Here is a 111,341-nt window from a genome sequence, read left to right on the forward strand (position 1 = left end):
TTCACCAACATCGCCACGCAGTCATCGTTCCTGCTGATCGTGGCAGCCGGCATGACGTTCGTGATCCTCACGGGCGGGATCGACCTCTCCGTCGGCTCCGTCTACGCGCTCGGCGGCATCCTTGCAGCCTATGGATCGACGTGGGGCATCGCTGGCGCACTGCTCCTGCCGCTCCTGGTGTGCGGGGCCGTCGGCGTCCTCCAGGGACTGCTGATCGCCTACGGGGGCATGGCTCCCTTCATCGTCACGCTCGCGGGCCTGCTCGGCATCCGCGGCCTGGTGTTCGCCCTGACTAATGAGGGCGCAAACACTCCGCTGATCAAGGACACTTCGGTCGCGCTGATGGGTCAGGGCAGCGTGCTCGGCCTGCGCTGGCCGGTGGTGATCGCCGTGATCGTGGTGGTCGTTGGCACTGTGCTGCTCGCCCGCGGCAGGGGGCCACAGGCGATCCTCGCCGTCGGAGGATCCGAAAGCGCTGCCATCCTCATGGGCCTGCCCGTGGCCCGCGTGAAGTTCAGCGTCTACGTGGTGAGCGGGCTCTGCGCCGGACTGGCCGGCGCCCTGAACGCCGCCTACTCCTCCTCGGGGGTCCCCACCGTCGGCGTCGGACTGGAACTGAGCGCGATTGCCGCCGTTGTCATCGGCGGAACCCTGCTCACCGGAGGCCGCGGCAACCTCATTGGAACCACGGCCGGTGTTCTCCTGCTGACCGTGATTCAGAACCTGATCAACCAGGTGGGCTCCCTCACCTCGTCGGTCCAGTCGGTGGTCTCCGGGGTCTTCCTGGCCATCGTCGTGATCATCCAGACGGTGCTCTCCCGGACCCAGCGCCTGTAGCTGGGCGATTTCGGGGCGTCCCACCTGCCGGTCAACGCAGGTAGGACGCCCCGTTTGCGTCTACCACCGTTCCGCTGACCCACTCCGGCGCCCCGCCGGCGAGCCACAGCACGACGGCGGCAACCTCCTCAGGCTCGGCGACCCGCCCAAACGGACTCTGGGCCCGGACCGCGTCGCCCTGGGACCCCTGCAGCACCGGCCGGCCCATTTTCGTGTCCACGAAACCGGGGGCGACGGCTGCAGCGAAGATGCCGTGCGGCGCAAGCGCGACCGCAAGGGACTGCGTCATTGCGTGAAGCGCCGCCTTGCTCGCACCGTACGCCGGGGTGGCCGGCTCGCCCCGGTAGGCTCCGCGGGAACCAACGCTGATGATCCGTCCTCCCGCGGGCCCTTCTGAGCGGTGAAGCAGGTGGTCGGCCATAAGCCACGAAAGGTTGGCCGGGCCAAGCAGGTTCACCTCGAGCGTGCGGCGCCACGCCTGCTGCCACTCGGCAAACGACGTGCCGTCGACAGGGTGGGACTGGAAGATCCCGGCGTTGTTGACGAGGACGTCGATGCCGCCAAGTTCCGCAGCCGCCCCGGCGAACACCTGCTCGCACGCCTCCGGCGAGGCAACGTCCCCGACGACGACGGCGTGCCCGTCGCCCGGGAGTCCGGCCTTCACCCGTTCGGCGGCCTCTGCGTCGTGCCCGGCGTGCACGGCCACCCGATGCCCCGCTTCGGCGAGTGCCGCGGCGATCGCCGCCCCGATGCCGCGTCCGGAGCCTGTCACTAGAATCGATTTCGTCATTTCCGCGACGATACCGAACCGGGGCCCGGGTGGCTATCGGGGCTCATCGGAGGTCGCGTCCCGGCCAAGGTTCACGGCGGTGGCGGCCATCTCATCGGAGAGCTTCAGAACGTCCCACACACCGGCAAGGCGGGTGTCCCCGCTGAACGCCGTCACCGTGGTTCCTCCATTGGCGTCCTCGACGAAGAAGTGGACAAAAACGGGATGCTTCAGGTGGCGGGCAGCTTCCCGGTGCCGCAACTCGGTGACATCCCAGTCCTTGCCCAGCTCCACCCAGAGGGAAGCGCCTATCATCCGTGCGCGGGCCCCCGGTGCGGTGAAGACTGTGCGCAGGTTTTGAAGAGTTTCCTGAACTCCCCTGGCTGATACCCAGGTCTCCTCGGCGGAGAAGTGCTTGGCGGCCGTGCGCCGCATGACGTCGACGGGCAGCAGGACGGGCCGGCGCAGGGAACCGCCCTGCGTGAAAAGCACCGCCAGCACAAAGATTGCCGCGTAGAAGTAGAGGTGGGAGAACGCCGTATGGAGGAATGTATCGCCTGAAAGCTCCCCCCAGATACTGACGGCAAACCACCCCACCAGAGCGATCAGGGCAGTCATGATCTTGCGCAGCGGCGTCGTGAAGTAGAGCATCAGCCGCTGCACCCAGCTCAGCTCCTCGTCGGGTGGCCCGCCGGCAGCGCCCCCATTCGGCCGGTCCGAAGTCATGCGCAAGTGTCGCACGCGCCGGGCGCTTTCGGCAGGGGCGAACCTGCCGAACGCCCGGCCCGCGGACTTTTCCCCTAGGAGTGGACCTTGGGCTCCTTGTACTGGTGCGGGAGCTTCATCGATTTCTCGGCGAGGACTTCGCGCAGCCGGTCCGGGTAATCGGTGATGAGGCCGTCGACGCCGAGGTCGACCAGGGAGGACATCGTGGACTTGTCATTGATGGTCCACGGGGTGATCTGCATTCCAGCCGCGTGCGCACGCTGAACCATGTCGGCGGTGACATACGGAACGTAGTTTCCGTCGTCGACCGTTCCGTTCTGGGGTGAGCCGTGGACCGGGGAGACGGCGTCAAAGCCGAAGTGGGTGGCCGCCTCGATGAGGTCGCCGCCGAAGTCGTCGGCGTCGATGCCGCCGAGCCAGGGCGAGGCGCCGGGCTGACCGACCTGCAGGAAGTCCTTGTTGGTCAGCGCCACCGTCCGGATCTGAGGTGCCTGCTCCTGCACGAGGCGCAGCGCTCCCCAGTCAAAGCTCTGGATGGATACCCGGCGGCTCATCCCTGCCTCTTCGATCTCCCGCAGTGCCACCTCAATGAACTGCTCCCGCGGGGCTGTCTGTTCCGGGGCGCCCGCTTCGACCTTCGTTTCGATGTTGAATTCCACCTGGCTCGCCCTGTACTGCTTGGTCAGGTCGAACAGCTCGGCGAGGGTGGGCATCTTCTCGCCCGGTGCGGTGACCTGGCCGGGGAAGGCGGCAAGCGCCCGGGACCCGCAGTCGAGGGTGCGCACCTGGTCGAACGTGAGGTCCTTGACGTACTTGCCGACGTAGGGGAACTTCGGATCGCCGGGGACCAGGGGCCCGGTGTCCGCGCACTTCCTGCCGTCGATCTTCCGGTCATGGGTGATCACTTCCCTGCCGTCCCGGGTGATCTGCAGGTCGAGCTCGAGCGTTGAAACCCCTGTGCGCAACGCGGTAGCGAATGCCGGAAGCGTGCTCTCCACGGTGAGACCGACCCCGCCGCGGTGCGCCTGGACATCGAAGTGCTTAATTCCGCTGGTGTGGGTGGTGTCGCCGACCGGCGTGGTGTCGCTGCCGGTCAGCGGCGCCTCAGTGGGAATGGCGGCGGCGGGGGCGGGGACGCCCAGTGCCATCCCAAGGCAGAGGACGGCAGCAGCGGGGACAAGACGTGGTTTCACGGGGCTCCTCGATCGGTGGGGTTTGCGCTCCCACCGTCGCTGGAGCCCGCGAACGGACCGGAATCAGCAGGTGGATGGGGTGCGGACTCCCCCTGAACATCCGGCTAACCGGCCCCGCCCGCCGGCAGGGAAGCAGTCAGCCGGACGACGCCGTCCGCTCCGTGTCGCGGACCATTGGAGGCGTGAAGCGGACATCGGTGTCGGGGAAGGACGGGACGGAAATCCGGGCGTGGCTGTGGATTTCGGTGACGGCACTGCGGGTGTGCTCGGCGATCCGCTCCAAGGTGGTCACCCACATGCCGTCGAGTGACTTGACCCGCTCGATCAGCTTTTCGAGGGCAACGGCCCGGGAAGGCCGGCCCGAGATGAACGGATGATTCGTCAAAACGAAGCAGCTTCCCGCCGAGTGGTGGGCTTGCGCTTCAAGGGTCCACATTTCGAGGACCTTAGCTGGGCTTTCGATGACGCCGCTTCCGGTGACGCCCGGGTAGAAGGCGTACTGCTCCCAGTCGTCGAGGGCCCAGTCGACGGGGATCTCGACGAGGTCGCGGGAGTCATTCTCGGCCACGCTGAACCGGTAGGGGGCGTCCCCGTCAAGCAGGCTTGAGTCGTAGAGGAATCCGCGGTCGGCGAGCAGCGCGGCGGAGTGCCAGTTGAACTCCCACCAGGGGGCGCGGTAGCCCACCGGCTCAACCCCTGCAGCCTTGGCCAACGCCTCCAGCCCCCTGTCGATGTACCGCGCTTCGGTTGCTGCGTCGATGCCCTGCATCGGCTCGTGCAGGTAGCCGTGATGGGCTACCTCGTGCCCGCCGTCGACAATGCGCTTCACCGTGTCCGGGTAGCATTCCGCGGTGAATCCCGGAACGAAGAATGTTGCCTGAACGTCCTGGCGGTCGAGGATCTGGAGCAGCCGCGGCACGGCAACCTTGGGCCCGTAGGACTGGTGGGTCATCAGGGACATCCGGCGGGTGCTGCCGGGGTCGTGGGCGATCGTGCAGGATTCGGCGTCGACGTCGAAAGTGAAGGCGGCTGCGGCGCGGTGCCCTTCGGGCCAGGCGATGGGATGGGCGGAGTCTGCGAAGGCGGGATTGTTCATTGTCCTGGTGTCCTTGGGGCTGGGGCTGGAGGCTGGAGACTAGAGGCTGGCGGCCGGGAGGGCCGGAGCCGGAACGCTTGCCGGTTCGCGGAGAGCCGGTTCCTGGTTGGGCGCGGCGTCGGGGGCGGAGCCGGACGCCGACAGGTAGCGGCGGTGGACCCGCGAGCCAAGGATCGCGTAGCTGACGGCGCTGGACAGTCCGCCGGCGAGCCAGGACAGGTCCCATCCGCCGAGGGCAACGGCCACGGGGCCCTGCATCGCCGGCACCAGCCCGTACATGAACAGCCAGGTGGCGAAGATGCCGATGAGCAGTGAGAAAACGCCTGCGAAATTTACGACCGGAAGCCGTTTGGTGCCGACGCGGTCGAACAGCCGTGAGGGGTTTCCGGGCCAGCGCTTTTCGATCCAGAAGTAGTGGACCAGCATTACCCCGCCCCAGGCTGCGACCCAGGCGACGAGGCCGATCAGCCAGGCGTCGAGGACCGCCGCGAAGTCCTCCTGGAAGATGAAGTACACCACTGCGGCGAGGGAGAAGACGCCGACGAACAGGTTCAGCTTGCGGCGGCTGATGGTGATATCGAGTGCCTGGATGGCAACGGAGAAGGTGTAGATGTTCAGGATGTTCGTGGCGATGGGGCCGTGCAGCACCATAAGCAGCACGGGCAGGGCGAGGACGCCGAAGTTCTGGACAATCAGCTTCCCGGGGTCGATCTCGCCACTGTTCGTCGCAAGGCTCGCGCCGAGTACGCCGAGCCAGACGACGGGGATGAACTGGCCGAGAACCGATGCCAGGTACACCTTGCGTTTGGGCACCTCGGTGCTGACGAAGCGGGAGTAGTCGGCGGCATAGGTGAACCAGGTGATGCCCCAGCCGATGCCGATGGCGGTCATGACAGCGCTCATTGCGGCTATCCGCTCGGAACCTTCGAGGATGTTCCCTGCCGGGCCGGCGTAGGACCAGTCGATCTTGATGCCGAACCATGCGACGGCGGACATGACGGCGAGGATGATGATTGTGGGAGGCACCGTCCATTTTTCGAAGGCCGCGATGGCCCTGTACCCGAACCAGGCGATGGCGACCTGGGTGGCCATGATGGCCGTGGCGACGCCGATCTTCCACGCGTAGTTGTTGGCGGTCGGATCCACCCATCCAAGGGTGCCGAAGAGGGCCATGACGAGGTCCAGGATGATCCAGGTGTTAACCGCGCACCAGCCGATCACCAGGAGCGCCTGAATGGCGGCCGGCAGGTAGTTTCCGCGCCGGCCGAACGCGGCCCGGGCCAGGACCATGCCCGTGGCGCCGGTCTTCTGGCCAAGGAGGACGAAGCAGCCGAACAGCAGCATCCCGACCAGGTTGCCAAGCACAAGCACGGTGACTGTGTCGGCGAAGCCCAGTCCGAGGTGGATGCCGAGGGCGCCGAGCACCCAGTTGATCGGGGCAAGGTTGGCGCCGGCCCAGATCCAGAACTGGCCTGAAACTTTCCGGGTCCGCTGGGATTCGGGAATGGGTTGGAGCCAGGCTTCGCAGTCTTCAGCGCCGGTGTGGACGACGGGAGGTTGGGGGGATTGCTGGTGCATTGAGGCCTCCAGAGGGGGATGGATTCCTCAAGATTATGTGGCGCGCACCACACCCACCATATACATTGTGTCTACAGAAATCCCATCCGACGCGACGGAGTGTCGATGCCCATACGCCTCGATGATGCGCTGAAGCATCCGAGTTTCATCGTCGCCGACCCGGTGATCCGGGCCGGGGCCGGCGCCGTCCCCACAACTCAGCTCCGGTGGATCCACTCCAGCGAAGTGTTGGATATCGCTCCCCTCCTGGGGGGTGGGGAACTCCTGCTGACCGGCGCCCAGGCGCTCGCCGTGGCATCCGAGTCCCGCAGGGTCAGCTACATTCACGAGTTGGCGGAGCGCGGTGTTGCAGCCCTCGCCATCGAAACCGGCCCGGCCTTTCCTTCGATTCCGGCATCAATGATTTCGGCGGCGGAAGCAGCGGGCTTTCCGTTGATCGAACTGCGCCGGGTGGCGCCCTTCGTCACCGTCATGCAGGCAATCAATTCGATGCTTGTCAGCCAGTCGGTGTCCAATCTGCAGCGGGCCGACGAGGCCAGCCACGCTATGGCTATCGAGCTGGCACACGGCGGCAGCCTCGACCGGATTCTTGCCGTGCTCGCCGGCATCACCGGGGCCACGGTGGCTTTGACCTCCACAACGGGGTCGACGCTTGCCAGCGCTGCCCCTCCTGTGGCCGGGACAGACGTTGCCGACCCGGAGCGGATAGCAGGAGAGGACGCCCGCCCGATCTCCTTCGACGTGCCCGTGCGCGGAATTCCGTCGGCGCGCCTTGATTTGTATCCGCCCCCCGAGGCCGACGCGAACCTGGCGCGCGTGGCCGGGCGCCGGTCAGTGGACATCCTGGCGCTGGCCTTGCTGCAGCGGATGCCCCCGGGACTGAAGGAGGTGTCCGGCGCGGCGCTGCTTCGCGCTGTCGATTCCGGAACGCAGGTGTGGCGGCTTCAGCAGCTCGCTGCCGCAGCAGGCATTCCGGTCGCCGCGCCGGTCGTGGCCGTCGTCATCCGCTCGCCGCAGACGCAACACCTGAGGGGAGCCGTGGAGCATGTGCTGACCCGGCTCGGCCAACAGGGCGCCAGCTATGTGGACAACGACGAACTTCTGGCCCTGGCGGTCCTGCGCGGTGGGAGCCACGTCGCGAGCCGGTCGGCCCTTCTCGCCGGGCTTGAGACGCTTGATGCCCCGGACGGGACGCTTGGCGCTGTTGGACCGTTGGCCACCGGGATTTCCCAGGCCCCGTGGTCCCTGTCGGAGGCACGTCTCAGCCTGGCGCTGGCGGACGACGCCGCGCTGTCGGCGCCCCGGGCCGCGGCGCCGGGCAGCACAGTTGTGGACGCCGAGAGTTTCGCCGTCGAACGCCTCACGGTCCAGTCGGTTGACAGCGGCCGCCGCGGCAGCTTCGTCCGTCAGCAGCTGGGACCGCTCCTGGACCACGATGCCCAGCGCAATTCGCAGCTGCTCCTCACCTTGGCGACCTGGCTCGATTCAGGCTGCAACACAGCCAGGGCCGCCCGACGCCTGCATGTCGAAAGGCAGTCGATGCATCAGCGGCTGCAGAGGATCTTTGAGCTCTGCGGCGGAGACCCGCGGGAAACCGGACGGCTGGCGGCCCTGCACCTTGCCGCCCGAATTGCCGCGCTACGCTGAGGACAACACTTCGGCACCGCGAACCCCCTCTCCGCGCAGGATGTAGTGCAACAGTGTCGGTCTGTGTGCAACCCGCTACCATTTCAAAAGGTGCCGCCTACCGGCCCATTCATTGAGGCAATCTTCCCTGCACTCCCGCATATTGCTGCCCTGCGCCTCTTGACTGTGGCGCACACCACTCCTACGCTGGTGCAACAGCGTTGTTTCAGATGCAACTAGCTAATTGGTGGACACATGAGTTACGAAACCTCCTCGCCGGCTCCAAGCAACCAGCTGACGGCAACCGACAATTCAGGCGTGAGCACGCAGACGCGGCGCAGGGTCATTGCCGCCAGTTTCATCGGCAACTTCGTCGAATGGTTCGACTACGCGGTGTACGGCTACCTGGCCGTAACCATCGCGACCGTCTTTTTCCCCGAGTCCGACCCCCAGACCGGGCTCCTGCTGACCTTCGCCCTTTTCGCCATCTCGTTCCTGGTCCGCCCGCTCGGCGGATTCGTTTGGGGCCACATCGGCGACAGGGTCGGGCGGAGGACAGCCCTCTCCCTTTCAATCCTGATCATGTCCGGAGCAACCTTCTGCATCGCGCTGATTCCGGGCTATGCCACGATCGGCATCTGGGCGCCGATCCTGCTCCTGGTGCTCAGGATTGCGCAGGGCTTCTCCGCCTCCGGCGAGTACGCCGGAGCATCGGCCTTTTTGGTGGAGTACGCCCCGGCGAACAAGCGCGGCCTTTACGCCGCGGTGGTACCCGCCAGCACCGCCGCCGGCCTGCTGTTCGGTTCGCTGATCGCCGGGCTGCTGACCCTGCTGCTCACCTCGGACGCAATGCACAGCTGGGGATGGCGGCTGCCGTTCCTGCTGGCCGCACCGATGGGCCTGATCGGACGCTACATCCGGACCAAGCTCGAGGACACCCCGGTGTTCCGCGAATTTGCCGCCGAAGATGCGGCAATCAAGGCACCGGTCTTCAGCCTGTTCCGCGACCACTGGCGCCTGCTGCTGAGGGCCGTCGGAGCGGTGCTGCTCAACGCCGTCGGCTTCTACGTGATCCTCAGCTACATGCCGACCTACCTCTCCTCTGAACTGGGCCTTGGAGCAACTGAGTCATTCCTCGCGACAACGATCGCGCTTGTCACCTACATCGGCTTCATCTTCCTGACCGGCATGCTCTCCGACCGCTACGGCCGGAAGAAAGTGCTCATTGCGGCTTCACTCAGCTTCATCGTGCTGACCGTGCCGGCCTTCGCCCTGCTGGGTACCGGGAGCTTCCTGATCATCGTCCTCGTGCAGATCCTGCTCGGCGCAATGCTGACCCTCAACGACGGCACACTGCCGAGCTTCCTTGCCGAAATGTTCCCCACCCGCGTCCGCTACAGCGGCTTCGCAGTCAGCTTCAACCTCTCCAACGCGCTCTTCGGCGGCACCGCCCCCTTCATGGCGACACTGCTGATCGCAACCACCGGCAGCGACCTGGCTCCGGCCTGGTACCTTGCCGCAGCCGCCTTCGTCTCCCTGATCGCCGTCGCGCTGTCCCGGGAAACCTGCAAGGAACCACTGCGCCACGAATAGCCCAACCGGCGCTCCACCTGTCCCCCCACCGAACCGCCCCCATCGAAAGGCCCAACTCCAATGACCAGCACCGAAACCGAAGCAGTCAACGACGTCGCCAAACTCGACCGCCTCAAGACCCTTAACAACGGGCAGAAGGTCCGCCTCACGTTCTCCGACACCGAGTTCGAACGGCGCCTGGCCGGGCTGCGCCGCATCATGGCGGAAAAGGACCTCGACGCCGTCGTCCTGACCAGCTACCACTCCATCAAGTACTACTCCGATTTCCTCTTCACCTACTTCGGCCGCTCCTACGGCATGGTGGTGACCAAGGACGACACCGTCACCATCACCGCCAACATCGACGCCGGCATGCCGTGGCGGCGCAGCTTCGGCGACAACCTCGTCTACACGGACTGGCGCCGGGACAACTACATCCATGCCATCCAGGAGACCTTGCGCACCCGGGGCATCAACGTCCGCCGGCTCGGCGTCGAGGATGACTCCCTCCCGCTCGATAACCGCAACAAGATCCAGGCGGCCTTCCCATCGGCCACGCTGGTTGATGTGGCCCAGGCGGCCATGCGCCAGCGCATGATCAAGTCCGCCGAGGAGATCGAGGTCATCAAGCACGGCGCACGGATCGGCGACCTGGGCGGCGAAGCGATCCGCAACGCCATCACCGCCGGAATCACCGAGTATGAGGTGGCGCTGATCGGCACCGAGGCCATGGTGCACGAGATCGCCCGGACGTTCCCGGCCTCCGAGATCCGCGACACCTGGGTGTGGTTCCAGTCGGGCATCAACACCGACGGCGCCCACAACTGGGCAACAACGCGCAGGATCCAGGAGCACGACATCCTTTCCCTTAACTGCTTCCCGATGACGTCCGGCTACTACACGGCTCTCGAGCGGACACTTTTCTACGGCGAACCGGACGCCCGCTCCCTGGAACTGTGGAACATCAACGTTGAGGTCCACCGGCGCGGCCTTGAGCTCATCAAGCCGGGCGCCGTCTGCAAAGACATCGCCGCCGAACTGAACGAGATCTACATCGGCCATGGGCTGCTGGCGAACCGGACCTTCGGCTACGGCCACTCCTTCGGCGTCCTAAGCCACTACTACGGGCGCGAAGCCGGGCTTGAACTGCGCGAGGACATCGACACCGTCCTCGAACCGGGCATGGTCGTCTCAATGGAACCGATGATCACCGTCCTTGACGGCGAGCCCGGCGCCGGCGGTTACCGCGAACACGACATCCTGGTGGTCGGCGAGAACGGAGCGGAGAACATCACGAAGTTCCCCTTCGGCCCGGAGTACAACATCGTGGGCGCCTAGTCCGCCCCAGCACCGGCCTGTCGAGCGGCGCCACGTCACCGTGGCGCCGCTTTTCGGGCAACATACGGAATGATGGTGAAGACCATGACCCTCGAAGACGCTCCCGAAACCAATGGAAACGGCGATACCAAAGGCGCCTCCGTCATCGTCAATGCCATCGCCGTCCTGCGAAGCTTCACCGCGGATGAGCCGCTGCTTGGCGTCACCGAGATCGCGAACCGGGTTGGCCTGCACAAGAGCACCGTTTCCCGCATCCTTGCCACGTTCGAACAGGAACACCTTGTGGAACGGGACCCGGACACCCGCCGGTTCCGCCTTGGCCTCGGCCTGATCGCCGTCGCCGGACCCCTGCTTGCAGAACTCGAGGAACGGCGCGTGGCCTACCCCGTTCTCCGCGAGCTCGCCGAACAGACCGGTGAAACCAGCGCCCTCATGGTGTGGAGCGGCTCGGAATCCATGTGCGTTGAACAGATCCCCAGCCACCAGCAGATCAAACACACAACACCGTTGGGTGCCCGTTACAACGACGCCATGAGTTCCTCGGTGCAGGTCTTCCTCGCCTCGGAACCCGTTGAACGCGTGAAGGCCCTGCTGCGCAGCGGCACAATCGCCTATCCGGGAATCGACGAAAGCAGCATCGAGGCTTACCTGCTCCGGCTCAAGGACGACACCCGGCGCGGCTGGGCCATCAACTACGGTGAATCCTCAATCGACGAAGTCGGCGTAGCGGCGCCCGTCTATGACCACCGCGGCGACGTCGTTGCTGCTGTGCTCATACCCGCACCCCGTTTCCGCGTTTCTACAGATCGGCTGCAAAGCCTTGGAGAATCGTGCGCTGCGGCCGCCCGCAAGGTCACTGCCCGCCTTGGCGGACGTTGCCCTGAATCAGCACCCGAACCTGCACCCGACCGCACGGTGCGGCGTTGACGGAGATGACACCATTCCACTTCGCCCAATGACCCGCCGGCGATCAGAGGCCGCGGTCGCCTACCTTCCGGGGATCCTTGTGATCGCGGCCGCCGTTACCGTTGCCGTGTTTCTGGCAAGCCTGCAGGGCTTCATCGGCGCCCTGGTCATCGCTCTCGCCCTGGGATTGCTTGTCCGAAACACGGGCCTCTTCCACCCCCGGATTCAGCCGGGCATCCGGACCGCCACCAAGCGGTTCCTGCGTCTGGGCGTCGTGATTCTTGGCCTTCAGCTTTCACTGCCCGAAATCCTGCGCCTTGGGCTGCCCGTGCTGGCCCTGATCATCGCGTCCGTGTTCATCAGCTTTTTCCTGACCCGGTACGTCGGCGAGCGCCTCGGCCTCAGCCGGGCCGCCTCCACCCTCATGGCGGCCGGGTTTTCCATCTGCGGCGCATCGGCAATCGCTGGAATGCAAAGCATTGTGAACGCCGACGACGACGAGGTCGCCAGCGCCATCGCCATGGTGACCCTGTACGGATCGGCCGTGATCCTTGGGCTTCCCTTGGTCGGCGGACTCCTGGGCCTGTCTGAGGAAACGTTCGGCATCTGGTCCGGACTCGCCGTCCACGAGGTGGCCCAGGTGGTGGCAACGGCCAGCACGGCCGGCGCTGCCGCCCTGGCCGTGGCCACCGTCGTCAAGCTCGGCAGGGTGGTCCTGCTGGCACCCGTTGCCGCCCTCGTCTCCCTCGGCATCCACCGCTCCAAGGAGTTGCCGAGTGCGGCCCGCGGGGCGGCCGGTCCGGTCGTTCCGCTGTTCGTCGTCGGCTTCCTGGTACTGGTCCTTGTGCGCTCCACGGGTGTTGTCCCGGAGCCCGCCCTGGGGGCCGCGTCGGTCACGGCGACGCTGCTGTTGGCAGCGGCGATGTTCGGCCTTGGCACCGGAATCTATCTCCCGCAGGTGGCCCGCACCGGAGGCCGCAACCTGGCCCTTGGGGGAATCTCGACGGTATTCCTGGGCGGGATCACCCTCGCCGGCGCCATCCTCGTCACCGCTTAGGCCAGCACGAAGGCACCCGCTCCTGCAGGCCCGCGTGACCCGGCGCCGGCCCGGCGGTTTATGCCTCTTTGGGCGGTATTTCCTGAAGGACCCAGCGGTTGCCGTCCGGATCACTGAAGAAGGCGAAGGCAAACCCTCCCATGTCCTGGGCCTCACTGATCGGGGCTCCACGGCGGACCAGTTCGGTCCGTGCCGCTTCCATGTTCGGCACCACGAGCTGGAGCCCTTCAAGGCTGCCGGGAACCATGCCTGTCATGCCGGTTCCGATGACGATCGAGCAGGACGACCCCCGCGGGGTGAGCTGGACGACGCGCATGCCCGGGATGTGTTCGGCGTCGTGGTCGAGAACGAAGCCGAGGGTGTCGGTGTAGAAGGCCTTTGCCCGGTCCACGTCGGAGACGGGCACCTGGACGACCTCGAGGCGGAGTTCCATGTCGGTCACCCTACGCCAAGATGATCCGGCCGTGTTGAGCACTCACTCCCCTGCCGCGGTGAGGCGGACCTGTGCCAGTTCTCGACCCGCGCGCTTCGGGCCCTTGAGTGGTGACCGGGGGCACGACCGCCTCGGCGGAATATTGTTGGCCGCCCGCTGGTTCTAGACCATGAAAGAAAAACGGGGTCGGCAACATATCTCGAATATGGAACTCGTAACGTTCGCTCTGAGCCAGTCAACCGCACCCCGCAAACTCGTACCCTGAACCCACAACTATCAAAGGAACCCCCAATGAAAGCGCATCTTCTGAATAGTTACGGCCCCGACTCCCTCGCCCTCGCCGAGGTTGACGAGCCCTCCGTATCGCCCGGCCAGGTAAAGCTCCGGGTCGAAGCAATTGGTATCAACCCCCTCGATTGGAAGATCAGCAACGGCTACCTTGCCGAGATGATCCCCCTGCCCCTGCCCGCCGTCATTGGCACCGATGTCGCCGGAACCGTCGTCGAACTCGGCGATGGAGTTGATGGCTTCACCGTGGGTGACAGGGTGGTTGGATTCGCCGACAGCGGCGCATACGCTGAGTTCGCCGTCACCGGTGCCGCCCGCCTGGCCCCCATTCCCGACGGTCTGACAGTCGAGCAGGCCGCCACCCTTGCCACATCTGCCGAGACCGCACAGCGCGCGCTGAAGCTCCTCTCCCCCGAAGCCAAGTCGACCGTCGTCGTCAACGGTGCTGCCGGGTCGGTCGGAAGCGCAGCAGTGCAGATCCTCGTTGCCGACGGCCACCGGGTTATCGGCACCGCCAGCCCCACGAACTTCGATTACATCCGCTCGCTGGGCGCCGATCCCGTTTCGTACGGGGACACCATGCTTCAGGACATCCAGGCTGCGGCGCCGGAGGGCGTCAGCGCCGGTTTCGACACGGCCGGCCAGAACTTCATCAGCCGCGTCGACGGGGTCATCCCTGCCAACCGGGTTGTGACAATCGTCGACTTCGCTGCGGGTGCCCAGGGCGCCATCGTTGCCGGCGGTGACCCGACAGCCCTGACGGCCGAAACCATTCCCCCGGTACTCGCTCTCGCTGCCCAGGGCTCATTCCAAACCGAAATCGCAAAGTTGTTCCCGTTCGAAGAGGTACCCGAGGCCCTCGCCCTGAGCCAGTCAGGGCATCTCCGCGGCAAGATCGTTGTCTCCGGCGCGCGGTAGACCGAAGCGAACACCCGTCACACCAGCACGAACCATTCCCCCCGAAGATACCCAGAGAACGGTGAAGACCATGACCACCACCACCCGCCCGCCGTACGATCCGGAGCTGGCCGAGCTGCTCGACGCCAGCCCCCTGCCGTCGACGGTCACCGCCGACATGATCGATTTCCTTCGGGCGAACCCGTTCGGGCCGACCCTCGAAGATCTCGTATCGACCCGTCCCATCACCCATGAAGAACACACCTTTGAGGGTCCGGCCGGCAGCCTCATCGCCTCGGTCTTCACTCCCGCGACGAAGGACGCCGCCGCGCCGGCGATCTACTTCCTGCACGGCGGCGGGATGATCATCGGCAACCGCTTCACCGGCATCGGCCATGTCCTGGACTGGGCCGTCCAGTACGGCGCCGTCGTCGTCTCCCTCGAATACGGGCTGGCGCCGGAGAATCCCGCTCCCGGCCCCGTGGAGGACGCGTATGCAGGGTTGAAGTGGGTGGCGGGTCACGCACCGGAGCTCGGCATCGATCCCGAGCGCATCCTGATCGCCGGAACATCCGCAGGTGCGGGCCTTTCCGCAGGCGTGACGCTGCTCAGCCGTGACCGCGGGGGCCCGTCCCTGATTGCCCAGATGCTGCTCAGCCCCATGATCGACGACCGCGACTCCACCGCCTCCAGCCGCCAGTACACCCAGACCGGGTCCTGGAGCCGGGAGAGCAACCACACAGGCTGGGACGCCCTGCTCGGCGACCGGCGCGGCACCGATGGTGTCGACATCTACACCGCCCCGGCACGGGCGACCGACCTGAGCGGCCTGCCGCCGGCCTTCATCGATGTCGGGTCGGCCGAGGTGTTCCGGGATGAGGACGTCGCATACGCCTCCCGGTTGTGGTCCGACGGCGTCCAGGCGGAGCTGCACGTCTGGGCCGGCGGCTTCCACATCTTCGATGGAGCAGCACCTGAAGCGCTGCTGTCGGTCGCCGCAGTGGCTGCCCGCGATTCGTGGATCGGACGCACCCTCGGCCGCTGAGGGTCTTTGGGTGACTGGCCACCCGGATGCCGCGGCGGTGAATGATGACGGTTGGGCCGGCTCGGTGGCCTGACCGTGCGAGATCCTGCCGATTTTCGAGCGGAGCGCCACCCCTACGGATGCTCCGACGCCCGCCCCCACGAGCGGTTCTTTTCTCATGGTGATGAACTTGCCAACCGCTCGGCTCACAGGACGCAATAAAAGCGCAAGGTCCAATCCGGTCAACAAGAACCACCTGCGCACTGCTCTACTGGGAGGAACCCGGGTGAGAAGCGACCCTTACTGCTGCCCCGGCTTGCCTGCACCTGGACGGTGCGCATCCCGGCCCTGAGCGGAGGCCCAATCAACGGGGTGGTGATAGGAACAGTTGGTCACGGGCCATAACGACGGAGTACGGGAGAGGTGTCATGAGTGAACAACGCAGGCGGGAACTGGGCGAATCGGACGCCCCGGTGGAGGATGAGCTGAAGCAGTCCTTCGACAAAACCATTGGTGAAGGCGCCGAGAGGCTGCACCGAACCATGAGGAACATCCTGGTCACCGGCGTGTTCGGAGGCTTCGAGATCGGGTTGGGGATCATGGCCTACCTGGCCGTGATGCACGAGACGGGCAACCATCTGCTCGCGGGCCTTGCCTTCAGTGTTGGCCTGGTTGCCCTGCTCCTTGCCCACAGCGAGCTCTTCACCGAGAACTTCCTCATGCCGGTGGCCGCCGTCGTGGCGAAGGAGGGAAGCGCCGTCCAGCTTGCGAAGCTTTGGGGCGGCACCCTCGCAGCAAACCTCGTCGGCGGCTGGGTTTTCGTATGGATCGTCATGCAGGCCTTCCCGCAGTGGGCCGGGACGGTGAGCGAGAGTGCCCACCACTTCGTGGATGCCCCCTTCTCGCTCCAGGTGGTTGCACTCGCCGTGCTGGGAGGCAGCACCATCACCCTGATGAGCAGGATGCAGCAAGGCACCGACAACGATGTTGCCCGGGTCGTGGCAACAGTCATCGGCGGATTCCTCCTGGCCGGCCTACAACTGTTCCACTCGATCCTGGACTCCCTGCTGATCTTCGCCGCCATCCACTCCGGTGCCGACATCACCTACGGGCAGTGGCTTGGCTGGTTCGGCTACACACTGCTCTTCAACGTCCTCGGCGGGATCGTCCTCGTGACTCTTCTGCGGCTGGTGCGCACAAAGGAGCTCATCCAAAAACGCCGCGACGAAGCCCCCGCGGACCCGGACGCCGCGCACGGCAGCTGACCGCGCTGCAAGCTGGAAAGTCCCCGGCCCGGCGCAGTTGAAAGTGTCAGACGAGCCTCAGGCAGTCCCTCTGCGTCGGTCCGGCATTATAGAACCGATCTTTTTCCATGGCGGTTTGAATAAATCCTGCTGGCGGTTGACCCTGGTTTTTGCCCGACCTAGCGTCGGGGCAGGAGAAGATCAGACCCGCTCAGAGGAGAACCCTTCATGGATCTCAACGGCACTTCACTTGAAAACGCGGACATTGCGGGAATCCAGGCCGCACTGTTCACAGGCAGGGTCACTGCCCGGCAGCTGGTCGACGCCTACCTCGACCGGATTGAGGCCTTCGACCATGCCGGCCCCGAGCTCAATGCAGTTGTCATGACGAACCAGGCCGCCCGGGAACAAGCTGATGCTTTGGATACCGTCTATCGGGAAACGGGGCAGGCAGTGGGACCCCTGCATGGCATTCCTATGGTCATCAAGGACTGCCTGGAAACGGCGGACATGCCCACCTCATTCGGATCGGAGATCTTCGCTGACTACCGCGCGGATGAAGATGCGACAGTTGTCGCCAAACTGCGTGCTGCGGGGGCCATCATCTTGGCGAAAACGACATTGCCCGACTGGGCCACGTCGTGGTTCAGTTACTCCTCCCATACGGGGGTGACAAAGAATCCCTACGACCTTGACCGTGATCCAGGAGGATCCAGCAGCGGAACCGGCGCCGCCATTGCGGCAGGGTATGCGACAGTGGGGCTCGGCACCGACTGCGGAGGATCAGTGCGGCTGCCCGCGTCGTTCTGCAATCTGGTGGGGGTCCGCTCCACTCCCGGTTTGATCAGTCGAACCGGATGCAACCCGTTGGTCAGCGCCCAGGACACTATCGGGCCGATGGCCAGGTCCGTGGAAGATGCTGCCCGGGTATTTACCGTGATGGCCGGCTTTGATCAGAGCGACCCACTCACATACGCCTACTCCGTCGCCCGCGCCCCCGAGTCTTACGTGGATCTCCTCGTTCCCAACGCGCTGCAGGGTCGCCGTATCGGAGTGCTGCGCAGTGCATTCGGCGCTGATGATGACCCGAACACTGGCCCCGTGAATCAAGTGATGGCCGGCGCCCTGGACGAGTTGAGGGCAGGCGGCGCCACCCTCGTCGATGTCACAATTGATGACCTGTCCGGGTGGATAGGTCGAACGTCGCTTTACACAATCAAGTCCAAGCACGACATCGACTCCTGGCTCGCGTCCAAACCCAAGGCGCCGGCCCACTCCGTCGCCGAGATCATCGACTCAGGCCGGTACCACAGGAAACTCGATCTCCTCGAGGCGCTGGCAGCCGGGCCCGACGACCCGCTGAGCGATGTGGACTACTACACCGCCTACACCGCGCGTGAAGCGTTCATGAAGACGATCGTCAACCTCATGGAGGCCAATAACCTCGATACGTTGGTCTACCCGACCTGTCAGGTCGCCCCGCCCACGCATGAGGACACTGATTCCGGTTTGTGGAACACGCTGAACTTTCCGACGAACACGGTCATCGGCTCACAATCGTGGATGCCTTCCATGACTGTGCCTGCCGGCCTGACCGACTCGGGCCTGCCGGTTGGGATGGAAGTACTGGCACGTCCCTATGATGAGCCAACGATGTTCGCCGTCGGTTACGGCTTCGAACAGGTCATCGGCCACCGGGTTCACCCCGAAAGCACACCGATAAGCTCCTGACCGGGACAAAGCCAACAGAGAGAACAGCGTGAGCCGGTGCGGCTCCAGCCTCCTAGAGAACGTGGGGTGTGGAGTGTATGGGTGAGCCGCTCGATTGGCGGGGTATGAGCGTGGGCATGGATTTGCGGATCTGAGGTTCCCTGCCGGGGTTCACAATAAGGTCGATCGCGTTTCCGGCGATCTGGTCCAGGGGCACCCGCACGGAAGAGAGCGGGGTTGAAAGGCGGGACGAGAGGGGTATGTCGTTGTAGCCGACCAGGGCGAGGTCTTCTCCTACGGCGATGTCGAGGCGGTGGGCGGCCGCGATGATGCCCATGGCCAGGTTGTCGTTGGCGGCGAACATCGCACTGGGACGTTTCCCGGCGCTGCCCTCCAGCAGGGATTCGCCGGCGGAGAACCCGTTTTCAATGCCATAGCCCGCGGCGATGAGCCAGTCTTCCCGGGGCTTGATACCTGCTTGTTCCAAGGCCTTGCGGGCGCCGGCGAGGCGGGCTCTCCCGGAGGAGGTGAATGAAGGTCCGGTCACGACGGCGATGTCATGGTGGCCGAGATCGATAAGGTGCCTGACCGCGAGGTATCCGCCCATCTCATCGTCGCCGAGTGCGGAGGGACTGACCCCGTCGGTACGCAGCACCAGCGCGTGCGCCACCCCCCGCTCGCGCAGGTGCCTTGGCAGTTCGTCGTCAATTCGGGCAGTGGCAAGGATCAGCCCGTCGACATTGCGGTCGAGGAGTGTTTCGGCAGCCCGGCGTTCGTCATCGGGGTCATCACCGCTGGTGGCGACCATGGCGAAGTAGCCGCGGTCCGACGCCGCGCGCTCCAGTTCCTCGAACATGAGGGCCATGACGGTGTCGCTGAGCCGCGGCACGAGCACGCCGAGGGTCCGGGTTTCGCCTCTGCGCAGGTTGGAGGCGAAGGAGTTGCGGCGGTAGCCCATCTCCTCGGCAATCTTCCTGACATGTGCTGCCGCAGCCGACTTCGATGCACCGCCCCGCTCATCCAGGGCTCGGCTCGCCGTGGAGATACTGACGCCACTGGCCGCGGCAACGTCCTTGAGGGTGACGGTTGTCCCTGGGCTGCCGGGTTCCATGTGCGTTCTCCTGTTCATCATGGTCTTGCTAGACACTCTATTTCCCCTTTGCCGAAAACAACCCTTGACAGTGAGCTGGAGCACAACGCACAATGAAAACGTTCCCGCAAACGTTTTCATTATATGCGGAACCTACGACCAGACAAGACAGAGGTAGTGCAATGACCATGGATCTTCGCGGGCTTGTTCCCGCACCTGTAACCCCGTTCAACCGTGACGGCAGCGTCGACGTCGACGCCATCCACCGTCTGGGCGGGTGGCTGGCCAGCGTGGAGGGCGTCAAGGGCCTCGTGGTTCTCGGCCACGCCGGCGAAGGCACCTTCCTGACGCAGGAGGAGCAGGCACTCGTCATTCGAGAGTTCAAGAACGCCGTCAACAGCCGAATCCCGATCATCGCGGGCCTCACCGGCGAAGGGAACACCGTTGCTGCGCTGGAAGCGAAGCGTGCCGTTGAGGCAGGCGCCGAGGCCGGTCTGGTCTACCCGTCCCACGGCTGGCTGCGCTTCGGCTACCAGAAGGGCGCCCCGCAGACCCGTTACAAGGAAATCTACGAAACCTCAGGCCTGCCGCTGATCCTCTTCCAGTACCCGGATGTCACCAAGGCAACCTATGACCTGGAAACCCAGTTGGAGATCGCCGGCATGGAGGGCGTGTTCGCCACCAAGAACGGCGTCCGCAACATGAAGCGCTGGGACACCGAAATCCCGGTGCTGCGTGCGACCTACCCGGACCTGCAGATCCTCACCTGCCATGACGAGTACCTGCTGCACACCATGTTCGATGTCGACGGCGCACTGGTCGGCTACGGCGGGCTCGCCCCCGAGCCGCTGGTGGAACTGATCGCCGCAGGCAAGGCAAAGGACTACGCCGCCGCCCGCGCCATCCACGACCGCCTCCTGCCGGTGACCAGGAACGTCTACCACCGCGGTTCTCACATGGAGGGAACCGTGGCGCTGAAGGAAGGCCTCATCGCCCGCAGCATCCTTGAGCACTCCACCGTCCGGCCGCCGCTGCTTCCCCTGGCCGAGGGGGCGGGCAACGAGATCGCCAAGGCCCTGCAGTCAGCCAACCTGGGCAACGTCACCGTACCTGCGTAGCATCGCAGCTCAGGGGTGGCGGGCCGGCAACGGTCTGCCACCCCTCCCATGAACTTGCACTCCCCCACCGGTCAAAGAGGACCCCAGCGGCAACGCAGCTGGAGAAGGAGGACTCGCCAATGCGCGAGCACAACAAGACCGCCCACGCTGTAAAGGTCCAGCCCGGGCAAAAGGTCAGCAACGAACACGCTTCAGCTGCATCAGGTTCACTGACATCTGATGCTCCGAAGCGCCGGACCTTCCTTGGCTACCTCGCACTCATGGGCCCGGCCTTCGTCGTCGGAGCCTGGCAGTTCGGCCCCGGCAACCTCACCACCGCCGTTCAGGCCGGCAGCCGATTCGACTACAGCCTCGTCTGGGTCATCGCCGTCTCCACCATCCTCATGATCTTCTTCACGGACATGAGCGTCAGGCTCGGCATCGCCACACCCACGTCCCTGATCACTTCCATCAAGGACCACCTCGGCAAATGGGTGGGCGTCCTTGCAGGCGTCGGCGTTTTCGGCATCACGCTGATGTTCTCCGTCGGCAACGCCGTCGGGTCCGGGCTGGGACTCTCCCTGATCTTCGGAGGGTCCCCGGTCCTCTGGACCGTGGTCTGCACCGCCGCCGTCGGCCTCGTCCTGGCTTTCCGCAACGTCTATGGAATCGTCGAGAAAGCCCTCCTGATCATCGTCGTTCTCATGGGCATTGCCTTCATCGCCAGCACCGTTGTCGCCCAACCCGACTGGTACCGGTCCCTGGAGGGCATGGTTCCAAGCCTGCCGCCGGGAAGTGAAATCCTCATCGTGGCCCTTGTTGGCACCAACTTCTCCATCAACGCCGCCTTCTACACCTCCTACGGCATCAAGGAACACCGCCGAACCCGCGCCGACTACCGCGACATCACCCTCGTCGACACCATCCCCGGCATCGTCGCACCCGGCATCATGACCGCCCTCGTCATCATGGTCGCGGCTGCCGTACTCGGCAAAACGGGTGCGGAGGCCGGAACCATCAACGACCTCGCCTCCGTCTTTACGCCCCTGGCAGGCCCCGTCGGCGCGATGGTGTTCGCCCTTGGCCTCTCCGGCGCAGCCTTCTCATCGATGATTGCCAACGCCACCGCCGGCGGCACCATGATCTCCGACGCCCTCGGCCGCGGCGCCAAGGCAGGGTCGCCCACCGCCCGCACTTTCACGGGAGCCATCCTGGCGTTCGGACTGATCATCACCCTCTCGTTCCAGTCCTCACCCGTGGGCCTGATCGTCATCGCCCAATCCCTCACGGTGCTCATCGCCCCGTTGCTCGGCGTGCTGATCGTCATCATGGCCAACAGGTCCTCGATCATGGGCGAGCTCCGCAACAAATGGTGGCAGAACCTCTTCGGCGCCATCGGCCTCATCGCCATCATCGCCTCCTCCATCAGGCTCATCACCATCCTGCTCGCCTGACCAGCGCTGGCACTGCGCCGCAACCTAAAAGGAGCGCCCCAGCACACGCTCGGGGCGCTCCTTCCTGCGGATGTCATATGCGCGCCCGCTCATGAGGCCGGCTACTGGCGTGCTTCCTGATGGCGTGAGGGCAGCGCCATTGACAGCTCGAACCGGTGATGACCGCCAACAACGCTCAGGCAGGCGCGGTTGCTGAGCAGCCCGATGGGGTCCTGGGCCAGAGGGTCCGCCTCCAGCACGGTGAAGTCCGCCAGAGAACCCGGGGCGATGCTGCCTTCCTCGTTTTCCGCCCTGCAGGAATAGGCCGCATCCCGGGTTGCATGATGGAGCGCCGCCTCGAGATCGAGTGCGTACTGAGGAAGGTTCGCCGGCAGGGATTGATCAAGGGCGGACTTACGGGTTGCCGCGATGTACATGTTGGGCAGGGGTTGATAGGGGGCGGTGGGCGCGTCGGTGCTGAGGGCGAGAGTGGCTCCGGCGGCGGTGAACTCTGTCCACGGGTAGGCCCGTTCCGTTCGGTGATCGCCCAGCACTGCGCGCCAGTTGTCCTGGATGGCGGGGTCGGCGTGGACGGGCTGCATGGAGGCGACGACGCCGAGGCGGGCCAGCCTGGCCACGTTCTCGGGCGTCACGGTCTCCAGGTGCTCTATCCGGTGGCGCCGGTCCCGGGGCCCGTTGCGTGTGTAGGCCGCTTCCAGCACATCCAGGGCGATGTCCGAGGCCTCATCGCCGATGGCGTGGATGGCGATCTGCAGTCCGGCCGCATCTGCCGCGGCGACGACGGGAAGAAGCGCCTCACGGTCCCAGATCGGGTCGCTGCTGGTGCCGTCTGTGAAGGGTTCCTTCATGGCTGCGGTGCAGCTGTCGATCACGCCATCGAGCACCAGTTTGATCCCGGTGATTTTCAGCGTCGGTGAATCGACCTGCACTGCCAGCTCCACGGCGTGCTGGACCTGCTGGAGGTTCTCCTCCACGGTGGGGCGGTGATGGATGAACCAGTGCCCCTTAATGCGCAGGGGTAGTTCTCCTCCGTGCCGGGCTTTCGCCCGGAGGAAGGCCTGCAGGTCGTTTTCCTCAACCGCCATGTCGACAGCGCTGGTTACCCCACTGGCAAGGTAGTGGCTGATCGCGCTGTCAATCCAGGTGTCCCGGTCTGCGTCGGTAGCGTGACGGGCCAGCGCAGGCCAGACGATCTGCTGCGCAGCCGTTTCGAGAAGCATGCCGGTCGCTTCCCCTGTGGTTGGGTCCCGCGTGATCGATCCTCCATGAGGATCATCGGTGTCGGTGGTGATACCCAGTTCCGCCAGCGCCGCCGTGTTCACCCAGACCGAGTGCAGATCATTCGCATCCAGGTAGACGGGAATGTCCTCGATTGCCGCATCAAGCATTGCCCGGTGAGGGGCAGCGCCGTTCAGCGCGCTGTAGAGCCAGCCGCTGCCCAAAATCCGGGCGGCGCCGGGGTTCTGCTGCCGCGCATCCTTCAGGGCTTCCTGAATATCACCGAGTGATCGAGCGCCGCGGAGCTGCACTTTCTGGAGTGATTGCCCGAGCATGAGCAGGTGGCTGTGTGCATCGATGAATCCAGGAAGGATGAACCTGCCGCCGAGATCGATCTGATGCATGTCCGCTGCGCCGGAGGGTGCTTCGGGGGTGCCGCTGTGGACAGCTTCGATCCTGCTGCCGTTGATTACGACGGAGCCTTTGATGACTCCTTCGGGGGTGAGGATGGATGCGTTGGTGTAGGCGGTTCGCTGACGTGGCACAGGAGGTCCGTTCGGGTTTAGACGATTGCTGCGTGAGGGAAGTCAGTTTCCGGCGCGGCCCCCGGCAGGAGGCCTTTTTCGGTCCGGAGCGACATGCGGGAGACGATGACCAAGGGAATCAGGACCAGAAGGGTGATGGCGCCGAGAATGATGCCCAACGCCGGGTACCCAAGGGTCGCGGACACCGCGGTTCCGAACAGGGGGGCGAAGGAGGACCCAACCAGGTAAACCCCGAGGATGGGAGCGGACCAGCGGCCGGTTGCGTCCAGTGCGGCGGCAATGGCGATGACGTAGAGGAACGCGATCATGTAGACGGTGTTCCAGATGATGATGACCACCAGGTACAGCTGGGGATCGGTGATGAACCCTGAAGCAATCTTCAGGGAAGCTCCAATAAGGAGGGCTGTAACGAGGGGGACTGTCCGTCCGAGCCGCTTGCCGGCCAGTCCCACCAGGGCTGCGGCAAGGAGCCCGCCCAGTGTTGAAAGGCTGAGGACCAGTCCCATCCCTGTGTCGCTCAGGCCGGCCTGTTCTGCCCCCATGACTGCGGCCACCGCCCACAGTGAGTCCTCCCCTAGAGCCCATACGGCGAAGCAGGCAAGAAGGACGTAACCGGCGATGGTGACGGCGCGGGAGCCCCTGACGGCACCCGTTGCTCGAACGGTGGTGTCAGGAGCTGTTGCGGCAGGGCGATCGGGCAGCCACCCTGTGGTGGCCAGCGCGGCCAGGGCCAGGCAAGCGAGGATGCCGAAGGCGCTCGCCATCCCCAGCCCAACAACGGGGATGACGAACAGCACTACGGCGACGATCGCCCGGTTGGCGAACCCGCTGATACCCGAGGCGCGGTCAGGGTCGCGCAGCGCGGCCAGGGCGGCACCGCCGGCAGCAACCGCTCCTCCGCCGCCGATGCCGCCCACGATGATTCCAACGGCGGCGATCACCGGATCGGCGATAAGGGCGGCCGTGCCGAAACCCAGAGCGGTAAGTGCCAGGCCAGCGCGCGCCACGACGTAGCGTCCGCCACGGGCGGTCCAGCGGGAGGTGGCCAGACAGGCAAGGGCAGAGAGCAGCAGGCAGGCGGTCAAAAGAGTGCCGGCGCCGGTTGGAGTAAAGCCCAGATCAGTCAGCGCAATGATCATGACAGGAACCAGATTGGCGGTCATGAACCCCACGACCGTGATTCCGAAAGTGGAGACAGCCCGGGAGGCAGTCAGGGGAACCCGGACGGTGTCCTCAAGTTGGGTGGGTGTGCTTGCCACGGCGTGCTCCATTCACTGGATGAGTGTGATGACCGTCACTCCAAATGAACGGTGTTCATTTAGTATGGAGACCGCACGGACACTCTGGCAAGGGTTTTTGAAACCCTTTCATTTAACTTTGCGTTTCGCCTCGCTTGCGATGCCTGTAATGAGCGCTTCGAGCCCGAAGTCAAAGGCCCGCTCAATCCTTTCTGATGCGGAGGGGTTCGATGCGACCGCCCTGGTCAGGGCGGGGTACTGATCCGGCGCCGGGGCCCAGACCTCCTCCGGAGCGGTGTAGTCGAGCGCCGCTCCGAGGGCGAAGTAGTCGATGAGGGACAATGCGGGAGCGACGTCGTCGGCATCAAGGCCGGAGCGCTCGAGCGTCTTAGCCAGATCCTCATACAACTTGATGACCTCCGGCGCCCTTACCGTCTGGGTCACCAGGAGGGGTACCAGTTTGGGGTGCGGGGCGAAGCAGTCGCGGTAGCCACGGATGAGGATGCGCAGCGCTTCGTCCCAGGGCGCGTCCGTGATTTCCGGCAGCGGGTTTGAAGCGAAAAGGTGCGCCCGGAGGAGTTCGATGATGTGGTCGCGGCCGGAGATGCGGTTGTAGAGGGAGGACTGGCTCACGCCCAGTTCCCGGGCGATGCGGGGCAAGCTGAAGTCCCCTGTCTGGTCAACAAGCCTGAGCGCCGCCTCGACAATTAGGTCAACGGACAGCAGGGCGGATCGAGGGCGCGGCATGAGTGTCTCCTTATCAGTCCCAAAATAGCAGTCGCGGCGACCGGGAGTCTGGTTGCAGGTGGCTGTCCCTCGAGTTTGGCTGCACAACCAAACGTCCACCGTGAGCGGGCTGCGTTGGCTTGACTGCCCGCCGGCACCCTAGACTCCACCTTGACCGGCACCTGAGCGCCCGCACCCACCAACCCGGCACCGACGCCGAAGAAAAAGACTTTCAGGAGACATCATGCGAGCCACCATCATCCACGGGCCCGGCGACATCCGGGTTGAGGACCGCGACTATCCGAGCATCATCCGGCCGGCCGACGCCGTCGTGAAGGTCACGGCGTCCTGCGTGTGCGGGTCCGATCTGTGGCCCTACCGGGGCGTCCGGCCCACGAAGGAGCCGAAGGCCATCGGGCACGAGTTCGTCGGCGTCGTCGAGTCGGTGGGTGACGAGGTTCGGGACATCGCGGTCGGCGACTTCGTGATCGCACCGTTCGTCGACAGCTGCGGAAAGTGCCCGCAGTGCCTCAACGGTGTGACGGTCGCGTGCGATCACCTGGCGGGCTGGGGCAGCATCGACGAGCACGGCGACTTCGTGCAGGGCGGGCAGGGCGAGGCTGTGCGGGTTCCGCAGGCCGACGGCACGCTGCGCAAGGTCGAAGGTGTCACCGACCCGGACGCCGCCCTCACCGCGAGCCTTCTGACCCTCTCGGATGTCATGTCCACCGGCCATCACGCCGCGGTGTCCGCCAGGGTGGGCCCGGGAAGCACGGTCGTCGTGGTGGGTGACGGCGCCGTGGGGCTCTGCGGCGTCCTCGCCGCGAAGCGCCTGGGTGCGGAGCGCATCATCGCCATGTCGCGGCACGAGGACCGGCAGGCCCTTGCCCGCGAGTTCGGAGCCACGGACGTCGTGGCCGAGCGCGGCGACGAGGGCGTGGTGAAGGTGCGCGAGCTGCTCGGCGGAGTGCTCGCCGATTCCGTTCTCGAGTGCGTGGGGACCAAGGAGTCGATGGACCAGGCGCTGCGGAGCACGCGCCCGGGCGGGCACCTCGGGTTCGTCGGCGTGCCCGCGGGCGGGCCCGAGCTGCCGATCGGTGTGCTGTTCGCGAAGAACATCACGGTCGGCGGCGGCATGGCGCCGGCGCACACCTACATCCCCGAACTGCTGAAGGACGTGCTCGACGGGACGATCAACCCGGGGCGCGTGTTCGACGTAGAGATGCCCCTCGAGGAGGCGGCGGAGGCGTACAAGGCCATGGACGAGCGTCGCGCCATCAAGGTGCTGCTACGGCCCTGAGGATCCCGTCGCACACGACAGGGCCATCGCGGCCGGTGGGCGCTCAGTCATTGAACCGGAGGACACCGGGTGGGGTTCCCGCCGCGCGCGAGTTCTCGACCCCGAAGGCACCGAATGGAGCTTCGGAACCTACGAGCCAGGCCTTGAATAGTAGGCCCGTCGAAATGTCATAAGCGCTGATATCGGTGAAGGCGTCGGCGCAGGCGCTCGACAACGCGGCAATACCACCAGCGGACACTGTGTCACTTCGCCTGATTGCGGATAAGCGCCGGAGGGTACCCTGAGCTAGAACATTGGAGGAACCAGGAGTGGAGGAAGAGAACTTTTCCGCCGAGTCCGCGTCGGGCTACCATGCGGGCAAGCACCTGTACGAGGGGGTTCCCCGCGAAGACGTTCTCGCCCGTATGCGGAAAATCGCCCCCGGGTATCCCATGGAGCGGTACGAGCAGGAACTCGACACCGCCATGGAGTGGGCGGAATCCCACCGGGCCGATGGCCTGCGTCGCAGGCAGGAGCTGATTGCCGCGTGCAAGGCGGAAGATGTTTTGAATGCAGTCTTCGCCTTGGTGTACCGCAACCGCCGGTTCGGCGGGCAGTACGTGAGGGAGGGCTTGGGGCTTATCGATGTCGGGCAGGAGCTTGGGAGCAGTTTCGGGCCGAAAACGATCGAGGACGCCGAAAGGAGATCGACGGCCCTGATCAACCATGGTGAACGACTCGGCTTCGGGCCGTGGAACAACGAAAAGGACATGACCGAACTCCGGAAAGCACACCCCGGATTCAGCGATGAACACCTCGGGGACGCACTGGAATGGGGACACGTGCTGGGCCGGTAGCCCGAGAGAGCGCCTGCTGGAGGATGGGCAATAGGGACACCGTCAGGCACCCGATGCATGCACCCGCCGGTCCCTTCGGAATGGCCGTGTAGGACCGGCAACCATTCTCAAATGGCACGGACGACCCGAAGCGGCTCGACTATTCAGCCGGAGGATCCCCTATGTAGAACCCGACGCACCTCGTCCAGCTGCGCATCGGTGGGCGCTGGTCTGGGATCTTCTACCAACGCGAAGCCGTCCCCCGGGTTCCTTGGGATGAGGTGAACATGGGAATGGAAGACCGACTGATCGGCGGCCGCGCCGTTCGCCATCAGAACGTTCAGTGCCTGATCCGACCCAAAGACGTCCCTGATCCGGCGGCTGATCTCATATACCAAGGCGAAGACTGCGGCCGCGTCGTCCTCGGTCATGCCGAAGACGTCATCCGAATGCCGCTTAGGGATGACGAGCGTGTGACCGGGGTTGGCTGGGTAGCGGTCCAGGAACGCCACTGCCCCGTCGTTTTCCTGCACGAGATGGGCAGGTGCAGTGCCGGCCACGATTTCACAGAACAGACATTGCGACCCCATCCCCTGACCGTATCCCAAAGCCCATTACTGCAAGGGTTTCAGTGCCGCCTCTCTTGTCGCGGTGAGGGATCCTCCGCCATAAGAGTGCGAGAATGACCCGATGCCGCACGAAGGAACCCCAGTGGGAAGAATCCAGGCGTTGTACCGGTATCCGGTGAAATCGACGTCCGGCCAATCCCTGCGCAGCGTTGATGTGACGGAGGAGGGCCTGCGGAATGATCGCCGGTGGGCGGTCTATACCCGCGATGGTGGTATCGCCAGTGGAAAACGGACCCAGCGCTTCCGCCCTGTAGCGGGGCTGATGAACTGGACCTCCACCGCTGAGGATGACAGCGGCATACCGATCCTCCGCAGCCCGGAGGGCGTGCTGTACCGGGCGGACAGCCCCGATGCGTCCAGAGCACTCAGCGAGGCCTTCGGCCAGGAGCTGACATTGCGCCCGGAAAGCACGGTTCAGCACCACGACGAGTCACCGCTTCACGTGCTCACCACGTCCTCTCTCGCGGCCTTGTCCAATCTGGTGGGTGCCAGGATCGACCACCGCCGCTTCCGCGCCAACATCATCGTGGACACCGGTACCGAACCGGAGTTTCTTGAAAGCGGACTGCAGGGCGCGGAACTGAACGTCGGAAGCGAAGTGATCCTCCGCCTCGAGGCCGGCATGCCGCGCTGCACCATGGTTGATCAGGATCAGGCGCTTGTCATTGCTGGCCCGAAAGTTCTCAAGAGCCTTGGCGCCCACCACGAAACGATCTTCGGCCTGCAGGCCCACGCCCGTCGCTTGGGAACGCTTGAGGTAGGGGACTTGGTTACCCTGCGCCGCTCCCCTCATAGCTTGTTGTGAGCATTGAGCCGAGCAGTGCGCCGAATCCTGCTGCGAGAACGTGCCCGTCGGCGAGTGGGATCCACCAGCAGGTCCAGCTGGTGCCCGCTCCGCCATGGGAGGGATCCCACTCCCCCGCTGTCCACTGCTCTGCCACGTCAGCGGCCGTCATCCTCATGTGAAAGTAGTGCCGGACGGCCACCTCGTCCCGGGCCGGCCTGAGGTCATACCGCTGAATGCCGATCCCACGCACCACCTGGCCGTACCGGCCGGTTTCCTCGAAGAGCTCGCGGACCGCCGCGACCTCCGGCGGCTCTCCGGGCTTGATCGATCCGGCCGGGATCTGCACCCCGGTCACTGTCATCGGCACGTCGTCGTGGGTGAACACCAGGAGGTGCCCTTCGTGCACGACGTAGCAGGCGACTTTCGCGATCTCCCGGGGCATCCCCTCACTCTAGGGTCTGGCACCCTGCCTCAAGCCCTTCACACGTCGGTCTCCTGCAGCAACGGCCGGATACGCTCCAGTGATGCGCAGCATCTACATCGTCACCCATCCCGAGGCAACCCACGTCATCGAGAATCTGGTGGGAGGCTGGTACGACTCCTCACTCACCACACGGGGCATGCACGATGTAGAACGAATCGCTCACCATCTTGTGGGGCTGATCCCCGAAGGAGACCCCGTGCACCTGGCGGCGTCGGACCTGCTCCGTGCCCAACAGACTGCGGAGCCGATCGCCCGAGCATTTGGGTCCCCTACCGTCATCGACCCGGACCTGCGGGAGCGCTCCTATGGCGAAGCCGAGGGAAGGACACCCGGGACGACCATGTTCGCCCCGCCGCCTCAAGGCTCAGGCCGGATGGAGCATCACCCCGGTACTCCCGGAACCGAGACCCGCCGCCAGTGGGCCACCCGCGCCTACCGCGCCCTCGACCGGGTACTACAGGCCGACGCCGAACACTCGATCATCGTCACCCACGGCGGCACCTTGACCTACCTCATCAGCGCATGGATCAAACTGCCCCTGGACCATGCCGGCTATGCGAAGTTCCCCGCCACACCGGGCGGCATCACCCAGCTCCGGGAAGACGGCTTCACCCACGACCGCTGCATCGTCCAACTCGACTATTCGGCCCACCTCGACAATGCGTCCGGCTGAGGGATCCGCTTTAGGGCGGGTGAAAACCGTACTAGACGAGTTGGTCAGCCCCGGCAGGTTCAGGCGGATTCACGATGTGGTGAAGGCCGACATTGCCGTTGTGTTTGAATGGCGGGATGGAAAAATGGGGGAACACAAAATCGGCTCCGAAACTTCGCAAGGGTGACCGGGTGGCGGTCCTGTCGCCGTCATTCGCGGCCCCGGGCTTCGCACCCGCGGTACACGAACAGGCCATGACACGGCTGGGGGCCGCGACCGGGCTGGTCCCCGTGGAGTTCCCGACGACCCGGCGGCTGGGCGCATCCGCCGAGGACCGTGCCGCCGATCTCAACGCGGCCTTCGCCGACCCCACCATCCGGGCCATCCTCGCCACCGTCGGCGGTAATGACCAAATCACTGTCATCCCGCACCTGGACGCTGGACTCGCCCGCGCCGACCCCAAGATCTTCCTCGGCTACAGCGACAACACCCACCTGCTGAACTGGCTCTGGTCCCATGGCATCACCGGGTTCTACGGCGGCTCCAGCCAGGTCCACCTCGGTCCGGGTCCGCGCATCGACGAGTTGCACCTCGCCTCTCTGAAAGCCGCCCTGATGACCGGCGGCGAACTGACCGTCAACGATCCCGGTGAATCCGAGGACTTCGGCCGGGACTGGCTCGACCCTCAAGCTCTTGCCGAGTTCGGGGAACGGGAGCCCACCGAGCCATGGAGCTGGGCCGGGCCGGCGCGGACCGTGTCGGGCAGGACCTGGGGCGGGTGCCTTGAGGTCCTTGACGAGCTTGCACTGGCGGACCGGCTGCCGCCGGCCGAGCATCTCCGCGGGTCGATCCTGCTGTTGGAAACCAGCGAGGAGCTCCCTCCGGCCGGCTGGGTCAAGCGCTGGGTGCGCGCACTCGGCGAACGCGGCATCCTCAGCGCGGTCGACGGGGTTCTCGTAGCCCGGCCCCCCACCAGCAGCTTCGAGCACCGGCCCGCCGCCGATGAACGCCGCCGCCTGCGGGACGCCCAGCGCGACGCCGCCATCGAGGTGATTGCGCGGTACAACCCCCGTGCCGTCGTCTGCGTCGGAGTGCCCTTCGGCCATACCCGCCCCCAATGGATCCTGCCCTACGGCGGACACCTCACCATGAACGGATCCGAGCGCACGATCAGCGCGCACTACAACTGACTACCCCTGGTGTGCTTGACCTATCGCTCGCCCAATGTTGGGCGGCCATTGAAGTGCCGATACTCGTGCCATTGCTGCGGTGAGCTCGCCGGCCGCCGGTAATGCGCATTATTCCGCGGCCGGCAGCGTCTCTTAGGTGCAGGCGGATGCCGCTGTCGAGCGGGTGGTTAGGCTGGGTGGATGGCAACAGTTATTCTCGTGCGGCACGGCCGCACCACAGCCAACGCGACCGGACTGCTGGCCGGGCGGGCCGCCGGCGTCGACCTGGACCAGATCGGACGCGACCAGGCGGCCCTGACCGGTGACCGGCTCGCGGCTGTGCCCTTGGTCGGAGTGGTGTCGAGCCCCCTCGAGCGTTGTCAGCAGACCGCCCAGTTCATCCTTGATCGCCAGACCGGCACCCCGCAGGCGCCGGGCGATATCAACCTCGATTCCTGTCTGACTGAATGCGATTACGGCCAGTGGCAGGGCCGTATGCTCACTGATCTCGCGACCGAGGATTTGTGGTCCGTTGTGCAGTCACAACCGTCGGCCGTCATCTTTCCCGGCGGCGAATCCATGGCCGCCATGCAGGCACGGTCGGTGGCAGCGATTCGGCGCCACGATGCAGCTTTTGAAGCCGAGTACGGACCGGGGGCCGTCTGGGTGGCGGTGAGCCACGGTGACGTCATCAAGTCGATCCTCGCGGACGCGCTTGGTATGCACCTCGACCTGTTCCAGCGCATCACCGTGGGCCCCGCCTCGGTATCGATCGTGAGCTACGGTACTCATCGGCCGAGCGTCTACGCGACCAACACCGACGCCGGGGATCTGTCGTGGCTGCCAAACAGCATCCCCGCTGGCGATGCGCCGGTGGGCGGTGGCGCAGGCCACAAGGCACCACGAACCTCGGGAGCCTAAAGTAGTTCTATGCCTACAATCGTTCACGAGTTCGCCTGGCCTGACCGCGTCGTCATCGGCACCATTGGTGTTCCGGGGGAGCGCACGTTCTACCTGCAGGTGCGCACAGGGAAGCAGATCGTGAGTATCGCCCTGGAGAAGCAGCAGTCGGCACAGCTCGCTGAGAAGATCGACGAAATCCTCGATCAGCTCATCACCCTTGACGGCAACCCCTTCAGCGTTCCCACGACTACTCCCATTGAACTTGTCGACAATGACCAGCTCGATGCCGTTGAGGAGCAGTTTCGCACCGGCGCCATGAGCCTCGGGTGGGACCCCACGACGGCGCAGGTCGTCATAGAGGCCTACCCGATCACCGATCTCGATGCTGATGACGACGACGAATCGCTCGATGAGGACGACGCCGGCGCGTCCGAAATGCTGCTGGTGAGAATGCCTGTCGGCACCGCCCGCGCCTTCGCCAAGCGCACCCGTGAGGTGGTGGGCGCCGGGCGTCCGATTTGCCCGCTCTGCGGTTACCCCATCGACGCCGACGGGCATACCTGCACGATTCCCGAGGTCTGATGCCGGCGCCCGACCTGGTGACCGCCGAGCTGACGCTTACCGGCCGCATCACGACGGCGTCGAACGCCACCTTCCTGGGCAGCATTGGCGGCGTGGCGGTGGTCTATAAGCCGATAGCGGGGGAACATCCGCTGTGGGATTTTCCGGACGGCACCCTGGCTCAGCGGGAGGTGGCCGCGTACTTGGTCTCGCAGGTTCTCGGCTGGGACGTCGTGCCACACACCTGGCTGCGCGGTGGTCCGCTGGGTGAAGGAATGGTGCAGCTCTGGCAGGACCAGGACCCCGCCCAGAACGCCGTGGACCTGGTCGCGACTGACGACGTACCCGAGACCGGCTGGAAACACGTTCTCGAAGGCCGCGACGAGAACGGACGCATGGTCACCCTCGTTCACGAAGACTCGCCGGCCCTGAGACGCATGGCCGTGTTCGACGTCGTCGTCAACAACGCCGACCGCAAAGGTGACCACATTCTTGCCATGGGAAACGGACGCCGGCACGGCGTTGACCATGGGCTGACCTTTCACAGTGACCACAAGCTGCGCACGGTGTTGTGGGGGTGGGTGGGAGACCCGCTGACCGCCGAGGAACTCGACGGCATCGATCGTGTCAGCGAAGGACTGCACGCTGAGCTGGGCCGCAACCTGGCGGACTTGCTCAGCGCCGAAGAAATCGGTTCGCTCGCCGCGCGCTGCGCAAGATTGCGCTCGGCAGGGCGGTTTCCACCTCCGAGCGGTGGGAGGCCGGCGGTTCCCTGGCCGCTGTTCTAAGGGAGGTGCGGCTACCGGCAGCTACATGCCAGCGCATTACCGCCTGCGAGCCTGTCGGTTGCAGCGGGTCAAAGTCCTTGTCAGCAACCGGTCTGGGGCATCGCGGCGGGTTCGAGCATCTGCTCCCTTGAGTACTGCAGGGCAACCATCACCACGGCGATTGCGGGTGTGGCAAGAAACGCGCCCACGATGCCGAAGAGCGAGGCGCCGGCCGCCGCTCCGGTGAGGACCACTGCCGGGTGGAGCTTGAGGGATCTCCCGACCAGCAGCGGTTGCAGCACGTTACTTTCGATCTGCTGCACGAGCAGGACGATGCCCAGCACGATCAGGGCGGTGACCCACCCTTCAGACACAAGCGCCACGAGTGTGGCGAGGAGCCCGGTCGCGACGGCGCCGATCACCGGAAGGAATCCGCCGAAGAAGATCAAAACCGCCAACGGTAGAGCGAGCGGAACCCCGAGGGCCCAGAGTCCAACCCCGATGAACACGGCGTCCACGAGCGCTACGGCTGCCTGTGAGGACACGTAGGCGGACAAGGTCTGCCAACTTCTCGATGACACGCCCGCGACATGGACGAACGCCGTGCCTGTAGTCCACCGCAGCAGCCATTCGGAAAATTTGTCTCCGTCCTTAAGGCAGAAAAAGGTCAGAATCAGCGTCAGCAGCACCGTCACCGTGATGGAACCGACCGTCTCGAGACCTGTAAATACCTGCGCCAGGATCTGATCCACGTTCTCCTGCGGCCAGGTGAGCGCCGATTCGAGGAGCCCATTGATGTTTGCCTCCGTGAACGACAACGACGCCGCAAACTCATTCAGACTCCGAACGTTGTCCTTCGTCTGCATTGACAGTTCCCGCACCCCGTTCACTGACCGAGCGGCAGTAGCCCACCCCACCCCGGCCGCAGCACCAACCAGCCCGACGATCGTGATGGCTGCAGCTGCCACCGCGGGCAGGGTTCGGCGCAAAAGCCTTGTGACGGGCCAAAGGACCGAAGTCAGCAGCAGGGCCAGGATCAGCGGGAGAACGATCACCCACACCCTGGAAAGGAGGTAGCACACGCCGATGACCGCGACCGCGATGATCAGAAGCCGTCCGAGGATCGCCGTTGCCGCCGTCAGGGCCGAAAGCAGCGCTCCGCTGCGAATACGCCGGGGAGCCCTCCGCACCTCATCGGGACCTGACCTTTCTCCTCTGGCGCCCTCCATAACCAGGTTTTGCTGCTCGGACATGTCCCTCTTCGATTGGAATGTTGGATGCATCGTGATGGTGTACTTCTGCCCACGTGCAAGTGGTCACGCTTGTCACCGCAGTGACTTTACCGAGATGTTCCAGGCCACGTCGTCCTCCAAATGACGTACATGGCGTAGTCCCTTAGGACTATTTCCATTCCCTGATGCGTTACTTGTTGCCATTCACGAAATAGATCCGCACAACTTTGTGGGTGACCTTGATCGGTCCCGGTTAGCAATCCAATGGCTATGCGATAGCTAAGTGATTTTCGTGTCGGCCAAGGATTTCGTTTCGGCTATGGTGTCGATGATTTTCCCGGGGTTCTGTCCAGAACAACGATTGAAACGTAGGTTCGAGGCAGCGGACCCAACCTTCGACCGTAGGACGATGATCGCGATATGACCAAGCAGGAAGCACTACCCCTCCGTTTTTTCTTGGGAGTCCTTCTGCTCGCCTCCCTGCTGGCTCAACTCGTAGTCATTCCAGGTGCCGGGGCGAGCTACGCCAGTGCATACCCAGAGGTCGCATATCTGGCGCCCCCGTCCGTCGCTGCACTTGTTGTTGCATTCATCGGTTTCGAGATGGCATTGCTGGCAGCCTGGCAATTGATCTTGGCCGCGGTAGCAGGCAGGGCGTTGACCAGCCGTTCAACGCGATTGGCCAACATCATGACAGCTTCTCTCATTCTCGTTGCAGTGATTTTCGCGGGCGTTTGCGTTTACATCGGGTCCGTTGCACGCGTCGGTGGCCCGGCGATGCTATTCGGACTTCTCTTCTCCCTCGCCCTCGTCCCTGCCGTCTTCGCCCTGAGACGCTGGGTAAAGGGCTGGTTTGAGGATCGGCCCCACGGGCAGGCGCACTAGGGTTGCTCCAATAATCGGAACTTGGAATGGGAGGGATTCGGATGGAGAGCGGCTGGTTGGAGGTCCCCCACGCGAGTCTTTACTGGGAAGCCTCGGGTAACCCTTCCGGTGTTCCCGTTGTGTATCTTCACGGAGGGCCGGGAGGATCACTGGGTGCGGGCGGCTACCGCCGGAGGCACGACCCCGAGCGTTTCTGGACGATCGGCCTCGATCAGCGCGGTTGCGGCAAGAGCACTCCCACCGCACAGGACGATCTGAAAAACCTGGCATTCAACAACACCCAGACCCTAATCGACGATCTTGAGGCTCTTCGCCGGCACCTGAAAATACAGAAATGGATTGTCACCGGTGGTTCGTGGGGCAGCACTCTCGCCCTGGCTTATGCCCTGCACTGTCCAGATAGTGTCCTGGGAGTAGCCGTTGTCGCGGTGACCACAACAAGCCGCGAAGAAGTCCAGTGGATAACTGAAGGCGTCGGGATGATCTTCCCGGAAGCGTGGGCGGACTTCAGCAAAGCCGCCGATGCCCGGCCCGGTGAGCGGGTGGTTGAGGCTTTCGCCCGACGACTGGCGGGCCTCGACCGGGAGGACGCCCTGCTCGCGGCTCAGGCATGGGTCAGATGGGAGTCAACCCATGTCTCCTTGGATCCAGCGTGGCGCCCGGGCCCGATGTTCGACGATGAACGGGAGCTGCTGACCTTCGCGCTTCTTGTCACTCACTACTGGTCCAGTGATGGATTCCTGACGGACGGATTGGAAATCATGTCGCGGATCCACGAGCTCGACGGCGTCCCCGGGTACCTCATTCATGGACGCCGCGACATCAGCGGACCAGCGATCACAGCATGGAAACTACACCAGCGCTGGGCCACCAGCCGACTGATAATCCTCGAGAACGAGGGACACGGCGGGCCTGAATCCATGGGAGCCCTCTCCAACGCGGTAGAAGAAATAGCCCGACGGTAGAAGCGCCCAGAATACGAAGAAGCTCGTTTGACTTCACACACCCGCCGACGGATCCCTCATCGGATAACTTCCTTCTTGGAGAGAACTGAGCTGAGGATTTGGATTGCTGGCGGTGGATTGGATGTGGCACTAGCACCACCACTACGCCAGTCTGACGTTTCTGGCCTTCACTGTTGGGGGACTCGTGAAACCGCTCTTGGTTGGTTGCTCGTTCACGGCAATTCTTCTCATTGTTGGCTGCGGAAACGGCCCGCAAGGAAGTGAACCGCCAGGAACGGACGGCGCCGGGGAGGGGCAGGCTTTTTGGCAGGTGGACGTGTCCGGGGTATGGGACGGCGACGTGGAGTCTTGCGTTGCAGATCCCACGGTCGCGGGCAGCTGGCAGTCAGCCGATATGTCGTCCTCGCATTTAGGTCTTGCACTGGTACCTGAAGCCAGCGGAGCGGACGCGAACCGCATCGCGGAGTGCCTGAAAGCGAGGAAATGATGAACACCACTCCCATGCCCATGCCGGTTGTTCCGGGGCCGACAGCTTCGATGAAGAACGCGACGAGCGGAAACCCGGGTGATTCCAACGACGGGACCGCCGGTCGGGCGCAAAGAGCGGAACCAGCACCAATGCCTGGGGAGCGATAGCCGGCATATGGGCTTTTCAATGGATGAATGGATCACAGCCTTTAACGAAGCCTTCGATCGGGTGAGCATCATTCCGCGGGGCGAGTGGCAACTTCGAGACGTGTATGGCCTCAACGACGAGATACTGGCCGTCATCGTTGAGCAAGGTCGCCACCAATTCGGCCGGCGCCTACGGGTGGAGACACTAAATAACGGCTTCGGGTCCGTTAACTCAGTCGAGAATGTGGCGGATCTGCTCGTGATCGGTGAAATCCTTGGGCCGCAGTGGCTGGACAGCCATCCGAGCTCCCTGGCCCTCGAGGCCAGGTACCCGCGGGCTATATGGAGCGGTGAGTACCCAGCGAGCGACGACGGGGGAAATCGATTTGATTCGCAGCTGGGCCGCACTGACGGCGCACAGGCTGAACGCGGAGATTAAATGGAGGAAGGGCCGGGATATTTCCCGGCCCTTCCTCTTCTGCGGCGTACGGCCGCAGCGGTGCCACACTAGGCGGCGGCAGGCTCCTGTGCTGCGCTGGAGAGAGCACTCAGGATCGCCGAGAGCTGCTCGGCGACCTCGGTGTCATCCTTGGGGTGCACCTCGGCGAAACGGGTCATGCTCGTGCCGATTGAGAGCTCGGCATCGTTGAGGACCGTGGCTCCGGCAACACCGAGCGAGCGGCGCGCATCGGAGTGGGCGCGCACGGCGCCATACGGGCTCATTGAGGATCCGATCACGGCGGCAGGCTTGCCTGACAGTGCACTCTGGCCATACGGACGGGAGAGCCAGTCAATAGCGTTCTTCAGCACGGCGGGCATCGTGCCGTTGTATTCGGGGGACACCAGCAGAATTGCATCGGCGTCTTCGGCCGCCGCACGCAGCGCCGCGGCAGCAGCCGGAACGCTGCCGGGCGTGTCGAGGTCCTCGTTGTAGAACGGGATGCCGGTGAGCTCGTCGTAATTCACAAGTTCCACATCGCCGGGGGCGTTCACTGCAGCCGCTTCGGCCAGCTGGCGGTTGTAGGAGGCGCCGCGGAGGCTTCCCACAAGGGTGAGGATGGTCGTAGTCGTCAAGAGTTCTCCTAAGGAAGTACGGCTTCGGGTTCGGTTCCCAGCCGTTCGGAGTGAAGAACCGGCCCGGGGTCCGCTTTATTCCTGCCGTTACCGAAGAACGCCGTGATCTTGCCAATAGACTGCCTGCCCGTTCCCCCGCATCACCTAGGCTTGCTAGAGAGCCAGGACGCGCGCAACACAGAGGAAGATCATGAAAACCGGAGTGAAGCAGTACATTTCAGGCGCAGCCCTCCTGTTGGTGAGCACCCTCTTCGTGCCGCAGGGCGTCTCCGACTTCGCCTCCGCAGCGGCCTCGGGAGAGCAGGCTCCGGCGAGCGCCGGGGTCAACGTCGCGATCGGCATGCTGCTGGTCCTCTCGGCGGCGGCCCTTTTGGCTTGGGGCTACTGGCTCACCCACCGTCACGGCGCCCCGCCGCGGGGACCCGTGGACGAGCCTGACGAGCCGCTTTTCCGCCCGGGTTACGGCCGCCAGCCGGAAACGCCAGACTGGCGGGAACATCCGCTGAAGCCGCGGGACGGCGACAAGTGAGCGTCCCGCCGCTCGCCTTCGAGGCCCGAGGGAACGGGCTTCCAATCCTGGCAATTCACGGGCTGGGCCCGGACCGGGAGTTGATGATCGGCTGCCTTGAAGAGGCGCTGGCCGGCAGATCCGGATACCGCAGGCTGTACCCGGACCTGCCGGGAATGGGCACGTCGGCGCCTGCCGGTGGTCTTGGCGGCTCCGATGAAGTCCTCGAGTCGGTCATTGCATTTGTCGACACCCAGATTGGTGCCGGTCCTTTCCTTCTGGTCGGAGAATCGTACGGGGGATACCTTGCCCGGGGTGTCATCCACCACCGGCGCGCCCAGGTGCTGGGCCTGACCATGATCTGCCCCATCGGCACGGCGGTACGGCGCGAGGAGCGCACGCTGCCGGAACACCGGGTGCTGGTAACCGAGCCGGCGCTGCTCGAGCGGATTGGGGATATAGGCGAATTTGACGACTTTGCCGTGGTTCAGACGCTGGAGACCTGGCAACGGACGCAGGACGAAATAGTTTCAGGCCTGAATCGGGCAGACGAGGCAGCGCTCGACCGGATCAGGGCACGGTACGAACTCACGGATTCCCCGGATAACGGCACCGTCTTTGACAAGCCGAGTCTTGTGCTGGCGGGAAGGCAGGACTCGGTCACCGGGTACGCGGACACCTTTCCGCTGCTTCAGTACCTGCCCCGGGCCAGTTTCGCCGTCCTCGACCGGGCGGGGCACAACCTCCAGATCGAACAGCCGCACCTGTTCCGGTCACTGATCAACGAATGGCTTGACCGGGTCGAGGAACACCGCACAAGCGGCGGATAACGCCGGTGCGCTCAGGCCGGGCGGCCACGCAGCAGCGCCGGCGCCTCGATGGCTGGGCAGGCGTCCATGACGACGTCGAGGCCAGCATCCTTCGCGCGCTGGACGGCCTCCTCATCGATCACCCCAAGCTGCAGCCAGACGGCTTTCGCCCCGACGGCGATCGCCTGGTCAACCACGGCGCCAACCTTTGTTGAGTTCACGAAGCAGTCAACCACGTCGATCGGTCCGGGAATCTCGGCAAGGGTCTTGAAGCCCTGCTGCCCATGCACGTCGTCGCCCTTGAGGCTGACCGGGATAATCTCCTTGCCCAACTGATCCATGAGGAACCGGGAAACCCCGACCGCCGCCCGGCGCGGATTATTGGAGAGTCCGACGACAGCCCACCGGCCGGGGGAAGTCAGGAGTCGGCGGATGACCTCGGGATCGTTCCGGTGCGCCATTACAGTCCTTTCACTGTGATTCTTCAAGCCTATGCCACGGCAAACCGCTCCGGAGGGCCGCTTCGCCCGCCTCCCGGTGTCGCATTGTTACGGATAAGACTTGCCGCATCCGGGGGATGCGCGTTTAGTGGTCTCTGACCATCCCGAGCGGCCGAGAGACCTGGATCGATGACGCCGCAGCAACCCTGGTTGCCCGTATCCCCCTGATATTGGGCAATAACAAGGACCAAGCCACGGGAACCGGCAGCCACAAGCGCCGGTGAAGGCTTGATTCGTAGGGTGCTACTGCCAGGATCGATGGAGTTAATCATGACCGCTCTTTTGGCACAAACATCTACCGCTGAGGCGCGCCGCAAGCAGGCCCTGCCCATCAGCTTTTCCCACCTGGGGCGCAGTTTCGGCGCCCCGGGCCACAAACAGGTTGTTCTGCGCGATGTAAGCATCGATGTCCCTGCCGGTGAAGTGCTCGCCATCCTGGGCACCAGCGGCTGCGGAAAATCCACCCTGCTGCGTGCGGCGGCGGGCCTTGATGCCCCGGACACGGGAAGCGTCGTCATCGGCGACTCGCCGGTCCGCGGAATCGACGAGCGCTGTGCCGTCGCGTTCCAGGAGCCCCGGCTGCTGCCGTGGCACACACTCCAGGCCAATGTGGCGATCGGGCTGCCCAAGTCGTCGAGCGCCAGCGCCGGCAAGGCCAAGGTCGCCGAGCTGCTGAAACTGGTGGGGCTCGACCGTTTCGCCAAGCACCGTCCCCGCGAAGTATCCGGCGGCATGGCACAGCGCACCTCGCTGGCACGTGCGCTTGCCCGCAACCCCGGCGTCCTGCTCCTCGACGAACCCTTCGGCGCGCTCGATGCCCTCACCCGCATCAAGATGCAGGACCTGCTCCTCGAGATCCACGCGGCACAGCCAACCACAGTGCTGCTGGTGACGCACGACGTCGACGAAGCCCTTCAGCTCGCCGACCGCATCCTAGTGCTCGGCACCAACGGTGACGGGCCCGGCTCCACCATCGCCGAGCTGGTGTCGGTGCCCGGAGCCCGGCCCCGGGACCGCAATGCGCCTGCGCTGCGGTCGCTGCGCAGTTCCCTCCTAGGCATGCTGGGCGTTCCCGGGCACTGACCCGCGTCCAGCACGTTCCTGCCGGCTGCTGCCGGTGCCTCCACCCGGCACGCCCGGCCCCGCTGATCCCCTGGATCGCAGCCGTTTCGTGACCACCATCCCTGCGCCGGCCCCAACCGGCCTGCTTTCGGCGCACCCCCTTCCCTCTCCGCGCACACCGCACTCACTCCGCCTCCCCGCATCACCCACCTCCGCGTCACCCCACCAAAGGAAACCCATGACCCGCCGCTCGCTCCTCACCACCGCCGCCGTCACCGCCGCCCTGTCCCTCGGACTCACCGGATGCATTGCCGGGGAGAACGCCACAACGGAGGGCGCCGCTGCCAACGCCGCCACCGAAGGCGGAACCCTCAACATCGACTTCGCCACCTACAACCCCCTGAGCCTCGTCATCAAGGACCAGGGCTGGCTTGAGGAAGAACTCAAGGACCAGGACGTCTCAGTGAACTGGGTGCAGTCGGCGGGATCTAACAAAGCCAACGAGGCCCTGCGCGCGGGCGCCATCGACGTCGGCTCAACAGCGGGATCGGCCGCCCTGCTCGCCCGCTCCAACGGCTCACCGATCAAAACGATCGACATCTACTCGCAGCCGGAGTGGTCGGCCCTCGTCGCCGCACCGGGCTCGGACATCACCGAGGTCGAGGACCTCCGCGGAAAGGCCGTGGCCGCCACGAAGGGCACCGACCCGTACTTCTTCCTCCTCCAGGCGCTCGAGTCGGCCGGCGTCGACCCCTCCGAGGTCACGGTGCAGAACCTCCAGCACGCCGACGGCCGTGCAGCCCTGGCCAGCGGTGCGGTTGACGCGTGGTCCGGACTCGACCCCATCATGGCCGCAGCCGAACAGGACGGCTCCAAGCTGTTCTTCCGCAACATCGACTTCAACACGTACGGGTTCCTCAACGCGAACGAGGAATTCCTCGCGGAAAAGCCCGACGTCGCCCAGACCGTCGTCAACGCCTACGAAAAGGCCCGGGCGTGGGCCAAGGAGAATCCCGAGGAGACAGCCGCAATCCTCGCCGAGGTCGCGGGCATCGACGTTGAACTCGCCAACTCGGTGATCCTTGAGCGCACCAATCTCGACGTTGACCCGGCACCCGGTGAGGCGCAGCGGAACGTCCTTGAGAAGATCGGCCCGGTCTTCGTCGAATCCGGTGACGTCTCAAGCCAGGAACAGGTGGACGAAGCGCTCGATACCCTCTTCGACGATTCCCTCGTCAAGAAGGCCGACCCTGCCGCTGTCGGAGCCTCCTGATGACCGCCCCGGGCAACGAATTACCGCCGGCTGAGCTCCCGGTGCTGCCTGCGGCTCCGGTTCCCGCGACGGCGGGGACGACGCCGGGCGCTCCGACCGGTCCTCGCACGAAGGCTTCCCCCGGGGCCGGGGTGCGGCTGCGCGGGCTCCTGCTCGGGCTGATCGTTCCGGCCCTGCTGCTTGGGGCGTGGCAGCTCAACTCGGTCACCGGTGTTTTCAGTGCCGTACAGCTGCCGCCGCCGGGTGCCGTCGTGCGCGCCGCCGGGGAGCTGCTGGGCCGCGGTGAATTGTCCCTGCACATCGCCATCAGCACCCAGCGCGTGCTGATCGGCTTCGGCCTTGGCGCGGCCCTGGGCCTTCTCGCCGGTGCGGTGCTTGGGCTGTCGCGGTTCGCCGATTCCCTTCTCGGCCCGACGATCGGCGCGCTGCGCGCCGTGCCCTCCTTGGCATGGGTTCCCCTGCTGATCCTGTGGATCGGCATCAACGAGGACTCGAAGGTCACGCTGATCCTGATCGGCGCGTTCTTCCCCGTCTTCACCACCGTCTCGCTGGCCCTGCGCCACGTCGACCGGAACCTCGTCGAGGCAGGGCGCGCGTTCGGGCTCAACGGCATGAAGCTGCTGACAACCGTCCAGCTGCCCGCCATCGTCCCGGCGGTGTTTTCCGGGCTCCGCCTGGCTCTTGCGCAGTCGTGGCTGTTCCTGGTTGCCGCCGAACTCATCGCCGCCTCGATGGGCCTGGGCTGGCTGCTGAGCGATTCCCAGAACAACGGGAGGGTGGACAGGATCTTCCTGGCGATCATCCTGCTCGCCGTCCTCGGCAAGACGACCGACGCCCTCCTCGGCCTCGCCCAGCGCTGGGCGGTGCGGCGGTGGGCCTGAACGCAGCGAAGCCCCATACGGACCCGGGGACGTCGGAGCGCGAGCGCATCCGCTTCTGGGAAGATCAGGCCCGGCGCCTCCACTGGACCGGGGACTGGCACACCGCGCACACCTTCGATCGGGCGCGGCCGGGCCTGGACGGGGAGCTGTCGGTCCCGAGGATCGAATGGTTCGCCGGCGGCCGCCTGAACGTCGCCGCGAACTGCGTTGACCGGCACGTGGCCGCCGGCAACGGTGCGAAAACCGCGCTCCACTTCGAGGGCGAACCCGGTGACCGCCGGAGCGTCTCCTACGCCGAACTGCTCGATGAGGTAAGCCGGGCAGCCAACGCCCTGCTGGCCCTGGGCATCCGCAAGGGCGACCGCGTGGTGATCTACCTTCCCGTGCTCGTCGAGACGGTCGTCGTCACCCTCGCGTGTGCGCGGATCGGCGCCGTCCATTCCCTCGTCTTCGGCGGGTTCTCCGCCGAGGCCCTGAGGTTCCGGGTGCAGGACACCGGGGCGAAACTGCTCGTCACAAGCGACGGGCAGTTCCGCCGCGGAACCGCCGTGCCGGTAAAGGACATCGCCGACGCCGCGGTGGCCGGGGTAACCGACCTCGAGCACGTCCTTGTTGTCCGGCGCACCGGCTCGGACATCGCGTGGACCGAGGGACGCGACGTTGACTGGGCCGACGCCGTCGGGAACGCATCCCCCTTTCACTCCCCCGAGGCATTCGACGCCGAAACGCCGCTGTTCATCATGTACACCTCAGGCACCACGGGGCGTCCCAAGGGGCTCCTCCACACCTCAGGGGGCTACCTCACCCAGGCGTCCTGGAGCTTCGAGCACCTCTTCAGCTCGCCCGACCCCGCGGAGCGGGCCGGCGACGTCCACTGGTGCACCGCGGACCTCGCCTGGGTGACCGCCCACACCTACGAGCTGTACGGGCCGCTGTCCAACGGCGCCACGCAGGTCATCTTCGAAGGAACTCCCGACACCCCGCACCCGGGCCGGCATTTCGAAATCATCGAACGCTACGGGGTCACCAGCTACTACACGGCGCCCACGCTCGTGCGCTCGCTGATGCACTGGTTCCCCGACGGCGTCCCGGACTCCTACGACCTCTCGAGCATCCGCGTCCTCGGGACGGTCGGCGAGGCCGTCAACCCGGCGGCGTGGCGGTGGCTCCGGGACCAGTTCGGCCGCGGCGAGGTTCCCGTCGTCGACACGTGGTGGCAGTCCGAGACCGGCGCCACCGTGCTCTCCCCCAGCCCGGCGGACGCCGACTTCAAGCCCGGGTGCGCCGCCCGGGCCCTGCCCGGAGTGGGCGCCCGCATCGTCGACGACGAGGGAAACACGGTGCCTCCCGGCGTTTCCGGCCTGCTGGTGGTCGACCGCCACGGGCCGGCCATGGCCCGCACCGTCTGGGGGAACCCGCGCCGCTACCTCGACTCCTACTGGCGCAAGTTCGCCCGGCAGGGCTGGTTCCTCGCCGGGGACGGCGCCCGCTACGACGACGACGGCGACATCTGGATCCTGGGGCGGGTTGACGACGTCATCAACGTCTCGGGGCACCGGCTCTCCACGATCGAAATCGAATCGGCCCTGGTCGCGCACCCGCTGGTCAGCGAGGCCGGCGTGTGCCCCGTGGCCGACCCGCTCACCGGCCACGCCATCGCCGCATTCGTCGTGCTGGCACCCGGTGCGGGCGGAACGGGCGACGTCGAAACCACCCTGCGCCGGCACGTTGCCGCGGAGATCGGCCCCATCGCCAAGCCGGGTGCCGTCATCGTGGTCCAGGACGTGCCCAAGACCCGGTCCGGGAAGATCATGCGCCGCCTCCTGACCGAGCTGTACGAGGGATCGCCCCTTGGGGACACCACCTCACTGCAGAACGAGGGATGCCTCCCGGGCATCTCCGAGGTGCTCGCGCGGCGGTCCTGAAGCTTCGCCTACTCCGTCTTGGAGCCCATCCAGGACTCGAGGGGCTGGGTCGGAATGTGGACGTGCTTCATGTCATCGGGCTTGGGCGTGCTGGGGAAATAGTCGACCGGCGAATCCCCGTCGGCGGCTGCGGCCGCGGCGTCGACCAGCCCGAACCGATCCCTCACCCTGCCGAAAAAATCAGGCTCATGCAGGCGCAGCATGCGCAGCGCCGAAGGACGTGCGTAAACGCCCACCCAGTCCCCCGGGTTCAGCACCCCGACAATCCGGCCGTCGACGGACATCGATACCTGCCCGCTGCGCTCGAGCACGCGCACCGACACCAGCTCGTCGGCGGCAACGACGAGGCTGCGGTCGAAGACCATGTGAGCCGCGACGGGCGTGAAAACCAGGGCGTTGGCGCGGGGCGAGACGATGGGTCCTCCCGCAGCGAACGAGTAGGCCGTTGAGCCCGTGGGCGTGGAAATGATCAGGGCATCCGCCGAATAGGAAACGAACCGGCGGGCCCCAATATAGACCGCGACGCTCGCCTGGCGGTCCCGGCTGAGCTTCTCGAAGACAACGTCGTTGATTGCGGTGATGTCCATGCAGACGCCCCAGCCCAGGACCTCCACCGCGTCGTCCCGGACCAGCGGCGATTCAGCAACGGGTCCCTTTGGATTGTGGATGAGCGCCCCGAGCTCACTGGGGATCTCAAGGGGCCTGCTCGAGCGGATGGTGAGGGTGAGGCGCTGTTCCTCGATTGTCTCGTCCGCGATCACGGCCCTGAGGGCTTCGACAAGGTTCTCCGGCTCCACCTCGGCAAGGAACCCAAGCCGCCCCACATTCACCCCGAGGACAGGGCACTGGCAGGACATCGCCACAGCCGCCCCGCGCAGGAAGGTGCCGTCACCGCCGATCGTCACAACGAGGTCGAACGGGCCGAGCGGCACGTGGTGATGAGTCAGGTGGCCCTCGTCGTCAGCCGACCAGACATCCACCTCCGTGACGGACACGCCGTTCTCAGCGGCCCAGCTCTTGAGGGCCTCCGCCGCGTCAATGGCCCGCTGCTTCCCTCCATGCACCACGAGCCCCAGTGATCGCAGATCCACTGCCAGCTCCTTTGTTCGCTCAACAAGTGACGGTGGCCACCGCCGCGGGGCATGAGCCAGGCGGCCAACCTCGCCGATGACGCCACGTGACGCAAACCATACTCGAAATGCCCCGCAAGTCCACCCGGCGCGTGCCTGCCCCTCCAAATCTTCGCCGACCCGGGGCGACACATTTCTTGGTGCCGGGCACCCGTGCTGTCACACTCGGTAATGACCATCCCGAGCGGCCGAGAGATCTGGCTTTATGACGCCGCAGCAACCCTGGCCAGCGCAGAACGCGCTGACAGTAGGGTGCTACCGCCAGAACCGATGGAGGATTTGTGAGCACAGTCGATTATTCGCAGCCCCTGAAGTTTGCCTACTGGGTCCCTAATGTGAGCGGGGGGCTCGTGGTTTCCACAATCGAGCAGCGCACCAGCTGGGACTTCGAGTACAACAAGAAACTTGCGCGGATCGCCGAGGACGCAGGATTCGAATACGCGTTGTCGCAGACCCGCTACGCGGCGTCGTACGGCGCCGACAAGCAGCACGAGGCGACGTCGTTCTCCCTCGCCCTGCTCGCCGCAACCGAGAGGCTCAAGGTCATCGCCGCCGTCCACCCGGGCATGTGGCATCCGGGCGTGCTGGCGAAGTTCATCATCACCGCCGACCACATCTCCAACGGGCGCGCGGCCGTCAACATCGTCTCGGGCTGGCTGAAGAGCGAATTCACCAACTTCGGCCTCGACTGGCTCGAACACGACGAACGGTATGTGCGCACCGAAGAGTTCATCCGCGTGCTGCGCGGCCTGTGGACCCGGGAAAGCTACACGCAGACGGGCAAGTACTACTCCATCTCGGATTTCACGCTCAGCCCGCCGCCCGTTGATGTTCCGGGCCGCCCCCACCCCGAAATCTTCTTCGGCGGCAATTCCACGGCGGCCCAGGCGACGGCGGGGCGGGTTGCCGACTGGTACTTTTCCAACGGCAAGGACCTCGAAGGGTTCAAGGAGAACATCGCCGGGGTGAAGGCCTCCGCAACGGCCGTCGGGAGGTCGCCCCGGTTCGGCCTGAACGGGTTCGTCATTGCACGCGACTCCGAGAAGGAAGCACGCGAGACGCTGCGGGAGATCGTCGCCAAGGCCCACCGGCCGGCCGTTGAAGGCTTCCGCAACGCAGTGCAGGAAGCAGGGGCCGCAACGGCCGACAAGAAGGGGATGTGGGCGGATTCCTCCTTCGAGGACCTCATCCAGTACAACGACGGCTTCCGGACCCAGCTCATCGGCACGCCCGAGCAGATCGCCGAACGAATCGTCGAGTACAAGAAGATCGGGGTGAACCTGCTGCTCACCTGCTACCTGCATTTCCAGGAGGAGGTTGAAGCGTTCGGCAGGGACGTCCTGCCGATTGTCCGCTCCCTCGAAGCCGACCTCGCCGCCAAGGCAGGCGTCGACTTCCACCTCGAACCTCTCCCCACCAAGGCAGGCGTCTGATGACTGAGAAAACCTTCGGCTTCCGCACCCGCGCGCTTCACGCGGGAGGCACTCCCGATGCCACCCACGGCGCCCGCGCCGTGCCGATCTACCAGACGACGTCGTTCGTCTTCAAGGACACGAACGACGCCGCCAACCTCTTCGCGCTCCAGAAGTACGGAAACATCTACTCCCGGATCGGCAACCCCACTGTTGCCGCCTTCGAGGAGCGCATCGCCTCCCTTGAGGGCGGGATCGGCGCCGTCGCCACGGCTTCGGGGATGAGCGCCGAATTCATCACCTTCGCCGCCCTCTGCCAGGCCGGCGACCACATCGTTGCCGCCTCCCAGCTGTACGGGGGGACGGTGACGCAGCTCGATGTAACGCTGCGCCGGTTCGGGATCGAGACCACCTTTGTGCCGGGAACCGATCCGGCGGACTATGCTGCCGCAATCCAAGAGAACACGAAGGCCGTCTATGCGGAGGTGATCGCCAACCCGTCGGGCGAGATCGCCGACCTCGAGGGCCTTGCCCGCGTGGCGCACGACGCCGGGGTGCCGCTGATCGTCGACTCCACCCTGAGCACCCCGTACCTGATCCGCCCCCTCGAGCACGGCGCCGACATCGTTATCCATTCCGCCACCAAGTTCATCGGCGGCCATGGAACCACGCTCGGCGGCGTCGTCGTCGAAAGCGGCAGGTTCAACTGGGGAAACGGGAAGTTCCCCACGATGACCGAGCCGGTCGCGTCGTACGGGAACATCCAATGGTGGGCCAACTTCGGGGAGTACGGCTTCCTCACCAAACTGCGCACGGAACAGTTGCGTGACATCGGCCCCTCGCTGTCCCCCACCTCGGCGTTCCAGCTGCTCCAGGGAGTCGAGACGCTGGCGCAGCGCGTCGACGAGCACGTTCGAAACGCCGCAGCCGTTGCCGAGTGGCTGCAGGCGGATCCGCGCGTCGAGTACGTCAACTACGCGGGACTCACCACACACCCCCACCACGGCCGGGCACTGAAATACCTGCCGCAGGGACCGGGCTCGGTATTCAGCTTCGGGGTCAGGGGCGGGCGTGAAGCGGGAAAGACCTTCATCGAGTCGCTGCAGCTCGCCTCGCACCTTGCCAACGTCGGTGATGCCCGAACCCTTGTCATCCACCCCGGATCGACAACCCACCAGCAGCTCTCGCCGGAGCAGCTCCTGGCGGCGGGCATCCCCGAGGACCTGATCCGCATCTCGGTGGGGCTTGAGGATCTTGAGGACATCCTCTGGGATCTTGACCAGGCGCTCGAGGCCGCAGTGTCGAATTCGGGTGCGTCGGGTTCGAATGCGTCGGATGCTGATGCGTCCAACGCACCCGATGCCGCCCGGGACGTGGGCGCACCGCCCTCCGAGGACGGCCGGACCTGCGCCGTAGGAGTCGGGGCATGAGCGCGCCAACGCGGACCTGGGACGGACCCTCGGCACCGGAGCGGCTGGCACTGCTGCGGCGGGCGAAGTCGGTGGCCATCGTCGGCGCATCGGACAAGCCGTCGCGGGCGTCGTACTTTGTCGCAACCTACCTGCAGTCGTCGTCGCCCTACCGGCTCTACTTCGTCAACCCCGTGGCCAGGCAGATCCTCGGCCAGCCGGCCTATGCCTCGCTGGCGGACCTGCCGGAGGTCCCCGACGTCGTCGACGTCTTCCGCAAGCACGACGACCTCCCCTCGGTCCTTGCCGAGGCGCAGGCGGTGGGCGCGAAGGCCCTGTGGCTGCAGCTCGGGTCCTGGCACGAGGACGTTGCCCGCGATGCCGAAGAGTCGGGGATGGACGTGGTGATGGACCGGTGCATCAAGATCGAGCACGCCCGGTTCCACGGCGGACTGAACCTTGCCGGCTTCAACACCGGCATCATCTCCTCCAAGCGCCAGATTACGTCCTAGCTCAGCCGGCGGCGGCCGATTCGCCGCCGACTGGGTCCGGGTCTGCTGGGCCCGGCTCCACTGGAGCGGACACCGCGGGTCCGGGCGCAGCCGGTGCCGATTCTGCCTGTTCCCGGGCTGCCTCCGGCACTGTCTTGTCCGGCGCTTCCTGTTCAGCAGGAGCCAGCCCAGATACGGCTAATCCCCGCGTAGCTGGGTCGGGGTCGGCCGGTTCGCCGGTGACGGGCTCCGCTGGAGCCCGCTCAGGCGCGGCCGGGTCAGATACGGCTGGCTCAGGCACGGCCGGTTGCGGCGTTGCGGGTTCCTTCTCGCCCGGCTCTGAAGCCGGTACTTCCACGGGGAGCTTCGGCAGCGTGCCGGGATGCGGCGCGGTTCCACCACTTTCGGGGCCACCGTTATCAGCACGACGGCGGAGGGTCTCACCGCTTCCTGCGCCGTTGTGACCGGCCTTCGCGCGCTCGCCGGCGGGCGGCTCCGACGCCCCGGGCCGCGCCGGGTGGGCAAGAGCACCTCCCTGCACCGGATGGGTGAGCCCCGGAGGTCGAAGCTCCCCTGAAGGCCCCGGGCGTCTCACCAGGTCTGCTTGATCCCGTGCACCGTGCAGCCCGCCGGGCGTGATGCCGTGGAGCACGTCTTTCCAGTGACCGCGGGCCGGCGGGTTTCCTGATCCAGGGTTTCCTGATCCAGGGTTTCCTGATCCAGGGTTTCCTGAATCAGGGTTTCCTGAACCGTGTTTTGGATCAGCGGGTGCTGGGTGGCCGGGCAGGACCGGTGCCGGCACTGCGCCTTCCTGCGGCACGGGCACTGCCGGGGGTGCTGACGGCTGGGGCAGTGTGGCCCCGGGATCCCTGCTCTCCGGCGGCGGCACCGCATCGAACCCACCGTGTATTCCGGAGGGACGGGCGTCGCCAAGCCCTGGAATCGCTGAGCCGATTTCGGCTCCCGACTGTTTGACCGCCGGCAGGTCATGGTGCGCGTTTCCCTTTTGATCGACGGCCGAGGCTTCCGCGCCGGTTTCCCTGCCGTGCAGGTGGATCACGGCCTCTGCTGTGCGGCCAAAACCTTCGGGGAAATGCATCGTTCCGGCGGCAACCCCCGACATCCCCAGGCCCATTGAGATGGCAAGGGTTCCCCCGATGAAGGTGGCCCGGTGCCGGTTTCTGCGCCCGCGCGGCTGCGCTCCGCCGGCGGCCATGAGCTGGGCGAGCTCGGCAGCCACTTCGGGGACCGGCCCGTTGGCCAGGGCCCGAACGGCCTTGAGGGCGTTCGAGAGGCCTTCGGAGGAGGGAACGCCGGATTCTTCGAGCAGTTTCTGCACCGGATCTTCCCCGTGCGCTGGTTTATTCATGACGCTTCCGCTTCATCGAGCTCAACGAGTTCCCTCAATTTGATCAGCGCCCGCCGTTGCAGTTGCTTCACTGAACCTTCAGTCTTCCCTACAACTTTGGCAACCTGGTCCACTGACAGCCCCGCGACGATCCGCAGCAGCAACACTTCCCTGTGTTCCGCCTTGAGGGCGGAGAGCAGCTGCTCGATGTTGCCTTCGCCGAAACGGTTAAGAGCCGCGGCTTCTGCCGAAACGCTGGTCCGGGCGTCGCTTTCAGGCTCGTACACCGCTTGTGAGGGCCGGCGGGCGAGCCGGCGCACCTCGTCGACGTATCGGGCGTGTGCCACAGAAAAAACGAGGGTCTTCAGGCCCTCCACGCCGCCGTGGACCGTGTCGAGCCTGCTGAACACCGCAAGGAACACTTCCTGGGTGAGGGCTTCCGGGTCCTCGGCGCCCCTGCCGGCGAAGTATCCGAGCAGGGAGGGGCTCAGGTGCGCATAGATTGATTCGAAGGCCGCGGGCTCGCCAACTTGCGCGCGTGAAAGCGCGTCATCAGGCAGCTTTGAAACCAAAATGGGAGTCCTTGGGCGAGGTGGCACAACGAGGACCATCGTAACCAGAGAATCAACCCCCGGCGGGGTGCGGCGCGATGTGCCTGGACAACCCATGAGAAGGCCGCACCGGGGCCCGTTGGGGGATAAGCCCCGGTGCGGCACTCACACATTGGTAATCGTCGGCCTGGATGGAAAGGTTACGCGGATGGCGAAGGTTTTCTATTTCAACGCGGTGGAGGCACGCCGCTTGTTGAAAACGTCGAAGCCCACGGCCAGCAGAAGCACCATGCCCTTGATGAACTGCTGGTAGTCGATCCCCACGCCGAGCAGTGACATGCCGTTGTTGAGCACGCCCATGATCAGGCCACCGGTGATGGCTCCGATCACGGTCCCGACCCCGCCGGTGACTGCCGCACCACCGATGAAGGCGGCTGCGATCGCGTCGAGCTCGAACAGGTTACCGGCACCCGGACCCGCCGAGTTCAGGCGGCCGGTGAAGATCAGCCCCGCCAGTGCGGCGAGCACGCCCATGTTCACGAAGAGGTAGAAGTCGATCTTCTTGGTGTTGACACCCGAGAGCTGGGCGGCCTGGAGATTGCCGCCGCGGGCGTAGATGTGGCGTCCGAAGACGCTGTTTCCCATTACCGCGCTGTAGGTCACAACCAGAAGCCCGAGCACCACGAGGACGATCGGGGTGCCGCTGCGCGAGCTGGCCAGCAGGTAGGTCAGGCCGAGGATGATAACGCCGGCGAAGGCGAGCTTGGTGGCGAACCAGGCCATGGGCTCGTCTTCGAGCTTCAGCTTGGCCCGCATTGCCCTCCCCCGCAGCTGGCTGACGACAAGCAGCACGACGGCGAGGAGTCCAATGCCCACCGTCGTCCAGTCGAGGATGTTCGTATCGGCAGGGAAGAGTCCTGGGAACAGGAACCCGCCGCCCAGCTGCCGGTATTCGACGGGGAACCCCGTGATGCGCTGGTTCTCGAGGGTGATCTGCGTGAGTCCGCGGAAAACGAGCATTCCCGCGAGGGTCACGATGAACGCCGGGATCCCGACGTAGGCCACCCAGAAGCCCTGCCACGCCCCGACGAGGCCGCCGATGACGAGTGAGGCCCCGAAAGCGAGCCACCAGGGGAAGCTCCAGTCCTGGATCATGATGCCCGACATTGCGCCGACGAACGCGGCGACGGATCCGACGGAGAGGTCGATGTGCCCGGCGACGATGATCATCACCATGCCAATGGCCAGCAGCAGGATGTAGCTGTTCTGAACGATGATGTTCGAGACGTTGTCAGGCTGCAGCAGCTTGCCCCCGGTGAGCAGCTGGAACAACGTGACGATCACCAGAAGCGCTACGAAAATACCGATCTGGCGGAGCCTGCTTGCAAGGAACTTTCCCGCATCGGTGATTGTTGGCGCCGCGGTTTTGACCGGGGCGTCGGTGAGGGTCGAAACCATGGGATTCAGTCCTTTTCCTTGGTCATGTGCTGCATGAGAAGCTCGGGCGTAGCCTCACCGATCGGGATTTCGGCTGTAATCGAGCCCTCCGCGAGGGTGTAGATGCGGTCGCAGATGCCGAGCAGTTCCGGCAGCTCCGAGGAGATGACGATCACCGCTTTCCCTTCGGCGGCAAGCGAGTTGATGATCGTATAGATTTCGTACTTGGCGCCCACGTCGATGCCGCGCGTCGGCTCGTCGAGAATGAGCACATCGGGGTTGGCGAACATCCACTTGGAGAGCACGACCTTCTGCTGGTTTCCCCCGGAAAGCTTCCCCGTCACTGCTGTGACCGATGGGGCCTTGATATTCATGGAGGTCCGGTAGCCGCCGGCGACGACCGCCTCCTGCCCGCCGTCCACCCAGCCGCGCTTGGCGAGCTTGCCAAGGGCGGCCCCGGAGATATTGCGCTTGATGTCGTCGAGGAGGTTCAGCCCGTACCGCTTGCGGTCCTCGGTGGCATAGGCGATGCCGTGGCGGATCGCGTCGCTGACGGTCTTGGCGGAGATCTCCCGGCCGTCCTTGTAGAGCTTCCCTGAGATGTTCGAGCCGTAGCTGCGCCCGAAGATGCTCATTGCGAGTTCGGTGCGGCCGGCTCCCATGAGCCCGGCGATTCCGACAATTTCACCGGCCCGGACGCTGAGGTTGGCGTTGTCGACAACAACCCGGGAGTGCTCCTGGGGGTGGTGCACCGTCCAGTCCTCGACGCGAAGGATTTCGGCCCCGATCGAGGGGGTGCGCTCGGGGTAGCGGTTCTTCAGCTCACGCCCCACCATTCCCTTGATGATCCGGTCCTCGGTGACCGAGCCGTCGTGGAGGCTGAGCGTCTCGATGGTCCTGCCGTCGCGCAGGATCGTCACCGAGTCGGCGATCGAGCGGATCTCGTTGAGCTTGTGGCTGATGATGATGCAGGTGATGCCCTCGTCGCGCAGCCCCTTCACCAGCCCGAGCAGGTGTGCCGAGTCCTCGTCATTGAGCGCGGCCGTCGGTTCATCGAGGATGAGCAGCTTGACGTTCTTGGACAGCGCCTTGGCGATCTCGACAAGCTGCTGCTTGCCGACGCCGATGTCCCCGGCCCGCACCACGGGGTTGAGCGTCAGCCCGACCCGGCGGAGCAGCCTGGCGGCCTCCACGTTCGTTTCGTTCCAGTTGATGAAGCCGCGGCTGGAGCGCTCGTTGCCGAGGAAGATGTTCTCGGCAACGGACAGGAACGGGGAGAGCGCGAGTTCCTGGTGGATGATGACGATTCCGCTTCTTTCGCTGTCCTTGATGTCCTTGAAGGAGACCGCTTCGCCGTCGAAGCTGATGTCGCCGTCGTAGGTGCCGTGCGGGTAGACACCGGAGAGCACCTTCATGAGGGTCGATTTGCCTGCGCCGTTTTCACCGCAGATCGCGTGGACCTCCCCCCGCGCAACGGCGAGGTTCACGTCGGAGAGCGCCTTGACCCCAGGAAATGTCTTGGTGATCCGTCGCATCTCAAGAATGTGCTCGGTCATTGAGCGTCCTTTGAAAGTTGGAGTGTGCAACGTGCTGGAGCACGGGCCGGGCGGCAGCGCCGCCCGGCCCGGATTCCTTACTTCAGGTCGTCTTCGGTGTAGTAGCCGGTCTCGACGAGGCTCTTCTCGTAGTTGTCGACTGTGACGATCTCCGACTCGAGCAGGTAGGAGGGAACGATCTTTTCCCCGTTGTCGTAGGTCTCCTTGTCGTTGACCTCCGGCTCCTCGCCCTTCATCAGGGAATCGACCATCGTGACGGCGCGCTTGCCGAGCTCACGGACGTCCTTGAAGATCGTGGAGTACTGCTCGCCGGCGATGATCGACTTGACCGACCCGACCTCGGCGTCCTGGCCCGTGACGACGGGAAGGTCGTCGGCGGAGTACCCGCCTGAGGTCAGGGCGGAGATGATGCCGATGGAGAGGCCGTCGTAGGGCGAAAGGACGCCGTCAAGGCGCTTGCCGCCGCCGACGGTCAGGAGGTCCTCCATGCGGTCCTGGGCGGTGTCGGGGAGCCAGCGCAGGATCGCAGCCTGCTCGAAGTCGGTCTGGCCGCTGGGAACCGTCAGCACGCCGCTGTCGAGGTGGGGCTGCAGGACCTCCATTGCGCCGTCCCAGAAGAAGGTGGCGTTGTTGTCGTCGGGGCTTCCGGCGAAGAGTTCGACGTTGAAGGGTCCTTTCTCGCCGGTCTCCTTGCCGTTTTCGTCGAGCACGCCGAGCCCGGTGAGCAGCGAGGTGGCCTGCTGGACGCCGACCTCGAAGTTGTCGAACGTCGTGTAGTAGTCGACGGTGTCGGAACCGTTGATCAGGCGGTCGTAGGCGATGACCGGGATGTCCTGGGATTCGGCGGTGTCGAGGACGCTCGTGAGGGTGGTGCCGTCGATCGAGGCGATGACGAGGGCCTTCGCTCCGCCGTTGATCATGTTCTCGATCTGGGAGACCTGGGTGGGGATGTCGTCGTTGGCGTACTGGAGGTCGACCTCGTAGCCGAGTTCCTCGAGCTGGCTCTTGACGTTCTCGCCGTCGGCGATCCAGCGCTCGGACTGCTGCGTAGGCATCGCGACGCCGATCTTGGCGCCTTCGTTCGAGCCTTCGCCGCCTTCTGCTCCGGCGTCGGCTCCGCGGCTGCCGCCGCAGGCAGTCAGGCTGAGTGCGAGCACGCCGGCTGCGGCGATGCCCTTGAGGAAGAACTTGTTCACTAGGTTTACCTTTCGTCGGTCCGGGCGCCATCGCCCAGGGGTTGCTGAGTTGATTACAGTTTTGAGGCGAGCCGGTAGTAGGCCGCGTTCCAGCGCAGTTCGCGCTGGAACTCCCGGAGCGTCGTCGAGTCGTCGATCCGCAGGAGTTCGGTTTCGGCGATAACGGCGAAGTCCTCGAAGACATCGAGGCCGACGGCCGTGCTGAGCACCGTGTGGTGGGCGGCGCCTGCACTGAGCCAGGCCGCCGCGGAGGTCGCGAGGTCCGGTGCGGGTTTCCAGACCGCCCGGGCCACCGGGAGGTTCGGCAGCGGCGCGTCAGGGGGGACGACGTCGACGGCGTTGGCGGTGAGCCGGAATCGGTCGCGCATGTCGGAGAGGGCGACGACGACGCCGGGTCCGGAGTCGGTGTCGAACACAAGGCGGACGGGGTCTTCCCGGCCGCCGATGCCCAGCGCGTGCACTTCGAGCGAGGGCCTGGCCGTGGTCAGTGTGGGGCAGATCTCGAGCATGTGCGCGCCGAGGATCTTCTCCTCCCCCGGAACGAGGTGGTAGGTGTAGTCCTCCATGAGCGAGGCACCGCCGGGCAGGCCCGCACCCATGACCTTGGCGGCGCGCACCAGGACGGCGGTCTTCCAGTCCCCCTCGGCGCCGAACCCGTAGCCCTTGGCCATGAGCCGCTGGACGGCGAGGCCGGGAAGCTGCCGCAGGCCCCCGAGGTCCTCGAAGCTCGTGGTGAACGCACCGAAGCCGCCGGCCTCGAGGAAGGAGGTCAGTCCCAGTTCGAGGCGGGCGCCGTAGCGCAGCGACTCGTGGCGGTCGCCGCCGCGCCGCAGTTCGGGTGCGACGTCGTAGCTTTCCTCGTATTCGGCGGCGAGGTCGTCGATGAGGTGCTCGGGCTGGGCGTCGACAACCTCCACGAGGTCGTTGACGCCCCAGGTGTTGATCGAGACGCCGAAGCGCAGCTCAGCCTCGGTCTTGTCGCCCTCGGTCACGGCGACATTGCGCATGTTGTCGCCGAAGCGGGCAACCTTCAGCTCGTGAACTGCGGCCCAGCCGGCGCACGCGCGCTGCCAGCTCGAGACCTGGCCGGTGACGGCCGGGTTCGTGACGTGTCCGACGACCGTCTTGCGCGGAACGCCCAGCCGCGACTGGATGTACCCGAACTCGCGGTCGCCGTGGGCGGCCTGGTTAAGGTTCATGAAGTCGAAGTCGATCTCGGCCCAGGGCAGGGCGACGTTGATCTGGGTGTGAAGGTGGAGCAGCGGCTTACGCAGGGAATCGAGGCCTGCGATCCACATCTTGGCGGGGCTGAAGGTGTGCATCCAGGCAATGACGCCGATGGCGTTGTCGGCGGCGTTGACCTCGAGGGCCATCCTGCGGATCGAGTCGGAGTCCTTCAGGGTGGGTTTCCAGACGATGTTCACCGGAAGACCCGAGTCGTTGAGGATCTTGACGATCTCCTGGGACTGCGTCTCCACCTGGGCGAGGGTTTCCTCGCCGTAGAGGTCCTGGCTGCCGGTGAGGAACCAGACTTCGTAGGTGTCGAGGGTGGTGCTGAGGGGGGCCATCAGTTAGCTCCTGCTGGGGTTGAGGGTGGGGCAACGGGCTGGCCGTAGACGTTCTGGTAGCGGTCGAAGAGCGAATCGACGTGGGTTTCTGCTATTGCCGCCGGTTCCCCGAGCTGGCGCGAGAGATGCACGGTGCGGGCGACGTCTTCGAGCATGACGGCTGCCTTGACGGCGTCGCGGGCGTCCTTGCCGATCGTGAAGGGTCCGTGGTTCTTCATCAGCACGGCCCGGGACCGGTGCCCGGCGAGGGTTTCGACGATGCCCCTGCCGATTGAGTCGTCCCCGATGACGGCGAAGGGGCCGACGGGCACCTCGCCGCCGAATTCATCGGCCATTGCGGTAAGCACGCAGGGGATTGACTCCCCCCGGGCCGCCCAGGCCGTGGCGTAGGTGGAATGGGTGTGGACCACCCCGCCAACCTCGGGCAGGTGGCGGTAGACGTAGGCGTGAGCTGCCGTATCGCTGGAGGGCGAGCGCTCGCAGCCGGGGGTTCCCTGGACCACAGTGCCGTCGAGGGTGCACAGGATCTGGTTCTCGGCGCACAGCTCGTCGTAGCCGACGCCGCTGGGCTTGATGACGAAGAGGTCGGCCCCGGGCACCCGGCCCGAAACGTTGCCGCCGGTCCAGACGACGAGCCCGTAGCGCACCAGTTCTGCGTGCAGGTCGGCGACTTCCTGCCGCGTCCGCGCGATTGCCGCTTCGAGTGCCGGCGAGAATCCGCTCATGCCGACACCCCCGCAGTGGAAGAGGCCGCAGGGGCTGGAGAAGCAGAGCGGGCGGAGCGGCGCATCGCCTTGAGCCGGCGCATGACGTTGTTGCCGCCGCGGCCGAAGTAATCGTGGAGCTCCCGGTACTCGTTGTAGAGGGCCGTGTAGGCCTCGGCCCGGCCGGGATCGGGGGTGAACGCCGCGCGCTGCAGGCGCCCCATCGCCTTCGCCGCGGCGGAGATGTCCGGGTACTCCCCCGCGGCGACTGCCGCGTGGATGGCCGAGCCGAGCGCCGGTCCCTGAGAGCTGCCGATCACCGAGATGGGCATGTTGAGCACATCGGCGTAGGTCTGCATCAGGAAGGAGTTCCGGATCAGCCCGCCTGCCGCGACGAATTCGGTGACCGGGACGCCCGAGTCGTTGAAGGCCTCGACGATCCGCCGGGTCCCGAAGGCCGTCGATTCAAGGAGCGCCCGGTACACCTCGTGGGGCGCAGTGGCGAGGGTCAGCCCGACAACCAGGCCGGAGAGCTCGTGGTCAACGAGGACGGAGCGGTTGCCTGAGTGCCAGTCGAGTGCGATCAGCCCCGAGGCGCCGACGGGTTCGTGCCGCGCCTGTTCGGTCAGGAACTCGTGGACGCTCAGTCCCACCCGCGCCGCCTCGGCGGTGATTCCGGCCGGAACCTGGTTGGCGACGAACCAGGCGAAGATATCGCCCACCCCGGACTGCCCTGCCTCGTAGCCGTAAAGCCCCTCGACGATCCCGCCGTCCACGACGCCGCACATCCCGGGCACCTCCCGGAGCGTTTCGGCGTTCATGACGTGGCAGGTGGAGGTCCCCATGATGGCGACCATCTGGCCGGGGTCGGTGGCCTGCGCCGCGGGTGCCGTGACGTGGGCGTCGACATTGCCAACGGCGACGGCGATCCCCGCGGGCAGCCCGGTCCAGCCGGCCGCTTCCTCGGTGAGGGTGCCTGCGGCCGAGGCGAGCGCACCGATGGGGTGCTCCACCTTGTCCTCGGCGAAGGATTCAAACTCGGGGTTGAGGCCGGCAAGGAACTCGCGAGTCGGGTACGCGCCGTCCTGCAGGATTCCCTTGTACCCTGCGGTGCAGGCGTTGCGGACGTAGCGGCCGGTGAGCTGCCAGACGATCCAGTCGGCGGCCTCAACCCAGTGATCCATGCGGGAGTAGAGTTCCGGGTCTTCCTCAAGGAGCTGCAGTCCCTTGGCGAACTCCCATTCGCTTGAGATCAGTCCGCCGTAGCGCGGCAGCCAGGCCTCGTTGCGCTGCCGGGCCAACTCGTTGATGCGGTCGGCCTGACCCTGGGCGGCGTGGTGTTTCCACAGCTTCACGTAGGCGTGCGGGCGGCCGGCGTAGCCGGGAAGCTCGTTGAGCGGTGTGCCGTCGGCCGTTGTGGGAACCATGGTGCAGGCCGTGAAGTCGGTTCCCACCCCCACGACGTCCTGGGGGGAGATGCCTGCGTTGCGCACCGCGGCGGGCACGGCGGTGCGGAGCACCTCGACGTAGTCGGAGGGCACCTGGAGCGCCCATTCGGGCGGGAGCGCCTCGCCCGTTGCCCCAAGGACCGAGTCCATGACGGCGTGCGGGTACTCGGTGACTGCTGAGCCGACCTCGGCGCCGTCACTGACGCGCACCACAACGGCGCGGCCGGAAAGCGTTCCATAGTCGATGCCGATGACGTACTTGGTGTCCTGCGCTGGCAGGGAACCCGAGGGGCGGGGCGCCGGATGCTCGACGGCGGGAAGGGTTGGGAACGCTTCACTCACGGAGAAACCTCATTGTCTTTCGGGTGGTACTGGTGGATGGGGACAAAATCGACCGCCCGCCGCCGTTAATGTGAACGGTCACATCCACTGTTCGTGCCACGATACACGCACGCTGCGGGGACGGGTTGAAACTATTGAATAACGATTTGGTAACAGAAAGTCGATCGGGACGGCGTGGCTGCGCCGCTGATCAGGCCCGCCTGGTCAGCCCGTGGGTGGACCGGCTTGGTTAGACGGCTTGGTTGGACGGGCTGTCAGCTGGTGGTGCTGTGGAGCTGCGGATGATCAGTTCCGGGGCAACATCGCCCTGCGGCGGCGAGGGTTCCTCGCCCAGCAGTCCCAGCAGGGCTGCGACACAGCGCCGCCCCAGCTCGGGGAAGTCCTGGCGCACCGTTGTGAGCGGCGGAAGGTAGTGGGCCGCTTCGGGAATGTCGTCGAACCCGACAACGCTCACGTCTTGCGGAACCTGGAGCCCGGCCTCCGAGAGCGCATGGACGAGCCCCAGCGCCATCTGGTCGTTCGAGGAGAACACGGCACTGAAGCCGCGGGCCTGGACCAGGTCTTTTCCAATGCGGTACCCGGACTCGGCGGTCCAGTCGCCCTCCGGGGCCTCACGCTCAGGCATGTTCCAGGCGGCCATTTCCTCCCGGTAGCCCTGGAGCCTCGCAGCGGATTCCACCCAACCGTCCGGTCCGGCCAGATGAAGGATGCCGCGGTGCCCCAGTTCCAGCAGGTGGCGTGTTGCAAGGCGCGCCCCGGCCAGCTGGTCCACGGAAAGGCGGTGGTCCTCCATCCGCCCCGTCGAATGCACTGTGACAAAGGGCAGCCGGATCGAGAGGTCCTCGATCACCTCGAGGGACTGCGACTGGGGAGCGAGGATGACAAGGCCCTCCACTGCGTGGTCCATGAGGCGGTCCAGCGCCGCGACGATCGAGCTGCGGTCCGTCCGCTCGAGGTTGGCGATATCCACCGAATACCCGGCGTCGGCCGCGGCTGCCTCGATCGCCTGAAGGCTTGCCGCCGGTCCATACTCGACACCGTGCGAGACGAGCACCCCGAGGATCCGGGATTTGCTTGTCACGAGGGCGCGCGCCGCCCGGTTGGGCCGGAAGGAAAGCTGCTCCATCGCCTCGACCACGCGCTGCCGGGTTTCCTCCCGCAGGCTCGGATGACCGTTGATGACCCGGGAGACAGTCTGATGGGAGACTCCCGCCGCACGGGCGACGTCGCGGATATTCGCCCCCCGCTGCGGCCGCACAGCTCCCCCGGAATTATTTCCCGTCATTGCGGAAACGCTACTGCACGCCGGCGGTGCGGAGCACCCCCGGGACCGGCCCCCGGGGGCCGGTCCGCGGAAAAGGCAGCCGTCACTTCGCGAGGGACAGTGCGGTCCAGGACACCGGCGGCAGCGTCACTGTGATCGTGTCGCCCGAGACGGAGGCGCTGGTGTTGGGACTCAGCCCCACCCGCTCCGGCTCCTGAAGCGTGTTGGACGCATAGAAGTCCTTGTCCGCAAGGGTCTGCGCCTCGACAAGGCGGAGCACCCCGAGGCCCGCTGCGTCGATCGTCACAGTGGCTTCCTCGGTCTGTGACCGGTTCACCAGGAAGACAGCGGCCGTTCCGGCGTCGGCGTCGTGCGTGGCGACGGCGTCGACGAGCGGGACGGTGCCATACACGGCCGTGTCGTAGGTCCCGGTGTCGAGCTTGACCTCGAGCACCGCCCCCTGCGCCAGCCGCGAGGTGAGGGCGAAGGGGTAGAAGGTGGTCTGGCGCCAGGCGGGGCCCCCGGGTTCGGTCATAATCGGCGCAATGACGTTGACCAGCTGGGCAAGGGACGCCGAGGTGACGCGGTCGGCGTGCTTGAGCAGGGAGATCATGAGGTTGCCGAACACGACGGCGTCCGCGACGGAGTAGCGGTCCTCGAGCAGGCGCGGCGCCACGGGCCAGTTGTCGATGCCCTCGATCTTGTCGACGCCGTGGAAGCGCTCGATGTACCAAACGTTCCATTCGTCAAAGGAGATGTTGATGGTTTTGGCGCTGCCGCGGACCGCCTTGACGTGGTCCGCCGTGGCGACGACGGCATCGATGAAGTGGTCCATGTCGACGGCCGAGGCAAGGAACGATCCGAGGTCGCCGTTCTTCTCCTCGTAGTAGGCGTGGCAGGAGATGTAGTCGACGTCGTCGTAGGTGTGGGTGAGGACCGTGCGCTCCCACTCCCCGAACGTGGGCATGGCGGCGCTTGAGGAGCCGCAGGCTACGAGCTCCACCGAAGGATCGAGCTGCCGCATGGCCTTGGCTGTCTGGGAGGCGAGCTTGCCGTAGTCCTCGGCGGAGCGGTGGCCAAGCTGCCAGGGCCCGTCCATCTCATTGCCGAGGCACCACATCTTCACCCCGAACGGGTCCGCCTTGCCGTTGCCCATCCGCTGGTCGGCGAGCGCGGTGCCCTTGTCGATGTTCGAGTACTCGAGGAGGTCGAGTGCCTCAAGGGTGCCCCGGGTTCCGAGGTTTACGGCGAGCATGAGTTCGCTTCCGACCTTTTCGAGCCAGGAGGAGAATTCGTGGAGGCCAACCTGGTTCGTCTCGGTTGAGTGCCAGGCGAGGTCGAGCCGGGTGGGGCGGTCCTCCCGGGGGCCGACGCTGTCCTCCCAGCGGAAACCCGAAACGAAGTTCCCGCCCGGGTAGCGGATCGCGGACACCCCGAGCTCCTTCACGAGGGCGATGACGTCCTCCCGGAAGCCCTCGGAGTCGGCGGTGGGGTGGCCGGGCTCGTAGATGCCGTCATAGACGCAGCGGCCGAGGTGCTCCACGAAGGACCCGAAGAGGCGGCGGTTGATGGGTCCGACCGTGAAGTGCGGATCGAGGGTGAGGCGTGCTGTGTTCATTGGGTCCCTTTCGGGGTCGGTGGGCCGGTGGGCCGGCCGCGGATCGAAGGCAGGAAGTGGCGGGGGTATGCCGGGGCGGAGTGGCTACTTCAGTGAGCCGAGCGACAGGCCGCCCTGCCAGTACTTCTGGAGGGAGAGGAAGGCGATGATGAGCGGCAGGATGGAGATGAAGGCGCCTGTGACGATGAGGTTCCAGACCTGTTCTCCGCCGGCGCCGGCATTCGACAGCGCCTGCCAGTTGTTGAGGCCGACTGTGACGGGCAGCAGCAGCGGGTCGCTGAGCACTGCCAGCGGAAGGAAGAAGTTGTTCCAGGTGCCCACGACCGAAAGCAGGAGCACCGTCACGATGGCCGGGCGGAGCAGCGGCAGCGAGACCTGGAAGAAGGTCCGCAGTTCGCCTGCCCCGTCGACGCGGGCGGCGTCGAGGAGTTCGTCGGCGATGGCCTCCTGGGTGTAGACCCTCATCAGGTAGACGCCGAAGGGGCTGAGCAGGGACGGCAGGATGACGGCCCAGATGGTGTTGATCAGGCCGATCTCGCTGAGCAGGACGAAGGTGGGAATCACGAGAGCGGTCATGGGAACCATCACCGCCCCCAGCAGGAGCGCGAAGAAGGCGTTCCTGCCGCGGAAGCGGTACTTCGCGAAACCGTAGCCGGCGAGCACCGAAAGGACTGTGGCTCCCACCCCGCCTGAGATGGCGTAGAGGAACGAGTTGCCCAGCCAGCGCCAGTAGATTCCGTCCTGGTGCTGGAAGAGCCCGGCAATATTGTCGAAGAGGTTGAAGCTGTCATCGAACCAGAGCGGCCCGCCGCTGCCGGTGAAGAGCCCTGCGGTGTCCTTGGTGCTTGCCACGGTCAGCCACCAGAGCGGGGTGATGAAGTAGATCACGAGGATCAGCAGGAAGATGTGGGAGCCGATCCGGCGCCCGCCGGTGCGGCCGGCCCGCACCGAACGGGTGCGGCGCGCATCCTCGTCGGGCGCTGCGGGGGTTGAGGTTACCAGTGCCATTTATTTCAGTCCGCTCTGCTTGCGGGTCAGGAAGAGGAAGAAGTAGGAGCCGATGAACACCACGATGCCGAGCGCGAAGGAGATTGCGGAGGCGTAGTTGAACTGGCTGTAGGAGAAGGCCAGCGAGTAGGCGTACATATTGGGTGTGTAGGACACCGGGATGGCTCCCTGCGCCACGGCCCGAAGGACCTGGGGCTCGGTGAAGAACTGGAGGGTTCCAATGAGGGCGAAGATCAGCACCATCACCATCGATGAGGCGATCATCGGGACCTTGACGCGCAGTGCGATCTGCAGGCCCGTGGCGCCGTCGAGCACCGCTGCCTCGTAGATGCCCGGGTCGATCCCCCGGAGCGCCGCGTAGATGATGATCATGTAGTACCCGGCCCACTGCCAGGTCACGATGTTCACAAGCGATGCGAAGATGCTGCCCTGTGCCAGGAAGTCCGGGGAGTTAAGCCCGAAGATCGCGAACAGATCCCCCGCCGGCCCGAAGCGCGGGCTGTAGAGGAAGCCCCACATCAGCGCGCCGATCACTACGGGAATCGCATAGGGGACGAAGATCAGCAGCCGGGAGAATTTCGAGGCCCACGTCGCCAGGTTGTCGAGGACGAGGGCGGCGGCGAGGGCAATGAGCATCTGCGCCGGAATCATGATCAACGCGAATTTCCCAACCCGCAGGAGGCCGTCGAGGAAGATCGGATCCGTGAAGGCCTTGGCGTAGTTGTCGAACCAGACAAAGTTGGTGCCGGTGGCCAGCGTGCTGGTCATCAGGCTCATTCGGAAGGCATAAAGCAGGGGCAGGATCAGGAAGGTGAGGAAGACGACGGCGAAGGGGGCCACGAACAGCCAGCCCCAGCGCTGGCGTCGGCGGTCTTTGAGGTCGGGGCGGGTTTTCCGGGGGGTGCTCGGCGGACTGGCCGTGACGGGCGCGGTTGTAGTAGCCATTGTCGGGGAATCCTTAGGGTTGGGCCGTACTGGGGAGGCGTCCTGCCACCGGAACGGGCGGCGGCAGGACGCCGGTCCTGCTACTTGAGGGTGAAGCCCTGTTCCTTGGCGTACTGCTCGAGGCTTGCCTGGAGGTCGTCAAGCGCCTTGCTGCCGTCCTTCTCGCCCTGCACCATCGAGTAGAGCTGTTCGGTCAGCTGGTCATAGGCGTAGTTCTGGAACGGGCTGAAGGTTGCGCCTTCGTAGCCGGCCGCAGCCTCAAGGAAGACATCCTCGTTGACCTTCTGTCCGCCGAAGAACGGGTACTCGGTCTGTGCGAACTCCTCCGACTCGAGGACCGGTGTGTAGGAGGGGAACAGCGCGCTTTCCTCGACGCCGATCTTCCACGCCTCGTCGGTTCCCAGTATTTCCTTAGCGACCTTCGCCGAAAGCTCTTTGTCCTTCGCCTGGCTCGTCACGGCGAAGGTCGATCCGCCCCAGTTGACCTGGACCGGGTTCGACGCATCCCACTGCGGCAGCGGTGCCGCACGCCAGACGGCGTCTTCGTCCGCATCGGAGAGGCCCTGCAGGTAGCCCGGGCCCCAGGCGGCCGCCAGGTACACGGCGTAGGTGCCGTCGACGAGGCTGGTGTTGTAGTCGGCGGTGAAGGCGTCATCGGTGGTGACGAGGCCCTTCTTCGCAAGGCCGTCCCAGTACTCAAGGACCTCCTTGGAGCCTTCGTCGTTGACGTTGATCCCGATTTCGGTAGGTTTGGCCGAGTCGTACTCGAAGGGCACCGACCCGTTCTGGGCGAACAGTGCCTGGCTGAAGGCCCGGCCGTTCGTCGGGAAGTTCGTCAGGACGCCCTCGCCGCCGGCGTCCTTCAGCTGCTGGGCGGCAACGGCGAATTCATCCCAGGTCTTCGGAACGGCGATGCCGTACTTCTCGAAGAGGTCCTGGCGGTAGATCATGCCCATTGGGCCGCCGTCGACGGGGATCGCGTACACAGCGTCCCCGCTTGAGACGTCCTTCCACGCACCCTCGGTGTAGTTGCCCTTGACCTCGTCCGCGCCGTACTCCGAAAGGTCGACAAGGGCATCCCGAATGGAGAAGCTCGAGAGCACCTCGGATTCGAGCATGATGACATCCGGCGCCCCGGAGCCCGATTCAATGGACGTTGAAAATTTCGTGTATTCGTCGTTCCCCTGGCCGGCGTTGGTCCAGCACACCTGGACGTCGTCGTTGCTCTCGTTGAAGGAATCCACGATCTGCTCGAAGGCCGGGTACCAGGCCCACACCGTCACCTGCGGAGCCTCTTTGTTGACGATGGTGTTGGTGCAGGACGCCTTGGCTGCGGAATCTCCGCCTCCTGACGAGCATCCGGTCAGTGCAAGTGCAGCGGCGGCGGCAATGCCGGCCGCTGAACGGATTGAGGCTTTCATATCGTGTGCTTCCTCTCGCGGTTCTCAGCCACCGTGGCCTCGTCGAACGCGAGGAGCCAGGATGCTGCGGGGAGGAGGATTAGCCCGGGAAGCAGCTGGATTCCAGCGCCCGTTCGAATCTCCCTTGATTCGGCCCGTTTCCACCTGTGCCCTCCCGCCGTTTTCGGCGGGGAACCAGCTGTCGGCTCCGATTTACATCGTTATAGGTAAACGATGTAGAAGAAGCATGCCGATGAAGTGTCACCGCTGTCAAGAGGTGCTCCACAATTGATTCCGCCGCGTCCCGGGAGTCAGGATCCTGTGGATTCCCTCTCCACCACGCGGAACTGGGCCTGGATCTCCCGCGGTGCGGTGCCGCCGCGCGGGTCGGCGATCCTCTCGATGAGGACCTTCACCGCAGTGTCGGCGATCTCGGCCCTGCCCGGGTCGATCGTGGAAAGGGTGGGCAGCGAATACTGGGCTTCGTCGAGATCGTCGAACCCGATGACCGCAACATCCTCGGGAATGCGGCGTCCGCTTTCCTGAAGCACACGCATAGCCCCCAGCGCCAGCGTGTCATTGAGGCCGAAAACCGCGTCGAAGTCCACCCCTGTGGCGAGCAGTTCACGCATGGCCGTGGCGCCGTTTGCCCGGTGCCACAGCGTGGTGTGGGCGATCAGGGCCGGGTCATAGTGCACCCCTGCTTCCTCGAGCGCGTTGCGGTAACCCTGCAGCCGCAGTCCCGCCGAACCGATCACTTCGCCCTCGTGCGCGCCCACGACGGCGATCCGCCGCCTGCCCTTGGAGATCAGGTGCGCCGTGGCTGCGGAAGCCGCCTCAATGTTGCGCATTGTGACGTGGTCGGTCGGCCCTCCGAAGATGCGCTCCCCCAGCAGCACAAGCGGGAACCCGACGGAAAGGCTTCCGGCGTCCTCGTTCGACATCCCCAGCGGACTGAAAAGAAGCCCGTCGGTCAACTGCAGCCTCGGGCTCGCCAGGATTTCGAGCTCACGATCACGGTCGCCTCCCGTTTGCTCGATCAGAACCTTGAGCCCCCGGGCCTCCGCGGCCTGGATGACGGAGTCAGCGAGCTCGGCGAAGTAGGAGAGGGAGAGCTCAGGCACGGCGAGGCCGAGGACGCCGGTCTTCCCCGAGCGAAGGCTGCGGGCCGACTGGTTGGGGCTGTAATTCAGCAGTTCCACGGCATCGAGGACGCGCCGCTTCGTGTCGGGGCGGATGTGGGGGTAGTCGTTCATGACGTTCGAGACAGTCTTGATCGAGACGCCTGCGGCCTGTGCAACATCGCGGATTGTTGCCGCCATTCGGACTCCTTTGGGGCGGCCGGCCTGATGCCGGCGGATGATTAGTCCGAATTCTATAACGTTGTAGGAACCGGCAGATGACCCTAGAGTGGTGCCTCTGGACGGGCCACCGCGAAAGCCGAGGCCCTCAACCCCAGGGACTCGCCCTGGCGGCGACGCGCGATCAGCAAGGACGGCATGTGATTACCCAAGAATCAGAAACCGAGCGCAACTGGGCCGGGAACCTCACCTATCGGCAGGCCCGCATCGAGCGCCCCGAGAGCATTGCAGCCCTTCAGGCAGTTGTCGCAGGCGCTTCGTCGGTACGGGCGCTGGGCAGCCGGCACTCCTTCAACGACATTGCCGACACCTCCGGCACGCTCGTCTCCCTTGAGGACCTGGCCGTAGAGACCGAAATGGATCCCGGACGGCGGACGGTCACAGTGGGCGCGGGTACGCGGTACGGCGAACTCGCGGCGGAGCTCCAGCGCTCGGGCTACGCGCTGCACAACCTTGCGTCCCTGCCCCACATCTCCGTTGCCGGAGCGGTGGCCACCGCCACCCACGGCTCAGGCAACGGCAACGGAAACCTCGCAACGGCCGTGGCCGCCATTGAACTGGTCACCGCCTCCGGCGACCTCGTGACAGTCCGGCGCGGTGAGCCGGACTTCAACGGCATGGTGGTGAACCTCGGGGCACTTGGCGTGATGACCCGCATCACCCTCGACATCGAACCGAGCTTCAGCGTCCGCCAGGATGTCTACACCGGCCTTCCCTGGACGCACGTCCTTTCCAACCTGGCCGAGGTCACCGGGAGCGCCTACAGCGTGAGCCTCTTCACCGACTGGCGGTCGGAGACAATTGCCCAGGCCTGGCTGAAGACCCGGACCGAAGATGCGGGTCCGGCTCCGGTGGAGTTCCACGGCGGAGTCCCTGCCGCCGGGCCGCTGCACCCGGTTCCGGGGATGTCTCCGGTGAACTGCACCGAACAGGGCGGCGTGCCCGGGCCCTGGTCCGACCGCCTTGCCCATTTTCGGCTCGCCTTCACCCCAAGCAGCGGCGAGGAACTGCAGTCCGAATATCTGGTCGGTACCGAACACGCCGCCGGTGCGATCGAGGCCGTCCGCGCGCTTTCGCACCGGATTGCGCCGCTGCTCCAGGTTTCGGAGATCCGCACCATGGCCGCCGACGAGCTGTGGCTGAGCAGCAACTACGGCCGGGCGGGCATCGGGATCCACTTCACCTGGAAACCCCTCCAAGCGGAGGTGGAGGCTCTGCTGCCGGAGCTTGAGGCAAGCCTCGCCCGGTTCGGGGCGCGGCCCCACTGGGGCAAGCTGTTCGGCCCCCATGCCGGGGCCCTCGATCGGCTGTACCCGCGGCTTGCCGACTTCCGCACGCTCGCCGAGGTCTGGGATCCGCACGGCAAGTTCCGCAACGACTTCCTGGACCGCACGGTCTTCGCCGACGCTGCCCGATCGGCAGGCTGAGCGGGCTACTGCGCGTCGACGATTTCGGCGTTGTGAGCGAAACGGCGGTTCTTGAGCACCGGCAGGAACTCCCGGACGTCGTCCACGCGCCGCCGGGTGACCTCCGTTGTGACAACGGCGCGCTCTTCGTCGTCGAGGTAGACGTGGGGAATGCCCATCGGGTCAAGGATTGCCGAGTGGCCGATCGTGTGCCCGCTCGAGGTTCCCGCCGCCGCGATCCACACAGTGTTCTCGATGGCACGCGCCTTGAGCAGCGCCTCCCAGTGCTCAACCTTGTGGTCTCCCTTGAACCAGGCGGCGGGAACGCACAGGAGGTCGGCGCCGGCGTCGACGAGTGCACGCGCCTGCTCGGGAAAGCGGATGTCGTAACAGGTCATCAGCCCCACGGTCATCCCGCCGACGGGCACGACGGCGATGCCGCCGTCACCGGGCTTGATCCGCGTCGACTCCTTGTAGCTGAACGCATCGTAGAGGTGGAGCTTGCGGTAGGTGTCGGCGATCCTGCCCGTTTCATCGATCAGGACGAGGGTGTTGAACGGGCGGTCCTCGCCGCTGGGTTCGTACCCGCCGGCCACCACCGCCAGACCCAGTTCGGCCGCGAGGAATGAAAGCTTCTGGACGAAGGAGCTCCAATTCGCCTCGACGGCGTCGCGCACCGGACCCTCGACCTTGCCGATGGAGAACATCGACTCCTCGGGGAACACGATCAGCGAGGACCCCTCGCTCTTGGCCTGCTCCGCGAGCCCGCGCATCACCTCAAGGTTCGCCTGGGCGTCACCGCCCGGCCGGAACTGCCCCACGCTGACTTTCATGAACCCCGCCTCCGAGTAGCTGCTCCTCACCCAAGCCTACAGACTGCGCGCAGGGTTGCTAAAGGCTAGCGTTGGGCCATGAGGAACTCCAAGGAAACGCCGGGGCCCGGGCAGGAATCCGTCTGGGACTACCCGCGGCCGCCGCGGGTCGAGAAAAGCACTGAGGAAATCGTCGTGAGGCTCGGCGGGGAGGTGATCCTTCGGACGACGGCCGCGGTCCGGGTGCTCGAGACGAGCCACCCTCCCGTCTACTACCTGCCCCTGACGGACTTCGTGCCCGGGGCCCTCGAGCCGGTGGGAGGTACCTCGTTCTGTGAGTTCAAGGGCACCGCGGGCTACTTCGACGTCGTCGGAGGCGGGCGGCGCGCCGCGAAGGCGGCCTGGACCTACCCCCAGCCGGCTGCCCGCTACGAGGAACTCGAGGGACGCGTGGCGGTCTACCCGGCGGCAATGGACAGCTGCACGGTGAACGGCGAGCCGGTCACCGCACAGGCGGGAGGGTTCTACGGCGGCTGGATCACGCGCAGGATCACCGGCCCGTTCAAGGGAGCCCCCGGCACCCGGGGCTGGTAGGCCGCCGGTGCCGGGCGCTGCATCCGAGCCGGCTCAGCCGGTGATGAGGTCGTTGACCACGATCGTCTGGTCGCGGTCGGGGCCCACTCCGATCGCGGAGAAGCGGGTGCCCGACATCTTCTCGAGCGCCCGCACGTAGGTCTGCGCGTTTTCGGGGAGGTCGTCGATCGTGCGCGCGCCGGTGATGTCCTCGGTCCAGCCCTCGAAATACTCGAAGATCGGCTTGGCGTGGTGGAACCCGGTCTGGGTCATCGGCATTTCGTCGTGGCGCTCTCCGTCAACGTCGTAGGCCACGCAGACGGGGATCCGCTCGATGCCCGTCAGGACGTCGAGCTTGGTGACGAAGTAGTCGGTGAACCCGTTCACGCGGGCTGCGTGCCGGGCCAGGACGGCGTCGTACCAGCCGGTGCGGCGGGGGCGCCCGGTGTTCACGCCGAACTCGCCGCCGGTCTTCTGGAGGTAGAGGCCCATGTCGTCGAAGAGCTCGGTGGGGAACGGACCGGCGCCCACGCGCGTGGTGTACGCCTTGATGATTCCCACCGCACGGGTGATGCGGGTGGGCCCGATTCCGGATCCCACCGAGGCACCGCCCGCCGTCGGGTTCGACGAGGTGACGAACGGGTAGGTTCCGTGGTCGACGTCGAGGAAGGTGGCCTGGCCGCCCTCCATGAGGACGACCTTGCCCTCGTCGAGCGCCTCATTGAGGACGAAGGTCGAATCGATGACGAGGGGGCGCAACCGCTCGGCGTAGGAGAGGAAGTAGGCGACGACTTCGTCCACTTCGACGCTTCGACGGTTGTAGACCTTCACAAGCAGTTCGTTCTTCTGCTTGAGGGAGCCCTCGACCTTCTGGCGCAGGATCGACTCGTCGAAGACGTCCTGGACGCGCAGGCCAAGCCGGGCCACCTTGTCCATGTAGGCGGGCCCGATGCCGCGCCCCGTGGTTCCGATTGCCCGCTTGCCCAGGAACCGCTCGGTGACCTTGTCGAGCACCTGGTGGTAGGGCGCCACCAGGTGGGCGTTCGCCGAAACCCTCAGCTTCGAGGTGTCGGCGCCGCGTGCTTCAAGCCCGTCGATCTCGGCGAAGAGTGCTTCGAGGTTGATCACGCAGCCGTTGCCGATGATCGGGATTGCATTGGGGCTGAGGATGCCGGCGGGAAGGAGTTTCAGCTCGTACTTTTCGCCGCCGACGACCACCGTGTGCCCGGCATTGTTTCCGCCGTTGGGCTTGACGACGTAGTCGACGCGGCTGCCGAGCAGATCAGTCGCTTTGCCTTTTCCTTCGTCGCCCCACTGGGCTCCGACAATCACAATTGCAGGCATGGGATCCTCCCCCATCGCGACGGCGCTCCGCGCCTCGGTGCGTGCGCAGTCGCTGCCGTCATGAGAACGCCCCATGGTGCGCGCCGGGTACCGGCAGGGCCAGGGGCTCTTACTCCCCGAGTTTAGCCGAGGCCGCTGCCGGTCGTCGAAACCCGGGCTGTCAATTGCGCCCGCCCCGGCCGTCCGGCACCTGCGGCTGGGGCAGAATTGAGCGATGGACCGCTTCGAAGGCCGCATTGCAGGCATCGGCACCACCTCCGGCACCCGCATCGTGGTGGGCAGCTGGGAGGTATCGCCGTTTGGCGCGTTCACCGACGTCATGGTCGAGGACGCCGGCGGCCACCGGACCCTGATCGCGCCCACGCCTGAGGTCGGCGACTACGTGGGTTCGACCTACACGTTCGACAATGTGCTGATCACGGCAGTCCATTGCCGCCTCGACGCTGCCGGAATTGCCGTTGACGCCGGGCCGCTGCACCTGCGCGCCGAGGTCGGGCGCTCCACTCCGCTGGGGCTGGCGCTGCGGCTGGTTCCGCGGCGGCTCGCCACAAGCCCGCGCTGGCTTGCGTTGATCGACCCGGTGGCCGCGGCCATGGTTCCGGGGGTCCATACCGCCGGGTCGGCCGGGAGCGGGCGACGCGAGTACTACGGGGTCACTGGCGCCCGCACCATCACCGCCGCCGACGCCCGGTGGCACGGCACGACCCTCGGCGCCCTCGCCCCGCTGCATCCGCCGGTGCGTTTCGGCTTCAGCTCCGCCCCCGCCGCTCCGCAGCTGGTCAGCGTTGTGACGACCGTGGCCGGCGCCTGAGCGCGGCCGGGGTCTTCACAGTCGGCACTTGTTCAGCCGACCGAGCGCCGTTCCGGGTTCACGGTGTCCAGATATTCCTGGACCGCCTCCTCGGGCACGCGGTAGGAGCGCCCGAACCGGATCCCCCTCATAGCGCCGGACTGCACCAGACGGTAAACCGTCATCTTCGATACCCGCATCATCTCGGCAACCTCCGAGACTGTGAAAAGGTGACCTGAAAATTGATTGTGTCCCGTCACTACACACCCGCTCCCACAAGCTCACTCACCACTTTGGTGACTCCCTCCACTGTGGTCCGCGGTGCTTCGGGGTCACAAGGGAAATTGATACTCGTTTCTCGATCGCCCATCCAAGTAGTCGCCCGGGCGGGAGCCTAGAGTTGACCGTGTTTGAGGGCAGCCCCTGCTGAGTTGATCCACGTCGAGGAGACGGAACCACATTGAAAGCAGCGAGGTCATGAAAACCCCGAGGTCGATCCGTTCGATGACCGAACCTGCTCCGGGTGTGCACTTCGTGGAGGGCCCGTACTCCAACTGGACGGTCTTGGTGGGCCCCGGGACCGCAACGCTCGTTGACGCCGGCTACCCGCAGGACCTCGGCCTGGTGCTTGAGTCACTAAAGAAGGCCGGAGACAGGCGCCTTGAAGCGGTGTTGATCACCCACGGCCACTCGGACCATATCGGCTCGATCGCCGGCCTCTCCGAACGCTTCTCACCAAGGATCCTCGCCTCGCCGGAGGAGATCCCCAACATCCGGCGTGGGGTGCTGCACCAGGTGGGGTTCCGCGAGGTGCTCCCCCGCCTGCTGGGCTATGGCGTTGCGGCCTGGGCATGGCACGCCATCGCCTCGGGAGGGCTGAACCGTGTGGCTGTTGCGCAGGTTGAACCGGTTCCGGACCACCTGCCGCTGCTCCTCAGCGGGCACACCGTGGTTCCGGTGCCCTCCCACGGGCACACGCCGGGTCACAACGCCTACGAACTCCCCGACGCCGGCGTCCTGATCACCGGCGACGCACTGGTCACCGGGCACCCGACGTCGCGCCGGTCGGGCGTCCAGCTGCTCCCGAGGATGTTCCATTCGGACCCGGACCGCGCAGCAGCTTCCCTGGAACGGCTCTCCGGGGGACCTGCACGGATCCTCCTGCCGGGGCACGGCCCGCTGGCGGGGTAGCGCCGGGAGGGCCGCGGCTGCGGCCCTCCCGGCACCGGTGCTGCTGGTACTTCCGTTGTCAGCCGCCGAGCTGCGCGCTCGCCTCGGGGTCGGACTCGCGGAGGAAGACGGCGATGCGCTCGGCTTCCTCGATCTCGCCGATTGACGCCGCCGCCCGGCCCAGCGCGTAAAGGGAACGCAGGAATCCCCGGTTGGGTTCGTGCGAGTAGGGCACGGGACCCGCTCCCCGCCACCCGTTGCGTCGCAGCGCGTCGAGTCCGCGGTGGTAGCCGGTGCGCGCGTAGGCGTAGGACTCGATCGTTCGCCCGTCCGCGTACGCCTCGTCGGCGAGGACCGCCCACACGAGGGAGGACGTGGGGTACTTCGCGGCGAGGTCGACTGCCTCGTCGCCGGCCTGGAGGCGGGCTGTCACGTCGGGTTCCTCGGGGAGGTAGGTCGGCTCCGGCCCGAGGAGGTTCTTGCGGAATTCGTCGGACATGCCTAGAGCTTCTTTCCGGCGGAGCCCAGTGACGCTGCGGCCTCAACGACGCGGGCGGCAAGGCCGGCCTCGGCCGAGGCACCCCAGACGCGCGGGTCGTAGACCTTCTTGTTGCCGACTTCGCCGTCGACCTTCAGCACGCCGTCGTAGTTGCGGAACATGTGATCGGCCACAGCGCGGGTGAAGGCGTACTGGGTGTCGGTGTCGATGTTCATCTTGATGACGCCGTAGGAGACGGCGTCGGCGATTTCCTGCTCGCTCGAGCCGGAGCCGCCGTGGAACACCAGGTCGAAGGGCTTGTCCTTGCCCAGTTTCTGGCCCACCTGCTGCTGGATGTCGTTGAGGATTTCCGGGCGGAGCTTGACGCCGCCGGGCTTGTAGACGCCGTGGACGTTGCCGAAGGTGAGCGCCGTGATGTACCTGCCGTTTTCACCGGAGCCAAGTGCATCGACGGTCGCGAGCGCGTCCTCGACCGTGGTGTAGAGCTTGTCGTTGATCGCGTTTTCGACGCCGTCCTCTTCGCCGCCGACGGTTCCGATCTCCACTTCGAGGATGATCTTCGCCGCGGCCGCGCGGGGCAGGATTTCCCGGGCGATGCGCAGGTTCTCCTCAAGGGTTTCGGCCGAACCGTCCCACATGTGCGACTGGAACAGCGGGTTGCCGCCGTTCTTCACCGCTTCTTCGGAGGCCGCAAGGAGCGGCAGCACGAAATCGTCGAGCTTGTCCTTGGGGCAGTGGTCGGTGTGCAGGGCGATGTTGACGTCGTACTGCCGTGCCACCTCGTGAGCGAACGCCGCGAAGCCGCGCGCCCCGGCAACCATGTTCTTGACGCTGGCGCCGGACCAGTAGGCCGCCCCGCCCGTTGAGACCTGCACGATGCCGTCGGAACCGGCATCGGCGAAACCGCGCATCGCGGCGTTGAGGGTCTGTGAGGAGGTCACGTTCACCGCCGGGTACGCGAAGCCGCCTGCCTTGGCGCGGTCGATCATTTCGGCGTAGATCTCAGGTGTGGCGATTGGCATGTTCGACTCCTTGTAGATGTGTTCGTGGGCCCTGCGCGCAGAAACCACCGCGTGCGATCGTTACCATCCTAGCGATGCGCCCTGCCGCCCGCAGGTGCGATATGACCTCCGCGCGGCGGGCGGGCACCGCTCAGACGTGCTGGTCGAAAACGTGCCGCCGGAGCCAGCCGTGCATCGCGATGGCCGCGGCGGCTGAGGCGTTGATGGAGCGGGTTGAACCGAACTGCGCAATGGACAAGGTGGCCGTTGCTGCAGCGTGGACCTCCGGGGTAAGGCCTGGGCCCTCCTGTCCGAACACGAGGACACAGTTTTCGGGGAGGTCATAGGTTTCAAGCGGCACCGAGTCGGGGAAGTTGTCGATCCCGATGATGCTGAGCCCCTCGCCCTGCGCCCAGTCCACGAAATCCTTGACCGTCGGGTGGTGGCGGACGTGCTGGTAGCGGTCGGTGACCATCGCACCGCGGCGGTTCCAGCGGCGCCGGCCGATGATGTGGACTTCCTTGGCAAGGAACGCGTTGGCGGTGCGAACCACCGAACCGATATTGAGGTCGTGCTGCCAGTTCTCGATTGCGACGTGGAAATTGTGACGGCGCAAGTCCAGGTCGGCGACGATCGCGTCGTGGTTCCAGTACCGGTAGCCGTCGACGACGTTGCGGGTGTCGCCGCCCGCGAGCAGCTCCTTGTCCCACTGGGAACCCTCGGGCCATTCGCCCTCCCACGGCCCCACGCCCACCGGTGCCGCCTCGGGCCCGCCGGGAGGCACGCCCGTCGGATCCTGGTGCGGCCCTGCTGCGTGCTCGTTCACTGCGTCCTTCACGACTCAAGCCTAAGGTGAAAGACTGTCCCCTGTTCCCGGCCCTGTAATGAAGGACGCTCATGCGCGAAAACGAACACATCGAGTGCTGGTTGACCGACATGGACGGCGTGCTCGTCCATGAGAACCACCCGATTCCCGGTGCGTCCGAGCTGATCGAGCGCTGGGTCGCTACCTCGAAACGGTTCCTGGTGCTGACGAACAACTCGATCTACACCCCGCGGGACCTCGCGGCACGGCTGAAGGCCTCGGGACTAGAGATCCCCGAAGAGAACCTGTGGACCTCCGCCCTCGCCACCGCCGAATTCCTCAAGGGGCAACTCCCCGGAGCGCGCGCCTACGTGATCGGTGAGGCAGGACTCACCACCGCCCTTCACAACGCGGGATTCGTGCTCACCGACACGAACCCCGACTACGTCGTCCTCGGCGAGACCCGCACCTACTCCTTCGAGGCGATTACCATGGCCATCCGGCTGATCCTCGACGGTGCGCGCTTCATCGCAACGAATCCCGACGTCACGGGCCCGTCCAAGGAGGGCCCGCTGCCGGCCACCGGAGCCATCGCGGCCCTGATCACCGCAGCCACCAACCGGGACCCCTACATCGTGGGCAAGCCGAACCCCATGATGTTCCGCTCCGCGATGAACCAGATCGATGCCCACTCCGAGACCACCGCGATGATCGGTGACCGGATGGACACCGACATCATCGCCGGCATGGAGGCAGGGCTTCACACGGTCCTGGTGCTCAGCGGGATCACCCAGCCGGCCGACATCGAGGCCTACCCGTTCCGCCCGGCTCAGATCGTGAACTCGGTGGCCGACCTGATCAGCCAGGTCTAGGCAGCTCCACGCAGTGCAGGGCTAGAACGCCGCCTTTCCCGCACCTCCCTGGGGCAGGGGAAGGAACTGTTTCTGGACCGAATGCACCAGCGGCTGGTAGATGATCGGGTTCCACTGGGGACTGGCGTGGGCGGGAAGGGCACCCTCGGTGACAAGGTTCGAGACAACGATGTTGGAGGGGAACCGCCGCTCCCAGCCGGACCGTGCCGCCGCATAGTCCACCACGGTGTCCCCCGGATTGCCGAGGAAGGCCAGCTTGGTCCGGCCGAGCGACTTTTGGAACCGGGTCGGGTCGAAGTGGTAGATGTAGGACGCCTGGGACTGGATGAGCACGCTGCTCGGGGCGAGCGGCGAGAGCTGCTCGAGGGTCTGGTCGGCGATCTGTCGCCAGGTGCGTTCATCCTTGTGGACGATCCGTTCGCCAAGTTCATAGCCTCCGCGGACCACGCTGGGAACCTTGTAGCCGGCCTCGTAGAGGAACACCACGCCTTCGAACATCTCCTGGTCGAGGACGTCGAACTTCGTGCTCGGGCTTGAGTCGAGGATGATCAGCTCCACCGGGATGTCACGTGCCCTCAGCCGTGCGGCGACCTCGACCGCGACCATCCCCCCGAAGCTGTGGCCGTAAAAGTAAAGCTTCTCTACCTGGAAGTTGCGCACGTACCGGTGCATCTCGGCCACGATGTTGCTGACGTCGAGGCCGCTGTTGGAATAGCCCATCACCGCCAGCTGGCCTCGCCGGGCCAGGGCGGGCCGAAGCGCGTTGAGGATCCACAGACCCTCCTCCCAGCTCGTCTTGTAGCCGGGGAACAGCACCCAGCGGTCGTGCGGGAACCGAGCAGCCGCCTGGTCATCCTGAAGCGGGAGGATGCGCAGTCTTTCGCGCTGTTCCTGGATCGCCCGGGTGACGTAGAGGTCGGCCGCGAGGGTCAGCGCCAGGGACGAGCCGGTCAGGAACGCCCTGCGGGAGAACGACTTCACCTCGGTTGAATAGCCAAGCAGGAGCCGTGGATCATCGGTCACCTTGCCCTCCCTCCTGCAGCCCTCTGCTTCCCGTGCGCTGCGTCGGGTCAGGCGAGCCCGAGTTCGTCCTTCCCAAAGGCGTAGAGGTAGGGAACTGAGGCTTCAGCCTCGATGCGTTCCTTCGAACCGGTATCCCGGTCGACGATTACGGCGACCGCCCGCACCTCGGCGCCGGCCCGGCGGACGCCGTCGACGGCGGCAAGGGCGGATCCGCCAGTGGTCGAGGTGTCCTCGAGCACCACCACGCTCCGTCCTGCGACGTCGGGACCCTCAACCTGCCTGCCCATTCCGTGGCTCTTGGCGGCCTTGCGGACAACGAAGGCGTCGACGGCGCGGCCCTGGCGGGCAGCCGCGTGCATGACGGCGGTTCCGACCGGGTCGGCGCCCATTGTCAGGCCACCGGCGCTCTGAAACTCGATACCTGCTTCATCGAGCAGTGCGAGCATCACGCGCCCCACCAGCTGGGATGCCTCGTGGTGCAGGGTGATCCGGCGCAGGTCGATGTAGTACTCGGCCTCCACTCCGCTCGAGAGCGTGACCTTCTCGTGAACCACTGCCAGTTCCTTGATCAGTTCAAGGAGGCGGGCTCGGTCTGCGGACGAGGAGGCGGCGATGTCGGCGGTCATGATCACGAGTCTATCGAGTCCGGTGGCGGCCCCCGTCCGGCCGGTGAGGGCAGGCCGGTTGAGGTGGGAAAGCCCCATGGAAGCCGGGCCCACCGTCCGGCAAGCACCTGAGCGGCCTGCCGCCGGGCACCGCCGTAACACGGGGGAAACGCCGCCGTAGTAGCCTGAGCAGATGCGCGAACTTCAGGCCACAATCATCGAAGAACTGGGCGTGCGGCCCACCATCGAACCGGCTTCCGAAATACGGGCCCGGGTCGGATTCCTCAAGGACTACGTCTTGGCCTCGGGAACCCGCGGGTTCGTCCTGGGCATCAGCGGCGGCCTCGACTCGACCGTCGCCGGGAAGCTCGCACAGCTCGCCGTCGACGAGCTGCGCTCCGAAGGCACCGACGCCGATTTCATCGCCGTCCGGCTGCCGTACAACACGCAGAAGGACGAGGAAGACGCCCAGGCCGCCCTCGCCTTCATCCAGCCCCGCACCACCCGCGAGTACAACGTGGCCCCCGCTGTTGACGGTTTCGAGGACGAATACGTGAAGACCACCGGCGAGGTGATCTCCGACTTCAACAAGGGCAACATCAAGGCGCGTGCCCGCATGACCGCCCAGTACGCCCTTGCCGGCCAGCACAACCTCCTTGTCTTGGGAACCGACCACGGCGCCGAATCCGTTACGGGGTTCTTCACGAAGTACGGTGACGGCGGGGCCGACATCCTGCCCCTGTTTGGGCTGAACAAGCGGCAGAACCGCGCGCTGCTCCAGGAACTGGGCGCCGGGCCGGAGCTCTACAACAAGGTTCCGACGGCGGACCTGCTCGACGACGCACCCGGCCAGAGCGACGAGCACGAACTCGGGCTGACGTACGACCAGATCGACGACTACCTCGAGGGCCGGACCGTTGACGATGCCGCAGCGGCCGCAATTGAACACCGCTATTGGATCACCCGCCACAAGCGGACTGTCCCGGTAACGATTTTCGACTCGTGGTGGCGGCGGTAAACTCCCCGGTTGGTAACGTAGGACGCGTGAAGATAGCCACCTGGAACGTCAACTCCCTCCGTGCCCGCATCGACCGCGTCGAGGCCTGGCTGAACCGGTCCGACGTTGACGTCCTGGCCATCCAGGAAACCAAGTGCAAGGACGAGAACTTTCCGTGGGAAATGTTCGAGAACGCCGGCTACGAGGTTGCCCACTTCGGCCTGAGCCAGTGGAACGGTGTGGCGATCGCCTCCCGCGTCGGCCTCGACGACGTCGAACGCACCTTCCCCGGCCAGCCGGGCTTCGCCAAGCCGGGCATTGAGCCGGTCCAGGAAGCAAGGGCGATCGGGGCGACCTGCAACGGCGTACGAGTGTGGAGCCTCTACGTACCCAACGGACGCTCCCTCGACGACCCGCACATGCCGTACAAGCTGCAGTGGCTCGATGTGCTCCGCCAGCACGCACAGGACTGGATCACCGCCGACCCGGAGGCGCAGATCGCCCTGATGGGTGACTGGAACATCGCACCGCAGGACGACGACGTGTGGGACATCGACTTTTTCGTCAACGGAGGGCACACCCACGTCAGCCCACCCGAACGGGCCGCCTTCCAGGCCTACATCGACGCCGGCTTCACCGACGTCGCCCGCCCGTTCACCCCCGGCCCGGGCGTCTACACCTACTGGGACTACACCCAGCTGCGCTTCCCGAAGAAGGAAGGGATGCGGATCGACTTCGTGCTCGGCTCCCCGGCCCTCGCAGCCCGGGTCGAAGGCGCGTCGATCGACCGCGAGGAACGCAAGGGCAAGGGCGCCTCCGACCATGCGCCCGTCATCGTGGAGCTCCGCGGACAGTGAACAGACGGCGGCCCACCGGCATGGCCCGGCCTTTCCCCTACGTTTCGTACCTGCGGGTCTACGAGCCGCTCGACGCGTTCGACGACGCCCAGCAGCTCGCCATCCTCGAACAGCGCTCGCGCGGCCGGCGGGTCACCGAGGCGCTGGACCACACGCAGGCGCTGCGCCGGGTGCTACGGACGGTCTCGGACCCGTTCCCGCACCACGAACCGGACCTGGTGCGGGTCGTCCATTACCCGGGAGTGTCAGGGGCCACCTCGCCCTACTACTGCCCCAACCAGCTCGCGGTACGCACCACCCTTGCCGCCGAATCGCTCGACGCCACCCTGCGGGGCCCGCTGGTTGACGTCCTTGTGCCCGAGGCCGCCCGGGAGGCCCAGCAGGCGCGCCTCGACCCCGACACGTTTGCCGATTCGGTGGCCAAGCTCCACACCCGGTCGGCGACCTGGGGGGTCCCCTTCGCCTGGTTCGTCCTGATCCACGAGGACGACCTGACCGAAGTCGTCGAAGATGACGGACGGGTGAGCACCGTGCGGATTTCGGCGCGGGTCAACGAATGCATCGACCGGGCCCGCCGGGCCATCGCCCAGCTCGCCGTCGGCGCACCCGAGCTCGACCTGCTCGAAGAGCTGACCGACATCGCCCAGTGGCTTGAGGTGTTCCGCCGCGATGCGGTTGTCGAGATCGATTACGGAGCCGTCGCCGATCTCGTATTTCCCGACGAGTCCCCCGCCGACGTCCGCCTCGGGATCGAAAGCCTCGCCGAGGCGGACATGACCGGAGCAGCTGCGTCCTACCGCCGCCTTGCGTCCCGCTGGATTCCCATCCGCCAGCTGGCGCGGGCGTCCTAGCTCCACCTAGCCTGGCGTGAGGTCGCTGCCCGTGAAATCGCTGCGGTCGGCTTCGATGACTTCCTTGCGCACCTCGCCACTGACCGTCTCGTCCCGGGTGATGACCTCCTTGTTCAGGCGGACCCGCTCGATGGCGACGATTTCGGTGTGGACTATTGCACGTTCTTCATGGAGGACGATCTCGACCTCACTGCCGTCGAACGCCGAGCCGACGGCGGCATAGAGTTCGTCACGATCGACGTCGGTGTAGGAACCCTTGCGGGCACCGGTTCCGTCCTGGCCCACAACGTCCGCCGTCGGGATGCGCTCGATCACGAGTTCCTCCCTGCGGACCGGGACCGTCAATGTCACGTTTTCGGTGACGACCCGCTTGATGAGGCGGACCCGCTCCGTCGGACGGATTTCGGTGTGGACCCGCAGCTGCTCCTCGGACCGCGTCATCGCATCGTCAAGTTCACGGCGCGAGGCCCGGTCCGCAAGGGAACGCTCGGCAGCGGGATGGGCGTCTGAACCGACGCCGTCGACACCGGGAATCAGCCGGTAATGGCGCAGGAGGTGCTTTTCCTCCTCGGGGCTGAGGTGGCCGTCCTGAGACATGTCCGGGGAGCTCTGCACCGCTTCCCGCGTGTAGGGAACGCGCACGTTTTCTCCATCGACGGCTGCGCCCTGGAGTGGAACGAAGGTCTCGGGGTTACCCACCCGGCCCGTGGTGACCGTGATCCAGGTGGGCTGGCCGGTCTTGTCATCGACGAAGAGCTGTCCCATCGGCCCGAGGGTGTGGCCGTCATCGCTGACGACGCTTCCCCGCGAGTCGATCAGGTCCTTCATCTGTTCCTGCGAGATCATTGCGTGCCTTTCGGTGGTGAAGCCGCCGCAGCACCCGGGCTGGAGGCTTTCGGTCGGGTTCCCACGCTATGAAACATTCGACCCGGTAGCAAGCCTGCTTAGTAATTTGTATGGGTCTTGTGGCACCACCACCGAGCCGTACCGGTCCCGTCAGCCGGCGTTGGGAACGCGGAAGAGCCCGTCGGGGTCGGCGGCCGACCGGATGCGGGCCAGACGGCGGGCGTTGCCGGCGAAGTAGGCGTTATCGGCGTTGCGGAGCTGGGCATCGGCGTAGTTCGCGTAGGCTCCGTCGCCCCAGAAGGGCACCATAATGGCCCGGGACCCCCGGACGAACGCGTCGAACGGTGCCGGGTCAAGGGCGGCGTCGAACGTAGCGGTGTACTGAACCGTTGCGTACGCGTTCCGGTGCCCGAAGCCTGTTGCGCCCGCGTCGAGGTCGCGCACCGCGCCCCCGAGCGCGTCGAGGGAGACAGCGGTTTCGATTGCTCCGGAAAGCTCGTGGCCCCGCACGCACCTGGCGACGAGTTCAGCCACTCCGGCGGCGTCGAGGCGGTCGTAGGGCACGTGCGAGGTGGCGCTGAAGGCCTCGCGGGCCAGGGATCCGCCCGGGGCGGTGGTGCACTGCTCGGCGGACAGGCCGGCACATCCGGCATAGGCGAACATGACCTCAAGGTAGTCGCGGTCCGGCCGCACGCTGTTCACCAGCGGGAGCGTACCGGAGGCCCCGTGGAGTCCGGCCAGCTGTGCGTCGAGTTCCGCAGAGGGACCGGTCCAGGTGACCGTCAGCTGGATCACCGGCGCGTCATGGCGTTGGCCGCTGAGCAGTTTCAGGGTCGACCACAGCCGCGCATCGGCAGCAGGCGCCCAGTCCTGCCAGGCAAGGAGCACCCGTTCGGCGTCGGCGAAATCCCACTGCAGGAACACGGTGCTGATGCGCGGCGCCGGCACGGTGGAGAAGGTCAGGGAAGTGACGACCCCCACCTGCCCGCCGCCTCCCCGGCAGGCCCAGAACAGGTCCGGGTTCTCGGAGGCGTCGGCAATGACCACCTCCCCCTTCGCCGTGACGAGTTCCACCGACTTCAGCGCATCGCTCGTGAGTCCATAGGCACGGGTGAGGACCCCAACTCCTCCGCCCAGGGTGAGGCCGGTGATCCCGACGGTGGGGCACGATCCTGCCGCCAACGCCCTGCCCGCGCGGCCGACCGCAGCGTAAACCTCGATCAGGGAGGCGCCCGCCCCGATCGTGACCGTGGAGTCGGCGTTGAGGCGGATCTCCGCAAGACGGCGGACGTCAAGGACCACGGACGGTGCCGTGCCCGCGGCGGGGACGTCGCCCGAGGAGTGGCCGGGGTAGCTGTGTCCGCCCGCCCGAAGGGCAAGGGGAACCCCTGCCGCGGCGGCGAACTTCACCACCTCGGCCACATCGGCAGCCGACGCCGCCGACGCCACGGCGAGCGGTTCGGCCGAGTCGAACCGCGGGTTCTGGATCCGCTTGACCGTCGGGTAGGAGCCGCTTCCGGGGAGCGCCAGCTCACCCGACAGCCGCGAGGCCAACCCGTCCCAGTCCGGCGGCCCCGCCACCGTCGGAGCGGCGGATGCCGAGGGCGGCGGAAGCGAGGGTGCCGGTTTGGAGGGTGACGGCGAGGAGGGTGCAGGAGCGCACGCGGCTGCGTAGAGCCCGTGGAAGCCGAGGGAGGATGCAATGAGCACTTTTCGGCGGTCGAGGTTCATGTCCTGCCGCCCTACGTGCGGTCCGGCACTGCGGCGCCGCGGTGGAGGAGTAAGGCGGCAGCGCGGGCCAGGCGCGGGAAAGGGAACGGCATCGACACTCCAGGAACTTTCAACAGATCAGGTAAAACAACCTATCAGCCGTCGCCGGCGCGGCACGCCAGGGGCCGGCTCAGGCCCGGAAGGGCCCGGTGGAGCGGCGCAGCACCAGCCGGTGCGGCTGGACCGAAGGCCTGCGCGAAGGGGCGGCGCCCCCGAGTTCGGCAAGGAGGAGGGCCGCGGCGAAGGCACCCTGCTCCTCCGGGTTCTGCCGGATCGTTGTCAGGCCCATCGGGTCGGAGAATTCGTGGTCGTCGATGCCGATCACGGACAGCTCTCCCGGAACGTCGATGTTCAGCTCCGATGCCGCCTTGAGCACGCCAAAGGCCATTTCGTCGGAGGAGCAGAAAACGGCGGTGGGCCGGTCGCGCGGGTCGGCCAGCAGGCGCAACGCGGCCTCGCGCCCTTCCTTGAAGCGGAAGTTCCCGAAGACGCTCCAGTCCTGCCGTACCGGAAGCCCGGCGGCGGCCATCGTGGAGAGGTAGGCCTGTTCCCTGATCCGGGGCACCTCGAATTCGATTCCGAAGGACCCGCCGCCGCGCAGGTGCGCGATGCGGGTGTGGCCCAGCCCGATGAGGTGGGCCACGGCGTCGCTTGCGGCGGCGGCGTCGTCGATGCTGACGTGCCGCACACCTTCCACGGCTCCGCCAACGACGATTGTCGGTGAATCAAGCTCCTGGAGGGAGGCCCGCTCCGAGCCGGTGAGCTCGAGGCACAGCACGAGGAGGGCGTCGATGCGCTTGCGCAGGATGGAGCGGTGGAACACCCGTTCCCGGTTGATGCCGGTACCGCCGAGGCTGAAGACAACGAGGTCGTATCCGGCCGCGCGCAGCTGCCGGTCCACTCCCTCGAGGACGGCCGAGAAGTACCAGCGTTCGATCATCGGCAGCAGCACGCCCAGGGCCATTGTGCGCCCCGAGGCAAGGCCCGACGCCGCAGAGGATGGAACGTAGCCGAGGGCGTCGGCGGCGTCCTCGACGCGTGCGCGGGTGCTCGGAGAAACTCCGGGCAGCCCGCGCAGCGCCCGGGACACCGTGGCGGTGGAAACCCCGAGTGACTTCGCGACGTCGTCTATGCTCGTCACGGCTCAGCCCTTGAGACCGCCCGCCAGCAATCCACGGACGAAGTAGCGCTGCAGGCCGAAGAATACGGCGAGCGGGACGAGGATGGATACGAACGCCCCGGCCGTGAGCCTCTGCCATTCACCGCCGCGCGAGCCCTGCAGTTCGGCGAGCCGCTGGGTGATCGGTGCGACGTCTGCACCGCCGCCCGAGAAGACAAGGGCAACCAGGAGGTCGTTCCAGAGCCAGAGGAACTGGAAGATCCCGAAGGAGGCCAGCGCCGGTGTGGCAAGCGGAAGAATGATCCTCCAGAAGATCGTGCTGTGGCCTGCGCCGTCGACGCGCGCCGCTTCGATGACCTCGCCCGGGATCTCGGCAATGAAGTTGTGAAGCAGGAAGATGGCAAGCGGCAGCCCGAAGATCGTGTGGGCCACCCAGAGCTGGGCGTAGGTGCCGCTGGGAAGCACCTGGAAATCACCGATCTTCAGCACCTGCGTGAACAGCTGGAGCAGGGGGATCAGCGCCATCTGGAGCGGGACGATCTGGAGGGCGAAAACGAAGATGAAGAGGCTGTCCTTGCCGCGGAACCGGCCCCAGGCGAACATGTAGGCGGCCATCGAGCCGATCACGAGGGTGAAGACGGTTCCCGGGATCACGATCGCCAGCGAGTTGACGAAGTAGGAGAGCAGGTTCGGAGACTGGCTGCCGCCCGGGCTGAGGACGTCTTCGTAGTTGGCGAGGGTGAACTCGAAATCGGTGAAGACGTTCCACCAGCCGTTGCCCTTGATATTCGCCTCGGGGCGGAACGAGGAGATCAGCAGGCCGAAGGTCGGCACCGTCCAGATGACGGCGATGATGATCGCCGCCGCCGTGGCGCCGCGCGAGGTGAGGCGCTGCCTCACCCGCCGCTGCATCGGAGGCCGGCTGCCCGGTTCGATGTCCTTGAGCTCGGGGAAGACCTTCTGGGTGTTCTCGGCCGGGATGGCACTCATCGGATCTCCTTTTGCTGGCGGAGTAGCCGTGCGTTGTAGACGACCACCGGAAGGACCATGAGGAACAGCACCAGCGCAAGCGCCGCACCGCGGCCCGGCTCGCCGGCACGGAATGCCTGCGTATACATTTCGTTGGCCACGACCGAAGTCTCGTACTGGCCGGCGGTCATGGTGCGGACGATATCGAACACCTTAAGGGTGCCGATGGTGATCGTCGTAACAACCACGATGAGCGATCCGCGGATTGTGGGAATTGTGACGTTGCGGAACTGCTGCCAGGGGCTGGCGCCGTCGAGGCGTGCCGCCTCGACGATCTCGGTGGGGATGCCCTTGATCGCGGCCGAGAGCACCACCATGGCGAAGCCGGTCTGGATCCAGATCATGACGGCGATGAGGAAGAAGGTGTTCTCGGGGGCGTCGAGCAGGAACTGCTTTGGTTCCTGGCCAAGCCACACGAGTATCTGGTTGAACAGGCCGATCTGGTCCTGTTCCGGCCCCTTGTAGGCGTAGACGAAGCGCCAGATGACGCCTGCGCCAACGAACGAGATGGCCATGGGCATGAACACGAGCGCCTTGAGCGCCTTCTCGCCGCGTGCCTTGTCGATGAACACCGCGTAAGCCAGGCCGATTGCGGTGGCGAGCAGCGGGACAAGGACCACCCAGATCACAGTGTTGCGCAGGGTGATCAGGGCTTCGGGCTGGGTGAACATCCAGACGAAGTTGTCGAGGCCGACGAACTTCTCGTTCCGGTCGGTGAAGGCCAGGTAGGAGGTGCGCAATGCCGGGTAAACGAGGCCGACACCCAGGAGGATCAGTGCCGGCGCGAGGAACCCGGCGATCTGGAACTTGTCCCGGGACGATTTCGGCGCCCGGTCCACCAGGAGCATGATCAGCCCGATGACGGCGGCGAAGATGGCCAGCGCCATCACCACCTGGATTCCTTTGTCTGCTATATCTTCCACAGGCCAGCCTCCTTGGTGTCCGTGATGAAGAATGGGGTGGGTCTAAGATTCGGCTGCCCCTGGAGAGAAGGGTGCAGCGCATGACGCCGCCGGCGGCTGAAAACGTAAGCCGCCGGCGGCGTCGGGTGCTGCTAGGAGCTCGGCCAGCTGCTCTCGACCGAGTCGACCATTTCCTTTGTCGAGGATCCGTTGACCCAGTTCACGATCCCGCTCCAGAAGGAGTTGGCGCCGACGGCGCCGGGCATGAGGTCTGAAGCGTCAAAGCGGAACACCGTTTCCTCGTTCTGGAGGAGTTCGATCGACTTGCGGTCGAGCTCCGAGGTGGCGACGGCCGGGTCGAGGCCCTTGTTCGCGCTGATCGCACCGCCCTGCTCGACGCGGGCGTTGGCGAACTCAGAGCTGGCCAGGTAGGACTGCAGTGCAACAACCTCGGGACGGTCGGCGTACGCGCCGATCATTTCGCCGCCGCCGGTGATTGCCGTTCCATCTTCGGCGTTGACCGGAGGGGTCATGAAGGCCCAGACGTCTCCGTCCTCGGCAACCTTGGTTCCTTCAGGCCAGTTGGCAGCCTGGAAGGATGCCTGGTGGTGCATGGCGCATGCGCCGTCAAGCACGGGCTGTCCGGCCTCGGCGAATGGGGTCGAGAGGATCGAGCGGACGTCTCCGAAGCCACCGTTGACGAACTTGTCATCCTTGAGGATGTCGCCGACCCGGTCGATGGATTCGACGATCTTGGGATCATTGAAGGGGATTTCGTGGGCGACCCACTGGTCGTAGACCTCGGGGCCGTGGTCGCGCAGGACGGCGTCCTCGATCCAGTCGGTTCCGGGCCAGCCGGTTGCTTCACCGGATTCGAAGCCTGCGCACCACGGCTTCATCTCGGCTTCTTCGCTGGCGATCTTCTCGGTCAGCGCCATCATGTCGTCCCAGGTCTCGGGGACTTCCCAGCCCTTTTCCTCGAAGGTGGCCGGCTTGTACCAGACGTAGCCCTTGACGTTCGCGAGCATGGGGGCGGCGTAGAACTTGCCGTCAACCGTGCCGTACTTCTTCCAGTCCTCCGACCAGCCCTCGTCAACGAGGTCCGAGACCTCCTGCGGGGCTTCCTTCAGGTTGCCCGCGCGTGCCTGGTCGGCGAGCAGGCCCGGCTGGGGGAAGATCGCGAGGTCCGGCGGGTTGCCGGCCTTGGCGCGCACGCCGATCTGGGTCTCGAACTCCTTGGAGCCTTCGTAGGCGACCTCGATGCCGGTGCATTCGGCGAAGTCGGCCCAGGAGTTTTCAAGCAGCTCGGCTTCGACGTCGACGATTGTTGAGTAGACGCTGACCTCGGTGCCTTCATGCTGTCCGTAGGCTTCGTACGCGGCACAGTCCGCGTTTTCCCCTCCCCCGGCATTGTCCGATCCGCCTGAACCGCAGGCGGAGAGAGCAAGTGTCAGTACGCTCAGCGCTGCGACCGGTAGCAGGGCGCGCTTTGTACGAAGATTTGGCATGAAACAGACTCCTTTGTCCGGCGCCACGCATCGGTTTCTCCAAGGTTTCCAAGGAAACCGCGGAGCTCAACCGTGCCGCCGCCTCACCAGATTGATAACCTTGAGAGTAAGCGCTTACATAACGCACAACAAGTCGCACGTGACCTGCATGACACACCGATACCAAATTGTGACTCGCTGTATCGCCGTTCCCGCGGATGTTCCCGGACCTCCGGCCGCCGCACCCCGCCTGTAAGGAGACCCCATGACCAGTTCCGCAGTGACTGGCACCGCACCACGCTCCGCCGACCCCGGGCGTCTTCGCCCGTGGTGGGCCGACGCAGTCATCTACCAGATCTATCCGCGGTCCTTCGCCGACGGCAATGGCGACGGCATGGGCGACCTGCCCGGTATCCGTTCGCGCCTTCCCTACCTGCGGCAGCTCGGCGTCAACGCCGTCTGGCTCTCGCCGTTCTATGTTTCACCCCAGGCCGACGCGGGCTACGACGTCGCTGATTACCGCGGCGTCGACCCCCGGTTCGGCACGTTGGCGGACTTCGACGAGATGCTCGCCGAAGCACATGCGCTCGAACTGAAGATCATCGTCGACCTGGTGCCCAACCACACCTCCGATGAGCACGCATGGTTCAAGCAGGCCCTTGCGGCCGGGCCGGGATCGCCGGAGCGGGACCGGTACATGTTCCGAGACGGCCGGGGAGAGGACGGGTCCCTTCCGCCGAACAACTGGCAGTCCATTTTCGGCGGGAACGCCTGGACCCGCGTGCCCGACGGGCAGTGGTATCTTCACCTCTTCGACACCAAGCAGCCCGACCTCAACTGGGAAAACCCTGAAGTCCAGGCGGAGATGATCTCCGTCCTGCGTTTCTGGCTTGACCGCGGCGTCGACGGATTCCGCATCGACGTGGCCCACGGCCTGGTCAAGGCCGACGGGCTCCCGGACTGGTCGGAACGCGCAAGCATGGTCGAGGGGTCGGCGAAAGACGACGACACCAGGGGCGCCACTGCCGAACCTGAACCGACACCGCCCTATTTCGACCAGCCGGGGGTCCACCAGATCTACCGCGACTGGAACCGGGTCCTTTCGGAGTACCCGGGAGACCGCATGCTTGTGGCCGAGGCGTGGGTTGAGCCAATGGAACGGCTCTTCCACTATGTCCGCAGCGACGAGATGCAGCAGGCGTTCAACTTCGACTTCCTGCTGGCCGGGTGGGACGCCCAGCGCCTTACGGCAAGCATCAACGAGTCCATCCACCAGGCCGGGGCCGTGAACGCGGGGAACACGTGGGTGCTCTCCAACCACGATACGGTGCGCCACACCAGCCGGTTCGGGCTGCGGAACCCGACGCTGTTCCCCAAGGGAATCAGCGCGGAGGACGAGCAGCCCGATGAGGCCCTCGGCCTTGCCCGGGGGCGGGCCGCGGCGCTGATCATGCTGGCGCTGCCCGGATCGGCCTACGTCTACCAGGGCGACGAGCTGGGCCTGCCCGAACACACGACGCTTCCTCACGACGTCAGGGAGGATCCGGCGTTCTTCCGGACCGCGGGCGCCGAGCGGGGACGCGACGGGTGCAGGGTGCCATTGCCGTGGAAGGCGGACGCTCCGGGGTTCGGCTTCGGCGACTACACCCCGGCCGCCGGCACCGCAGCGGCAACGCCCTGGCTTCCGCAGCCGGAGGGCTTCGCCGCGTATGCGGTTGACCGCCAGGTCGACGTGCCCGGGTCGACCTTCGAGCTGTACCGTGCGTTGCTGCAGGTGCGGAAGGACAACCTGCTCGGGGCCGGAACCGTTGAGTGGTCCGAGTTCCACGACCTTGCTGCGGGAGTGCTTTCCTTCCGGAACAGCGACATGCTGGTTCTTGCCAATCTCGGTGCGGTTCCGGTGCCGGTCCCCGAGGGCTACGTGGTCGCAGCAGCGAGCACGGGGCAGGCGAACATTGCGGACCTTCCGCCCAACGCTTCAGTGTGGCTTCGTCCCGGGCGGTGAGTCCGGGGCAGGGATCCGGTAGCCCTAGTCCACGCGGTCGGCCCGCTTGAAGCGCGCACGGGCGCCGGTGCTGATGCTGATCAGCACCGGCGTGCGGCGGCCCAGAACGAGGTCGAGGGCCGCTACGAGCCTCGAGACATCGTCGGCAACCTTGTAGGGGGCAACACCTTTCCGGGGGAACACCCTCACCCACAGGGCGGGGCTGCCCCGGAACTGCCAGGTCGACACCGACGCGTTCGCCAGCTCCCCCCGCTCAAGCAGTGCACCGCGCAGGGCCTGCTCGGCTGCCCCCGCGGTGATCGAGACACTGCCCGGAACCCCGCCGTTCCCGCCCGCGGCGCCGTCGTTGTCGTTGACGAAAATTCCGGTCCGGCCCCGGCCCTGGGCCGTAATCCACGCAACCATCAGGACGGCCGCGAGGAGGAAGCCTGCGGCGAGGGCAAGCCACATCCAGCTTCCCCGCTGGTCGGCGGCGGGGGTGCGCTGCAGCGCCGTCTCTATCCCTTCGCCTGCCGCGGCGGCCATCGAACGCCAGGCCCGGGCGGCGGGCGGCGATACAGCGACGGCTGCGCCAAGCCCGCCGGCGGCCATCAGCAGCAGACCGAACAGGCCGAGAAGCAGCCGGTTCAGCGCGCGCGGAGTCGAATTCACTGGCCCACCACCCCCGTCGGGGCGATCAACACATCGACCTTTGGAACGGACTCTCCCAGGGTGAGCCGCAATTCGTCCTCGACCGCGGCCCTGACGCCCTCGGCGACGACGGGTATCCCGGAGGTGGGGCGTACCTGCACCTCGACCGAGCGCCGACCCACTGTGACGAGGACCTGTTCGGGGCCCACCCCCGCAACCCGGCGGGCCCGGCGGGCCAGGGACGACGCAAGGACTTCCGCGTCCACAACGACGGCTGCGCGGTCGTTCGGCAGTGAATACCGCGCCCTGCGTCCGGGCAGCACCGCTGCGAGGAACAGCCCGAGGCCCACGAGGAAGAGTACGAGGCTCCCCGAGACCAGTGAGACGGCGGGAACTGCGGCGGGCAGTCCCCCAAGCCACGCGGCAACCCGTTCCAGGTCGGCCAGGAGCGGTTCTTCGTCGAGCACCTTGAGCAGTGCCTCGAGGAGCAGCACAACACAGCCCGCTCCGACGATTGATCCGGTGATGACCGCTGGCACCGCACGGGAGGAATGCAGCTCACGCCTGAGGGCATGCGCCGTGAGGTTTTCAAGGTCGCCGCCCGCTCCCGGAACCCGCCGTCGCGTTGTTTCGTCTCCTGCCGCGCCGCGCTCCATTGCTTGCCTTGTCATTGAACCCTTGCACCTTCGGCCACGGTGACGCCGGTGACCCGGATGTCGACCCTGCTGAGCCGTGCGCCGCTCAGCGCTGCAACGGCGTTGAGGATAGTTTGTTTTGCCCCGGCGGCGCGGTCCAGGACCGGCCCGCCGAACTGGCCGAGGACGGCGGCGTCGTCAGCGACCCTCGCGAGGGCGGGGATGGGCAGCGGGAGGGCAAGATGCAGCGCGAGGAGGCCCTCATCGTCGGAGAAGTCGGCGCGGACCGAGGCTGGGGAGATGCCGAAAGCCTCGGCGGCGACGGCGCGGGCGGTGCTGATCAGCGCCTGGGTGCTGATCCTGTTGTGACCGTTGAACTGAGGGCGGCCGGGCGCGGCCGCTGAGTGGACAGCGGTGCTCACGAGGATGATCGGCGGCCGGCGAGGGCGTCGCGGAGTCCGCGCACGTCGAGCTTGCCCTCAGCGGTCCGCCCCAGAATGGCGCCGACGCCCATGAGCAGGGCTGTCAGCAGGAATCCCCAGAAGCCGAAACTGAGCGCGGCGAACGCAAGGACCGCCCCAGCCGCCATGCCTGTCACAGTGGGTGTCATTACGCTGCCCTTCATCGTTCAGGTCGGTGGGCCTTCGCCCCGCTGCGGTCAACGCCGCGGGTTTCGCTCAATTCTGGAACGTGGACATCACTTATCTCAACATTGACCTCGATGACCTCAAGGCCAACGAGTTCGCTCACCGCTTGGTAGACAGCCGCCCGGACGGCGTCGGCGAGCCGGTTCAAGGGGTAGCCGTACTGGGCGATGAGGCTCACGTCGACCGCGACCTGGGTCTGGCCGATCTCCACCCGCACCCCCTGCACGGCGTCGCTGGCGCCCACGGCTTCGCGCAGCGCCCCGAGGCCCCTGCCAGTTGATGCTCCGAGTGCATAGACCCCGGGAACCGCGCGTGCGGCCACTGCGGCGATCTTGACCGCGGCAGCATCGGCAATGACGGTGCGGCCGGTTGCGGGGCCGGGCGGGAGCGGTGCAAGGGGGGAATCGGCACCGTACCCGGGAGTGTCGTCCATTCGCGCCATACCTTTCGTCAGTGCCAGCCTATGCCCAAGGTACCCCGGCAATGGTGTGCTTAAACGAAGAAACCCCGGGAATTCCAAAGGGAAATCCGCGGGGTGTTCAGGTGTGGCTCCGACCGGCGTCGATCCGGTGACCTTTCGATTTTCAGTCGAACGCTCTACCAACTGAGCTACAGAGCCGCGCAACCATCTTTCGATGATCACCGTATCCAGTCGGACGCGGGTTTACCACGCCGCCTGAGCGACCCTGACGGGACTTGAACCCGCGACCTCCGCCGTGACAGGGCGGCGCGCTAACCAACTGCGCTACAGGGCCTTGCGATCTTGCACTTGCCAATTTCACAAGAGTTTCATCCTACCAGCATCTCTGCCCCAGTTTGAACCGCCGCTGCGCGGCGCCTCTTGCGTACCCCCAACGGGATTCGAACCCGTGCCGCCGCCGTGAAAGGGCGGTGTCCTAGGCCGCTAGACGATGGGGGCCTTGACCACACGGGATGAAATCACCCTCCCGGACGCCTTGCTTTTCCGGGGAAGTTTTCCCTGCCGTGGACCTATAAAACTATAGGACCAAGTTCTCGAATATCCAAAATGGGTTTCCTGACCGCGTCCTCCGGCGCATTGACGAGGGGCGGGCGGTTATACAGTCGAAGGGTGCCCATCGACATGAGTCTTGCGGATTTTGAAGCCGCCGTGGACGACGCGATCGACTCGATCCCCGAAGACCTCGCCCGCGCCATGAACAACGTTGCCATTTTCGTTGTCGAAGAACACGAGCCCGGCCCCGGAGAGGACCCGGACCCCGACCTGCTTGGACTCTACGAGGGAACGCCCCTTACTGAGCGGGATTCCTGGTGGGCCGCCGGGTCGCTGCCGGACCGGATCAGCATCTTCCGCCAACCGTTGATGCGGCTCTGCTCAACGCGAGAGGAGCTGGTTGAGGAAATCCTTGTCACCGTTATCCACGAGGTGGCGCATCACTTTGGGATCGACGACGACCGCCTCCATGAACTGGGCTGGGGTTAGCAGATACAGTGCCGACGACGTCGGATTGAAGTTCGGCCCGCTCAGACAGCGGTGAACGTCAACACGATGCCGGCCACAGTGAGGACCAGCCCGGCAAGAGCGGCGAACCGCGCCCCCCGGTGGGGCCGGCGGGACGTCCACTGCTCGGGCTTCCGCGCCCGGTAGTAGATGGCGCACTCATCTCCTGGAGCGCAGCCCTCATGTACGCCCGCCGCCAGGGCCCTCTCGCGAAGTTCATACCGGGTGTCATGCCACCGCAGCACCCTTATGCCCGCCTCAAGCGAATGGACCGCCTGCGTCCTCACCCACGAGCCCTCGATGCAACGTAGCACCAGCGCTGCGACAAGCAGCGCGATGCCGGCTGCGGTAAGGCCCGTGGTGAGCAGTTCCACTGCCACGAGCATTGCGGAATCCGCATTGTCGAGGGCACCGTTTCGATTCGGGATCCGAGTACCTCCTGGATTGTGGCGGTGTCGCCTACGTGGCTAAAGCATAGGTCGGGAACCCTGTGGCTCGCCCGTCCCGGGAAGCGGGTGGGCATGTCAAGGGAACGGGCGGGGGAAAAAGCATTAACTTTTGCCTTCCGATCCTGTTTTACTGAAAACGGTCCTCAGGCTTGTTTAGCAGCGGGCAGGCTTCACGGCCGGGCGGGATTGCAGGGCATGTAGAGGATGCCCTGCAATCCTGCTGAGCCGCGTCCGCCGTGCGCTAAGCGGCAGCGAGGATCCGCGGATTCCGCCAGGTCCTGCAGCCGGTTCTGCGGAGTTGAGTCCAGTTCAGCGCCGCTCAGTTCGGCGTTGGGATCATCGGCCCGAATTCGCTCCGGTTCAGCAGGCGAGGGTCTTCGCTGTCCGGCACCACCATCACTGGCCCTTTGGCGTGATGAAGCACCCCTTGGCTTGTGGAGCCCATGAGCATCCCGGCGAATCCGCCCCGCCCGCGCGTCCCCACAACCAGCAGTTCCGCTGTGCGTGAGGCCTCGATCAGCACCTCAGCCGGTGGTCCGTCGAGCAGTTCCACGGTGATGGTCAGCGACGGGAAGTGGCTCTGCAGCCAGTCCCGCCCGGCACCAAGCTGTGCTGTGATGTCGGAGCGGAGGGCGTCCCGGTCAAGCGGAGCCGGAACCCACGCAAGGGAGCCGTTGAAGGGCGGAATCGAACAGATCACCCGGAGCGGAATACCCCGGGAGAGGGCCTCCTCGGCGGCTGCGAGGGAGGCCCGCCGGGCCTGCTCCGAACCGTCCACCCCGACAACCACGACCTTCTCAATGCCCGCGGCCGCAGGCCCGGGCACCGTCCTGCCCCTGTGCTCGAGGAGGTGGTCCTGGCCGAACCGGGGGGCGCAGGAGAGCGGAACGACGACGGTGGGGCACTGCGCGTGGGCGGGAAGGGCGCTGCTCACCGAGCCCAGCAGCCTTCCGACGAAGCCGCCCCTGCCCCGGGAGCCGACCACGACGAGCTCCGCTTCGGCCGAAAGGTCGAGCAGCACCCCGGCGGCATCGCCCGTCTCGATCCGGGGAACGATTTCGATGTCATAGCCCTCGATGTGCCTCAACGACTCGTCCAGGGCGCCACGGGCACCTTCACGGATCACCGAGTCGTCGACGGTCGCGTATCCGGCGTCCATGCTCGACGCCGCGAAAACCGGGACGCTGTAGGCGGTGACCACGTAGAGGGGGACCCGGCGCCGTTCGGCTTCCTGGGCGGCCCAGCTGAGGGCGCAGATGCTCTGGGGCGACCCGTCGACACCGGCCACAATGCCGTGTCGTACCGGGTCCCGAGCCGCGTCGGCCCCGTGCGAAGCGTCCATGATTTTCCTCCCCGCCACAAGCAGCTGCCCGGCCGCCGCTCCTTTGTCAACTAGTTGTAGCGTAACCCCAAGGCCCGGTCTATCCACGGTCCAAAAAGTTATATAAGCTTCGTGCAATCGATATGGGGGATTCCTGCCGCCTGGGGGCGGCAGCCCCAGACGTGACTCTCGGTTGACCCGTTCGCAACCGAGATACCGTACAGCCCGGAAGAGGCGCCGGGCTGTACGGTAACAACCCTTCTTCCTGGAGGTCTCAACAGTGAAATGTCTCCCGCCGGTCCCGGCTCGCGCCGCGCTTGGATCCCCTCTGGCGGAGGTGACAACCACAGTGATCATCGGTTCGGGACTGCCGGGGCTCGCCATGGCGAGCGAACTCAGCCGCCGCGGGATTGAATCCATCACCGTCGAAGGGCTTGAATGCCTCGATTCGGGCGCCTTCCACGCCGTGACGGGCGACTCGATGTCCCTTTCGGAGCGCTCGGAGCTGCTCCGCCTGCTGCGGGGATACGCCGCCAGCCATCACCTCGACGTGCGTCCGACCTTCGCCGAGGACCTGAGCATCATCGGTTACTCGGAACTTCTTCCAACGCCCGTCTGCGGCTCGAAGAAATGGGCGGTGCAGACAGCGAACGGCGTGCTGCTGGCGGATCACGTGGTGCTGACGAAGTACCCGCAGAACCGGCTCCGGCGGTTCCTCCGGTCGATGGGCATCGCGATCGGCAAGGACTTCCGGGCGGCGTTGCGTGCCATCGGACTGCACCTGGTGGGCGTCGGCGAACTCCTGACCCCAACCACCCGCGAAATCGTCCGACAGGCCAAACTCGTCGGCGACGCAATCAGCGCCGAGGCTCGCGGGAGTGCGATCGCCCCCAACCGCCCAGCGCTGACCGCCCTTCACGCCTGACCCTCGTTGCCGGAGGCGCCCCGGCCTACTTCTTGGTGGAGCCCAGCTTCCTGCGGGCCGTGAGGGCCAGCGCCACAGCCAGCGCGAGCAGCACGGCGATCATCACCGCAATACTCCAGGGGAAGCCCCCGACGCCGGCCGCCTGCTCCTGCTCCCCGCCGGCGTCCGGAGTTTCGATAGGGACGGCGGTTCCAGCCGCGTCGGGGACGGCACCGGTGCCTGCGGCTTCGGCCGTGAATCCGAACGTCCCCTCGATCGGGTGCGAATCGGAGGAGACAACCCTCCAGTTCACCGTGTACTTCCCGGCAGGTGCTCCGGCACGAAGCGCCTGCACCGCCTTCGTGTCGGTGATCCGAACCGGACCCTCCGCCCAGTCGGTGCCGGATCCGTCGAGGACCTGCACCTGGGCGCCGATGCCCGAGGGAACGCTCGAGAAGTTCAGCTCAAGGGTTTCGGGAAGCGACTCGACCGTGGCGCCGGCCTCGGGGCTGCTCGAGGCAAGCTCATCGTGGGCCAGGGCCGGTACCGCTCCGAGGGAGAGCAGCAGGGCAAGGGCAAGCGCCAGGACCGTTGCCCTGCCCGTTGCCGCACGGACGGGTGCTCGATTCGCTGAGGTGGACATGGTGCGGCGCGGCGGAAGAGAAAACATGATTTCAGCCTACGCTCCGTTTGCGGCGCCGCGGGCAGCGTCAGCGGCGCCGCTCCCTGTAGGATTTCCGGCAGGACACCTCCTTCTTTCCCTAGGAATGATCATGCTCAAAACGGGATCCGCACTCGACCGCTATTTCGACGTCACCTCGCGCGGTTCGACCTATTCGCGGGAGATTCGTGGAGGAGTAGCCACATTCTTCGCGATGAGCTACATCGTTGTCCTCAATCCGCTGATCCTTGCCGGAGCCGACGCGACGGGCAGTGAACTCGGGTTCGAACGCGTCGCGGCCGTGACGGCACTGGTTGCGGGCATCCTGACGATCCTCATGGGCGCCTGGGCGCGATACCCGTTTGCCCTTGCAACAGGGCTCGGCGTCAACGCCTTCGTCGCAATCACCGTTGCTACGAACCCCGGCCTCACCTGGCCCGACATCATGGGGCTGGTCATGCTGGCCGGGCTCACGATGCTGGTGCTGGTGCTCACCGGCTTCAGGACCGCGGTTTTCAACGCGGTTCCCGAAAGCCTCAAGACCGCAATCGTTGTGGGAATCGGCCTCTTCATCGCCCTCATCGGGCTGGTCAATGCCGGCTTTGTCCGCCGGGTCCCCGATGAGGCACAGACAACCGTTCCCGTCGGGCTCGGCTTCCAGGGCGTGCTCCTTGGCTGGCCAACGGTCGTCTTCCTCTTCGGCCTCGTACTGACCATCGCCCTCGTGGTGCGGCGGGTGCGCGGCGGCATCCTCATCGGGGTCCTCGCTGCGACCGCGCTTGCGGTCGTCATCGAAGCCGTGGCCAATGTGGGCCCAAGTGTCGCTCCCGGACAGGAGCCGAACCCCCAGGGCTGGTCCCTCGTGGTTCCCGAGCTTCCCTCCGGGGCATGGGTCGGCCTTCCGGACCTCAGCCTGATCGGCAACGTGAGCATCTTCGGCGCGTTCGGACGGCTCGGAGCAACAGCGGCGCTCCTGCTGACCTTCACCATCCTGCTGAGCATTTTCTTCGACGCGATGGGCACAATGGTCGGCCTCGCCAACGAGGCCAAGCTGGTCGATGAGCGGGGAAACATCCCCGGGGTCGACCGCGTGCTCATCGTCGATGCCCTCGGCGCCGTCGCCGGCGGTGCCGGATCGGTTTCCTCAAACCAGATCTACGTCGAATCCGGCGCGGGCATCGGGGAAGGTGCACGCACCGGAATCGCCAACCTGGTCACCGGCGCCCTGTTCCTGCTCGCCATGTTCTTCACGCCGCTGATCAGCCTCGTGCCCTTCGAGGCCGTTGCCCCGGCCCTCGTGGTTGTGGGCTTCATGATGGTGGCACAGGTCGGCCGCATCGACTGGCAGGACTGGGGCATCGCGATTCCGGCGTTCCTCACCTTCGCGCTCATGCCTTTCACCTACTCGATCGCCAACGGGCTCGGCGCCGGCTTCATCGCGTTCGTGCTGACCCGAACCATCCAGGGCCGTGCACGGGAGGTCCACCCGGTGATGTGGGCAGTGGCCGGCGCGTTCGTGATCTTCTTCGGCATCGGCCCGATCGAGCAGCTGCTGGGAGTCTGAGCCGGCCCGGCCGGCGGTCAGTCGGACAGGATCTGGGCTCCGGCTGCGAACTTCCGCACCTGCGCGTCCGGCCAAAGGTGGGCGGGCACTCCTCCGCCGAGCAGTTCACGGGCAAGCCCCGGATCCTCGCCCAGCGGAGCATCGCTTCCGACGATGATGACGTTGCCGTACCTTCGCCCCTTGAGCATTGCGGGGTCGGCGATGACTGCGGTGTGGCTGAACACCGCCGCGATCGTTGCCGCTTCCCGGCGGGCCATGCGCAGGTCCGGCCCATCGCCGCAGTTGACAAGGTAGACGCCGTCGGCCGCGAGCACGGTCTTGGCCTCCTTTGTGAATTCGGTGGTGGTCAGTGCCTCCGGCGTCCTGCTTCCGGCGAAGACGTCGCGGATGATCAGGTCGCGGCTCGACTCGGAGAGCGACCGGGTGACCTCCCGGGCCTCGCCCACCCGGATCCGCAGCAGCGGGGCGCGCGGCAGGTCGAACCATTCCCGCACCAGCTCCGCGAGGCGTCCGTCGAGCTCAACAACCACTTGGCGGGCCTGGGGATACGCTGCCGCGAAATACCGGGCCAGGGAGCACGCGCCGCCGCCGAGGTGAAGCACCCGCAGCCTCGCCTGCGCGTCCCAGCGCGAGTTCACCAGCGAGGCGATCCACCGCATGTATTCGAAGTCGAGGCGCAGCGGATCGTCGAGATCGATGTGCGAGCTTGGCACACCGTTGACGCGCAGCACCCAGCTGTTGGGGCTGTAGGGATCGGGCTCAAGCTCGCAGGTGCCGGTGTCGATTGGAAATTCGCCGGAGACCGGACGCGGGCGGGGCTGTCGCGCCATCAGCCCTGGCTCATCGAGGGGCCGCCGTTGGCCGCACTTGCCGGAAGCGCCCGCAGGCGGGCTGGTTGCTGCATCCCCCAATGCTATCCGCGCCGGCGGGCCCGCTCAGACGCGGTGCATCCGGAACATCGGCCGGTGGTGCCAGCTCGGCCCGCACAGGGCGGTGGTTCCGTCCGGCGTGAAACCGTTGCGGGAGTAGAAGCGCTCGGCCCGGGGATTGCCGTTGAGGATCCACAGGTAGGCCGGCCGGTTCCCTGCCGCCACGTCGAGCAGCCTCTGCCCGAGCCCGGTGCCGTGGGTCCGCTCGAGGGTGTAGAGCCGGTGGAGTTCAAAATCGGGGCGGGCGGGGTCCCTCCCGGTGCCGGAAGTCACAATCCCGACGGCGCTGCCGGCGTCGTCGTAGGCGATCCAGCTCCCCACCTCCCCCACGGTTCCGTCAGCGGCGCCGGCCAGAAGGCTCCGGCGCCGGGCGATGAGGTCGGGGAGCTGGGCGTCGTAGTGGTCGTGGAACGCACCCGGCAGGAGCTCCGCATAGGTTTCGTGGAGGGCCTGGACATGCGTCCGGGTATATGTTTCGGCGTCATCGACGCCGGCACGGCGAATCTCGAAAATCACCGCTCAAGCATAGGCGGCACCGGGGTCTTCCAGGAGGCACGGGGTCTTCCAGGAGGCACGGTGTCTTCCAGGAGGCACCGGGTCTTCAAGGCGGATCTGGGGCCTTCGCCCTGGAACCCGCAGCCCTCAGGAGTGGCCTTCGAACTCCTGCAGTTCCCCCAGCGCCTTCTCGAGCCGTTCCACCTTGCCGGTGAGCTCGCCGGTGCGCCCGGGCCGGATGTCGGCCTTGAGCACCAGCGAGACGCGGCTGCCGTATCTTCCCGCCGCTTCGGTTGCGTGCTTGATCACCTGCATCACCTCGTCCCATTCCCCCTCGAGCGTGGTGAACATCGCATCGGTGGAGTTCGGCAGTCCCGATTCCCGCACCACGGCCACGGCAGCGGCAACGGCGTCGTGCACCGACCCTTCGGGGTCGGCCTCGGAATGCGGCGAGGATCCGGAAGGGGCAACGGAGAAGGCTACAAGCATTCCCACAGTCTTACAGAAAGCACCGGAATAGTCGCCGCCTATTGTGCGGCTGTGGCCTGCGTTATGGTCAGTGGCGCGCGTGCCTGACAGGATGGGGCAATGACCCGCGGAATATACGTCAGCGCAATGACCCCCGGCTCCGGCAAGTCCCTGATTTCCCTGGGGCTTGCCGACATGCTCCACCGGCACGCGGACAGGGTGGGATTTTTCCGCCCCATCGTCGAAGGCCCCGACCCGGCAGCCGACCCCATGGTGCAGCTGCTGCAGCGCGTCTTCGACCTTCCGCCCGACCGCTCCCGCGGCGGGTTGACCCGCGCCGAGGCACGGGCGCTGATCGTGTCGGGGAACCGCGAGGAGATCGACACCCGGTGCGTGGCGATCTACAGCGAGATCGCAAGCCAGTGCGACGTCGTGATCGTCGAAGGCACCGATCTCGGCGGGCACGACGCAGCCGTCGAATTCGACCTCAACGCCCGGCTGGCGAACAACCTCGGGGCGATGGTCCTCGCCGTTGTCAGCGCCAAGGAAATGTCGGTTGACGAAGCGGCTGACGCCGTCGACGTCGCCCGCAGGGAACTCGACGAGGCGAAGGTTTCCCTGCTCGCGATGATGGTCAACCGCGCCCCCGATGACGCCGTTGAGGAAATCCGGTCACAGGTCCGTCCCGGGCGCTCCGGCCGGCCCGTCTACGTGATTCCTGAACTCGCCGAAATCTCCCGGCCGACGATTTCCGAGGTGGCCGCCGAACTCGGGGCACGGCAGATCGCGGGAAGCACGACCCTCGAACGCGACGTGAACTCCGTCCGGGTGGCGGCGATGAACGTCGGCAACTTCCTCCACCTGCTCACCGACGGTGCCCTCGTGATCGTCCCGGGCGACCGCGCGGACGTGCTCACCGCAACCCTCGCTTCGTCCTTCTCCCCCGAGTTCCCGGTACCTTCCGGGCTGATCCTCACCGGCGGCCTCGCCCCCGACCCGCATCTGCTCCCGCTGCTCGCCCAGGCGCCGTTTCCCGTTTTCGCTGTCGATGATGACACCTACACCGCCGCCCAGCGCGTTGGCGGGGTGCGGGGGGAAATCGCAACCGGGCTGCGCCGCAAGTCGGCGGCCGCCCTCGGCGCCTGGTCGCGCCAGGTGGACGAGCAGGAACTCCTCGAACGCCTCGAGCTGCCCCGTGCCGTTTCAATGACGCCCCTGCGGTTCCTCCATGAACTGATCCAGCGGGCCCGTTCCCAGCGCCGGCACATCGTCCTTCCGGAGGGCACCGACGTGCGGATCCTCAAGGCGGCCGAGATCCTCCACCGCCGCGACGTCTGCGACCTGACCATCCTCGGCCCTGAGGTGAAGATCCGGGAACTGGCCGCCGGCCAGGGTGTCGATCTGACCGGGATCACGCTGGTCGACCCCGAAACCTCAAGCCTGCGCGAGGAATTCGCTGCCGAGTACGCACGGCTCAGGGCCCACAAGGGCGTCTCGATCGAAGCGGCCCGCGAACGCATGCTCGAAGGTGCATACTTCGGGACGATGATGGTGCAGCTCGGCCGTGTCGACGGCATGGTTTCCGGTGCCGCGCACACCACGGCCAACACCATCCGCCCCGCCCTCGAGTTCGTCAAGACAAAGGACGGCGCCAAGATCGTCTCATCGGTTTTCCTGATGCTCCTCCGTGACCGCGTGCTGGTCTACGGCGACTGCGCCGTCAACCCCGAGCCGAACGAGGAGCAGCTCGCCGATATCGCCCTGGCTTCGGCCGACACGGCAGCCCAGTTCGGGGTGGAGCCGCGGGTGGCGATGCTTTCCTACTCGACCGGGGAGTCCGGGTACGGCGGGGCCGTCGATGAGGTCCGCCACGCAACGGAGCTGGTGCGCAAGCTGCGGCCCAACCTGCCCGTCGAGGGTCCAATCCAGTACGACGCCGCCGTCGACGCCTCGGTCGCCGCGTCGAAGCTTCCCGGGTCGTCGGTTGCGGGCCAGGCCACGGTCTTCATCTTCCCGGACCTGAACACCGGCAACAACACGTACAAGGCCGTGCAGCAGTCGGCCGGAGCCGTTGCGGTCGGGCCCGTGCTCCAGGGCCTGCGCAAACCCGTCAACGACCTCTCCCGGGGCTGCACGGTCGAAGACATCGTCAACACCGTCGCCATTACGGCGGTGCAGGCCCAGCAGGAACCCGCGGCGCCGGCTCCGGCCGTGGCAGCAGGGTCCCCCGCACTCTCCCCAGGAAAGCAGTAAGCATGATCGTCCTCGTCATCAACTCCGGCTCGTCGTCCTTGAAGTACCAGGTGCGTGAGGGAAACGAAGTGCTCGCCCAGGGATCGATCGAAAGCATCGGCGAGGAATGGGTACCGGACCACGCCGCGGCGATCGAACATTTCGACACGGAGCTGGCGGTGATCCTGCAGGGAAAGACAATCGACGCCGTGGGTCACCGGGTTGTTCACGGAGGCGAGCGCTTCGGCGAGCCGGTGCTCATTACCCCGGAGATCATCCGCGCCATCGAGCGCCTGAATCCACTGGCTCCGCTCCACAACCCCGCCAACGTGCTGGGCATCCGTGCGGTTGCCGAGAAGTGGCCGGACATGCCCCAGGTCGCGGTTTTCGACACCGCGTTCCACCGGACGCTGCCCGAGCGTGCCTGGCGGTATGCAGTGCCCGATGAGCTTTACACCAAGTACGGTATCCGCCGGTACGGCTTCCACGGAACCTCGCACGACTACGTCGCGGGCAGGTCCGCCGAGTTCCTTGGAATGCCGCGCGATGAATTCAACGCGGTGATCGCCCACCTCGGCAACGGCGCGTCGGTGACGGCCGTGCGCGGCGGCAGGAGCATCGACACCTCGATGGGTTTCACCCCGCTTGAGGGCCTGGTGATGGGAACCCGCTCCGGCGACATCGATCCGTCGATCCTGTTCTTCCTCGCCCGGGAGGGCTATTCGCCCGAGGACCTCGACAACCTCCTAAACCGCGAGTCCGGCCTGCGCGGCCTCGCCGGCACTAACGACATGCGTTCGGTGGAGAAGGCCGCCGAAGCCGGCGACAAGTGGGCGGAGCTGGCCCTTGACATTGCCGCCTACCGGCTCGCGAAGTACATCGGCGGCTATCACGTCGCGGTGGGCGGGGCCCGCGCCCTGGTGTTCACCGCGGGCATCGGCGAAAATTCACCATCCTTCCGCTCCCGCGTGGCAGGCCAGCTCACGGCACTCGGCGTCGAACTCGACGCCGGGCTCAACGAGTCGCGCGGCCGGGAGGCACGGCTGATCAGCACCGCCGGATCGGCCGTCCCCGTGCTCGTCGTGCCAACCGATGAGGAAGCGGCGATCGCCGAGGCCACAGCGGCCGTCGTCGGCGCGGCCGCCGGCGCCCAGGGCAGCTGACCCCCGCGCCGACACGACGCCCGGCCGCGCCGGGCCGGGCCGGGCCGGGCCGGGCCGGGCCGGGCCGGGCCGGGCCGGGCCGGAAACCTTAGGGAAGGCCCGCGAGACGCGCGCCGGCAGCGGCGAGCGCACCGACTGCCACAACGACAAGGAACGGCGCCCGCAGCACCAGGGCCAGCGCGGCCGCGGCGAGTGCCGCGACGCGGGCGTCGAAGGCCAGCGTATTCCCCGCCGCGAAGGTGTTGACCGCCGTGAGGGAGGCAAGAAGCCCGATCGTCAGGGCGCCCGCGGTGTGAAGCATCCGCGGGTTTTCGAGCAGCCGCGGGGGCACGAGGTACCCGGCGAGCTTGGTGGCGACGGAGATGAACGACGCAAGCAGGATCCAGAGCCAGACGTTCACCGGCCGCCTCCCGCCGGCGGACGGGGAGGGGCCTTCACCGCAGGGAAGCGGGGCCTGTGCCCCGCCCAGCCGATCGTGCCCGCGACGACCGCTGCCACGAGAATCGGAACGCCGGGCGGAGCGAACGGCACGGCGATCACCGTCACCACGGCACACACGACAGCGATGGCCATCGGTTCCCTTGACTTCAGCCGCGGCCACAGCAGGCCAAGGAACGCGGCCACGGCGGCGCCGTCAAGGCCCCACCGGCGGGGATCGCCCACTGCCGCACCCAGGAGGGCCCCGACGATGGTGAAGAGATTCCACAAAACGAAAACCCCGATACCGGCCACCCAGAAACCCCGGCGCTGTTCGAGGGCGTCGGTCTGGCCGACGGCCGTTGCAACGGACTCGTCGATCGTCAGATGCGCTGCAGCGAGCTTCCGCAGGCCCCGTGGGCGCAGCAGCAGGTTCAACTGCATTCCGTAGACGCCGTTGCGGATGCCAAGGAGGGCCGAGGCGGACATAGCTGAGAACCCGCTGCCTCCCCCGGCAATGACCCCCACGAAGGCGAACTGGGACCCCCCGCTGAACAGGAGCAGGCTCAGGGCGGCCGTCTGCAGCAGGTCCAGCCCCGCTGCGACGGCGAGCGCGCCGAAGGATATGCCGTAGAGCCCGGTGGCCAGTGCGACGGACAAGCCCACGCGTACGGAGGGGAACTGCAAGAATCTCACCAACTCAGGGTAGAACGCCGGCGGGGGCCCCCAGTACCCGGCTTTCCAAATCGGCCGCCGCCGGGAATAGTGGGGATCGACAGCCTACTTACTAACTGAGGAGTGATCATGAAGGCAGTGACATGGCAGGGGCGGCGTTCGGTCAGCGTTGAGGAAGTTCCCGACCCGGTGATCCAGGACGCCACCGACGCAATCGTTCGGATCACCTCAACGGCGATCTGCGGCTCCGATCTTCACCTCTACGAGGTACTTGGACCCTACATGCACAAGGGCGATGTCCTCGGCCATGAGCCGATGGGCATCGTTGAGGAAGTAGGCAGCGCGGTGACGAACCTCTCGCCCGGGGACCGGGTGGTTATCCCGTTCAACATCTCCTGCGGCACCTGCTTCATGTGTGTCCGAGGCCTGCAGTCGCAGTGCGAGACAACCCAGGTGCGGGACAAGGGAATGGGAGCGAGCCTCTTCGGCTTTTCGGAGCTCTATGGTTCCGTCCCCGGGGGGCAGGCGCAGTTCCTCCGGGTGCCGCATGCCGACTATGGTCCCGTGAAGGTCGGCACGGCGCTTCCCGACGAACGCTACCTCTACCTCTCCGACATCCTCCCCACAGCCTGGCAGGGGGTGAAGTACGCGGACGTTCCCGAGGGCGGAACGCTCGCGGTGTACGGGCTTGGCCCGGTGGGGCAGTTCGCCGCCCGCATCGGCAGGCATCTTGGCCACCGCGTGATCGCCGTCGAGCCGGTGCCCGAGCGCCGTGCCATGGCCCAGCGCCACGGCATCGAAACCATCGACTATTCGAAGAACACCGGCGAGGAGCTGCGCAGCATGACGGGCGGGCGCGGCCCGGACGCGATCGTCGACGCGGTGGGCATGGAGGCCCATCACTCCCCCGTTGGCGCGTTCGCGCAGACCGCCGTGGGGCTTCTGCCCGATGCGCTCGCGCAGAAGGCGATGGAGACCGCCGGTGTTGACCGGCTCACGGTGCTCCACTCCGCCATCGACGCCGTGCGTCGCGGCGGAACCCTGTCCCTGAGCGGCGTGTACGGCGGAACCGCCAGCCCCATGCCCCTGCTGACGATGTTCGACAAGCAGATCCAGACGCGCATGGGTCAGTGCAACGTCAAGAACTGGATCGATGACCTGCTTCCGCTCGTCGAGGACCCGGCCGACCCGCTGGGCGTGACCGACCTGATGACCCATGAGGTGTCAATCGACGAGGCGCCGGCCGCCTACAAGAACTTCCAGAAAAAGCAGGACGGCGCGATCAAGGTTGTCCTGAAGCCCTGGTGAGCACGGCCGGCACCTGATCCTGCCCGGCGCCGTCGACCTCGTCGACGGCGCCGTCCGCGTTGACGGCGTCGGCGGCGCGCACCAGCGCCAGGTGGGAAAAGGCCTGCGGGTAGTTGCCTGCCATGCGCCTGCCGTCGGGATCATATTCCTCAGCGAGCAGGCCGAGGTCGTTCGCATAGCCAAGCAGCTGGTCCATGAGGGCCCGCGCGTCGGAGCGCCGCCCGCAGCGGGCATACTGCTCCACCAGCCAGAACGAGCAGGCGAGGAAGGGGTGTTCGCCGGGCTCGAGCCCGTCAACCGCCACCTCCGTGCGGTAGCGGAGCAGCAGTCCGTGGTCATCGACAAGGTCCTTCTCCATCACCGCCAGGGTGCCAAGCATGCGCGGGTCGTCATAGGCGATGAAACCCACCTGCGGCAGTTGGAGCAGCGAGGCGTCGAGCTCGGTGCCGCCGTAGTACTGGGTGAAGGTGTTGCGCTCGGCGTCGAACCCGTTCTCGAGGATCTCGGCGCGCAGTTCGTCGCGCAGCGCCGTCCAGTGCTCGACCGGCCCGTCGAGCCCGTGGTCGCGCACGGCACGCACGCCGCAGTCGAATGCCGCCCACATCATCACCCGCGAATGCGTGAAGTGCTTGAGCTCTCCGCGCATTTCCCAGATCCCGCTGTCCTTATCGTGCATGTGGTTTTCGGCGAACCCGAGCAGCGAGCGCTGCAGCGGCCAGGAGAAGTGGTCCTCGGTGACGCCGTGCCCGCGCAGTTGCTCGAGGGCCACCATCACTTCACCCACGACGTCGGCCTGGTACTGGTTCACCGCTCCGTTGCCGATGCGGACCGGAACCGAATTGGCGTATCCCGGCAGGTGTTCGAGGATCGTTTCGGGAAGTTTGCGCTCCCCCGCGACCCCGTACATGATCTGGAAGTCCTCCGGGTCTCCTGCGACCGCCCGCAGCAGCCAGTTCCGCCACTCCAGCGCCTCGCCCTGATACCCGTGCGTCATCATCGCCTCAAGGGTCAGCGCTGCGTCGCGGAGCCAGCAGAAGCGGTAGTCCCAGTTCCGTTCCCCGCCGAAGCTCTCCGGCAGCGAGGTGGTGGGTGCCGCGACGATTCCGCCTGTGTCTTCGTGGGTCAGGGCGCGCAGCACCAGCAGCGAACGCTTGACCATTGCGTCGTATTCGCCCTGGGGCTCGTAGTTCGCCGCCCACGCCTGCCAGTAGGCAATGGTGCTCTCGATGCAGGGCGCCGCCTCAAGAAGGCGCGGCGCACGGCGGTGCGAGGGGAACCATGCCAGTTCGATGTCGCGGACCTCACCGGCGCCCACCGTGAAGGTGCCTTGGTGCTTATGCCCGCTGGCGCGCAGGGTGTTTCCGCGGTGCATCATCGCGTCGGGGCCGGCGATGGCCAGCAGCATCGGTCCGTCGTCGTCGTGCGCCTTGCTCATCCATGGAACGATTTCGCCGTATCCGAAGCGCACCTCCAGCTCCTCGCGCATCTCAACGCTTCCGCTGATGCCTTCGACGCGGCGGACGATCGACGCCCGCCGGTCCTCGACGGGCATGAAGTCGGTGACGAGGACTTCACCGGTAGGCGTGCGCCACCGTGACTGCAGGACAAAGGTGGAGTCGATGTAACTGCGTTCCACGACGTCCGCGTCTTCCGCCGACGGAGCAAGCAGCCAGCGTCCGTGGTCTTCGTTTCCGAGAATTGCCGCGAATACCGAGGGGGAATCGAAACGGGGAAAGCACAGCCAGTCGACGCTTCCCTTACGGGAAATCAACGCCCCGGTGTGAAGGTCCGAGACCAGTGCGTAGTCCTCTATGGGGGTAGGCATGGTTTAACTCAATCACAATCCCCTGCCCCGAGTCGCGGATTCCTCAGCCGCATCCGAAAAGATGCGAATCATTTCTGCGGGATAGTCGGTTGTAATCTCCTGGACGCCCAGAGTGGCGGCGAATTCGGCATCTTCGCGCGTATTGACCGTCCACACCCGGACCCGGATGCCGTCTGCAATCCACGCCCGCACCTGCTCCGGATGGTCCCGCATATAGGCGACGCCCGGGCCGGCGAGGCCCACCATGTGCGAATCGATCAGTGCCTCGCCCTCGTCGATGGCCCGGCGCATCAGGTTTATCACCGCCCCGGACATCACCGCCCCGAAGCTGAGCGCCTCCCGCACCTCCTCCGGCTCAATGTCGGCAACGAGCTGGCACAGCGCGTGGGGTGACGCCGTCTCTGCGAGGCGGTGCATCGAGTCGGGGTTGAAGCTCATGAAGCTGATGCTGACGTTCCCGAGGCGGGAACCCTCAGGATCCCACCCTTCGTCGAGGAGGAACGCGAGCAGCTCCTCTTCGAGCCGCAGGCCGAAAGGGCTTGGATGCTTGAGCTCGATGGCAAGGGCGATCTCCCTGCCGGAGCGCCGCAGCAGTTCGAGGAGGTCGGAGAGCAGCAGGAACTGGTTTCGGACGCCACCGTACTCCGCCGGAACCGGAACACCCCGCCAGGAGGCGAAGTCAAGCTCGCGGAGCTCCGCCAGGGTTGAATCGGCCACGTCACCGCTTCCGCTCGAGGTGCGGTCGAGCGTTGAGTCGTGGATGCACACGAGCTGCAGGTCCCGGGTCAGGTGCACATCGCACTCGACGCCGTCGGCACCCTCGGCCAGCGCCTGGAGGAACGCGGCGCGCGTGTGCTCGGCGAACATCCCGCTCGCTCCGCGGTGGGCAAAAATCAAGGGACGCATGGGTTGCTCCTGCTGATCCGACGAAATAGACAAACCTGCCGTCGCCCACGCTACGCGACGAGCCGCAACCTGGGGGACGCAAGGGGCGCGGCTCGATAGACTTCACTGTGTGAATGCATCGATGCTGGGCACGGACGAGCAGAGGGCTGCGGCGCTGCGGCGCATGAAGATCGTGGCAACGGGACTGTTGGTGCTGCTCGCCGTCATCTTCGTGACGGCGTTTGCGCTCCAGGATTCCTACCCGTGGCTCCAGTATGTGCGCGCGGCGGCGGAGGGTGGAATGGTGGGCGCGCTTGCCGATTGGTTCGCCGTGACCGCGCTGTTCAAGCACCCCATGGGCATCAAGATTCCGCACACCGCCATCATCCCGCGGAAAAAGGACCAGATCGGCGAGTCCCTCGGGCAGTTCGTCGAGGAAAACTTCCTGTCGGAGTCGGTCGTGCGGGCCAAGCTCGATTCGGCGGGCATCGCCCAGAAGGCCGGCGCGTGGCTGGCGCGCCCGGAAAGCGCCGATCGCGTGGCCGTGGAGGGGGCGGCCCTGATCCGCGGAGCCTTCACCGTCCTCAATGACGAGGCCGTGCAGTCGGTGATCGAGTCGATGGTCCGCCGCCACATCCTGGCACCGCCCTGGGGGCCTCCGGTGGGCCGCCTCGCCGAGCGCATCTTCCGCGAAGGCCACCACCACCGCCTTGTCGACCTGCTCGTCGACCGCGCCGCCGAGTGGGTCGACGCGAACTACGGCGTCGTCACGCGCGTCGTGGCGCAGCGCTCCCCCACTTGGGTGCCGCGCCTCGTCGACGGCGTGGTGGGGGACCGCGTGTACGCCGAGCTGGCGAAGTTCATTCGGGCCGTCCAGGACGATCCGGAGCACGAGGTGCGGATCGCGCTCGATAAGTACCTGAAGGATCTCGCGCAGGACCTACAGTACAGTCCGGACACCATCGCGAAGGCCGAGGAGATCAAGGCCCAGCTGCTCGATGATCCGCGGGTCAGGGACCTGACTGCCCGCACCTGGAGCACAATCAAGACGGCACTGCTCGAAGCGGTTAACAATCCGCAGAGCGAACTGACCACGAACTTCAAGGCCGCGGTCCGCGACTTCGGCATGCGCCTTTCAACCGACCCCGAGCTGGCGGGAAAGGTGAACCGGTGGATCTCCGACGGCGCCGCCTACGCCGTGCGCACCTACCGCAGCGAAATCGCGAGCGTGATTTCCGAAACCGTTGCGCGCTGGGACGCCGATGAAACCTCCCGGAAGATTGAACTGCAGGTCGGCAAGGACCTGCAGTTCATCCGGATCAACGGTACTGTTGTCGGCTCGCTCGCCGGCCTTGCGATCTTCGCAGCAGCCCACGCGGCCTTCGGCTAGCTCCGGGGAACCGCGGGGGCCGACCTCAGCCCCTTAGCCCTTCGGCTTCCTGTCGGCGCCTTCCGGGGCGGAGGAGTCAAGCACGTTCGCAAGGTCGCCGGGGACCACCTGGGGAGGCGGGCCGAACGCCGTGCGGGTGGCGCTGATGACTGCCTTTCCCATCATGTGGTTTCCCGCTCCGCCCACGGCTGCCCCCACTCCGAAGGGGAGGGCGCGGCCGAGGAGGGCGCCGCCCTGCCGGGCGAGCATCCTGCGGATGAACCGTCGGCGGATGCTGGCGCTGAGGGCGCTCACCATCGATGCAGGCGCCGCACTTCCCACAGCGGTGCCCCAGGGCTCGGACCCTCCCTTGCTGCCGCCGAGGCCGGACTGGATGAGCGCCATGCCCTCCTCTCCCATCAGGATGGCCATGACCATGGTGCGTGAACGCTCGGGGTCGTCGGTGTGGACGCCGTGCAGTTCGGCAATCGACTGCGCATAGAGGGCTGTGGCTTCAAGGAACCCCACTGTTGCCGCCGCCGACAGGCCCAGGGAGGCGATGGTCCCGATGGCGGGTACGGCCGCGGTTGCCCCGACTGCCGCTCCCGCTACGGTGATTGCGCGAAGGTAATCGCGCTCAAGCATGTCCGAGAGTTCGGCGGGCGACGCGTGCGGGTGGGCCTTGCGGATGCGGCGCAGGTTGGCCAGCACCAGCGGGCGCTGGACGTCGATGGCCCGCTCGATGGCGCGGTAGATGCCGGGCTTGGGATTGCCGTCCTTGTCGAACAGCGCGCTCGATGCGGCTTTGGCTGCGGGATTGAAGCGGGTCCTGTATAACGGGTTCACTCGTATGAGTTCCTTCCAGTCCTTGTCG

At 66.0% G+C, this 111,341-nt stretch carries 108 protein-coding genes, 3 tRNA genes and 1 riboswitch (1 of these 112 running past the window's edge); of the genes, 49 read left to right on the plus strand and 62 right to left on the minus strand.

The genetic code is table 11. From position 1 onward, the window contains the following. Positions 1 to 837, plus strand: partial view of an ABC transporter permease gene (locus AC4D2R_RS10800; RefSeq protein WP_490939985.1) — the 3' portion only. The gene continues 162 nt to the left of window position 1, outside the view; only the last 837 of its 999 coding nucleotides appear in the window; its start codon lies off the left edge, out of view; it ends in the stop codon at positions 835 to 837. Positions 838 to 868: 31 nt separating this feature from the next. Here AC4D2R_RS10800 and AC4D2R_RS10805 read toward each other — a convergent pair whose 3' ends face one another. From AC4D2R_RS10805 to AC4D2R_RS10825, 5 genes are all read right to left on the minus strand, one after another. Continuing rightward, positions 869 to 1,627 (minus strand): SDR family NAD(P)-dependent oxidoreductase, encoded by a 759-nt coding sequence (locus AC4D2R_RS10805; protein ID WP_490939986.1) that lies wholly within the window; start codon positions 1,625 to 1,627, stop codon positions 869 to 871. A gap of 33 nt (positions 1,628 to 1,660) precedes the next feature. Further along, positions 1,661 to 2,332 carry a hypothetical protein gene (locus tag AC4D2R_RS10810; protein WP_490939987.1) on the minus strand — a complete coding sequence of 224 codons (672 nt, stop codon included), beginning with the start codon at positions 2,330 to 2,332 and terminating at the stop codon, positions 1,661 to 1,663. Positions 2,333 to 2,406: 74 nt separating this feature from the next. Beyond that, positions 2,407 to 3,525, minus strand: a complete 1,119-nt coding sequence (locus tag AC4D2R_RS10815) for a glycerophosphodiester phosphodiesterase family protein (RefSeq protein WP_490939988.1) — start codon at positions 3,523 to 3,525, stop codon at positions 2,407 to 2,409. Positions 3,526 to 3,661: 136 nt separating this feature from the next. Then, positions 3,662 to 4,621 (minus strand): polysaccharide deacetylase family protein, encoded by a 960-nt coding sequence (locus AC4D2R_RS10820; RefSeq protein WP_490939989.1) that lies wholly within the window; start codon positions 4,619 to 4,621, stop codon positions 3,662 to 3,664. A gap of 39 nt (positions 4,622 to 4,660) precedes the next feature. Then, positions 4,661 to 6,199, minus strand: a complete 1,539-nt coding sequence (locus AC4D2R_RS10825) for a purine-cytosine permease family protein (RefSeq protein ID WP_490939990.1) — start codon at positions 6,197 to 6,199, stop codon at positions 4,661 to 4,663. 105 nt (positions 6,200 to 6,304) lie between these two features. On the opposite strand from AC4D2R_RS10825, the gene AC4D2R_RS10830 reads away from it, so the two are divergent. The 5 genes from AC4D2R_RS10830 to AC4D2R_RS10850 all read left to right on the plus strand — a co-directional run bounded on the left by AC4D2R_RS10830 (position 6,305) and on the right by AC4D2R_RS10850 (position 12,698). Continuing rightward, positions 6,305 to 7,846 carry a PucR family transcriptional regulator gene (locus AC4D2R_RS10830; RefSeq protein WP_490939991.1) on the plus strand — a complete coding sequence of 514 codons (1,542 nt, stop codon included), beginning with the start codon at positions 6,305 to 6,307 and terminating at the stop codon, positions 7,844 to 7,846. A 234-nt stretch (positions 7,847 to 8,080) separates the two neighbouring features. Beyond that, positions 8,081 to 9,418: an MFS transporter gene (locus AC4D2R_RS10835; RefSeq protein WP_490939992.1), complete on the plus strand. Its 1,338-nt coding sequence runs from the start codon at positions 8,081 to 8,083 to the stop codon at positions 9,416 to 9,418. A 60-nt stretch (positions 9,419 to 9,478) separates the two neighbouring features. After that, positions 9,479 to 10,735 carry an aminopeptidase P family protein gene (locus AC4D2R_RS10840; protein WP_490939993.1) on the plus strand — a complete coding sequence of 419 codons (1,257 nt, stop codon included), beginning with the start codon at positions 9,479 to 9,481 and terminating at the stop codon, positions 10,733 to 10,735. A gap of 72 nt (positions 10,736 to 10,807) precedes the next feature. Further along, positions 10,808 to 11,662 carry an IclR family transcriptional regulator gene (locus AC4D2R_RS10845; RefSeq protein ID WP_490940146.1) on the plus strand — a complete coding sequence of 285 codons (855 nt, stop codon included), beginning with the start codon at positions 10,808 to 10,810 and terminating at the stop codon, positions 11,660 to 11,662. Positions 11,663 to 11,690: 28 nt separating this feature from the next. Next, the gene (locus tag AC4D2R_RS10850) at positions 11,691 to 12,698 is read left to right on the plus strand and encodes a YeiH family protein (RefSeq protein WP_490939994.1); all 1,008 of its coding nucleotides are present in this window, start codon (positions 11,691 to 11,693) and stop codon (positions 12,696 to 12,698) included. A gap of 58 nt (positions 12,699 to 12,756) precedes the next feature. On the opposite strand, the gene AC4D2R_RS10855 is transcribed toward AC4D2R_RS10850, so the two are convergent. After that, a complete protein-coding gene (locus AC4D2R_RS10855) occupies positions 12,757 to 13,131 on the minus strand; it encodes a VOC family protein (protein WP_490939995.1) in 375 nt (124 codons plus the stop codon). A gap of 291 nt (positions 13,132 to 13,422) precedes the next feature. On the opposite strand from AC4D2R_RS10855, the gene AC4D2R_RS10860 reads away from it, so the two are divergent. The 4 genes from AC4D2R_RS10860 to AC4D2R_RS10875 all read left to right on the plus strand — a co-directional run bounded on the left by AC4D2R_RS10860 (position 13,423) and on the right by AC4D2R_RS10875 (position 18,315). After that, positions 13,423 to 14,337 carry an NADP-dependent oxidoreductase gene (locus tag AC4D2R_RS10860; protein ID WP_490939996.1) on the plus strand — a complete coding sequence of 305 codons (915 nt, stop codon included), beginning with the start codon at positions 13,423 to 13,425 and terminating at the stop codon, positions 14,335 to 14,337. A gap of 70 nt (positions 14,338 to 14,407) precedes the next feature. Next, positions 14,408 to 15,361: an alpha/beta hydrolase gene (locus AC4D2R_RS10865; protein WP_490939997.1), complete on the plus strand. Its 954-nt coding sequence runs from the start codon at positions 14,408 to 14,410 to the stop codon at positions 15,359 to 15,361. A gap of 407 nt (positions 15,362 to 15,768) precedes the next feature. Then, positions 15,769 to 16,605 carry a formate/nitrite transporter family protein gene (locus AC4D2R_RS10870; protein ID WP_490939998.1) on the plus strand — a complete coding sequence of 279 codons (837 nt, stop codon included), beginning with the start codon at positions 15,769 to 15,771 and terminating at the stop codon, positions 16,603 to 16,605. Between the two features lie 207 nt (positions 16,606 to 16,812). Continuing rightward, complete coding sequence (locus AC4D2R_RS10875) at positions 16,813 to 18,315, plus strand: amidase (RefSeq protein WP_490939999.1); 1,503 nt, start codon at positions 16,813 to 16,815, stop codon at positions 18,313 to 18,315. Between the two features lie 52 nt (positions 18,316 to 18,367). Here the strand turns inward: AC4D2R_RS10875 and AC4D2R_RS10880 are convergent, their stop codons facing one another. Then, positions 18,368 to 19,405, minus strand: a complete 1,038-nt coding sequence (locus AC4D2R_RS10880; protein WP_490940000.1) for a LacI family DNA-binding transcriptional regulator — start codon at positions 19,403 to 19,405, stop codon at positions 18,368 to 18,370. Between the two features lie 161 nt (positions 19,406 to 19,566). Between AC4D2R_RS10880 and AC4D2R_RS10885 the strand changes: the two genes are divergently transcribed. Next, on the plus strand, positions 19,567 to 20,502 hold the full coding sequence (locus AC4D2R_RS10885; RefSeq protein WP_490940001.1) for a dihydrodipicolinate synthase family protein: 936 nt from the start codon (positions 19,567 to 19,569) through the stop codon (positions 20,500 to 20,502). A gap of 119 nt (positions 20,503 to 20,621) precedes the next feature. Continuing rightward, entirely contained in the window at positions 20,622 to 21,935 is a 1,314-nt protein-coding gene (locus AC4D2R_RS10890; protein WP_490940002.1) for an Nramp family divalent metal transporter, read from the plus strand. 101 nt (positions 21,936 to 22,036) lie between these two features. Here AC4D2R_RS10890 and AC4D2R_RS10895 read toward each other — a convergent pair whose 3' ends face one another. The 3 genes from AC4D2R_RS10895 to AC4D2R_RS10905 all read right to left on the minus strand — a co-directional run bounded on the left by AC4D2R_RS10895 (position 22,037) and on the right by AC4D2R_RS10905 (position 25,683). Continuing rightward, entirely contained in the window at positions 22,037 to 23,698 is a 1,662-nt protein-coding gene (locus tag AC4D2R_RS10895; protein WP_490940003.1) for an amidohydrolase, read from the minus strand. A 17-nt stretch (positions 23,699 to 23,715) separates the two neighbouring features. After that, complete coding sequence (locus tag AC4D2R_RS10900; RefSeq protein ID WP_490940004.1) at positions 23,716 to 24,957, minus strand: MFS transporter; 1,242 nt, start codon at positions 24,955 to 24,957, stop codon at positions 23,716 to 23,718. 108 nt (positions 24,958 to 25,065) lie between these two features. Further along, a complete protein-coding gene (locus AC4D2R_RS10905) occupies positions 25,066 to 25,683 on the minus strand; it encodes a TetR/AcrR family transcriptional regulator C-terminal domain-containing protein (RefSeq protein ID WP_490940005.1) in 618 nt (205 codons plus the stop codon). 223 nt (positions 25,684 to 25,906) lie between these two features. Between AC4D2R_RS10905 and AC4D2R_RS10910 the strand changes: the two genes are divergently transcribed. The 3 genes from AC4D2R_RS10910 (at position 25,907) to AC4D2R_RS10920 (ending at position 27,798) form a co-directional block, all read left to right on the plus strand. Then, positions 25,907 to 26,962 carry a zinc-dependent alcohol dehydrogenase family protein gene (locus AC4D2R_RS10910; RefSeq protein WP_490940006.1) on the plus strand — a complete coding sequence of 352 codons (1,056 nt, stop codon included), beginning with the start codon at positions 25,907 to 25,909 and terminating at the stop codon, positions 26,960 to 26,962. A 49-nt stretch (positions 26,963 to 27,011) separates the two neighbouring features. Further along, entirely contained in the window at positions 27,012 to 27,113 is a 102-nt protein-coding gene (locus AC4D2R_RS10915; protein WP_490940147.1) for a hypothetical protein, read from the plus strand. 157 nt (positions 27,114 to 27,270) lie between these two features. Continuing rightward, on the plus strand, positions 27,271 to 27,798 hold the full coding sequence (locus tag AC4D2R_RS10920; RefSeq protein WP_490940007.1) for a hypothetical protein: 528 nt from the start codon (positions 27,271 to 27,273) through the stop codon (positions 27,796 to 27,798). A 143-nt stretch (positions 27,799 to 27,941) separates the two neighbouring features. On the opposite strand, the gene AC4D2R_RS10925 is transcribed toward AC4D2R_RS10920, so the two are convergent. Continuing rightward, a complete protein-coding gene (locus AC4D2R_RS10925; protein WP_490940008.1) occupies positions 27,942 to 28,367 on the minus strand; it encodes an HIT family protein in 426 nt (141 codons plus the stop codon). A 121-nt stretch (positions 28,368 to 28,488) separates the two neighbouring features. Here AC4D2R_RS10925 and AC4D2R_RS10930 point away from each other — a divergent pair, with 121 nt between their 5' ends. Next, entirely contained in the window at positions 28,489 to 29,211 is a 723-nt protein-coding gene (locus AC4D2R_RS10930) for an MOSC domain-containing protein (protein WP_490940009.1), read from the plus strand. On the opposite strand, the gene AC4D2R_RS10935 is transcribed toward AC4D2R_RS10930, so the two are convergent. Then, a complete protein-coding gene (locus AC4D2R_RS10935) occupies positions 29,177 to 29,635 on the minus strand; it encodes an NUDIX domain-containing protein (protein WP_490940010.1) in 459 nt (152 codons plus the stop codon). The genes AC4D2R_RS10930 and AC4D2R_RS10935 overlap by 35 nt on opposite strands. An 82-nt stretch (positions 29,636 to 29,717) precedes the next feature. On the opposite strand from AC4D2R_RS10935, the gene AC4D2R_RS10940 reads away from it, so the two are divergent. The 5 genes from AC4D2R_RS10940 (at position 29,718) to AC4D2R_RS10960 (ending at position 33,750) form a co-directional block, all read left to right on the plus strand. After that, entirely contained in the window at positions 29,718 to 30,350 is a 633-nt protein-coding gene (locus AC4D2R_RS10940; RefSeq protein ID WP_490940011.1) for a histidine phosphatase family protein, read from the plus strand. 116 nt (positions 30,351 to 30,466) lie between these two features. After that, positions 30,467 to 31,519, plus strand: a complete 1,053-nt coding sequence (locus AC4D2R_RS10945) for a S66 family peptidase (protein ID WP_490940012.1) — start codon at positions 30,467 to 30,469, stop codon at positions 31,517 to 31,519. Between the two features lie 180 nt (positions 31,520 to 31,699). After that, on the plus strand, positions 31,700 to 32,419 hold the full coding sequence (locus AC4D2R_RS10950) for a histidine phosphatase family protein (protein ID WP_490940013.1): 720 nt from the start codon (positions 31,700 to 31,702) through the stop codon (positions 32,417 to 32,419). A 9-nt stretch (positions 32,420 to 32,428) separates the two neighbouring features. Next, positions 32,429 to 32,983 carry a DUF3090 domain-containing protein gene (locus AC4D2R_RS10955; RefSeq protein WP_490940014.1) on the plus strand — a complete coding sequence of 185 codons (555 nt, stop codon included), beginning with the start codon at positions 32,429 to 32,431 and terminating at the stop codon, positions 32,981 to 32,983. Then, the gene (locus AC4D2R_RS10960; protein ID WP_490940015.1) at positions 32,983 to 33,750 is read left to right on the plus strand and encodes an SCO1664 family protein; all 768 of its coding nucleotides are present in this window, start codon (positions 32,983 to 32,985) and stop codon (positions 33,748 to 33,750) included. Before AC4D2R_RS10955 ends, AC4D2R_RS10960 begins: the two co-directional genes overlap by 1 nt. A gap of 80 nt (positions 33,751 to 33,830) precedes the next feature. On the opposite strand, the gene AC4D2R_RS10965 is transcribed toward AC4D2R_RS10960, so the two are convergent. Then, positions 33,831 to 34,982, minus strand: a complete 1,152-nt coding sequence (locus AC4D2R_RS10965; RefSeq protein WP_490940016.1) for an AI-2E family transporter — start codon at positions 34,980 to 34,982, stop codon at positions 33,831 to 33,833. A 399-nt stretch (positions 34,983 to 35,381) separates the two neighbouring features. On the opposite strand from AC4D2R_RS10965, the gene AC4D2R_RS10970 reads away from it, so the two are divergent. The 3 genes from AC4D2R_RS10970 (at position 35,382) to AC4D2R_RS10980 (ending at position 37,865) form a co-directional block, all read left to right on the plus strand. Then, positions 35,382 to 35,846 carry a DUF2975 domain-containing protein gene (locus tag AC4D2R_RS10970; RefSeq protein ID WP_490940017.1) on the plus strand — a complete coding sequence of 155 codons (465 nt, stop codon included), beginning with the start codon at positions 35,382 to 35,384 and terminating at the stop codon, positions 35,844 to 35,846. A gap of 41 nt (positions 35,847 to 35,887) precedes the next feature. Next, entirely contained in the window at positions 35,888 to 36,811 is a 924-nt protein-coding gene (locus AC4D2R_RS10975; protein ID WP_490940018.1) for an alpha/beta fold hydrolase, read from the plus strand. Between the two features lie 655 nt (positions 36,812 to 37,466). Further along, on the plus strand, positions 37,467 to 37,865 hold the full coding sequence (locus AC4D2R_RS10980) for a hypothetical protein (protein WP_490940019.1): 399 nt from the start codon (positions 37,467 to 37,469) through the stop codon (positions 37,863 to 37,865). A gap of 68 nt (positions 37,866 to 37,933) precedes the next feature. Here the strand turns inward: AC4D2R_RS10980 and AC4D2R_RS10985 are convergent, their stop codons facing one another. Further along, positions 37,934 to 38,500, minus strand: a complete 567-nt coding sequence (locus tag AC4D2R_RS10985; protein WP_490940020.1) for an NAD(P)H-dependent oxidoreductase — start codon at positions 38,498 to 38,500, stop codon at positions 37,934 to 37,936. A 190-nt stretch (positions 38,501 to 38,690) separates the two neighbouring features. On the opposite strand from AC4D2R_RS10985, the gene AC4D2R_RS10990 reads away from it, so the two are divergent. Then, on the plus strand, positions 38,691 to 39,029 hold the full coding sequence (locus AC4D2R_RS10990; RefSeq protein ID WP_490940021.1) for a hypothetical protein: 339 nt from the start codon (positions 38,691 to 38,693) through the stop codon (positions 39,027 to 39,029). After that, positions 39,026 to 39,838 carry an alpha/beta fold hydrolase gene (locus AC4D2R_RS10995; RefSeq protein ID WP_490940022.1) on the plus strand — a complete coding sequence of 271 codons (813 nt, stop codon included), beginning with the start codon at positions 39,026 to 39,028 and terminating at the stop codon, positions 39,836 to 39,838. The genes AC4D2R_RS10990 and AC4D2R_RS10995 overlap by 4 nt, the downstream gene beginning before the upstream one ends. Positions 39,839 to 39,849: 11 nt before the next feature. Here the strand turns inward: AC4D2R_RS10995 and AC4D2R_RS11000 are convergent, their stop codons facing one another. Beyond that, positions 39,850 to 40,278: a CoA-binding protein gene (locus AC4D2R_RS11000; RefSeq protein ID WP_490940023.1), complete on the minus strand. Its 429-nt coding sequence runs from the start codon at positions 40,276 to 40,278 to the stop codon at positions 39,850 to 39,852. 309 nt (positions 40,279 to 40,587) lie between these two features. On the opposite strand from AC4D2R_RS11000, the gene AC4D2R_RS11005 reads away from it, so the two are divergent. From AC4D2R_RS11005 to acs, 4 genes are all read left to right on the plus strand, one after another. Then, positions 40,588 to 41,400, plus strand: coding sequence for an ABC transporter ATP-binding protein (locus tag AC4D2R_RS11005; protein ID WP_490940024.1), 813 nt, complete (start codon positions 40,588 to 40,590; stop codon positions 41,398 to 41,400). A 217-nt stretch (positions 41,401 to 41,617) separates the two neighbouring features. Continuing rightward, the gene (locus AC4D2R_RS11010) at positions 41,618 to 42,652 is read left to right on the plus strand and encodes an aliphatic sulfonate ABC transporter substrate-binding protein (RefSeq protein ID WP_490940025.1); all 1,035 of its coding nucleotides are present in this window, start codon (positions 41,618 to 41,620) and stop codon (positions 42,650 to 42,652) included. After that, complete coding sequence (locus tag AC4D2R_RS11015; RefSeq protein WP_490940026.1) at positions 42,652 to 43,533, plus strand: ABC transporter permease; 882 nt, start codon at positions 42,652 to 42,654, stop codon at positions 43,531 to 43,533. The genes AC4D2R_RS11010 and AC4D2R_RS11015 overlap by 1 nt, the downstream gene beginning before the upstream one ends. Further along, positions 43,524 to 45,458 (plus strand): acetate--CoA ligase, encoded by a 1,935-nt coding sequence (acs, locus tag AC4D2R_RS11020; RefSeq protein ID WP_490940027.1) that lies wholly within the window; start codon positions 43,524 to 43,526, stop codon positions 45,456 to 45,458. The genes AC4D2R_RS11015 and acs overlap by 10 nt, the downstream gene beginning before the upstream one ends. Positions 45,459 to 45,466: 8 nt before the next feature. On the opposite strand, the gene AC4D2R_RS11025 is transcribed toward acs, so the two are convergent. Further along, positions 45,467 to 46,549 carry an NAD(+)/NADH kinase gene (locus AC4D2R_RS11025; RefSeq protein ID WP_490902701.1) on the minus strand — a complete coding sequence of 361 codons (1,083 nt, stop codon included), beginning with the start codon at positions 46,547 to 46,549 and terminating at the stop codon, positions 45,467 to 45,469. Between the two features lie 211 nt (positions 46,550 to 46,760). Further along, positions 46,761 to 46,865: riboswitch (SAM riboswitch) on the plus strand. A gap of 4 nt (positions 46,866 to 46,869) precedes the next feature. Between AC4D2R_RS11025 and sfnG the strand changes: the two genes are divergently transcribed. Genes sfnG through AC4D2R_RS11040 form a run of 3 tightly spaced genes read left to right on the plus strand, consistent with a single transcriptional unit; the run spans position 46,870 to position 49,921 of the window. Further along, positions 46,870 to 48,021 carry a dimethylsulfone monooxygenase SfnG gene (sfnG, locus tag AC4D2R_RS11030; protein WP_490940028.1) on the plus strand — a complete coding sequence of 384 codons (1,152 nt, stop codon included), beginning with the start codon at positions 46,870 to 46,872 and terminating at the stop codon, positions 48,019 to 48,021. After that, positions 48,021 to 49,430, plus strand: a complete 1,410-nt coding sequence (locus AC4D2R_RS11035; protein ID WP_490940029.1) for an O-acetylhomoserine aminocarboxypropyltransferase/cysteine synthase family protein — start codon at positions 48,021 to 48,023, stop codon at positions 49,428 to 49,430. Before sfnG ends, AC4D2R_RS11035 begins: the two co-directional genes overlap by 1 nt. Further along, positions 49,427 to 49,921 carry a CoA-binding protein gene (locus AC4D2R_RS11040; RefSeq protein WP_490940030.1) on the plus strand — a complete coding sequence of 165 codons (495 nt, stop codon included), beginning with the start codon at positions 49,427 to 49,429 and terminating at the stop codon, positions 49,919 to 49,921. The genes AC4D2R_RS11035 and AC4D2R_RS11040 overlap by 4 nt, the downstream gene beginning before the upstream one ends. A gap of 1,344 nt (positions 49,922 to 51,265) precedes the next feature. Here AC4D2R_RS11040 and AC4D2R_RS11045 read toward each other — a convergent pair. The 13 genes from AC4D2R_RS11045 to AC4D2R_RS11105 form a co-directional block, all read right to left on the minus strand. Beyond that, entirely contained in the window at positions 51,266 to 51,820 is a 555-nt protein-coding gene (locus tag AC4D2R_RS11045) for an RNA polymerase sigma factor (protein ID WP_490940031.1), read from the minus strand. Positions 51,821 to 52,021: 201 nt separating this feature from the next. After that, on the minus strand, positions 52,022 to 53,257 hold the full coding sequence (gene mmsB, locus AC4D2R_RS11050; RefSeq protein WP_490940032.1) for a multiple monosaccharide ABC transporter permease: 1,236 nt from the start codon (positions 53,255 to 53,257) through the stop codon (positions 52,022 to 52,024). Positions 53,258 to 53,262: 5 nt separating this feature from the next. Beyond that, positions 53,263 to 54,792 carry a multiple monosaccharide ABC transporter ATP-binding protein gene (mmsA, locus tag AC4D2R_RS11055; protein WP_490940033.1) on the minus strand — a complete coding sequence of 510 codons (1,530 nt, stop codon included), beginning with the start codon at positions 54,790 to 54,792 and terminating at the stop codon, positions 53,263 to 53,265. A 77-nt stretch (positions 54,793 to 54,869) separates the two neighbouring features. Next, complete coding sequence (gene chvE / locus AC4D2R_RS11060; RefSeq protein WP_490940034.1) at positions 54,870 to 55,988, minus strand: multiple monosaccharide ABC transporter substrate-binding protein; 1,119 nt, start codon at positions 55,986 to 55,988, stop codon at positions 54,870 to 54,872. A gap of 53 nt (positions 55,989 to 56,041) precedes the next feature. Further along, positions 56,042 to 57,556, minus strand: a complete 1,515-nt coding sequence (gene araA / locus AC4D2R_RS11065) for an L-arabinose isomerase (protein WP_490940035.1) — start codon at positions 57,554 to 57,556, stop codon at positions 56,042 to 56,044. Next, the gene (locus AC4D2R_RS11070) at positions 57,556 to 58,281 is read right to left on the minus strand and encodes an L-ribulose-5-phosphate 4-epimerase (protein ID WP_490940036.1); all 726 of its coding nucleotides are present in this window, start codon (positions 58,279 to 58,281) and stop codon (positions 57,556 to 57,558) included. The genes araA and AC4D2R_RS11070 overlap by 1 nt, the downstream gene beginning before the upstream one ends. Beyond that, positions 58,278 to 59,987 (minus strand): ribulokinase, encoded by a 1,710-nt coding sequence (gene araB, locus AC4D2R_RS11075; protein ID WP_490940148.1) that lies wholly within the window; start codon positions 59,985 to 59,987, stop codon positions 58,278 to 58,280. The genes AC4D2R_RS11070 and araB overlap by 4 nt, the downstream gene beginning before the upstream one ends. Positions 59,988 to 60,279: 292 nt before the next feature. Further along, positions 60,280 to 61,335, minus strand: coding sequence for a LacI family DNA-binding transcriptional regulator (locus tag AC4D2R_RS11080; protein WP_490940037.1), 1,056 nt, complete (start codon positions 61,333 to 61,335; stop codon positions 60,280 to 60,282). 82 nt (positions 61,336 to 61,417) lie between these two features. Continuing rightward, positions 61,418 to 62,932, minus strand: coding sequence for an arabinosylfuranosidase ArfA (gene arfA, locus AC4D2R_RS11085; RefSeq protein WP_490940038.1), 1,515 nt, complete (start codon positions 62,930 to 62,932; stop codon positions 61,418 to 61,420). 84 nt (positions 62,933 to 63,016) lie between these two features. Further along, positions 63,017 to 63,940, minus strand: coding sequence for a carbohydrate ABC transporter permease (locus AC4D2R_RS11090; protein ID WP_490940039.1), 924 nt, complete (start codon positions 63,938 to 63,940; stop codon positions 63,017 to 63,019). After that, entirely contained in the window at positions 63,941 to 64,885 is a 945-nt protein-coding gene (locus tag AC4D2R_RS11095) for a carbohydrate ABC transporter permease (protein WP_490940040.1), read from the minus strand. An 80-nt stretch (positions 64,886 to 64,965) separates the two neighbouring features. Then, complete coding sequence (locus tag AC4D2R_RS11100) at positions 64,966 to 66,306, minus strand: ABC transporter substrate-binding protein (protein ID WP_490940041.1); 1,341 nt, start codon at positions 66,304 to 66,306, stop codon at positions 64,966 to 64,968. Between the two features lie 290 nt (positions 66,307 to 66,596). Then, positions 66,597 to 67,607 (minus strand): LacI family DNA-binding transcriptional regulator, encoded by a 1,011-nt coding sequence (locus AC4D2R_RS11105; protein WP_490940042.1) that lies wholly within the window; start codon positions 67,605 to 67,607, stop codon positions 66,597 to 66,599. 182 nt (positions 67,608 to 67,789) lie between these two features. On the opposite strand from AC4D2R_RS11105, the gene AC4D2R_RS11110 reads away from it, so the two are divergent. Then, entirely contained in the window at positions 67,790 to 69,073 is a 1,284-nt protein-coding gene (locus AC4D2R_RS11110) for an FAD-binding protein (protein WP_490940149.1), read from the plus strand. Positions 69,074 to 69,078: 5 nt separating this feature from the next. On the opposite strand, the gene AC4D2R_RS11115 is transcribed toward AC4D2R_RS11110, so the two are convergent. Continuing rightward, positions 69,079 to 69,885, minus strand: coding sequence for a carbon-nitrogen hydrolase family protein (locus AC4D2R_RS11115; protein WP_490940043.1), 807 nt, complete (start codon positions 69,883 to 69,885; stop codon positions 69,079 to 69,081). Between the two features lie 78 nt (positions 69,886 to 69,963). Between AC4D2R_RS11115 and AC4D2R_RS11120 the strand changes: the two genes are divergently transcribed. Then, complete coding sequence (locus AC4D2R_RS11120; protein ID WP_490940044.1) at positions 69,964 to 70,458, plus strand: DUF427 domain-containing protein; 495 nt, start codon at positions 69,964 to 69,966, stop codon at positions 70,456 to 70,458. 33 nt (positions 70,459 to 70,491) lie between these two features. Here AC4D2R_RS11120 and AC4D2R_RS11125 read toward each other — a convergent pair whose 3' ends face one another. Continuing rightward, a complete protein-coding gene (locus AC4D2R_RS11125; RefSeq protein WP_490940045.1) occupies positions 70,492 to 71,781 on the minus strand; it encodes an adenylosuccinate synthase in 1,290 nt (429 codons plus the stop codon). Between the two features lie 214 nt (positions 71,782 to 71,995). Here AC4D2R_RS11125 and AC4D2R_RS11130 point away from each other — a divergent pair, with 214 nt between their 5' ends. Further along, positions 71,996 to 72,592 carry a hypothetical protein gene (locus tag AC4D2R_RS11130; RefSeq protein ID WP_490940046.1) on the plus strand — a complete coding sequence of 199 codons (597 nt, stop codon included), beginning with the start codon at positions 71,996 to 71,998 and terminating at the stop codon, positions 72,590 to 72,592. 32 nt (positions 72,593 to 72,624) lie between these two features. Here AC4D2R_RS11130 and AC4D2R_RS11135 read toward each other — a convergent pair whose 3' ends face one another. Next, positions 72,625 to 72,831, minus strand: a complete 207-nt coding sequence (locus AC4D2R_RS11135) for a helix-turn-helix domain-containing protein (protein ID WP_490902741.1) — start codon at positions 72,829 to 72,831, stop codon at positions 72,625 to 72,627. 217 nt (positions 72,832 to 73,048) lie between these two features. Between AC4D2R_RS11135 and AC4D2R_RS11140 the strand changes: the two genes are divergently transcribed. Beyond that, a complete protein-coding gene (locus AC4D2R_RS11140; protein ID WP_490940047.1) occupies positions 73,049 to 73,762 on the plus strand; it encodes an MBL fold metallo-hydrolase in 714 nt (237 codons plus the stop codon). 58 nt (positions 73,763 to 73,820) lie between these two features. Here AC4D2R_RS11140 and AC4D2R_RS11145 read toward each other — a convergent pair whose 3' ends face one another. The 3 genes from AC4D2R_RS11145 to AC4D2R_RS11155 all read right to left on the minus strand — a co-directional run bounded on the left by AC4D2R_RS11145 (position 73,821) and on the right by AC4D2R_RS11155 (position 76,025). After that, positions 73,821 to 74,240: a DUF3151 domain-containing protein gene (locus tag AC4D2R_RS11145; RefSeq protein WP_490902745.1), complete on the minus strand. Its 420-nt coding sequence runs from the start codon at positions 74,238 to 74,240 to the stop codon at positions 73,821 to 73,823. A gap of 2 nt (positions 74,241 to 74,242) precedes the next feature. Next, positions 74,243 to 75,262, minus strand: a complete 1,020-nt coding sequence (gene fbaA, locus AC4D2R_RS11150; protein ID WP_490940048.1) for a class II fructose-bisphosphate aldolase — start codon at positions 75,260 to 75,262, stop codon at positions 74,243 to 74,245. Positions 75,263 to 75,392: 130 nt separating this feature from the next. Then, entirely contained in the window at positions 75,393 to 76,025 is a 633-nt protein-coding gene (locus AC4D2R_RS11155; RefSeq protein ID WP_490940150.1) for a TrmH family RNA methyltransferase, read from the minus strand. A gap of 113 nt (positions 76,026 to 76,138) precedes the next feature. Between AC4D2R_RS11155 and AC4D2R_RS11160 the strand changes: the two genes are divergently transcribed. Continuing rightward, positions 76,139 to 76,918 (plus strand): HAD-IIA family hydrolase, encoded by a 780-nt coding sequence (locus AC4D2R_RS11160; RefSeq protein ID WP_490940049.1) that lies wholly within the window; start codon positions 76,139 to 76,141, stop codon positions 76,916 to 76,918. Positions 76,919 to 76,939: 21 nt separating this feature from the next. On the opposite strand, the gene AC4D2R_RS11165 is transcribed toward AC4D2R_RS11160, so the two are convergent. Together AC4D2R_RS11165 and pyrE are read right to left on the minus strand one after the other, a co-directional pair. Further along, positions 76,940 to 77,941: a thioesterase domain-containing protein gene (locus AC4D2R_RS11165; protein WP_490940050.1), complete on the minus strand. Its 1,002-nt coding sequence runs from the start codon at positions 77,939 to 77,941 to the stop codon at positions 76,940 to 76,942. A 47-nt stretch (positions 77,942 to 77,988) separates the two neighbouring features. After that, a complete protein-coding gene (pyrE, locus tag AC4D2R_RS11170; RefSeq protein ID WP_490940051.1) occupies positions 77,989 to 78,567 on the minus strand; it encodes an orotate phosphoribosyltransferase in 579 nt (192 codons plus the stop codon). 172 nt (positions 78,568 to 78,739) lie between these two features. On the opposite strand from pyrE, the gene nadE reads away from it, so the two are divergent. From nadE to AC4D2R_RS11185, 3 genes are read left to right on the plus strand one after another with little or no spacing between them, the layout of a single operon-like run. After that, positions 78,740 to 79,564 (plus strand): NAD(+) synthase, encoded by an 825-nt coding sequence (gene nadE, locus AC4D2R_RS11175; RefSeq protein WP_490940052.1) that lies wholly within the window; start codon positions 78,740 to 78,742, stop codon positions 79,562 to 79,564. A gap of 26 nt (positions 79,565 to 79,590) precedes the next feature. Next, complete coding sequence (locus AC4D2R_RS11180; RefSeq protein WP_490940053.1) at positions 79,591 to 80,400, plus strand: exodeoxyribonuclease III; 810 nt, start codon at positions 79,591 to 79,593, stop codon at positions 80,398 to 80,400. Next, positions 80,397 to 81,251 carry a DUF8083 family protein gene (locus tag AC4D2R_RS11185; RefSeq protein ID WP_490940054.1) on the plus strand — a complete coding sequence of 285 codons (855 nt, stop codon included), beginning with the start codon at positions 80,397 to 80,399 and terminating at the stop codon, positions 81,249 to 81,251. Before AC4D2R_RS11180 ends, AC4D2R_RS11185 begins: the two co-directional genes overlap by 4 nt. A 6-nt stretch (positions 81,252 to 81,257) precedes the next feature. Here the strand turns inward: AC4D2R_RS11185 and AC4D2R_RS11190 are convergent, their stop codons facing one another. The 6 genes from AC4D2R_RS11190 to AC4D2R_RS11215 form a co-directional block, all read right to left on the minus strand. Continuing rightward, positions 81,258 to 82,097: a YsnF/AvaK domain-containing protein gene (locus AC4D2R_RS11190; protein ID WP_490940055.1), complete on the minus strand. Its 840-nt coding sequence runs from the start codon at positions 82,095 to 82,097 to the stop codon at positions 81,258 to 81,260. A gap of 150 nt (positions 82,098 to 82,247) precedes the next feature. Then, a complete protein-coding gene (locus AC4D2R_RS11195) occupies positions 82,248 to 83,828 on the minus strand; it encodes an FAD-binding oxidoreductase (RefSeq protein WP_490940056.1) in 1,581 nt (526 codons plus the stop codon). A 169-nt stretch (positions 83,829 to 83,997) separates the two neighbouring features. Further along, entirely contained in the window at positions 83,998 to 85,008 is a 1,011-nt protein-coding gene (locus AC4D2R_RS11200; protein ID WP_490902765.1) for a LacI family DNA-binding transcriptional regulator, read from the minus strand. Between the two features lie 3 nt (positions 85,009 to 85,011). Then, the gene (locus AC4D2R_RS11205; RefSeq protein WP_490940057.1) at positions 85,012 to 85,977 is read right to left on the minus strand and encodes a carbohydrate ABC transporter permease; all 966 of its coding nucleotides are present in this window, start codon (positions 85,975 to 85,977) and stop codon (positions 85,012 to 85,014) included. Further along, positions 85,974 to 86,903 carry a carbohydrate ABC transporter permease gene (locus AC4D2R_RS11210; protein WP_490903307.1) on the minus strand — a complete coding sequence of 310 codons (930 nt, stop codon included), beginning with the start codon at positions 86,901 to 86,903 and terminating at the stop codon, positions 85,974 to 85,976. Before AC4D2R_RS11210 ends, AC4D2R_RS11205 begins: the two co-directional genes overlap by 4 nt. A 167-nt stretch (positions 86,904 to 87,070) precedes the next feature. Further along, the gene (locus tag AC4D2R_RS11215) at positions 87,071 to 88,426 is read right to left on the minus strand and encodes an ABC transporter substrate-binding protein (protein ID WP_490902768.1); all 1,356 of its coding nucleotides are present in this window, start codon (positions 88,424 to 88,426) and stop codon (positions 87,071 to 87,073) included. 244 nt (positions 88,427 to 88,670) lie between these two features. Between AC4D2R_RS11215 and AC4D2R_RS11220 the strand changes: the two genes are divergently transcribed. Continuing rightward, positions 88,671 to 90,410 (plus strand): glycoside hydrolase family 13 protein, encoded by a 1,740-nt coding sequence (locus tag AC4D2R_RS11220; RefSeq protein WP_490940058.1) that lies wholly within the window; start codon positions 88,671 to 88,673, stop codon positions 90,408 to 90,410. 24 nt (positions 90,411 to 90,434) lie between these two features. On the opposite strand, the gene AC4D2R_RS11225 is transcribed toward AC4D2R_RS11220, so the two are convergent. The 8 genes from AC4D2R_RS11225 to AC4D2R_RS11260 form a co-directional block, all read right to left on the minus strand. After that, a complete protein-coding gene (locus AC4D2R_RS11225; protein ID WP_490940059.1) occupies positions 90,435 to 91,061 on the minus strand; it encodes a hypothetical protein in 627 nt (208 codons plus the stop codon). Continuing rightward, positions 91,058 to 91,711, minus strand: coding sequence for a DUF6286 domain-containing protein (locus tag AC4D2R_RS11230; RefSeq protein WP_490940060.1), 654 nt, complete (start codon positions 91,709 to 91,711; stop codon positions 91,058 to 91,060). Before AC4D2R_RS11230 ends, AC4D2R_RS11225 begins: the two co-directional genes overlap by 4 nt. Beyond that, positions 91,708 to 92,097 carry a hypothetical protein gene (locus AC4D2R_RS11235; protein ID WP_490940061.1) on the minus strand — a complete coding sequence of 130 codons (390 nt, stop codon included), beginning with the start codon at positions 92,095 to 92,097 and terminating at the stop codon, positions 91,708 to 91,710. The genes AC4D2R_RS11230 and AC4D2R_RS11235 overlap by 4 nt, the downstream gene beginning before the upstream one ends. Next, a complete protein-coding gene (locus AC4D2R_RS11240; RefSeq protein WP_490902781.1) occupies positions 92,094 to 92,285 on the minus strand; it encodes a DUF2273 domain-containing protein in 192 nt (63 codons plus the stop codon). The genes AC4D2R_RS11235 and AC4D2R_RS11240 overlap by 4 nt, the downstream gene beginning before the upstream one ends. Before the next feature lie 11 nt (positions 92,286 to 92,296). Beyond that, positions 92,297 to 92,755 (minus strand): Asp23/Gls24 family envelope stress response protein, encoded by a 459-nt coding sequence (locus AC4D2R_RS11245; protein ID WP_490940062.1) that lies wholly within the window; start codon positions 92,753 to 92,755, stop codon positions 92,297 to 92,299. Positions 92,756 to 92,868: 113 nt separating this feature from the next. Continuing rightward, positions 92,869 to 92,941: transfer RNA gene (locus AC4D2R_RS11250), tRNA-Phe, on the minus strand. A gap of 62 nt (positions 92,942 to 93,003) precedes the next feature. Further along, positions 93,004 to 93,077 (minus strand) — tRNA-Asp (locus tag AC4D2R_RS11255). A 91-nt stretch (positions 93,078 to 93,168) separates the two neighbouring features. Continuing rightward, positions 93,169 to 93,241: transfer RNA gene (locus tag AC4D2R_RS11260), tRNA-Glu, on the minus strand. 183 nt (positions 93,242 to 93,424) lie between these two features. Here AC4D2R_RS11260 and AC4D2R_RS11265 point away from each other — a divergent pair. Beyond that, entirely contained in the window at positions 93,425 to 93,784 is a 360-nt protein-coding gene (locus AC4D2R_RS11265; protein ID WP_490902787.1) for a metallopeptidase family protein, read from the plus strand. 41 nt (positions 93,785 to 93,825) lie between these two features. Here the strand turns inward: AC4D2R_RS11265 and AC4D2R_RS11270 are convergent, their stop codons facing one another. Next, complete coding sequence (locus AC4D2R_RS11270; RefSeq protein WP_490940063.1) at positions 93,826 to 94,188, minus strand: hypothetical protein; 363 nt, start codon at positions 94,186 to 94,188, stop codon at positions 93,826 to 93,828. Between the two features lie 382 nt (positions 94,189 to 94,570). Continuing rightward, positions 94,571 to 95,593: a universal stress protein gene (locus tag AC4D2R_RS11275; RefSeq protein ID WP_490940064.1), complete on the minus strand. Its 1,023-nt coding sequence runs from the start codon at positions 95,591 to 95,593 to the stop codon at positions 94,571 to 94,573. Positions 95,594 to 95,909: 316 nt separating this feature from the next. Here AC4D2R_RS11275 and AC4D2R_RS11280 point away from each other — a divergent pair, with 316 nt between their 5' ends. Next, entirely contained in the window at positions 95,910 to 96,497 is a 588-nt protein-coding gene (locus tag AC4D2R_RS11280) for an FAD-dependent monooxygenase (RefSeq protein WP_490940065.1), read from the plus strand. A gap of 25 nt (positions 96,498 to 96,522) precedes the next feature. Here the strand turns inward: AC4D2R_RS11280 and AC4D2R_RS11285 are convergent, their stop codons facing one another. Beyond that, positions 96,523 to 97,146 carry a copper resistance CopC family protein gene (locus AC4D2R_RS11285; RefSeq protein ID WP_490940066.1) on the minus strand — a complete coding sequence of 208 codons (624 nt, stop codon included), beginning with the start codon at positions 97,144 to 97,146 and terminating at the stop codon, positions 96,523 to 96,525. A gap of 103 nt (positions 97,147 to 97,249) precedes the next feature. Here AC4D2R_RS11285 and AC4D2R_RS11290 point away from each other — a divergent pair, with 103 nt between their 5' ends. Next, the gene (locus AC4D2R_RS11290) at positions 97,250 to 98,701 is read left to right on the plus strand and encodes an NCS2 family permease (RefSeq protein ID WP_490940067.1); all 1,452 of its coding nucleotides are present in this window, start codon (positions 97,250 to 97,252) and stop codon (positions 98,699 to 98,701) included. 17 nt (positions 98,702 to 98,718) lie between these two features. On the opposite strand, the gene AC4D2R_RS11295 is transcribed toward AC4D2R_RS11290, so the two are convergent. The 3 genes from AC4D2R_RS11295 to AC4D2R_RS11305 form a co-directional block, all read right to left on the minus strand. Continuing rightward, positions 98,719 to 99,531, minus strand: a complete 813-nt coding sequence (locus tag AC4D2R_RS11295) for a spermidine synthase (RefSeq protein WP_490940068.1) — start codon at positions 99,529 to 99,531, stop codon at positions 98,719 to 98,721. Positions 99,532 to 99,636: 105 nt separating this feature from the next. Beyond that, on the minus strand, positions 99,637 to 100,146 hold the full coding sequence (locus AC4D2R_RS11300) for a GNAT family N-acetyltransferase (RefSeq protein ID WP_490940069.1): 510 nt from the start codon (positions 100,144 to 100,146) through the stop codon (positions 99,637 to 99,639). Positions 100,147 to 100,272: 126 nt separating this feature from the next. Next, a complete protein-coding gene (locus tag AC4D2R_RS11305) occupies positions 100,273 to 100,614 on the minus strand; it encodes a thiamine-binding protein (protein ID WP_490902803.1) in 342 nt (113 codons plus the stop codon). A gap of 99 nt (positions 100,615 to 100,713) precedes the next feature. Between AC4D2R_RS11305 and pta the strand changes: the two genes are divergently transcribed. Both pta and AC4D2R_RS11315 read left to right on the plus strand, forming a co-directional pair. Next, complete coding sequence (pta, locus tag AC4D2R_RS11310; protein WP_490940070.1) at positions 100,714 to 102,846, plus strand: phosphate acetyltransferase; 2,133 nt, start codon at positions 100,714 to 100,716, stop codon at positions 102,844 to 102,846. A 2-nt stretch (positions 102,847 to 102,848) separates the two neighbouring features. Further along, the gene (locus AC4D2R_RS11315) at positions 102,849 to 103,988 is read left to right on the plus strand and encodes an acetate kinase (protein ID WP_490940071.1); all 1,140 of its coding nucleotides are present in this window, start codon (positions 102,849 to 102,851) and stop codon (positions 103,986 to 103,988) included. Positions 103,989 to 104,076: 88 nt separating this feature from the next. Here the strand turns inward: AC4D2R_RS11315 and AC4D2R_RS11320 are convergent, their stop codons facing one another. Beyond that, positions 104,077 to 104,388, minus strand: coding sequence for an AzlD domain-containing protein (locus tag AC4D2R_RS11320; protein WP_490940072.1), 312 nt, complete (start codon positions 104,386 to 104,388; stop codon positions 104,077 to 104,079). Next, positions 104,385 to 105,101 (minus strand): AzlC family ABC transporter permease, encoded by a 717-nt coding sequence (locus tag AC4D2R_RS11325; RefSeq protein ID WP_490940073.1) that lies wholly within the window; start codon positions 105,099 to 105,101, stop codon positions 104,385 to 104,387. The genes AC4D2R_RS11320 and AC4D2R_RS11325 overlap by 4 nt, the downstream gene beginning before the upstream one ends. 108 nt (positions 105,102 to 105,209) lie before the next feature. Between AC4D2R_RS11325 and AC4D2R_RS11330 the strand changes: the two genes are divergently transcribed. Next, positions 105,210 to 106,388: a zinc-dependent alcohol dehydrogenase gene (locus tag AC4D2R_RS11330; protein WP_490940074.1), complete on the plus strand. Its 1,179-nt coding sequence runs from the start codon at positions 105,210 to 105,212 to the stop codon at positions 106,386 to 106,388. Here the strand turns inward: AC4D2R_RS11330 and AC4D2R_RS11335 are convergent. After that, positions 106,363 to 108,213, minus strand: a complete 1,851-nt coding sequence (locus AC4D2R_RS11335) for a glycoside hydrolase family 15 protein (protein WP_490940075.1) — start codon at positions 108,211 to 108,213, stop codon at positions 106,363 to 106,365. The two genes, AC4D2R_RS11330 and AC4D2R_RS11335, sit on opposite strands and share 26 nt — an antisense overlap. Positions 108,214 to 108,225: 12 nt before the next feature. Continuing rightward, a complete protein-coding gene (locus tag AC4D2R_RS11340) occupies positions 108,226 to 109,119 on the minus strand; it encodes a glycerophosphodiester phosphodiesterase (RefSeq protein WP_490940076.1) in 894 nt (297 codons plus the stop codon). Positions 109,120 to 109,240: 121 nt separating this feature from the next. On the opposite strand from AC4D2R_RS11340, the gene AC4D2R_RS11345 reads away from it, so the two are divergent. Continuing rightward, positions 109,241 to 110,488, plus strand: a complete 1,248-nt coding sequence (locus AC4D2R_RS11345; protein ID WP_490903308.1) for a DUF445 domain-containing protein — start codon at positions 109,241 to 109,243, stop codon at positions 110,486 to 110,488. A gap of 33 nt (positions 110,489 to 110,521) precedes the next feature. On the opposite strand, the gene AC4D2R_RS11350 is transcribed toward AC4D2R_RS11345, so the two are convergent. Then, the gene (locus AC4D2R_RS11350; protein ID WP_490940077.1) at positions 110,522 to 111,313 is read right to left on the minus strand and encodes a hypothetical protein; all 792 of its coding nucleotides are present in this window, start codon (positions 111,311 to 111,313) and stop codon (positions 110,522 to 110,524) included. Positions 111,314 to 111,341 lie beyond the last annotated feature (28 nt).

It is taken from the genome of Arthrobacter sp. TJ-217 (genome assembly GCF_058269255.1).

What these genes read in the sequence shown, in the direction of transcription:
- AC4D2R_RS11160 (WP_490940049.1), top strand. Translation starts at nt 76,139, where the DNA reads ATGCGCGAAAACGAACACATCGAGTGCTGGTTGACCGACATGGACGGC.
- AC4D2R_RS11015 (WP_490940026.1), top strand. Translation starts at nt 42,652, where the DNA reads ATGACCGCCCCGGGCAACGAATTACCGCCGGCTGAGCTCCCGGTGCTG.
- AC4D2R_RS10960 (WP_490940015.1), top strand. Translation starts at nt 32,983, where the DNA reads ATGCCGGCGCCCGACCTGGTGACCGCCGAGCTGACGCTTACCGGCCGC.
- AC4D2R_RS11120 (WP_490940044.1), top strand. Translation starts at nt 69,964, where the DNA reads ATGAGGAACTCCAAGGAAACGCCGGGGCCCGGGCAGGAATCCGTCTGG.
- mmsA (WP_490940033.1), bottom strand. Translation starts at nt 54,792, where the DNA reads ATGACCGAGCACATTCTTGAGATGCGACGGATCACCAAGACATTTCCT.
- AC4D2R_RS10940 (WP_490940011.1), top strand. Translation starts at nt 29,718, where the DNA reads ATGCGCAGCATCTACATCGTCACCCATCCCGAGGCAACCCACGTCATC.
- AC4D2R_RS11245 (WP_490940062.1), bottom strand. Translation starts at nt 92,755, where the DNA reads ATGGACGACACTCCCGGGTACGGTGCCGATTCCCCCCTTGCACCGCTC.
- AC4D2R_RS11330 (WP_490940074.1), top strand. Translation starts at nt 105,210, where the DNA reads ATGAAGGCAGTGACATGGCAGGGGCGGCGTTCGGTCAGCGTTGAGGAA.
- AC4D2R_RS10965 (WP_490940016.1), bottom strand. Translation starts at nt 34,982, where the DNA reads ATGTCCGAGCAGCAAAACCTGGTTATGGAGGGCGCCAGAGGAGAAAGG.
- AC4D2R_RS11035 (WP_490940029.1), top strand. Translation starts at nt 48,021, where the DNA reads ATGACTGAGAAAACCTTCGGCTTCCGCACCCGCGCGCTTCACGCGGGA.
- AC4D2R_RS11130 (WP_490940046.1), top strand. Translation starts at nt 71,996, where the DNA reads ATGGACCGCTTCGAAGGCCGCATTGCAGGCATCGGCACCACCTCCGGC.
- AC4D2R_RS11315 (WP_490940071.1), top strand. Translation starts at nt 102,849, where the DNA reads ATGATCGTCCTCGTCATCAACTCCGGCTCGTCGTCCTTGAAGTACCAG.
- AC4D2R_RS11190 (WP_490940055.1), bottom strand. Translation starts at nt 82,097, where the DNA reads ATGATCTCGCAGGAACAGATGAAGGACCTGATCGACTCGCGGGGAAGC.
- AC4D2R_RS11125 (WP_490940045.1), bottom strand. Translation starts at nt 71,781, where the DNA reads ATGCCTGCAATTGTGATTGTCGGAGCCCAGTGGGGCGACGAAGGAAAA.
- pta (WP_490940070.1), top strand. Translation starts at nt 100,714, where the DNA reads ATGACCCGCGGAATATACGTCAGCGCAATGACCCCCGGCTCCGGCAAG.
- AC4D2R_RS11005 (WP_490940024.1), top strand. Translation starts at nt 40,588, where the DNA reads ATGACCGCTCTTTTGGCACAAACATCTACCGCTGAGGCGCGCCGCAAG.
- AC4D2R_RS10825 (WP_490939990.1), bottom strand. Translation starts at nt 6,199, where the DNA reads ATGCACCAGCAATCCCCCCAACCTCCCGTCGTCCACACCGGCGCTGAA.
- AC4D2R_RS10970 (WP_490940017.1), top strand. Translation starts at nt 35,382, where the DNA reads ATGACCAAGCAGGAAGCACTACCCCTCCGTTTTTTCTTGGGAGTCCTT.
- pyrE (WP_490940051.1), bottom strand. Translation starts at nt 78,567, where the DNA reads ATGACCGCCGACATCGCCGCCTCCTCGTCCGCAGACCGAGCCCGCCTC.
- AC4D2R_RS11140 (WP_490940047.1), top strand. Translation starts at nt 73,049, where the DNA reads ATGAAAACCCCGAGGTCGATCCGTTCGATGACCGAACCTGCTCCGGGT.
- AC4D2R_RS11270 (WP_490940063.1), bottom strand. Translation starts at nt 94,188, where the DNA reads ATGCTCGTGGCAGTGGAACTGCTCACCACGGGCCTTACCGCAGCCGGC.
- AC4D2R_RS11070 (WP_490940036.1), bottom strand. Translation starts at nt 58,281, where the DNA reads ATGAGCGGATTCTCGCCGGCACTCGAAGCGGCAATCGCGCGGACGCGG.
- AC4D2R_RS10885 (WP_490940001.1), top strand. Translation starts at nt 19,567, where the DNA reads ATGACCATGGATCTTCGCGGGCTTGTTCCCGCACCTGTAACCCCGTTC.
- nadE (WP_490940052.1), top strand. Translation starts at nt 78,740, where the DNA reads ATGCGCGAACTTCAGGCCACAATCATCGAAGAACTGGGCGTGCGGCCC.
- AC4D2R_RS10990 (WP_490940021.1), top strand. Translation starts at nt 38,691, where the DNA reads ATGAAAACCGGAGTGAAGCAGTACATTTCAGGCGCAGCCCTCCTGTTG.
- AC4D2R_RS11220 (WP_490940058.1), top strand. Translation starts at nt 88,671, where the DNA reads ATGACCAGTTCCGCAGTGACTGGCACCGCACCACGCTCCGCCGACCCC.
- AC4D2R_RS11335 (WP_490940075.1), bottom strand. Translation starts at nt 108,213, where the DNA reads ATGCCTACCCCCATAGAGGACTACGCACTGGTCTCGGACCTTCACACC.
- AC4D2R_RS11295 (WP_490940068.1), bottom strand. Translation starts at nt 99,531, where the DNA reads ATGGCGCGACAGCCCCGCCCGCGTCCGGTCTCCGGCGAATTTCCAATC.
- AC4D2R_RS10820 (WP_490939989.1), bottom strand. Translation starts at nt 4,621, where the DNA reads ATGAACAATCCCGCCTTCGCAGACTCCGCCCATCCCATCGCCTGGCCC.
- AC4D2R_RS11105 (WP_490940042.1), bottom strand. Translation starts at nt 67,607, where the DNA reads ATGGCGGCAACAATCCGCGATGTTGCACAGGCCGCAGGCGTCTCGATC.
- AC4D2R_RS10870 (WP_490939998.1), top strand. Translation starts at nt 15,769, where the DNA reads ATGAGTGAACAACGCAGGCGGGAACTGGGCGAATCGGACGCCCCGGTG.
- AC4D2R_RS11215 (WP_490902768.1), bottom strand. Translation starts at nt 88,426, where the DNA reads ATGCCAAATCTTCGTACAAAGCGCGCCCTGCTACCGGTCGCAGCGCTG.
- AC4D2R_RS10890 (WP_490940002.1), top strand. Translation starts at nt 20,622, where the DNA reads ATGCGCGAGCACAACAAGACCGCCCACGCTGTAAAGGTCCAGCCCGGG.
- AC4D2R_RS11265 (WP_490902787.1), top strand. Translation starts at nt 93,425, where the DNA reads ATGAGTCTTGCGGATTTTGAAGCCGCCGTGGACGACGCGATCGACTCG.
- AC4D2R_RS10855 (WP_490939995.1), bottom strand. Translation starts at nt 13,131, where the DNA reads ATGGAACTCCGCCTCGAGGTCGTCCAGGTGCCCGTCTCCGACGTGGAC.
- AC4D2R_RS10935 (WP_490940010.1), bottom strand. Translation starts at nt 29,635, where the DNA reads ATGCCCCGGGAGATCGCGAAAGTCGCCTGCTACGTCGTGCACGAAGGG.
- AC4D2R_RS11010 (WP_490940025.1), top strand. Translation starts at nt 41,618, where the DNA reads ATGACCCGCCGCTCGCTCCTCACCACCGCCGCCGTCACCGCCGCCCTG.
- AC4D2R_RS11080 (WP_490940037.1), bottom strand. Translation starts at nt 61,335, where the DNA reads ATGACGGGAAATAATTCCGGGGGAGCTGTGCGGCCGCAGCGGGGGGCG.
- AC4D2R_RS10950 (WP_490940013.1), top strand. Translation starts at nt 31,700, where the DNA reads ATGGCAACAGTTATTCTCGTGCGGCACGGCCGCACCACAGCCAACGCG.
- AC4D2R_RS11275 (WP_490940064.1), bottom strand. Translation starts at nt 95,593, where the DNA reads ATGGACGCTTCGCACGGGGCCGACGCGGCTCGGGACCCGGTACGACAC.
- AC4D2R_RS11305 (WP_490902803.1), bottom strand. Translation starts at nt 100,614, where the DNA reads ATGCTTGTAGCCTTCTCCGTTGCCCCTTCCGGATCCTCGCCGCATTCC.
- AC4D2R_RS10910 (WP_490940006.1), top strand. Translation starts at nt 25,907, where the DNA reads ATGCGAGCCACCATCATCCACGGGCCCGGCGACATCCGGGTTGAGGAC.
- AC4D2R_RS10880 (WP_490940000.1), bottom strand. Translation starts at nt 19,405, where the DNA reads ATGGAACCCGGCAGCCCAGGGACAACCGTCACCCTCAAGGACGTTGCC.
- AC4D2R_RS11115 (WP_490940043.1), bottom strand. Translation starts at nt 69,885, where the DNA reads ATGAAAGTCAGCGTGGGGCAGTTCCGGCCGGGCGGTGACGCCCAGGCG.
- AC4D2R_RS10835 (WP_490939992.1), top strand. Translation starts at nt 8,081, where the DNA reads ATGAGTTACGAAACCTCCTCGCCGGCTCCAAGCAACCAGCTGACGGCA.
- AC4D2R_RS10830 (WP_490939991.1), top strand. Translation starts at nt 6,305, where the DNA reads ATGCCCATACGCCTCGATGATGCGCTGAAGCATCCGAGTTTCATCGTC.
- AC4D2R_RS11145 (WP_490902745.1), bottom strand. Translation starts at nt 74,240, where the DNA reads ATGTCCGACGAATTCCGCAAGAACCTCCTCGGGCCGGAGCCGACCTAC.
- fbaA (WP_490940048.1), bottom strand. Translation starts at nt 75,262, where the DNA reads ATGCCAATCGCCACACCTGAGATCTACGCCGAAATGATCGACCGCGCC.
- AC4D2R_RS10945 (WP_490940012.1), top strand. Translation starts at nt 30,467, where the DNA reads ATGGAAAAATGGGGGAACACAAAATCGGCTCCGAAACTTCGCAAGGGT.
- AC4D2R_RS10810 (WP_490939987.1), bottom strand. Translation starts at nt 2,332, where the DNA reads ATGACTTCGGACCGGCCGAATGGGGGCGCTGCCGGCGGGCCACCCGAC.
- araA (WP_490940035.1), bottom strand. Translation starts at nt 57,556, where the DNA reads ATGGCCCCCCTCAGCACCACCCTCGACACCTACGAAGTCTGGTTCCTC.
- AC4D2R_RS10875 (WP_490939999.1), top strand. Translation starts at nt 16,813, where the DNA reads ATGGATCTCAACGGCACTTCACTTGAAAACGCGGACATTGCGGGAATC.
- arfA (WP_490940038.1), bottom strand. Translation starts at nt 62,932, where the DNA reads ATGAACACAGCACGCCTCACCCTCGATCCGCACTTCACGGTCGGACCC.
- AC4D2R_RS11095 (WP_490940040.1), bottom strand. Translation starts at nt 64,885, where the DNA reads ATGGCTACTACAACCGCGCCCGTCACGGCCAGTCCGCCGAGCACCCCC.
- AC4D2R_RS10925 (WP_490940008.1), bottom strand. Translation starts at nt 28,367, where the DNA reads ATGGGGTCGCAATGTCTGTTCTGTGAAATCGTGGCCGGCACTGCACCT.
- AC4D2R_RS11090 (WP_490940039.1), bottom strand. Translation starts at nt 63,940, where the DNA reads ATGGCACTGGTAACCTCAACCCCCGCAGCGCCCGACGAGGATGCGCGC.
- AC4D2R_RS10860 (WP_490939996.1), top strand. Translation starts at nt 13,423, where the DNA reads ATGAAAGCGCATCTTCTGAATAGTTACGGCCCCGACTCCCTCGCCCTC.
- AC4D2R_RS10865 (WP_490939997.1), top strand. Translation starts at nt 14,408, where the DNA reads ATGACCACCACCACCCGCCCGCCGTACGATCCGGAGCTGGCCGAGCTG.
- AC4D2R_RS10840 (WP_490939993.1), top strand. Translation starts at nt 9,479, where the DNA reads ATGACCAGCACCGAAACCGAAGCAGTCAACGACGTCGCCAAACTCGAC.
- AC4D2R_RS10850 (WP_490939994.1), top strand. Translation starts at nt 11,691, where the DNA reads ATGACCCGCCGGCGATCAGAGGCCGCGGTCGCCTACCTTCCGGGGATC.
- AC4D2R_RS11240 (WP_490902781.1), bottom strand. Translation starts at nt 92,285, where the DNA reads ATGACACCCACTGTGACAGGCATGGCGGCTGGGGCGGTCCTTGCGTTC.
- mmsB (WP_490940032.1), bottom strand. Translation starts at nt 53,257, where the DNA reads ATGGTTTCGACCCTCACCGACGCCCCGGTCAAAACCGCGGCGCCAACA.
- AC4D2R_RS11290 (WP_490940067.1), top strand. Translation starts at nt 97,250, where the DNA reads ATGCTCAAAACGGGATCCGCACTCGACCGCTATTTCGACGTCACCTCG.
- AC4D2R_RS10905 (WP_490940005.1), bottom strand. Translation starts at nt 25,683, where the DNA reads ATGCCGCGCCCTCGATCCGCCCTGCTGTCCGTTGACCTAATTGTCGAG.
- AC4D2R_RS11210 (WP_490903307.1), bottom strand. Translation starts at nt 86,903, where the DNA reads ATGGCGCTGGCCATCTTCGCCGCCGTCATCGGGCTGATCATGCTCCTG.
- AC4D2R_RS11205 (WP_490940057.1), bottom strand. Translation starts at nt 85,977, where the DNA reads ATGAGTGCCATCCCGGCCGAGAACACCCAGAAGGTCTTCCCCGAGCTC.
- AC4D2R_RS11000 (WP_490940023.1), bottom strand. Translation starts at nt 40,278, where the DNA reads ATGGCGCACCGGAACGATCCCGAGGTCATCCGCCGACTCCTGACTTCC.
- AC4D2R_RS10805 (WP_490939986.1), bottom strand. Translation starts at nt 1,627, where the DNA reads ATGACGAAATCGATTCTAGTGACAGGCTCCGGACGCGGCATCGGGGCG.
- AC4D2R_RS11230 (WP_490940060.1), bottom strand. Translation starts at nt 91,711, where the DNA reads ATGACAAGGCAAGCAATGGAGCGCGGCGCGGCAGGAGACGAAACAACG.
- AC4D2R_RS11100 (WP_490940041.1), bottom strand. Translation starts at nt 66,306, where the DNA reads ATGAAAGCCTCAATCCGTTCAGCGGCCGGCATTGCCGCCGCCGCTGCA.
- AC4D2R_RS11340 (WP_490940076.1), bottom strand. Translation starts at nt 109,119, where the DNA reads ATGCGTCCCTTGATTTTTGCCCACCGCGGAGCGAGCGGGATGTTCGCC.
- AC4D2R_RS11345 (WP_490903308.1), top strand. Translation starts at nt 109,241, where the DNA reads ATGCTGGGCACGGACGAGCAGAGGGCTGCGGCGCTGCGGCGCATGAAG.
- AC4D2R_RS10980 (WP_490940019.1), top strand. Translation starts at nt 37,467, where the DNA reads ATGGATGAATGGATCACAGCCTTTAACGAAGCCTTCGATCGGGTGAGC.
- AC4D2R_RS11285 (WP_490940066.1), bottom strand. Translation starts at nt 97,146, where the DNA reads ATGTTTTCTCTTCCGCCGCGCCGCACCATGTCCACCTCAGCGAATCGA.
- AC4D2R_RS10955 (WP_490940014.1), top strand. Translation starts at nt 32,429, where the DNA reads ATGCCTACAATCGTTCACGAGTTCGCCTGGCCTGACCGCGTCGTCATC.
- AC4D2R_RS10845 (WP_490940146.1), top strand. Translation starts at nt 10,808, where the DNA reads ATGGTGAAGACCATGACCCTCGAAGACGCTCCCGAAACCAATGGAAAC.
- AC4D2R_RS11040 (WP_490940030.1), top strand. Translation starts at nt 49,427, where the DNA reads ATGAGCGCGCCAACGCGGACCTGGGACGGACCCTCGGCACCGGAGCGG.
- AC4D2R_RS11195 (WP_490940056.1), bottom strand. Translation starts at nt 83,828, where the DNA reads ATGAACCTCGACCGCCGAAAAGTGCTCATTGCATCCTCCCTCGGCTTC.
- AC4D2R_RS10975 (WP_490940018.1), top strand. Translation starts at nt 35,888, where the DNA reads ATGGAGAGCGGCTGGTTGGAGGTCCCCCACGCGAGTCTTTACTGGGAA.